This window comes from Pseudonocardia sp. TRM90224 (assembly GCF_021245725.1).
GTDB lineage: Bacteria > Actinomycetota > Actinomycetes > Mycobacteriales > Pseudonocardiaceae > Pseudonocardia.
Genome location: NZ_JAJGSX010000002.1, coordinates 1 through 88,136, shown reverse-complemented (window position 1 = coordinate 88,136; position 88,136 = coordinate 1). Strand labels below are relative to the sequence as shown.

General features: G+C 71.7%; 93 protein-coding genes, 4 tRNA genes, 1 other RNA gene, 1 pseudogene and 1 riboswitch. Of the genes and pseudogenes, 45 read left to right on the top strand and 54 right to left on the bottom strand.

Annotated features, from left to right (window positions below):
• Positions 1-115: 115 nt before the first annotated feature.
• Both LL648_RS04150 and LL648_RS04145 read right to left on the bottom strand, forming a co-directional pair.
• Positions 116-928 carry an ABC transporter permease gene (locus tag LL648_RS04150; protein ID WP_232661052.1) on the bottom strand — a complete coding sequence of 271 codons (813 nt, stop codon included), beginning with the start codon at positions 926-928 and terminating at the stop codon, positions 116-118.
• The gene (locus LL648_RS04145; RefSeq protein WP_232661051.1) at positions 925-1,737 is read right to left on the bottom strand and encodes an ABC transporter ATP-binding protein; all 813 of its coding nucleotides are present in this window, start codon (positions 1,735-1,737) and stop codon (positions 925-927) included. Before LL648_RS04145 ends, LL648_RS04150 begins: the two co-directional genes overlap by 4 nt.
• A gap of 61 nt (positions 1,738-1,798) precedes the next feature.
• On the opposite strand from LL648_RS04145, the gene LL648_RS04140 reads away from it, so the two are divergent.
• The gene (locus tag LL648_RS04140; RefSeq protein ID WP_232661050.1) at positions 1,799-2,581 is read left to right on the top strand and encodes a TetR/AcrR family transcriptional regulator; all 783 of its coding nucleotides are present in this window, start codon (positions 1,799-1,801) and stop codon (positions 2,579-2,581) included.
• Positions 2,582-2,648: 67 nt separating this feature from the next.
• On the opposite strand, the gene LL648_RS04135 is transcribed toward LL648_RS04140, so the two are convergent.
• The gene (locus LL648_RS04135; protein WP_232661049.1) at positions 2,649-3,398 is read right to left on the bottom strand and encodes a hypothetical protein; all 750 of its coding nucleotides are present in this window, start codon (positions 3,396-3,398) and stop codon (positions 2,649-2,651) included.
• 20 nt (positions 3,399-3,418) lie between these two features.
• Between LL648_RS04135 and LL648_RS04130 the strand changes: the two genes are divergently transcribed.
• Positions 3,419-4,957: a serine/threonine-protein kinase gene (locus LL648_RS04130; RefSeq protein ID WP_232661048.1), complete on the top strand. Its 1,539-nt coding sequence runs from the start codon at positions 3,419-3,421 to the stop codon at positions 4,955-4,957.
• 73 nt (positions 4,958-5,030) lie between these two features.
• On the opposite strand, the gene LL648_RS04125 is transcribed toward LL648_RS04130, so the two are convergent.
• Both LL648_RS04125 and LL648_RS04120 read right to left on the bottom strand, forming a co-directional pair.
• Positions 5,031-6,128 (bottom strand): winged helix DNA-binding domain-containing protein, encoded by a 1,098-nt coding sequence (locus tag LL648_RS04125; RefSeq protein WP_232661047.1) that lies wholly within the window; start codon positions 6,126-6,128, stop codon positions 5,031-5,033.
• 22 nt (positions 6,129-6,150) lie between these two features.
• Positions 6,151-6,729, bottom strand: coding sequence for a DinB family protein (locus LL648_RS04120; RefSeq protein ID WP_232661046.1), 579 nt, complete (start codon positions 6,727-6,729; stop codon positions 6,151-6,153).
• Between the two features lie 87 nt (positions 6,730-6,816).
• On the opposite strand from LL648_RS04120, the gene LL648_RS04115 reads away from it, so the two are divergent.
• On the top strand, positions 6,817-7,770 hold the full coding sequence (locus tag LL648_RS04115; RefSeq protein WP_232661045.1) for a helix-turn-helix transcriptional regulator: 954 nt from the start codon (positions 6,817-6,819) through the stop codon (positions 7,768-7,770).
• Between the two features lie 9 nt (positions 7,771-7,779).
• Here LL648_RS04115 and LL648_RS04110 read toward each other — a convergent pair whose 3' ends face one another.
• On the bottom strand, positions 7,780-8,433 hold the full coding sequence (locus LL648_RS04110; RefSeq protein WP_232661044.1) for a TetR/AcrR family transcriptional regulator: 654 nt from the start codon (positions 8,431-8,433) through the stop codon (positions 7,780-7,782).
• 97 nt (positions 8,434-8,530) lie between these two features.
• Between LL648_RS04110 and LL648_RS04105 the strand changes: the two genes are divergently transcribed.
• Entirely contained in the window at positions 8,531-10,018 is a 1,488-nt protein-coding gene (locus LL648_RS04105; protein ID WP_232661043.1) for an FAD-dependent monooxygenase, read from the top strand.
• Here LL648_RS04105 and tsaA read toward each other — a convergent pair.
• Entirely contained in the window at positions 10,001-10,414 is a 414-nt protein-coding gene (gene tsaA / locus LL648_RS04100; protein WP_374111979.1) for a tRNA (N6-threonylcarbamoyladenosine(37)-N6)-methyltransferase TrmO, read from the bottom strand. The two genes, LL648_RS04105 and tsaA, sit on opposite strands and share 18 nt — an antisense overlap.
• 130 nt (positions 10,415-10,544) lie before the next feature.
• Here tsaA and LL648_RS04095 point away from each other — a divergent pair, with 130 nt between their 5' ends.
• The 6 genes from LL648_RS04095 to LL648_RS04070 all read left to right on the top strand — a co-directional run bounded on the left by LL648_RS04095 (position 10,545) and on the right by LL648_RS04070 (position 15,555).
• Positions 10,545-11,486 (top strand): hypothetical protein, encoded by a 942-nt coding sequence (locus LL648_RS04095; protein WP_232661041.1) that lies wholly within the window; start codon positions 10,545-10,547, stop codon positions 11,484-11,486.
• Between the two features lie 65 nt (positions 11,487-11,551).
• Complete coding sequence (locus LL648_RS04090; RefSeq protein ID WP_232661040.1) at positions 11,552-12,460, top strand: alpha/beta fold hydrolase; 909 nt, start codon at positions 11,552-11,554, stop codon at positions 12,458-12,460.
• On the top strand, positions 12,457-13,035 hold the full coding sequence (locus LL648_RS04085) for a GNAT family N-acetyltransferase (protein WP_232661039.1): 579 nt from the start codon (positions 12,457-12,459) through the stop codon (positions 13,033-13,035). Before LL648_RS04090 ends, LL648_RS04085 begins: the two co-directional genes overlap by 4 nt.
• Positions 13,032-13,598 (top strand): CGNR zinc finger domain-containing protein, encoded by a 567-nt coding sequence (locus LL648_RS04080; protein WP_232661038.1) that lies wholly within the window; start codon positions 13,032-13,034, stop codon positions 13,596-13,598. Before LL648_RS04085 ends, LL648_RS04080 begins: the two co-directional genes overlap by 4 nt.
• 349 nt (positions 13,599-13,947) lie before the next feature.
• Positions 13,948-14,847 carry a prolipoprotein diacylglyceryl transferase gene (lgt, locus tag LL648_RS04075; protein WP_232661037.1) on the top strand — a complete coding sequence of 300 codons (900 nt, stop codon included), beginning with the start codon at positions 13,948-13,950 and terminating at the stop codon, positions 14,845-14,847.
• A 153-nt stretch (positions 14,848-15,000) separates the two neighbouring features.
• Positions 15,001-15,555, top strand: a complete 555-nt coding sequence (locus LL648_RS04070; protein WP_232661036.1) for a class I SAM-dependent methyltransferase — start codon at positions 15,001-15,003, stop codon at positions 15,553-15,555.
• Between the two features lie 347 nt (positions 15,556-15,902).
• Here the strand turns inward: LL648_RS04070 and LL648_RS04065 are convergent.
• From LL648_RS04065 to LL648_RS04050, 4 genes are all read right to left on the bottom strand, one after another.
• Positions 15,903-15,975 (bottom strand) — tRNA-Arg (locus tag LL648_RS04065).
• A gap of 55 nt (positions 15,976-16,030) precedes the next feature.
• Positions 16,031-16,120 (bottom strand) — tRNA-Ser (locus LL648_RS04060).
• Between the two features lie 54 nt (positions 16,121-16,174).
• The gene (locus LL648_RS04055; protein WP_232661035.1) at positions 16,175-18,142 is read right to left on the bottom strand and encodes an acetoacetate--CoA ligase; all 1,968 of its coding nucleotides are present in this window, start codon (positions 18,140-18,142) and stop codon (positions 16,175-16,177) included.
• Positions 18,143-18,277: 135 nt separating this feature from the next.
• Positions 18,278-18,976 carry a dienelactone hydrolase family protein gene (locus tag LL648_RS04050; protein ID WP_232661034.1) on the bottom strand — a complete coding sequence of 233 codons (699 nt, stop codon included), beginning with the start codon at positions 18,974-18,976 and terminating at the stop codon, positions 18,278-18,280.
• A 60-nt stretch (positions 18,977-19,036) separates the two neighbouring features.
• Here LL648_RS04050 and hisC point away from each other — a divergent pair, with 60 nt between their 5' ends.
• Both hisC and LL648_RS04040 read left to right on the top strand, forming a co-directional pair.
• Entirely contained in the window at positions 19,037-20,089 is a 1,053-nt protein-coding gene (gene hisC / locus LL648_RS04045) for a histidinol-phosphate transaminase (RefSeq protein ID WP_232661033.1), read from the top strand.
• 47 nt (positions 20,090-20,136) lie between these two features.
• Positions 20,137-20,529: a DUF4870 domain-containing protein gene (locus LL648_RS04040; RefSeq protein WP_232661032.1), complete on the top strand. Its 393-nt coding sequence runs from the start codon at positions 20,137-20,139 to the stop codon at positions 20,527-20,529.
• 65 nt (positions 20,530-20,594) lie between these two features.
• Here LL648_RS04040 and LL648_RS04035 read toward each other — a convergent pair whose 3' ends face one another.
• Together LL648_RS04035 and LL648_RS04030 are read right to left on the bottom strand one after the other, a co-directional pair.
• Entirely contained in the window at positions 20,595-20,867 is a 273-nt protein-coding gene (locus LL648_RS04035) for a GlsB/YeaQ/YmgE family stress response membrane protein (protein ID WP_232661031.1), read from the bottom strand.
• Positions 20,868-21,035: 168 nt separating this feature from the next.
• Entirely contained in the window at positions 21,036-21,677 is a 642-nt protein-coding gene (locus LL648_RS04030; protein WP_232661030.1) for a response regulator transcription factor, read from the bottom strand.
• Positions 21,678-22,233: 556 nt separating this feature from the next.
• Between LL648_RS04030 and LL648_RS04025 the strand changes: the two genes are divergently transcribed.
• Positions 22,234-23,088 (top strand): slipin family protein, encoded by an 855-nt coding sequence (locus tag LL648_RS04025; protein ID WP_232661029.1) that lies wholly within the window; start codon positions 22,234-22,236, stop codon positions 23,086-23,088.
• On the opposite strand, the gene LL648_RS04020 is transcribed toward LL648_RS04025, so the two are convergent.
• The 4 genes from LL648_RS04020 to LL648_RS04005 all read right to left on the bottom strand — a co-directional run bounded on the left by LL648_RS04020 (position 23,085) and on the right by LL648_RS04005 (position 27,623).
• Positions 23,085-24,131: a zinc-dependent alcohol dehydrogenase family protein gene (locus LL648_RS04020; protein WP_232661028.1), complete on the bottom strand. Its 1,047-nt coding sequence runs from the start codon at positions 24,129-24,131 to the stop codon at positions 23,085-23,087. The two genes, LL648_RS04025 and LL648_RS04020, sit on opposite strands and share 4 nt — an antisense overlap.
• Before the next feature lie 85 nt (positions 24,132-24,216).
• A complete protein-coding gene (locus LL648_RS04015; RefSeq protein ID WP_232661027.1) occupies positions 24,217-25,221 on the bottom strand; it encodes an MsnO8 family LLM class oxidoreductase in 1,005 nt (334 codons plus the stop codon).
• 4 nt (positions 25,222-25,225) lie between these two features.
• Entirely contained in the window at positions 25,226-25,480 is a 255-nt protein-coding gene (locus LL648_RS04010) for a hypothetical protein (RefSeq protein ID WP_232661026.1), read from the bottom strand.
• A gap of 109 nt (positions 25,481-25,589) precedes the next feature.
• Complete coding sequence (locus LL648_RS04005) at positions 25,590-27,623, bottom strand: M3 family metallopeptidase (RefSeq protein ID WP_232661025.1); 2,034 nt, start codon at positions 27,621-27,623, stop codon at positions 25,590-25,592.
• 7 nt (positions 27,624-27,630) lie between these two features.
• On the opposite strand from LL648_RS04005, the gene LL648_RS04000 reads away from it, so the two are divergent.
• The gene (locus LL648_RS04000; protein ID WP_232661024.1) at positions 27,631-28,050 is read left to right on the top strand and encodes a nucleotide triphosphate diphosphatase NUDT15; all 420 of its coding nucleotides are present in this window, start codon (positions 27,631-27,633) and stop codon (positions 28,048-28,050) included.
• A gap of 3 nt (positions 28,051-28,053) precedes the next feature.
• On the top strand, positions 28,054-28,818 hold the full coding sequence (locus LL648_RS03995; protein WP_232661023.1) for an arylamine N-acetyltransferase family protein: 765 nt from the start codon (positions 28,054-28,056) through the stop codon (positions 28,816-28,818).
• A 102-nt stretch (positions 28,819-28,920) separates the two neighbouring features.
• Here LL648_RS03995 and LL648_RS03990 read toward each other — a convergent pair whose 3' ends face one another.
• Together LL648_RS03990 and LL648_RS44980 are read right to left on the bottom strand one after the other, a co-directional pair.
• Positions 28,921-30,516, bottom strand: a complete 1,596-nt coding sequence (locus LL648_RS03990; protein ID WP_232661022.1) for an AMP-binding protein — start codon at positions 30,514-30,516, stop codon at positions 28,921-28,923.
• On the bottom strand, positions 30,517-31,926 hold the full coding sequence (locus tag LL648_RS44980; protein WP_232661021.1) for a GMC family oxidoreductase: 1,410 nt from the start codon (positions 31,924-31,926) through the stop codon (positions 30,517-30,519). It abuts the gene before it with no gap.
• A 20-nt stretch (positions 31,927-31,946) separates the two neighbouring features.
• Between LL648_RS44980 and LL648_RS03980 the strand changes: the two genes are divergently transcribed.
• Positions 31,947-33,206 (top strand): M18 family aminopeptidase, encoded by a 1,260-nt coding sequence (locus LL648_RS03980; protein ID WP_232661020.1) that lies wholly within the window; start codon positions 31,947-31,949, stop codon positions 33,204-33,206.
• 213 nt (positions 33,207-33,419) lie between these two features.
• Here LL648_RS03980 and LL648_RS03975 read toward each other — a convergent pair whose 3' ends face one another.
• Both LL648_RS03975 and LL648_RS03970 read right to left on the bottom strand, forming a co-directional pair.
• On the bottom strand, positions 33,420-34,946 hold the full coding sequence (locus LL648_RS03975) for an MFS transporter (protein WP_232661019.1): 1,527 nt from the start codon (positions 34,944-34,946) through the stop codon (positions 33,420-33,422).
• 31 nt (positions 34,947-34,977) lie between these two features.
• Positions 34,978-38,052, bottom strand: a complete 3,075-nt coding sequence (locus LL648_RS03970) for a BTAD domain-containing putative transcriptional regulator (protein ID WP_232661018.1) — start codon at positions 38,050-38,052, stop codon at positions 34,978-34,980.
• Between the two features lie 60 nt (positions 38,053-38,112).
• Between LL648_RS03970 and LL648_RS03965 the strand changes: the two genes are divergently transcribed.
• The gene (locus LL648_RS03965; protein ID WP_232661017.1) at positions 38,113-38,985 is read left to right on the top strand and encodes an LLM class flavin-dependent oxidoreductase; all 873 of its coding nucleotides are present in this window, start codon (positions 38,113-38,115) and stop codon (positions 38,983-38,985) included.
• Positions 38,986-39,012: 27 nt separating this feature from the next.
• Here LL648_RS03965 and LL648_RS44975 read toward each other — a convergent pair whose 3' ends face one another.
• Positions 39,013-39,798 carry a CPBP family intramembrane glutamic endopeptidase gene (locus LL648_RS44975; protein WP_232661016.1) on the bottom strand — a complete coding sequence of 262 codons (786 nt, stop codon included), beginning with the start codon at positions 39,796-39,798 and terminating at the stop codon, positions 39,013-39,015.
• A gap of 4 nt (positions 39,799-39,802) precedes the next feature.
• Complete coding sequence (locus LL648_RS03955; protein WP_232661015.1) at positions 39,803-40,294, bottom strand: hypothetical protein; 492 nt, start codon at positions 40,292-40,294, stop codon at positions 39,803-39,805.
• A gap of 55 nt (positions 40,295-40,349) precedes the next feature.
• Here LL648_RS03955 and LL648_RS03950 point away from each other — a divergent pair, with 55 nt between their 5' ends.
• The 3 genes from LL648_RS03950 to LL648_RS03940 all read left to right on the top strand — a co-directional run bounded on the left by LL648_RS03950 (position 40,350) and on the right by LL648_RS03940 (position 41,603).
• Entirely contained in the window at positions 40,350-40,760 is a 411-nt protein-coding gene (locus LL648_RS03950) for a MarR family winged helix-turn-helix transcriptional regulator (protein ID WP_232661014.1), read from the top strand.
• An 11-nt stretch (positions 40,761-40,771) separates the two neighbouring features.
• Positions 40,772-41,305, top strand: a complete 534-nt coding sequence (locus tag LL648_RS03945; protein ID WP_232661013.1) for a phosphotransferase-like protein — start codon at positions 40,772-40,774, stop codon at positions 41,303-41,305.
• A 67-nt stretch (positions 41,306-41,372) separates the two neighbouring features.
• The gene (locus LL648_RS03940) at positions 41,373-41,603 is read left to right on the top strand and encodes a hypothetical protein (protein WP_232661012.1); all 231 of its coding nucleotides are present in this window, start codon (positions 41,373-41,375) and stop codon (positions 41,601-41,603) included.
• On the opposite strand, the gene LL648_RS03935 is transcribed toward LL648_RS03940, so the two are convergent.
• Entirely contained in the window at positions 41,590-42,774 is a 1,185-nt protein-coding gene (locus LL648_RS03935) for an aminotransferase class V-fold PLP-dependent enzyme (protein ID WP_232661011.1), read from the bottom strand. The genes LL648_RS03940 and LL648_RS03935 overlap by 14 nt on opposite strands.
• Before the next feature lie 102 nt (positions 42,775-42,876).
• Between LL648_RS03935 and LL648_RS03930 the strand changes: the two genes are divergently transcribed.
• A complete protein-coding gene (locus tag LL648_RS03930) occupies positions 42,877-43,149 on the top strand; it encodes a DUF1905 domain-containing protein (protein ID WP_232661010.1) in 273 nt (90 codons plus the stop codon).
• 55 nt (positions 43,150-43,204) lie between these two features.
• Here LL648_RS03930 and LL648_RS03925 read toward each other — a convergent pair whose 3' ends face one another.
• From LL648_RS03925 to LL648_RS03915, 3 genes are all read right to left on the bottom strand, one after another.
• Positions 43,205-43,921 carry a sugar transferase gene (locus LL648_RS03925; RefSeq protein WP_232661009.1) on the bottom strand — a complete coding sequence of 239 codons (717 nt, stop codon included), beginning with the start codon at positions 43,919-43,921 and terminating at the stop codon, positions 43,205-43,207.
• Between the two features lie 98 nt (positions 43,922-44,019).
• Entirely contained in the window at positions 44,020-44,781 is a 762-nt protein-coding gene (locus LL648_RS03920) for an ABC transporter permease (RefSeq protein WP_232661008.1), read from the bottom strand.
• Positions 44,778-45,656, bottom strand: a complete 879-nt coding sequence (locus tag LL648_RS03915) for an ATP-binding cassette domain-containing protein (RefSeq protein WP_232661007.1) — start codon at positions 45,654-45,656, stop codon at positions 44,778-44,780. Before LL648_RS03915 ends, LL648_RS03920 begins: the two co-directional genes overlap by 4 nt.
• 74 nt (positions 45,657-45,730) lie before the next feature.
• Here LL648_RS03915 and LL648_RS03910 point away from each other — a divergent pair, with 74 nt between their 5' ends.
• Positions 45,731-46,498, top strand: coding sequence for a TetR/AcrR family transcriptional regulator (locus tag LL648_RS03910; protein WP_232661006.1), 768 nt, complete (start codon positions 45,731-45,733; stop codon positions 46,496-46,498).
• A gap of 63 nt (positions 46,499-46,561) precedes the next feature.
• Here LL648_RS03910 and LL648_RS03905 read toward each other — a convergent pair whose 3' ends face one another.
• Positions 46,562-47,413 carry an alpha/beta fold hydrolase gene (locus LL648_RS03905; RefSeq protein WP_232661005.1) on the bottom strand — a complete coding sequence of 284 codons (852 nt, stop codon included), beginning with the start codon at positions 47,411-47,413 and terminating at the stop codon, positions 46,562-46,564.
• A gap of 77 nt (positions 47,414-47,490) precedes the next feature.
• Between LL648_RS03905 and LL648_RS03900 the strand changes: the two genes are divergently transcribed.
• Positions 47,491-48,081 carry a TetR/AcrR family transcriptional regulator gene (locus LL648_RS03900; protein ID WP_232661004.1) on the top strand — a complete coding sequence of 197 codons (591 nt, stop codon included), beginning with the start codon at positions 47,491-47,493 and terminating at the stop codon, positions 48,079-48,081.
• On the opposite strand, the gene LL648_RS03895 is transcribed toward LL648_RS03900, so the two are convergent.
• Positions 48,062-48,634, bottom strand: coding sequence for a carboxymuconolactone decarboxylase family protein (locus tag LL648_RS03895; protein WP_232661003.1), 573 nt, complete (start codon positions 48,632-48,634; stop codon positions 48,062-48,064). The genes LL648_RS03900 and LL648_RS03895 overlap by 20 nt on opposite strands.
• Before the next feature lie 93 nt (positions 48,635-48,727).
• Here LL648_RS03895 and LL648_RS03890 point away from each other — a divergent pair.
• Positions 48,728-48,997: pseudogene (locus tag LL648_RS03890) on the top strand (winged helix-turn-helix transcriptional regulator); the annotation flags it as partial.
• On the opposite strand, the gene LL648_RS03885 reads toward LL648_RS03890, so the two are convergent.
• From LL648_RS03885 to LL648_RS03875, 3 genes are read right to left on the bottom strand one after another with little or no spacing between them, the layout of a single operon-like run.
• Positions 48,916-49,617, bottom strand: coding sequence for a DUF3159 domain-containing protein (locus LL648_RS03885; RefSeq protein WP_308190238.1), 702 nt, complete (start codon positions 49,615-49,617; stop codon positions 48,916-48,918). The pseudogene LL648_RS03890 and the gene LL648_RS03885 sit on opposite strands and share 82 nt — an antisense overlap.
• 58 nt (positions 49,618-49,675) lie before the next feature.
• Complete coding sequence (locus LL648_RS03880) at positions 49,676-50,929, bottom strand: RNA polymerase sigma factor (protein WP_374111978.1); 1,254 nt, start codon at positions 50,927-50,929, stop codon at positions 49,676-49,678.
• Positions 50,914-51,282, bottom strand: coding sequence for a YciI family protein (locus LL648_RS03875; RefSeq protein ID WP_232661001.1), 369 nt, complete (start codon positions 51,280-51,282; stop codon positions 50,914-50,916). Before LL648_RS03875 ends, LL648_RS03880 begins: the two co-directional genes overlap by 16 nt.
• A gap of 102 nt (positions 51,283-51,384) precedes the next feature.
• Between LL648_RS03875 and LL648_RS03870 the strand changes: the two genes are divergently transcribed.
• The gene (locus tag LL648_RS03870; RefSeq protein WP_308190237.1) at positions 51,385-52,038 is read left to right on the top strand and encodes a DUF1707 SHOCT-like domain-containing protein; all 654 of its coding nucleotides are present in this window, start codon (positions 51,385-51,387) and stop codon (positions 52,036-52,038) included.
• Between the two features lie 152 nt (positions 52,039-52,190).
• Positions 52,191-52,706 (top strand): COG4315 family predicted lipoprotein, encoded by a 516-nt coding sequence (locus LL648_RS03865; RefSeq protein ID WP_232660999.1) that lies wholly within the window; start codon positions 52,191-52,193, stop codon positions 52,704-52,706.
• 67 nt (positions 52,707-52,773) lie between these two features.
• Here the strand turns inward: LL648_RS03865 and LL648_RS03860 are convergent, their stop codons facing one another.
• Complete coding sequence (locus LL648_RS03860; RefSeq protein WP_232660998.1) at positions 52,774-53,571, bottom strand: SDR family NAD(P)-dependent oxidoreductase; 798 nt, start codon at positions 53,569-53,571, stop codon at positions 52,774-52,776.
• Positions 53,572-53,953: 382 nt separating this feature from the next.
• Between LL648_RS03860 and LL648_RS03855 the strand changes: the two genes are divergently transcribed.
• Positions 53,954-54,694, top strand: a complete 741-nt coding sequence (locus LL648_RS03855) for an SDR family oxidoreductase (RefSeq protein ID WP_232660997.1) — start codon at positions 53,954-53,956, stop codon at positions 54,692-54,694.
• Here LL648_RS03855 and LL648_RS03850 read toward each other — a convergent pair.
• Complete coding sequence (locus LL648_RS03850) at positions 54,678-55,220, bottom strand: TetR/AcrR family transcriptional regulator (protein WP_232660996.1); 543 nt, start codon at positions 55,218-55,220, stop codon at positions 54,678-54,680. The genes LL648_RS03855 and LL648_RS03850 overlap by 17 nt on opposite strands.
• A gap of 101 nt (positions 55,221-55,321) precedes the next feature.
• On the opposite strand from LL648_RS03850, the gene LL648_RS03845 reads away from it, so the two are divergent.
• On the top strand, positions 55,322-56,506 hold the full coding sequence (locus LL648_RS03845; RefSeq protein ID WP_232660995.1) for an FAD-dependent monooxygenase: 1,185 nt from the start codon (positions 55,322-55,324) through the stop codon (positions 56,504-56,506).
• 75 nt (positions 56,507-56,581) lie between these two features.
• Here the strand turns inward: LL648_RS03845 and LL648_RS03840 are convergent, their stop codons facing one another.
• A complete protein-coding gene (locus LL648_RS03840) occupies positions 56,582-58,234 on the bottom strand; it encodes a glycoside hydrolase family 13 protein (protein WP_232660994.1) in 1,653 nt (550 codons plus the stop codon).
• 61 nt (positions 58,235-58,295) lie between these two features.
• The gene (locus tag LL648_RS03835) at positions 58,296-59,234 is read right to left on the bottom strand and encodes an RNA polymerase subunit sigma-70 (protein ID WP_232660993.1); all 939 of its coding nucleotides are present in this window, start codon (positions 59,232-59,234) and stop codon (positions 58,296-58,298) included.
• A 111-nt stretch (positions 59,235-59,345) separates the two neighbouring features.
• On the opposite strand from LL648_RS03835, the gene LL648_RS03830 reads away from it, so the two are divergent.
• The gene (locus tag LL648_RS03830; protein ID WP_232660992.1) at positions 59,346-60,779 is read left to right on the top strand and encodes an MFS transporter; all 1,434 of its coding nucleotides are present in this window, start codon (positions 59,346-59,348) and stop codon (positions 60,777-60,779) included.
• Positions 60,780-60,788: 9 nt separating this feature from the next.
• Here the strand turns inward: LL648_RS03830 and LL648_RS03825 are convergent, their stop codons facing one another.
• Both LL648_RS03825 and LL648_RS03820 read right to left on the bottom strand, forming a co-directional pair.
• On the bottom strand, positions 60,789-61,862 hold the full coding sequence (locus LL648_RS03825; protein WP_232660991.1) for a pyridoxal-phosphate dependent enzyme: 1,074 nt from the start codon (positions 61,860-61,862) through the stop codon (positions 60,789-60,791).
• Positions 61,863-61,874: 12 nt separating this feature from the next.
• The gene (locus tag LL648_RS03820; RefSeq protein WP_232660990.1) at positions 61,875-62,171 is read right to left on the bottom strand and encodes a hypothetical protein; all 297 of its coding nucleotides are present in this window, start codon (positions 62,169-62,171) and stop codon (positions 61,875-61,877) included.
• A 163-nt stretch (positions 62,172-62,334) separates the two neighbouring features.
• Between LL648_RS03820 and LL648_RS03815 the strand changes: the two genes are divergently transcribed.
• Positions 62,335-63,441, top strand: a complete 1,107-nt coding sequence (locus LL648_RS03815) for an alpha/beta hydrolase (RefSeq protein WP_232660989.1) — start codon at positions 62,335-62,337, stop codon at positions 63,439-63,441.
• A 23-nt stretch (positions 63,442-63,464) separates the two neighbouring features.
• Complete coding sequence (locus LL648_RS03810) at positions 63,465-64,190, top strand: maleylpyruvate isomerase family mycothiol-dependent enzyme (protein ID WP_232660988.1); 726 nt, start codon at positions 63,465-63,467, stop codon at positions 64,188-64,190.
• 6 nt (positions 64,191-64,196) lie between these two features.
• Here the strand turns inward: LL648_RS03810 and LL648_RS03805 are convergent, their stop codons facing one another.
• Positions 64,197-64,958 (bottom strand): nucleoside phosphorylase, encoded by a 762-nt coding sequence (locus LL648_RS03805; RefSeq protein WP_232660987.1) that lies wholly within the window; start codon positions 64,956-64,958, stop codon positions 64,197-64,199.
• A 37-nt stretch (positions 64,959-64,995) separates the two neighbouring features.
• Between LL648_RS03805 and LL648_RS03800 the strand changes: the two genes are divergently transcribed.
• The 3 genes from LL648_RS03800 (at position 64,996) to LL648_RS03790 (ending at position 67,566) form a co-directional block, all read left to right on the top strand.
• On the top strand, positions 64,996-65,739 hold the full coding sequence (locus LL648_RS03800; RefSeq protein ID WP_232660986.1) for an MBL fold metallo-hydrolase: 744 nt from the start codon (positions 64,996-64,998) through the stop codon (positions 65,737-65,739).
• Positions 65,740-65,788: 49 nt separating this feature from the next.
• Positions 65,789-66,310 (top strand): VOC family protein, encoded by a 522-nt coding sequence (locus LL648_RS03795; RefSeq protein ID WP_232660985.1) that lies wholly within the window; start codon positions 65,789-65,791, stop codon positions 66,308-66,310.
• Positions 66,311-66,381: 71 nt separating this feature from the next.
• Positions 66,382-67,566 (top strand): LCP family protein, encoded by a 1,185-nt coding sequence (locus LL648_RS03790; protein ID WP_232660984.1) that lies wholly within the window; start codon positions 66,382-66,384, stop codon positions 67,564-67,566.
• 206 nt (positions 67,567-67,772) lie between these two features.
• Here LL648_RS03790 and ku read toward each other — a convergent pair whose 3' ends face one another.
• Positions 67,773-68,657: a non-homologous end joining protein Ku gene (gene ku, locus LL648_RS03785; protein ID WP_232660983.1), complete on the bottom strand. Its 885-nt coding sequence runs from the start codon at positions 68,655-68,657 to the stop codon at positions 67,773-67,775.
• Between the two features lie 84 nt (positions 68,658-68,741).
• Between ku and LL648_RS03780 the strand changes: the two genes are divergently transcribed.
• The 3 genes from LL648_RS03780 (at position 68,742) to LL648_RS03770 (ending at position 70,583) form a co-directional block, all read left to right on the top strand.
• Entirely contained in the window at positions 68,742-69,638 is an 897-nt protein-coding gene (locus LL648_RS03780) for an ATP-dependent DNA ligase (protein WP_232661055.1), read from the top strand.
• Positions 69,639-69,704: 66 nt separating this feature from the next.
• Positions 69,705-69,920: an Rv0909 family putative TA system antitoxin gene (locus LL648_RS03775; protein WP_232660982.1), complete on the top strand. Its 216-nt coding sequence runs from the start codon at positions 69,705-69,707 to the stop codon at positions 69,918-69,920.
• A 69-nt stretch (positions 69,921-69,989) separates the two neighbouring features.
• Positions 69,990-70,583, top strand: a complete 594-nt coding sequence (locus LL648_RS03770; protein WP_232661054.1) for a putative glycolipid-binding domain-containing protein — start codon at positions 69,990-69,992, stop codon at positions 70,581-70,583.
• Positions 70,584-70,589: 6 nt separating this feature from the next.
• Here LL648_RS03770 and LL648_RS03765 read toward each other — a convergent pair whose 3' ends face one another.
• From LL648_RS03765 to LL648_RS03755, 3 genes are read right to left on the bottom strand one after another with little or no spacing between them, the layout of a single operon-like run.
• Positions 70,590-71,531 (bottom strand): prephenate dehydrogenase, encoded by a 942-nt coding sequence (locus LL648_RS03765; protein ID WP_308190236.1) that lies wholly within the window; start codon positions 71,529-71,531, stop codon positions 70,590-70,592.
• A gap of 24 nt (positions 71,532-71,555) precedes the next feature.
• Positions 71,556-72,893 carry an amidase gene (locus LL648_RS03760; protein WP_232660981.1) on the bottom strand — a complete coding sequence of 446 codons (1,338 nt, stop codon included), beginning with the start codon at positions 72,891-72,893 and terminating at the stop codon, positions 71,556-71,558.
• A gap of 20 nt (positions 72,894-72,913) precedes the next feature.
• Positions 72,914-74,134, bottom strand: coding sequence for a M20 metallopeptidase family protein (locus LL648_RS03755; RefSeq protein ID WP_232660980.1), 1,221 nt, complete (start codon positions 74,132-74,134; stop codon positions 72,914-72,916).
• A gap of 92 nt (positions 74,135-74,226) precedes the next feature.
• On the opposite strand from LL648_RS03755, the gene LL648_RS03750 reads away from it, so the two are divergent.
• From LL648_RS03750 to LL648_RS03730, 5 genes are all read left to right on the top strand, one after another.
• Complete coding sequence (locus LL648_RS03750) at positions 74,227-74,748, top strand: tRNA adenosine deaminase-associated protein (protein ID WP_232660979.1); 522 nt, start codon at positions 74,227-74,229, stop codon at positions 74,746-74,748.
• 3 nt (positions 74,749-74,751) lie between these two features.
• Complete coding sequence (locus tag LL648_RS03745; RefSeq protein ID WP_232660978.1) at positions 74,752-75,216, top strand: nucleoside deaminase; 465 nt, start codon at positions 74,752-74,754, stop codon at positions 75,214-75,216.
• 105 nt (positions 75,217-75,321) lie between these two features.
• Positions 75,322-75,750, top strand: coding sequence for an NUDIX hydrolase (locus LL648_RS03740; protein WP_232660977.1), 429 nt, complete (start codon positions 75,322-75,324; stop codon positions 75,748-75,750).
• 221 nt (positions 75,751-75,971) lie between these two features.
• Entirely contained in the window at positions 75,972-78,656 is a 2,685-nt protein-coding gene (locus LL648_RS03735; RefSeq protein WP_232660976.1) for an ATP-binding protein, read from the top strand.
• Positions 78,653-78,829, top strand: coding sequence for a hypothetical protein (locus LL648_RS03730; RefSeq protein WP_232660975.1), 177 nt, complete (start codon positions 78,653-78,655; stop codon positions 78,827-78,829). Before LL648_RS03735 ends, LL648_RS03730 begins: the two co-directional genes overlap by 4 nt.
• A 19-nt stretch (positions 78,830-78,848) precedes the next feature.
• On the opposite strand, the gene LL648_RS03725 is transcribed toward LL648_RS03730, so the two are convergent.
• The 3 genes from LL648_RS03725 to LL648_RS03715 are packed head-to-tail and all read right to left on the bottom strand — an operon-like array spanning position 78,849 to position 81,320.
• Complete coding sequence (locus tag LL648_RS03725) at positions 78,849-79,613, bottom strand: amino acid ABC transporter ATP-binding protein (RefSeq protein ID WP_232660974.1); 765 nt, start codon at positions 79,611-79,613, stop codon at positions 78,849-78,851.
• A 10-nt stretch (positions 79,614-79,623) separates the two neighbouring features.
• Positions 79,624-80,463, bottom strand: coding sequence for an amino acid ABC transporter permease (locus tag LL648_RS03720; RefSeq protein ID WP_232660973.1), 840 nt, complete (start codon positions 80,461-80,463; stop codon positions 79,624-79,626).
• A complete protein-coding gene (locus tag LL648_RS03715) occupies positions 80,460-81,320 on the bottom strand; it encodes an ABC transporter substrate-binding protein (protein ID WP_232660972.1) in 861 nt (286 codons plus the stop codon). The genes LL648_RS03720 and LL648_RS03715 overlap by 4 nt, the downstream gene beginning before the upstream one ends.
• A gap of 97 nt (positions 81,321-81,417) precedes the next feature.
• Here LL648_RS03715 and LL648_RS03710 point away from each other — a divergent pair.
• A tRNA-Ser gene (locus tag LL648_RS03710) sits at positions 81,418-81,505 on the top strand.
• Between the two features lie 291 nt (positions 81,506-81,796).
• Here LL648_RS03710 and LL648_RS03705 read toward each other — a convergent pair.
• The 7 genes from LL648_RS03705 to LL648_RS03675 form a co-directional block, all read right to left on the bottom strand.
• Complete coding sequence (locus LL648_RS03705; protein ID WP_255684487.1) at positions 81,797-82,522, bottom strand: MBL fold metallo-hydrolase; 726 nt, start codon at positions 82,520-82,522, stop codon at positions 81,797-81,799.
• A 137-nt stretch (positions 82,523-82,659) separates the two neighbouring features.
• A complete protein-coding gene (locus tag LL648_RS03700; RefSeq protein ID WP_232660970.1) occupies positions 82,660-83,775 on the bottom strand; it encodes a monodechloroaminopyrrolnitrin synthase PrnB family protein in 1,116 nt (371 codons plus the stop codon).
• 65 nt (positions 83,776-83,840) lie between these two features.
• The gene (locus tag LL648_RS03695) at positions 83,841-84,578 is read right to left on the bottom strand and encodes a CPBP family intramembrane glutamic endopeptidase (protein WP_232660969.1); all 738 of its coding nucleotides are present in this window, start codon (positions 84,576-84,578) and stop codon (positions 83,841-83,843) included.
• Positions 84,579-84,581: 3 nt separating this feature from the next.
• Entirely contained in the window at positions 84,582-85,538 is a 957-nt protein-coding gene (locus LL648_RS03690) for a threo-3-hydroxy-L-aspartate ammonia-lyase (protein WP_232660968.1), read from the bottom strand.
• A gap of 72 nt (positions 85,539-85,610) precedes the next feature.
• Positions 85,611-85,889, bottom strand: a complete 279-nt coding sequence (locus tag LL648_RS03685; RefSeq protein WP_232660967.1) for a GlsB/YeaQ/YmgE family stress response membrane protein — start codon at positions 85,887-85,889, stop codon at positions 85,611-85,613.
• Between the two features lie 96 nt (positions 85,890-85,985).
• Positions 85,986-86,300, bottom strand: a complete 315-nt coding sequence (locus tag LL648_RS03680; RefSeq protein WP_232660966.1) for a DMT family transporter — start codon at positions 86,298-86,300, stop codon at positions 85,986-85,988.
• Positions 86,301-86,313: 13 nt separating this feature from the next.
• Positions 86,314-86,380, bottom strand: a riboswitch (guanidine-III (ykkC-III) riboswitch).
• Positions 86,381-86,501: 121 nt separating this feature from the next.
• Entirely contained in the window at positions 86,502-86,918 is a 417-nt protein-coding gene (locus tag LL648_RS03675) for a nuclear transport factor 2 family protein (protein WP_232660965.1), read from the bottom strand.
• A 92-nt stretch (positions 86,919-87,010) separates the two neighbouring features.
• On the opposite strand from LL648_RS03675, the gene LL648_RS03670 reads away from it, so the two are divergent.
• Positions 87,011-87,781: a maleate cis-trans isomerase family protein gene (locus tag LL648_RS03670; RefSeq protein WP_232660964.1), complete on the top strand. Its 771-nt coding sequence runs from the start codon at positions 87,011-87,013 to the stop codon at positions 87,779-87,781.
• Between the two features lie 59 nt (positions 87,782-87,840).
• Here the strand turns inward: LL648_RS03670 and LL648_RS03665 are convergent.
• Positions 87,841-87,928 (bottom strand) — tRNA-Ser (locus LL648_RS03665).
• Positions 87,929-87,981: 53 nt separating this feature from the next.
• Here LL648_RS03665 and ffs point away from each other — a divergent pair.
• Positions 87,982-88,078, top strand: an RNA gene (gene ffs / locus LL648_RS03660) — signal recognition particle sRNA small type.
• The last annotated feature ends 58 nt before the right edge of the window (positions 88,079-88,136 follow it).

Sequence of the window (88,136 nt, the reverse complement as noted above, 5' to 3'; positions counted from 1 at the left end):
AACCCGCCGGAACCCCTTCGCCACACCAAGATCATCCCAACCCCACCCGACCAAAACGCAACAGCCTCTGTGAGGGCCGGAAAGTGGCTTTCCTGCCCTCCCAGCCGCGCGGGCCTCAGTCGCCCAGCGCCCGGTACTGCCTCGCCGCGAGCGGCAGGAAGACGGCGGTGAGGACGGCCGGCCAGATCAGCGCGAGGGTGACGGCGTGCTCGGTCGCCCAGCCCTGCGCGTTCCAGACGGGGTTGCCGAACAGCTCCCGGATGGCGGTCGCCGTTGCGGAGAGCGGGTTCCACGTCCCGATCGCGCCGAGCCAGCTCGGCATCGTGTCCGGTGAGACGAACGCGCTGGACAGGAATCCGACCGGCCAGACGAGCACCTGCACGGCGACGGCCGACTCCGGTGTCTTCAGCAGCAGCCCGAGGTAGATCCCGACCCACGTGAAGGCGAACCGCAGCCACATCAGCAGCCCGACCGCGCCCAGCGCGATCAGGAAGCCGCGGTTCGCCGTCCAGCCGACGAGCAGCCCGGTGCCGACCATGACCGCGATCCCGACCAGCGAGTTGAGCAGGTCGGCGAGACTGCGCCCGGCGAGGATCGCCGTGGTCGTGACCGGCATCGCGCGGATCCGCTCGGTCACACCCTTCGCGGTGTCCGTCGTGACGGCGACGACCATCGACTCCAGCCCGAACAGCATGGTCATCGCGAGCATGCCGGGGATGAGGAAGTCCATGTAGTCGCCGTCGGGGACGGCCATCGCCCCGCCGAAGAGGTAGCCGAACATCAGGACCATCAGCACCGGGAACATCAGCCCGATCACGATGGAGACCGGACGCTGCTTCCAGTGCAGGAGGATCCGGCCGGTCAGGGTGACGGCGTCGCGGAGGCTGCTCGCCGCCGGCGTGCCTGGTCCGAGGTCGGTGGCGGTCATGGCGTCGGCTCCGTCCTCTGCTCCGTCTTCTGGGCGGCGGCGTGTCCGGTCAGGTGCAGGAAGACCTCGTCGAGCGTCGGCTTGCGGGTGACGGTCTCGACGCGGTCGGGCCCGACCTTCGCCTTGAGCTCGTCGGGGGTGCCCTCGGCGACGACCCGGCCGGCGTCGATGACGGCGATCCGGTCGGCCAGTTGGTCGGCCTCCTCCAGGTACTGGGTCGTCAGCAACACGGTTGTGCCGGTGCCGACGAGCGACCGGATCGAGGTCCAGACGTCGATGCGGGCCCGGTGGTCGAGCCCGGTTGTCGGCTCATCGAGGAACAGCACCGGCGGGGCCAGGATCAGGCTGGTGGCGAGGTCGAGCCTGCGCCGCATCCCGCCCGAGTACTCCGCGACCGGTTGGTCGGCCGCCTCGGTGAGGTCGAACCGTTCGAGCAGCTCACCGGCCCGCCGGCGGGCTGCCGGCGTCGGCAGGTGGTACAGCTTCCCGAAGAGCGTCAGGTTCTGGCGGCCGGTCAGGATCTCGTCGACCGAGGTGTTCTGCCCGACGAGCCCGATGCGGTAGCGCGCGCGGCGCGGATCGGTCCGCACGTCGTACCCGGCGACCGATGCCTGGCCCGCGTCCGCGCGGAGCAGGGTGCTCAGGATCCGGACGGCCGTCGTCTTGCCGGCGCCGTTCGGACCGAGCACGCTGCAGACCGTGCCGGCGGCGACGGTGAGGCTGAACCCGTCGAGCGCCGTCTTGTTCTTGAACCGTTTGTGCACGTCGACGGCACGTATCGCCGTCGAGCCGACGTCTTCGTATGCCATACGGAGAAGCGTAGCACCGAACTTCGTATGGCGTACCGAGTAATTCTCCTATGATGGGGCCATGGCGACGGAGATCAGCGGCAGCAGCGACCCGGCGCGGACGGTCGCGACCCTGTGGGGCACCCGGCAGCTCCCGCAGCGGGGCCCGAAGCACACGCTGACCACCGCGCAGGTGGTCGGCGCCGCGATCGGGATCGCGGACGCCGACCAGGACCTCGCGACGCTGTCGATGCGCAGGGTCGCCGAGTCGCTCGGAGTCGGGACGATGTCGCTCTACACGTACATCTCGTCCCGTGAAGAGCTGGTGGAGGCGATGCTCGACGCGGTCTACGGCGAGGCCGTCGAGCAGCTCGGCGAGCTCGGCCCGGAATGGACGGCCGGCCTTCGCCGCATCGCCCAGGTGAACTGGGACCTGCACATGCGCCACCCGTGGGTGCTGCAGATCTTCACCGGCCGCCCGGGCCTTGGTCCGCACGCGCTCGCCAAGTACGAACGCGAGCTCCGCGTGATCGACGGGATCGGCCTCACCGACGTCGAGATGGATGCGGTCCTCACGCTGGTGCTCACCCACGTCGAAGGTGTGGCCAGGCGGCGGATCGAGGCCGATCGTGCGGTCCGTCGCACCGGCATCACCGACGAGCAGTGGTGGGAGAGCGTCCGTCCGGTGATCGACGAGGTCGTCGATCCCTCCCGGTTCCCCGTCGCCGTGCGGGTCGGGCAGACGGCTGGGCAGGCCCACCAGGCGGCGCACAATCCCGAGCACGCCTACGCCTTCGGGCTGGAGCGGCTGATGCAGGGCGTTCAGGTGCTCGTCGAGACGCGGGCCGCCGCGATCCTCCATTGACCCGCCGGCCCTGCTGTTCAGCAGGGTTGTGACGGATCGCGTGCGCTGGAAGAACGGTCGCGTGCAGTCACTCCAGCAGCAGTCGGTGCAGCCCGTGCTCGGGGAGCGGGACGTACCCCGCTCTGACCAGCACATAGAGGTACTCGGGGTTGGTCGAGCCGAACGCGCGGGGCAGGCCGAGCCGCAGCGCCCGCTTGATGGCCCGGTCGAGCCGGTCCTGCACACCCGATTCGGTGATGCCGAGCCGCCGGCCCGCCGCAGCCAGCGTCCGCGCCTCGGCGGGCGACGCCGGCGGCCACCGGAGGTGATCGGCGAACACCGCCCGCAGCGCCGCCAGCTGCCCGTCGGACATCGGGGTCGGCCGCGCGGGCTGGTAGGTGCTCGTCCCGGAGCCCGCTGCGATGCGCGCGCCCGCGGTGGTGGGGGCGATCATGTCGGATTCGAGCAGCACCCAGTGGCGCCGCGGGTCGGTGCCGTCGGCGCCGGTGAGCACCCGGAACGCGATCCGCGGCCAGACGAGCGAGTTGTGCCGGCCGGCCAGCGTCGGTGGCTGGCCCCAGGGGTGCAGCATCGCGCCGTTGCGGTTGCGGATCTCCACCTGCCAGCCCTGTTCGGTGGCGGTGACCGCTGCCGCGACCCGCGACACCCCGCGGTCCTCGATCTCGACACCCAGCGGGATGTCGCCCTCGCGGCCCACGAGCACGGTCTGTCCCACCTGGACGGGCAGCCCGATCGGGATGCAGGACCGCACGCCATCATGGGCGGCCACCAGCACCCACCGCTGACCGTCCCCCTGACAGTCCAATGCTGACGCCACGCCCAGATCTTGGAGGAACCATGTCCGCCGGCGAGTTCTGGGTCGGGCCGCCCGATGCCCCCGACACGTTCCGGCTGGTCGCGCTGCTCGGCGCAGGTGGGGAGGGTGAGGTGTGGCGGGCCGTGCTGCCGCTCTCGGCGAGCGGCCGCCGCACCGTCGCGGTCAAGATCGCCCACCCCGCGTGGGACGACCCCGATCGGGAGCAGCGCCTCCAGCGGCTCGGGCACCTGCTGCGCAGCCTGTCGCACCCGGGGCTCGTCCGGGTCACCGACGTGTTCGTCGGCCCCGCGAAGCACCGCGAGGGCAAGGCCGAGCCGAGGTCGTCGGCCGAGTACGTCGTCATGGACTTCATCGACGGCCCGACGCTGCGGGAATGGTGCGACGAGAACCCCGACGCCACGGCGAGCCAACGGCTGCGGATGCTGCGGACCGTCGCCGCCGCGTTGGACGAGATGCATTCCGGCGCCGAGACCACCGTCCCCGTCGCGCACGGCGACGTGAAGCCGAGCAACATCGTCGTGCGCGACGGCGGAGCGGGCACCGTGCTGGTGGATCTAGGTCTCACCCGGCTCGTCGACGCGACGGGCGTGTCCGGCCGGAGCGCACCGTACGCCGCGCCGGAGCTGCGGGTGCTCGGTGCGCAAGCGTCACCGGCCGGCGACCGGTTCGCCTTCGCGGTCACCGCGGCGCACGTGCTCGTCGGGCAACCGCCGCCGACGGGCCCCGACGGGTGGCTCGACGAGCGAGCCCTCCAGGCGTTGCTGCGGGCCGCGCCCGCGACCCGCCGGCGCCCGCAGCTCGTGCGGCAGGTGATGGCGGCCATCACGGCGCCCGAAGAAGCCCGCCCGGGCCGGCTGCAGAGCTGGCTCGACGATGCTGCCGACTCGTTGTCGCAGGTCACGGACAGCGGGATGGCGCCGGCGCAGCTCGGGGAGGAGACGGTGGCGCCGGTCGCGGCGATGATCCCGCCGCCGCCCCCGGTGCCCGCCCGGCGCTCGCGGGGGCCGTGGATCGCACTGGCCGCAGTGGCGGCGCTGGTCGTCGTAGGCGTGGTCCTGTTCCAGGTGAACAGCCCAGCGAGCCCCACCACGGTCGTCCCCGGACAGACGACCACCGAGATGGCGGAGCCGCCGCCCGTACCCCCGGTCACCACCACCCCGTCAGCGGACGAGCAGGTGCACACCGGGAGCGTCGACGGCCTGGAACCGCCGGAGGGCTACGACTTCGAGTTCGGCGAGCGGCACACGCCGGAGGACTATCCGGGTCTCGACATCAGCGGGCGGAGCGCGGAGTACGGGTTCGACTCCCTCGCGACGACCGAGGGCGGCCGCCTTTCCCGCCTCCCGGCCGGCCCCGGCGAGCCCGGAAAGGCCGACTGCGACCGTCTCCCGGATACCGCGTGGACGAAGAACGTCCCCGGAGTCCCCGTCGGCCGGTCGGTTTGCGTGCGCACCAGCGAGGGCAACATCGCCATCCTGACGATCACCAAGGCCTGGACGGGCCCGAGCGAGGAACAACGGAAGATCGGCTTCACCTACCGGATCTGGGGCAACATCTGAAATCTCCCCACCGTTTTGCGCACTTGCGCGCTCCACAGCCGCGCAAGTGCACAAAACGGTGGGGAACTTGGGGTCAGGACGCCGCGACGCGGACGCGGTGGTGCGCGCCGCCGGAGAGGAACGCCGCGAGATCGCGGCCCTCTTCGGCGACGGCCGTCCGGTCGGCCCGCGAGAAGCGCCGCAGGGGCGTGACGGCGACGGTGCCGTCCTCGACGCTCCAGGTCGCGGCGACCCGGCCGTCGACGAGCACCGCGCGCTCGCCGGCCACCGAGAGGCCGCGGTGTGCGTCGTCGACGATCCGGCTGCGGTCGTCGTAGCCGAGTATCGCGTTGTCGAACGCCGGCAGGAACCGCACCGGCGCTGCCGTCTCCGGGTCGGGACGAGGGACGTCGGGCAGGTCGAGCAGCTCCCGACCGCGCTCGTCCCGGAAGGTGATCAACTCGTCCCGGACCGCGGCCACCGCCTTGGGCAGCCCGGCGAGGCCGCACCACGCGCGCAGGTCGGCGGTGGCGGCCGGGCCGAACGCCGCGAGGTAGCGGCGCACCAGCTGCTCCCCGACCGGATCGGTCCCGCCCTCGGCGAGCGGCTCGACGTCCCGGCCGAGCCACGCCGTAGTCGGCAGGTTCCGCACCCCGGCCGTCGAGCCCCACACGCCACGCGGCGGGAGCTGCACCATCGGGATCAGCGTCGCGACGACGATCTCGCCCAGCACCCGCGGGGCCACGGTCGGCCAGCGCTCGGCGAGCGTGCGCCCGAGCTCGCCGATCGAGCGCGGGGTGCCGTCCGACATGATCTCGGCGCCGGCCGCCCGCAGCTCGTCGATGTCGACCCCGTCGAGGTCGCGCCGGTACACCCCGAGTGCGCGCTGCTTCAGCATCGCGTCGTGCCGGGATCGCCAGGCGATGGCGTCGTCGGCGGTGACGAGGTGCACCGTGCGGCGCATCAGGTGGGTGCGCACCACCTGCCGTTCGACCAGCAGCTCCGAGAGCACCGCGGGGTCGAACGCCTGCAACCGCGACCAGAGCCCGAAGAACGGTTCCTGCGGCTCCTGCGCCTGCAGGCCGCCGAGGTGCGCGACGGCGTCGAGCACCTTGACGTCGGCCCGTTCGAGCAGGAACTGGCGGGCGAGTGCCGCGCGGTTGAGCGCACGGGCGGAGAGGACGGTCGGCATCGGCTCTGGTTGCTCTGTCTGCTCAGGTCGCGGTCGTGCCGTCGATCGTCTCGCGCAGGATGTCGGCGTGCCCGGCGTGCTGCGCCGTCTCCGCGATGACGTGCACGAGCACCTGGCGGACGCTGCGCACCGAGCCGGGCTCGTTCCACGGGGCGTCCGGCAGCAGGTGGGTGGCCGACATGTCCGGGACGGTGGCGATCACCTGCTCGCTCCTCGCCGCCACCTGCTCGTAGCGCTCGATGATCCCCGCCAGCGTGTCGCCGGGCAGCATGCTGAAGTCGTTCTGGTGGTCAATGGCCCACTGCGGGTACTCGCTCACCGTGCCGGCCGCGAAGTCGGCCCAGGTCACGCCGTCCGGCAGGGCGAAGGACATCGCCGATGGCCCCTCTACGACGAATCGCATCCAGGCCTGCTCCATCGCCGCCACGTGCTTGATCAGCCCGCCGAGGCACAGCGCGCTGACGGTCGGGTGTGCGCCGAGCTGCTCGTCGCTCAGCCCGTGGGTGGTGGCGACCAGCGCCGCCCTCGTGATCGCCAGCTCGGCGAGCAGGTCGGCCCGCTCGGGGTCGAGGGCCTGGCTGGTGGTGGTTGCGGTGGTCACGGTGGATCCGTCCTCTCGGTTGTGTTCGACCAGGATTTCGCCAGAAGAGGTCAGTTACGGTCCTCTTCTGGCGGCATCATCGACGGCGTGCTCAACACATCGGCGCGGCTGCTGTCACTGCTCTCGCTCCTGCAGGCCCGCAGGGAGTGGCCGGGCGCGGTGCTGGCCGAGCGGCTCGACATCAGCCTGCGCACCGTGCGCCGCGACGTCGACCGCCTGCGTGAGCTCGGCTACCCGATCCAGGCGGTCAAGGGCCCCGACGGCGGCTACCGGCTCGCTGCCGGCACGGAGCTGCCCCCGCTGTTGTTCGATGACGAGCAGGCCGTCGCGTTGGCGGTGGCGCTGCAGATCGCCGTCGGATCCGGGGCCGGCATCGGCGACGCCGCGATGCGCGCGTTGACCACCGTCCGCCAGGTGATGCCGGCCCGGCTGCGCCACCGCATCGACGCGCTCCAGGTCACCGCCGTCGACCGCGGCGGCCCGGCGCCGCAGGTTGATCCCGCGGTGCTCGTGACTCTCGGGGCCGCAGTACGGGCCCGCGAGGTGCTGCGGTTCGGCTACGGCGACGAACTGACGCCACCGCGCCGGGCGGAGCCGCACCACCTGGTGACCTGGGGTGGGCGCTGGTACCTCGTCGCGTGGGACCTCGACCGCGCCGACTGGCGGACGTTCCGCGCCGACCGGATCAGCCCGCGCACCCCGAATGGCCCGCGGTTCGTCCCGCGCGAAGTGCCCGGCGGCGACGTCGCGGCGTACGTTGCCGACCGCTTCCGCGGCACGACCGGCTACGGCTACTGGCCGTGCCGCGGTGAGGTCGTGCTCGCGGTTGCGGCCGCAGAGGTCCTGCCGTACGTCGGCGACGGGATCGTCGAGGAGATCGACGCCGACCGGTGCCGGCTCCTGCTCGGGTCATGGTCGTGGGTGGGGCTGGCCGCCGCCGTCGGCCGGTTCGACGTCGACTTCGAGGTTGTGGGTCCGGAGGAGCTGAAGGCGGCGATCGTGGTGCTGGCCCGCCGCTATGCCGCTGCGGAACTCCGGTGAAGGCTGCCTTTACAACCGCTCGCTCTCGGCGATGAGACCCCCGATCACCCGGTCCAGCGCCCAGCTGAAGTCCTGCTCCGGATCGCTGCCCGGCAATACCTTGAGCAGCCGGCTGAAGTGCGGGAGCGTCTCCGGGTTCACCGTTCGGATGATCACGTCGAGCTGCTCGGGGTCGGCCGAACCGCCGAGCGGCCGGTCGAACCCGACCGTCGAGAGCACCAGCGAGCCGTAGATCACGCTGTTCACCGTGCCGAGCGCGCGGCGGACGCCGTTGTCGTCGAACCCGGCCTCGAAGAGCGCGCCGACCATGTCGTCGATCGGTCGCAATGCGGCGAGCGTCCGCGGGTTCGCCTGGTCGGTGACGACCGCCCGCGGCACCACCGGGTGCTTGCTGAGCAGCCGGTACATCGCGTGCGCCATCGTCCGCACCCGCTCGTGCCACTCCTGCCCCGGGTCGGCGCGCGGGACCTGGGCGAAGACGCGGTCGGCGAGCCCGTCGAGGATCTCCGCCTTGTTCGCGACGTGGTTGTAGAGCGCCATCGCCTCCACGCCGAGCGCCTTGGCCAGCCGACGCATGGAGAGGCCGTCGAGACCTTCCGCGCCGGCGATCTCCAGGGCGGCGTCGAGGATCTTCTCTCTGGTCAGCGGCTCACGCCTGGCCATGGGTGCCCACCTTCCACGAGTTCGATGCTTGACGAATTTACACCGTACATGTTGCTATGTACGGCGTAAATTTACGGCGTAAGTATGCGAGGTGGCGATGAGCGACGTGATCGTGGCCGGCGGGGGCCCGACCGGCCTGCTGCTGGCGAGCGAACTGCGGTTGGCCGGCGCGGACCCGCTGGTGCTGGAGGCCGCGACCGACCCGGAGCGGCGGACCCGCAGCCTCGGCCTGCGTGGCATCAACGGCCGCAGCACGCAGACGTTGGAGCTGCGTGGCCTGTCAGGTGCACTCGAAGCGGGGATGCAGGAGGTGCTCGGTGAGCTGAGCCGCGACGCACCGAATGCGGAGGTCGTCGACGGGCTGATGCGGCTGCTGCGGGAGGGTCGGGCGAAGGGCCACTTCAGCGGGCTGCCGCTGATCGCGGAACCGGGTTCGACACCGCGGAACATGATCCTCAAGCAGCACGAGCTGGAGCGGGCGCTCGCCGCGCACGCCGTCGCGCTCGGTGTGCGGATCCTGCACGGCTGGGAGGTGGTCGACGTCGTCGAGGAAGCCGGATCGGTGCTCGTCAGCGCGGCGGACGGCCGCGTGGAACGTGCACCGTGGCTCGTGGGCTGCGACGGCGGGCGCAGCGCGGTGCGAAAGTGCGTCGGGATCGAGTTCCCGGGCACACCCGCGACGATGACCGGCCGCACAGCGGTGGCCGAGCTGGCCGACCCCGATGCTGTGACCTCGTCGATGCGCAGCCGCAACGGCACACTCACCTTCTCGCCGGAGCGCGGGGAGATCGCGACCATCGAGTTCGACGGCGGCCCCGGCGACCGTGACGTGCCGGTGAGCGCGGCCGAGATGCAGGCCAGCATCCGGCGGGTCTCCGGCATCGACGTCGAGGTCACGCGCCTGGTCGCCGGGATCCGCTACAGCGACAACACCCGGCAGGCCACGTCCTACCGGCGCGGTCGGGTGCTGCTGGCCGGTGACGCGGCGCACGTGCACTCGCCGATCGGTGGGCAGGGCCTGAACCTCGGGCTGCAGGACGCGGCGAACCTGGGGTGGAAGCTCGGCCTGGTGGCGCGCGGGCTCGCGCCGGAGTCGCTGCTGGACACATACCACGCGGAGCGCCATCCGGTGGGCGAGCGCGTGCTGCGCAACACCCGCGCGCAAGTGGCGCTCATGCGGCCCGGTCCGCAGGTCGACGCCCTCCGTGAGGTGATCGCGGAACTGATGACGGTCCCGGCGGTGAACGCGCGGTTCGTCGCGATGGCCAACGGGCTCGACGTCGACTACGCGCCCGACGATCAGTGCGAGCTGGTCGGCAGGTTCGTCCCGGAGCTCAAGACCGGGGAGTCGGGGCTGCAGCGCGACGGGCGGGGGCTGCTCGTGGACTTGACCGGCTCGGCGGCGGTGCAGGGTGCCGCGGCCGGGTACGGCGACCGGGTGCACGTGACCGGTGGGGTCGACGGCGAATGGGCGGCCCTGCTCGTCCGGCCCGACGGCTACGTCGCATGGGCGAGCACGGACGCCGACGCCGGGGGTCTCCCCGAGGCGTTGGAGGCGTGGTTCGGCTCAGCGCTCCCGGCCTAGCACCGGCTTGATGTCGATCACCGGTGTGCCGTCGACGGCTTCGAGGTCGTGCACGTCGAGGGTGGTGCCGTCGATGCCCGCGACCGTGACGACGTGCAGCCCGACCGGGTTGGGCCGATCCGCGGACCGGGTGGAGAAGACGCCGGTGCTGGGCCGGCTCGGGTCGTCCCGGGGGTGGACGGCCAGCACGTCACGATCTCCCTCGTGGAGCCAGGTCAGCACGATGACGCGGGTGCCCGCGGCGAGGTCGGCCATGGCTTCGGCGAGCTCGGGGCGGATGACGATCCGTGCAGGCGGCGCACCTTCGTCACCTTGCTTCGGGGCGGCACTGCGGTCGGTCAAAGGCGACCGGACCCAGCCGATCGGCCGCACGTCGTAGGTCTGCACGGCGCCCATCGTCCCCCGGGGTGGCCGCCGGTGACCGGGCGATCCGCTGACGACACCCAACCGCGGACGGGTTCGCGGGGTCTTGGTCCACGACGGCCGCACCGCGAGGGTGCGGTCAGAGTGAGATCGGACCACGACCATGCAGCCAGGTGCCGGCGACTTCGGCGGCTACTTCCGAGATGTCTACCACGGGCTCGTGCGACAGCCCGACGGCCTGCGTCGGCGCAGGTTCCTCGATGGGGAGCTGGCGCCGGCCGCCGCGCACCTCACCGAGCTGGAACCGCTCCGCGTCCGTGAGCGCATGCCCGCAAAGGGCCATTACACGCTCGCCGACGACCAGCTCCGGCGTTCGATCGAGATGTACGCGCTGAGCCGGATCAGCGACTACCTGCTGGAGTCGTCCTGCCCGGACGGTCTCGTCCAGCCCGGGTTCGGGGTGACCGGTGGCAGGCGGGTCGATCCTGAGGCGCTCGCAACGCACACCGGGTTCCTGAGGGGAATCGGCCTCACCCCGTTCGAGCACGGCGAATCGTTCTCCCCGTTCCACCACGAGGTGTTCGCTGTCGTGACGGACGACAGCGCCACGGCCGTGACCGTCGAGGAGGTGCTCTGGCCCGGCCTGTGGTTCGGCGACCTGCTGTTCTCGCGCGCCGGCGTGCGGATCCGCGCGCCGCGGCATCTGATCGATGCCGCCGCGACGACGACCTCGCCCTTGTACTTCACCTTCCGCCGGTATCCCCGCCGGACGAGCGACCCGTCACACGGCTGGGGCGCCAACTCCCAATGGAGCACCAGATTCGCGCGCTTCTACGCCGACGCCGATGGATTCCACTTCAACTGGGACGGCAGGACCGACATCGGCGCAGATCCGCCGGTGTCACCGGACGGCCATCCGAACCCCGACGCCGAGCGGTCGGTCGCCCGGCGGCGGGAACTGTTGCTGAACAGATGCTTCGTGCGGATGCCGCGCCCGATCGACGACGACGACTGGTACCCGTTCGACGGTCGGATGAGCGTCACCAACAGCGTTTGGCCGTTGCCCGAGGGCTCGATCGTGCACCCGACATGGAGTGCGTGTTAGTAACCGTTCTGATCCGGGTATTCGGTTACTCGACGAGCGCGGAACGTCCGCGACCGGGAGGACCGGTGAGGATCGAGATGAAGCGATCGGCGAAACCCCGCCACCTGTATCGCGAGGTCAACGGGTTGGAGATGCACTACAGGGAGGCGGGTGTCCCCGACTCGACGGCCGTTCTGCTCCTGCACGGCTTCCCGGCCTCGTCGCACTCGTTCCGCGAGGTCCTGCCGAGGGTCGGGGAGCACGCCTACGTCGTTGCACCCGATCTGCCGGGTTCCGGGCTCTCCGCCGCGCCGCCTTTGGACGAGTACGACTACACCTTCGAGGAGCAGTCGCGCGCCGTCGAAGCACTCGCGAAGGAACTCGGGATCGAGCGCTACGTCCTCTATTTCACCGATTTCGGCACTCCGGTCGCATATCAGCTGGCGATGCGGGATCCGGACCGGGTGCTCGGGCTCGTCGTGCAGAACGGAAACGCCCACGACGACGGGCTGGGCGAGGGCTGGGACGTGTCGCGCCGGTACTGGGCCGAGCCGACCGAGGAGCACAAGGCGGCCCTGCCCGATTGGTTCAACTTCGCCGAGACCCGCGAGCAGTACCTCGGCGGGTTGGCGCCGCCGCTGCGCGATCTGCATCCGCGGGACGCCTGGCACCTCGATTGGGTGCGCCTCGCCCGGCCGGGGCTGGAGGAGATCCAGTTCCAGCTCTTCTACGACTACCGCAATCACGTCGCCCGGTTCCCCGACATCGCCGATTACCACGATCGGCACCAACCGCCGTGCCTGATCGTGTGGGGTCGCCACGACCCGTTCTTCGAGATCGACGAGGTCATGGCCTATCACCGGCGGATGCGGACCCTCGACGTGCACCTCTTCGACGGCGGCCACTTCCTCCTGGAAACGCACGCGGCCGAGGTCTCGGATCTGCTCATCACGTTCGTCGGCGACGTGCGCGACAGGGCAGGTGCCGTCCGATGAGCACCAAGAAGCTCACGCTGAGCCCGCTGTCGGAGAAGACGTGGGCGGACTTCGAGAGCGTCATGGGCAGGAGCGGCGGCGCGAGCGGATGCTGGTGCATGCACTGGCGTCTCAGCATGCTCGAGTTCATGAAGAACAAGGGCCGCGGCAACAAGGCGGCGATGCGCGAGCTCGCGCTGGCCGATCGGGCCCCGGGTGTTGTTGCGTACCTCGACGACGAACCGGTCGCATGGTGCGGTTTCGGCGACCGGTCCGACTACCCGCGGATGCAGCGCTCATCGGTGATGAAGCCCGTCGACGAGGCGGAGGTCGTCTCGCTCTCCTGCTTGTACATCAAGAAGGGCCACCGCGGGGCGGGTCTATCGACGGCGCTGATCTCCGCAGTTTGCGACCACCTCGCCGGGACGTCGAGCGCCGACTGGGTGGAGGCCTACCCCGTCGAGCCGGCGCAGGGGCGCAAGGCGGGTGCCGACAACGCCATGACGGGGATCGCCAGCGCCTTCCTCGAGGTCGGGTTCACGGAGGTCGCCCGGCGCCGCCCCGATCGCCCGGTGATGCGGTTGCCGCTGCGATGACGTGGGAGGACGACCACTTCGTCGCCGGCGATGCCGCGCTGGACTTCGCCAACACGGTGTTCCGGCGCAGGCCCGAGCTCGGCAGCGACCTGCTCACCGACACCGCGGTGCTCGCCGAGTGGCTCCGCCGCGCCGGTGTCGTCGCGGGCGTCGTCGCCGGTGAGCAGGAGCAGGCGGACGGCGCAGGAGTCGACCTCGTCGAGGCGCGGCAGCTCCGGGCGCTGTTGTGGGAGCTCTTCGACGCGTGTGTGGAAGGGCGCGACCTGCCCGGTGCCGCGCTGGCGTCCGTGTTCGAGGTGCTCCGCCGTGGCCTCGGCGATGGTGGGTTGGTGGTCTCGGCCGAGGGTGTGCCCACCGTCCGCGGCTCCCGCCATGCGCTGGCGGCCGTCGCCCTGCGTGCGGTGAAGCTCATGGTCACGCCGGGTGGGCCGCCGATCCGGACCTGTGACCGCTGCGGCTGGTTCTTCCTCGACGCCTCCCGCGGGCGGCGGCGTCGCTGGTGCAGCATGAAGACCTGCGGCAACCAGGCCAAGGCCGCCCGCTACCGCTCCGCGCATGCGTGAACACTGAAGGTAGGCCACGGATCAGTGCGCTGACCACACGACTGGCGCATGGTCACGCTTCGTGTACCCTCGCCCCGAGTTCGGTCCATGCGAAACGACGAAGGAGATTGCCTTGTTCGGGGGATCCGGAATTACCGGTTGGGTCGTCGGGATTGCTGACCGATTTGTCGAGGTGCTCGTGCCGGGCCAGGAGGCTGCGGCGATGTTCTGCGCGGAGACCGTGATCTTTTGCGAGTGCAGGACTGATGGCAGCAATCCGCTGACGCGATTCCGGTACGTCCAGGATTGCTGCGCAGGGCATTGCACGCCCTGCTACCAGGACGGCCTCTGCTGATCCTGGTGTGATGTCGTGATCATCCCCAGCCCGCCGCAAGGTGTGTGGGAGATCGGTCCCGTCCCGATCCGTGCCTACGCCTTGTTCGTCGTGCTCGGGATCGTCGTTGCCGTCTGGTGGGGTCAGAAGCGCCTGTCGGAGCGGGGTGGCGCGGCCGGGACGGTGGGTGACGTCGCCGTGTTCGCCGTTCCGTTCGGTGTGGTCGGTGGTCGCCTCTACCACGTGATCACCGATCACCACCTGTACTTCGGTGCGGGCCGGGACCCGCTCCGGGCGTTGTACGTCTGGGAGGGCGGCCTCGGCATTTGGGGCGCGGTCGCGCTCGGCGCTGTCGGCGCGTGGATCGGGTGCAAGCGCAAGGGCTTGCCGTTGCCGGTCTTCGCCGATGCGGTGGCGCCGGCGATCGCGGTCGGGCACGCGATCGCCCGGCTCGGCAACTACTTCAACCAGGAGCTGTACGGCGCGCACACGACGTTGCCGTGGGCGCTGGAGATCTACCACCGGGTCGACGCCAACGGCGTGGCCGACCAGCTCAACGGCGTCTCCACCGGTGTTCCACTGCCGGGGAGCCCCGTGCATCCGACCTTCCTCTACGAGCTGTTGTGGAACCTCGGCGTCGCCGCGCTCGTGGTCTACGTCGACCGCAAGCAGCGCCTGGGCCACGGCCGCGCCTTCGCCCTCTACGTCGCGGCCTACACGCTGGGCCGAACGTGGATCGAGCTGATGCGCACGGACCCGGCCACCCCGGTCTTCGGCGTGCGGGTGAACGTCTGGGTCTCGATCCTCGTCTTCGCCGGCGCCCTCGCCTACTACCTCTGGGCGAGGAAGAAGGGCCCACGCGAGGTCGTGAGCGCCTCGCCCACTGACAGCGCGGCTGACCTCCCGCACCCCACGGGGGCCCGCCCGCGTGAGTAGAAGCTCAGCGAGGAGGCCAGCCGAGCAGCGTCTGCACCGCGGTGTGGGAGTAATCATCGTAGGTTTGCGCGGGGGTGGAACATGGCCAGCGACGAGCAACGGGCCCGGTGGGCGCGGTATTGGGACCGGTCGGCACCTCGCACGGACTCTGCGATGCAGGTCATGGACCGAGTTTTGTTTCGCGACAGCCGTGCATGGGTGTGCAGTCGCGCGGCCGGTGAGGTGTTCGAGGTCGCCGTCGGCACCGGGCTGAACCTGCCGCACTACCCGGCCGGGATGCGGGTTCGTGGTATCGACTTGAGCCGGGCGATGGTTGAGCTGGCCCGTGCCCGGGCGCTCGAGCTCGGAGGCGATATCGAGGTTCGGGTCGGTGATGCCGAGCACCTGGACCTGCCCGACGGTTCGGTCGATTCGGTGGTCTGCACGTTCTCGCTGTGCGGGATCCCCGATCACCGTCGCGCGCTCGCTGAGATGGTGCGAGTGCTGCGCCCCGGCGGATTGCTGCTGCTCGCCGACCACGTCGCGTCCACCGTCGCGCCGGTGCGGGCGGTGCAGTGGTTGACCGACCTGGCGTCGGTGCGGTTCATGGGCGAGCACTTCCGCCGCCGACCCGCCGACCTTCTTCCGCAGCTCGGGCTCGACATCGTCGAGATCGAGCGATTCGCCGGCGGCGTGGTGGAACGGCTCGCCGCCCGCAAACCGGCGTAACCGGCACGTTTGCCAGCGATCAACAACTCACCGGGACAAATACAACGCGAAGCGCGGCAGAGAAGACTCAGCGCGAAGCGCGGCCGGGGCAAGGTTCAGCGCGAAGCGCGGCAGAGAACGCTCAGCGCGAAGCGCGGCAGAGAAGACTCAGCGCGAAGCGCGGCAGGGGCAAGGTTCAGCGCGAAGCGCGGCAGAGGGAAAACGAACGAGACGCAACCACAGGAGATGGGGGTCCGGGGGCGAAGCCCTCCGGCCGGGGGTCTGGGGGCTCGGCCCCCAGAAGAAACGACGAAGACCGATGGGAAGGCCGACGCACAACAGTCGGCACACCTCACCCATCGGTCGAGTGCGCCCGAAGGGATTCGAACCCCTAACCTTCTGATCCGTAGTCAGATGCTCTATCCGTTGAGCTACGGGCGCTTGCTCTTCAGTTGTCCTACCCTGGCACAGTCGATGGTACCCGACCACGCCAGCGCGGAGGCTCCGGGATTTGAACCCGGGATGGGGGGTGACCCCAAACCGCATTAGCAGTGCGGCGCCATAGACCAGACTAGGCGAAGCCTCCCGGGGCCTCTCGGCCTCCAGCGCTCACCAGAGTACACATGCCGCTCCAGCGGTTTCACGACCCCCCGGCCAGTGCGATGAAGGGGGTCAGGGCGTCGGGGTTCTGGAGGGCTCCGCGGCTCACGGCCTTGTCGGGGTCGACCCCCGCGATGATCTTCTTGACGGGGACCTCGCACTTCTTGCCGTTGAGGGTGCGGGGGACGGCGTCGATGACGATGAAGCGGTCGGGGACGTGTCGCGGTGACAGTTCGGCGCGCAGGGTGCGGCGCAGGGTCGGTTCGACGTCCTCGAGCGTCGCGCCGGGGGTGAGGACCAGGAAGCAGAGGAGCGCGCCTTCTTCGCGGGCGCCGAGCGCGGTGGTGTCGATCACGAGTGAGTCGGCGATCTCGGGAAGGGCTTCGACGACGGCGTAGAAGTCGGCGGTGCCCATGCGGACGCCGCCGCGGTTGAGGGTCGAGTCGCTGCGGCCGTAGATGATGTACGAGCCGCGGGTGGTGCGGCGGACCCAGTCGCCGTGGCGCCACACGCCGGGGAAGTCCTCGAAGTAGGCCTCACGCAGGCGGCTGCCGTCGGTGTCGCCCCAGAACGACACCGGCATGGAGGGCATGGGCCTGGTGATGACCAGCTCGCCGACCTCGTCGAGGATCTCGTGGCCGTTCTCGTCGTAGGCCACGACGGCGGCGCCGAGCGATGCGCAGGAGATCTCGCCGAGCCACACCGGCACGTTCGGGGCTGCGCCGACGAATCCCGCGCACACGTCGGTGCCGCCGGACATCGAGCTGATCTGGATGTGTTTCCCGACGGCGTCGCCGACCCAGTGGAAGCCCTCGACGGAAAGCGGGGCGCCGGTCGAGCCGATCGCGCGGACGGCTGTGAGGTCGTACCGCTCGTTGGGGCGCAGCCCCGCTTTGAGGCTGGCCTGGATGAACGGCGCCGAAACCCCGAAGTACGTCACGTGGTGCTGCTCGGCGAGCTTCCAGAGGGTGCCGAGGTCGGGGTGGCCGGGGTTGCCGTCGTAGAGCACGATCGTCGCGCCGACGAGCAGGCCGCCGATGACGAAGTTCCACATCATCCAGCCGGTTGTGGTGAACCAGAAGAGGCGTTCGCCGGGCCCGAGCTCCAGCTGCAGTCCGAGCGCCTTGAGGTGCTCCAGCACGATGCCGCCGTGGCCGTGCACGATGCCCTTCGGCAGCCCGGTCGTGCCCGACGAGTAGAGCACCCACAGCGGGTGGTCGAACGGCACCGGTTCGAACTCGATCGGCGCGGCCGTCGCGGTGAACCCGCTCCAGGGCACCGTGCCGGCGAGTTCCGCCGATTCGTCCAGGTACGGGACGAGGACGGTTGCCTTGAGCGTCGGGAGCTGCGCCTGGAGGGTCTCGACGTTGGGACGGATGTCGTAGCGCTTGCCGCCGTACGCGTAGCCGTCGACGGCGAGCAGCACGGCGGGCTCGATCTGCGCGAACCTGTCGTGCACGGCGCGGGCGCCGAAGTCGGGCGAGCACGACGACCAGATGGCGCCGAGGCTGGCTGCGGCGAGGAACACGACGAGCGTCTCGACGCAGTTCGGTGCGAGCGCCACCACGCGGTCGCCGCGCCCGACGCCGGCGCGCACCAGCCCTGCGCGGGCCCGGCCGACGAGGTCGCGCAGCTCGGCGTGCGTGACCGTGCGTTCGAGGCCGTCCTCGCGGGCGAAGACGACGGCGATGTCGGCGTCGGCGCGGCCGGGGCCGTCGCGCAGCGCGTGTTCGGCGTAGTTGATCGTGGAGCCGGGGAACCACTCCGTCCCGGGCATCCCGGTCGCGCCGAGGACCGCTTTCGGCTGCTCGTGGAACCGGACGTCGAGGAACTCCGCGACGGCCGACCAGAAGCCTTCGAGGTCGTCGACCGACCAGGCGTGCAGCGCCGCGTAGTCCGCCGGCTCGAATCCGCGGTGCTCGCGCAGCCACTCGGTGAACTCCGCGAGCCGTCCGCGGTGGTCGGGATCGGGAGCCCACAGGACGTCGGGGGTCTCGGACGCAGCCATGCCGGTCAGCATGCAATCCGGGCGATCCCGGCGCCAGTGGCCGCCGCGTGTCCGGGGACACGTCGACAACGACGTTCTGGTCGTTTGTTAGCGCTCACAACAGCCAGAACGTCGTTGTCGACGGTCACCCCCGGGCTAGCGCAGGTGCGAGTCGAACCAGTTCAGGGTGCGCTGCCAGGCGTCGGCGGCGGCGTCGGGGTCGTTGTCGAAGCGGTAGCCGGTGTGCGGGTAGACGACGACGTCGGTGGCGACCTCCGACGACGCCGCGGCGTCGCGCAGCCGCGCGATCTGCGGGTCCTGCTCGCCCTCGGCTGCCTCGCCGTAGATCCCCAGCCACGGGCAGGTGAGCCCCGGGGCCGCATCGATGAGCGCGGGGAGGCCGGACGTCGGCGCGGTCGTCACACCCTCGCCGGCGACCGAGACCGCGGCCCCGAGCGTGCGTTTGGCGGCGACCAGCAGCGCGACCGAGCCGCCGAGGTCGAATCCGATGATGCCCATGCGGTCGGCGCTGATGTCGTGGTCGGCGAGCCAGCCGAACGCGGTGTCGGTGTCGGCCATGACCTGCTCGCCCTCGAGGCGGTCGACCTGTTCCTGGACCTGCCCGTCGTCGCCGTCGAGCTCATCGGCGCCGTCGCGGTGGTAGAGATGAGGTGCGACGGTGAGCCAGCCGTCCCCGGCGAGACCGTGCACGAGGCCCCGTACGGCGTCGGTGACCCCGCGAGCTTCGTGCAGTACGACGATCCCCCCGCGGACCGAGCTGACCGGTTCTGCGACCGTGAGTCGCAGCGCGCTTCCGTCGACCAGTGGCACGGTCTCCGTGCGGATTTCGGTCATGCGTCCAGAGTGTCAGAACATGCGTTCCTCCACCGACCGTAGATGCTTAGGGTGACGAGCATGACCCTGATCCGCCCCGACCTCGACGCCATCCCCGCTTACGTCCCTGGCCGCACGATCCCCGGGGCGATCAAGCTGGCGAGCAACGAGGTGCCGCTCCCGCCCACCGCGCCGGTGCTCGCGGCGATCGCGGAGGCCGCCGCCGGCGGCAACCGCTACCCCGACGCGGGCGTGGGCGCCCTGTCGGCACGGATCGCGGCGTCGCTCGGGGTCGATCAGTCGCGGGTGGCCGTGGGCTGCGGCTCGGTCAGCATCTGCCAGCAGCTCGTCCAGGCCACGTGCCTCGACCCGGCCGACGAGGTGCTCTACGCGTGGCGGTCGTTCGAGGCGTACCCGATCGTCGCGAAGGTCGCGGGCGCGACGGTCCGCACGGTGCCGCTCACCGAGGACTTCCGCCACGACCTCGACGCGATGGCAGCCGCCATCACGCCCCGGACGCGGCTGGTGATGGTGTGCAGCCCGAACAACCCGACCGGAACCGTGGTCACGCCCGCCGAGCTCGGCCGGTTCCTCGACACCGTCGGCCCGCGGGTGATCGTCGCGCTCGACGAGGCGTACCACGAGTACGTCACCGACCCCGAGGCCGCCGACGGGATGTCGCTCATCGACGCCCACCCCAACCTCGTCGTGCTGCGGACCTTCTCGAAGGCGTACCGGCTCGCGGCGCTGCGGGTCGGCTACGCGGTCGCGTCGCCGGAGGTCGCCGCCGCGCTGCGCAAGGTGTGCGTGACGTTCAGCGTGAGCGGTGTCGCGCAGGCCGCGGCGATCGCGGCGCTCGACGACGCCGAGAACCTCCTCGCGGCCTGCGCGGAGACGGCCACCGAGCGGGTCCGGGTGCGCGACGCGCTGCTGGAGGCCGGCTACACGGTGCCGCCGACGCAGGCCAACTTCGTCTGGCTCGCGCTCGGCGAGCGCGCGCTTGCGTTCGCGGAGCACTGCCTCGACCACAAGCTGGTCGTGCGCCCGTTCGCGGGCGACGGGGTGCGGGTCACGGTGTCGTCGCCGGAAGAAAATGATCTTTTCCTCGCGGCGGCACGTTCATTCGACCGATGACGAATTGATACGTGCATGGTGAACCACCGTGCGGTTCACTCACATGCATGAGCTATTACCCGCCGCCCGGTACGTCTCCGCAGGGCGCTGGGGCGCCCGTACCCACTAGCTCCGAGGAGCGGACCTGGGCCCTCGCCGCGCACGTCGGCAGCATCGTCACCGCGTGGTTCGCGCTGGGCGCGATCGCGCCGCTGATCGTGCTGCTGGTCAAGGGCAAGGAGTCGGCCTTCGTCCGTCGCCACGCGGTTGAGTCGCTCAACTTCCAGATCAACGCGCTGGTCTGGACGGTTGTGCTCGGCCTGACGTTGTTCCTGCTGATCGGGTTCGTCCTGCTGCCCCTGTACGGGATCTTCTGGTTGATCTTCGTGATCCTGGGGACGGTCAAGGCGTCGCAGGGCGAGGAGTTCCACTACCCGATGACCGTCCGCGTCGTCACCTGAGCCGCTACGACGAAGAACGGCCCGGTCCCGAGTTGCTCGGGGCCGGGCCGTTCTCTTGCCGAAGGTCAGCTGCTGACGCTGCGCCTGCCCCAGATCCCGGCGACGAGCGCGACGCCGATGGCGGCGACGATCACCTGGATGATCAGCTCGATCCAGTCGATGCCGTTCGTGTCGGCGACGCCGAAGAGGCGTGCGATGAACGTGCCGATGAACGCGGCGACGATACCGACCACGATGGTCAGCCAGATCGGGATGTTCTGCTTGCCGGGGACGATGAGGCGGCCCACGAACCCGATGATGGCGCCAAGGATGATGGCCTGGATGATATTGATGATCATGCGATCTCCCGACGTGTAGGCGAGCCGGTGCCCTGAGGACTCGCGTGATCACTGAGTAGCACGGAGTGACCAACGGCGCACGTCATAGCACGCCTTGACACCCGAAGCGTTATGGGGTCGTCGTCATCCGTTCAGCCCATCGGGCGAAATCGCTTCAGTAATCGAATTTCAGGATTCCAGGATGTAGCCCTCGCCGCGCACGGTCCTGATCCGATCCGGCCCGATCTTGCGGCGCAGGTACGAGATGTACACCTGCACGAGGTTCGCCGACGCCGGCTCCGACCACACCTCGCGGGCTAGCTTGCTCGGCGCGACGACCTCGCCGGGCGCGCCCATGAGCGCCAGCAGCAGCGCGTACTCCGTCGGCGAGAGCGAGACCGGCGCGCCGTCGACGACGACCTCGCCGAACTCGGTGTCGACGGTCAGCTCGCCCTGCCGCAGCAGCGAGCTCTCCGCCGGCGGACCGAGGCGCAGTCGTAAGCGGATGCGCGCGGCCAGCTCGTCGACGGCGAAGGGGCGCAGCAGGTAGTCGTCACGGTCGCCGCGCAGCATGCCGAGCAGCGCGGAGCGGCGCTCGCGGGGCGTGACCGCGATGACGGGCACGTTCGGCGCCTCCGACTGCACGGCGGCGAGCACGGCCGACTGGTCGGGGCCGGGCAGCTCGACGTCGAGCACGAGCAACGCCGGGTCGCCGGACCGCACGGCGTCGAGCACGCCGATGCCGTCGGTGACCGCGCTGACGCTCACGCCTTCCGAACGGAGGCTGCGCAGCACGGAGGCCGACGCCGCTGTGGGGGGCAGCGCCAGCAAGACATGATCGTTCGGGGGCGTGGACACACGCACCGACGACACGGGTGCCGTCAAGTACGAGGACGCACCCCCCGGGGGAGCGACGGGGAGCATCCCGCCCACTCTCTCGTGTCGGGCGTCCGATAACAATCGGCTAACGGAGCGAACACACCCGGCCGAGTGAAGGCGGATACCCGGAGCTGAGAGTGATGTTGGGCCGAACGGAGTACACGGGCTCGCCGCCAGGCCCGATGGAGTGCAATCCGGCGCGCATGAACGACCTGTCGGCGCGCCTACGCGTAAGTAGCTCTCAGGTTGACGATCACACGGCGCGTCTCTCTCTAAGGTTCCCGCCGACGCTGCGCGAGCCGGATGTAACGGAACCGCAGCCCTTGACCTGATCACTGCGCAGCACCCCTCGTCCCGCCCGGCGCTCCCCACCGGGCGGGACGAGTCGTTTCCGCGCACTTTCTCGGCTGACGACCCGCTGTGCACCTCTGGCAACTCACCGTCCATCGGCCTACCGTTGACGGTGCCCGGGTCCGGGCCGTGCCCCGGAAGGGCACGGGGGTGCGCCATGGGTCTTCTGGAGGTCCTGCTGGGTTTCGCCGGCGCGGGCGGGCTCTGGTTCCTCGCCGGTTTCAAGGTGGTGCGGCAGTTCGAGCGCGGGGTCGTCTTCCGGTTCGGGAAGGTCCAGCCGGCCGTGCGCGAACCGGGGCTCACCCGCATCAACCCGGGCGTCGATCGCATCCGCAAGGTCAACATGCAGATCGTGACGATGCCGGTGCCGAGCCAGGACGGCATCACCCGCGACAACGTGACCGTGCGGGTCGACGCCGTCGTCTACTTCAAGGTCGTCGACCCCGTCTGCGCGATCGTCGACGTGCAGGACTACACCTCCGCGATCGGGCAGGTCGCGCAGACGTCCTTGCGCTCCATCATCGGCAAGAGCGACCTCGACGACCTGCTTTCCAACCGCGAGCACCTCAACGAGGGCCTGGAGCTGCTCATCGACAGCCCGGCCCTGGGCTGGGGAGTCCACATCGACCGGGTGGAGATCAAGGACGTCGCGCTGCCGGAGGGCATGAAGCGCTCGATGTCGCGGCAGGCGGAGGCGGAGCGTGAGCGGCGGGCGCGCGTGATCAGCGCCGACGGCGAGCTGCAGGCCTCGGAGAAGCTCGCGCAGGCGGCTGCGGCGATGTCGCAGCACCCCGCCGCGCTGCAGCTGCGCCTGCTGGAAACGGTCGTGCAGGTCGCGGCGGAGAAGAACTCGACGCTCGTGCTGCCGTTCCCCGTCGAGCTGCTGCGCTTCCTGGAGGCCTCCACGGAGCGGGTGATCCGGGAGACGGAGGCCCAGGCCGTCGAGCAGCCGGCGGTCGAGCAGCCGGCGGTCGAGCCGAAGGGCAACGGCAAGCCGGCGACGCTCGGCTAGCCGAGTTCGACGACCGTCACGCCGGCGTGGGCCGGCACCGGCGCGTTCATGGCCATGAGCGCGGCCGGGACGTCGTCGAGCCCGATCCGCCGCCCGATCAACCGGTCGAGATCGAGACCGGCCTGCTCGACGACCTGGAGCATCTGCGGGTACTCGTGCGCCTGCAGGCCGTGCGTGCCCACGATCCGCAGCTCGCGGGCGATCACCTCGTGCATCGGGATCGGCGCGACGCCCTGCTGCGGTGGCATCAGCCCGACCTGGACGTGCGTGCCGCGCTTGCGCAGCGACGACACCGACGCCGCGCACGTCGCGGGCAGCCCGACGCAGTCGAGGGAGAGGTGCGCGCCGCCGCCGGTGATCTCGACGACCGCGGCGGCGGTATCGGGGACATCGAGGCCGTGCACGGTCGCGGTCGCGCCGAGCTCGACGGCGAGATCCAGCGCGGCGCGGGTGATGTCGATAGCGATCACCTTCGCGCCGGCCGCCGCCGCGAGCATGACCGCGGAGATGCCCGCGCCGCCGCACCCGTGCACAGCGACCCACTGGCCGGCGCGGACGTCGCCCTGGCGGAGCACGGCGCGGAACGCCGTGGCGAACCGGCAGCCCAGCGCGGCCGCGCTGCTGGCCGACAGATCGTCCGGGATCGGCACGAGGTTGATCTCCGCCATGTCGATCGCGACCCGTTCGGCGAACGAGCCCCAGTGCGTCGCACCGGGCTGGAACTGGCGGTCGCAGATCTGCTGCATCCCCACCGCGCACTCGGCGCACCGCCCGCAGGCGCAGACGAACGGCACCGTGACCCGGTCGCCGACGTGCCAGCCGTGCACCGCCGACCCCAGCTCGACGATCCGGCCGGCGAGCTCGTGCCCGGCGACGTGGGGCAGCGAGACGCTCGTGTCGTGGCCCTGCAGCGAGTGCCAGTCGCTGCGGCAGACGCCGGTGGCCTCGACGGCGATCACCACGCCGTCCGGGGTGGGCACCGGCTCCGGCACCGTCCGCACCACCGGCTCGACCCCGAACTCCTCGATCACGACAGCGCGCACACCGCAACCGTAGGCGAGGAGTTCCCCACCGTTTTGGGCACTTGCGCGCCGATTCAGCGCGCATCCACCCAAAACGGTGGGGAAGTCAGGACCGGAAGAGGGTCGCGAGGTGGGTGTCGGAGGCGCGGAGCGCGGCCATGTCGAACGTCGAGGTGGAGGCGAGCAGCTCGTCTGCTCCCGTCCGGGCGAAGAGGTCGTGCAGCTCGTCCGCGACCGTCGAAGGGTCGCCGTGGACGGTGCGGCCGACGGCGTCCTCGACGACCGTGCGTTGCCGCGGTGAGAGCGGCCGGTCGACGTCGACCGGCTCCAGCGCGGGGAACTGCCCCGTCGTGCGCGCGGCGGCGAGCGCCCAGGCCTCCGGCAGCGCCAGCTCGCGGGCAGCGGCGACGGACTCGGCGATGAGCACGTCGCGCGAGACCACCACGTACGGCGTGCTGCCGGCCGCGGTCGCCCGGGCGCGGTAGTCGGCGAGCGCGTCGCCGATCTCGGGGCCGTCGAGCACCGGCCCGCCGACGACGACCGGCAGCCCGGCATCGCCCGCAACCGCCAGCCCGCGGCCGGTGGCCAGCACGAACACCGGGACGGGGCGGTCGAGCTTCGGGCGGGCGGTCACGGCGGCGGTGCCGTTCAGGTAGGCGCGCAGCTCTTCGAGGTCGTCGACGAACGTGTCGGGGTCGGCCGCCCGCCGCAGCGCGTCGCGCACGGGAGGGGTGAAGCCGAGCGACCTGCCGACGCCGAGGTCGATCCGCCCCGGGTACAGCGCGTCGAGCATCGCGAACTGCTCCGCGACGACGAGCGGCTGGTGGTTGGGCAGCATCACGCCGCCGGAACCGACCCTGATCCGTTCCGTGCGTCCCGCGACCGCCGCGACCAGCACCGGCGGGCTCCCGCTGGCGATACCCGGCACGGCGTGGTGCTCGGCCACCCAGAACCGGTGGTAGCCGAGCTCCTCGGCAAAGACGGCGCGATCGACGGTGTGCCGCAACGCGACCGCGTCGGGTTCGCCGACGCGCGTGCGTGAGCGGTCGAGCAGCGAGAGGCGAACCGAAGGGAACATCAACCCGGGGAACGTGCCGCCCCGGGCCGGCATTCCGTCAGCCGATTCGGCGCTTCGTGTGGCTGCGCGGCCCGCGGCCCTGCTGGCCCTGGAAGCCGGCCTGTGGCCCGACGTGCGACGGCGCGGCCTTCTTCGCCTTCGCCCGGCGCGCGGCGCGGTTCAACGGCTCCTCGGGCTCGGCGGCCGTCTCCTCGACGCCGGTGCCCTCGGCGGAAGTGGACTCCGCGGTGGTGTCGGCGGTGGCGTTCGCGGGGGCGTCGGCGGGTGTTTCGGGGCGCTTCGACGATGACATGGGGACCTCCGAGAGGTGTGGGTGAAAGGGTGCGGCGGAAGCGGGCTCAGAGGATCACCGGCCGAGGATATCGGGCCGGGTCGTCGAAGACCGCGGGATTGCCTCCGCGTCAGCCGGTGAGGCCGCGCCGGGTCAGCAGCGGGCCGATCTCGGGGTCGCGCCCGCGGAACGCGCGGTAGGCCTCCATCGGGTCCACCGAACCACCGCGGGAGAGCAGCTCACGCCGGAACGTCTCCCCGTTCGCCCTGGTCAGGCCGCCGTTCTTGGTGAACCACTCGACGGTGTCGGCGTCGAGCACCTCGCTCCAGATGTAGGAGTAGTAGTTCGCCGAGTAGTTGCTGGCGAAGGCGTGGTTGAAGTACGTCGTCCGGTATCGCGGCGGCGCCGTCGGCACCGCGACGCCGGCCGTCGCGATCGCGTCGGCCTCGAACTGCTCCACGTCGGTGACGGTGTCGTCCGTCGTGATGCGGTGCCACGCCTGGTCGAGCAGGGACGCGGCGAGGTACTCGGTGGTCGCGAAGCCCTCGCCGAACCGCCGCGACGCCGCGAGCCGCTCGACCAGCTCCGCCGGCAGGTGCTGCCCCGTGACGTGGTGGCGCGCGTAGTTCTTGAGCACCTCCGGGTGCTCCAGCCACATCTCGTTGACCTGCGACGGGAACTCGACGAAGTCGCGCGGCACACCCGTTCCGGCGAACGTGGGGTACCGGACTTCGGAGAGCAGCCCGTGCAGGGCGTGGCCGAACTCGTGGAAGATCGTCCGCACGGAGTCGATCGAGAGCAGGGTCGGCTCGCCGTCGGCGGGGCGCGGGATGTTGAGCGTGTTCAGCACGACGGGCCGGGTGCCGAGCAGGTGCGACTGCGTGACGAACGAGTTCATCCACGCCCCGCCGCGCTTGGAGTCGCGGGCGTAGAAGTCGGCGACGAACAGGCCGATGTGCTCGTCCTCACGGAACACGTCGAAGACACGCGCGTCGGGGTGGTAGCAGGTCAGGTCGTCGCGCTCGTTGAAGTACAGCCCGTAGAGCCGCTCGGCGGCGAAGAAGACCCCGTCGTGCAGGACGCGTTCGAGCTCGAGGTACGGCCGCAGCATGTCGGCGTCGAGGGTGAACCGCTCGCGACGCAGCCGTTCGGCGTGGAGCGCGCGGTCCCACGGCTCGATCGGGTGTCCCGCCGCCTCGGCCAGCTCGTCGGCCTCCGCGCGGGCGTTGGCGGCCGCAACCGGGGCGAGCTTGCCGAGCATCGCGTCGACGGCGTCGACGGTCCCGGCCGTGCCGATCTCGACGACCCACGACGCATGGTGCGGGTGCCCGAGCAGCCGGGCCCGTTCCGCGCGCAGCGCCACCATCCGCAGGACGGTCTCGCGCGTGTCGTGCTCGTTGCCGCGCGCACCCCGGGTGACCGACGCCGTGTGCAGCCGCTCCCGCAGCTCCCGGTTGGTCAGCGCGGCGAGCGCCGGCTGGGCCGTCGGGAGCACGAGCGTGATCAGGTGCCCGGGCAGCCCTCTTGCCTGCGCGGCCTGGGCGGCGGCCGAGACGGCGTCCGGGGCCAGCCCGTCGAGCAGCGCGGTGTTCTCGACGTGCACGGCGGCGTCGTTCGCCTCCGCCTGCAGCTTCGCGCCGAAGGCCGTGGAGAGCGCGGAGAGCTCGGCGTTCAGCTCCCGCAGCCGCTCCTGGTCGGCGGGCCCGAGCAGCGCGCCGGCGCGGACGGCGTCGCGGTGGCGTCGCTCCAGCAGCCGCAACGACTCCGGGTCGAGGTCGAGGTCGGCGCGCTTCTCGTGCAGCTCGTCGATCCTGGCGAACAGCGCGGGGTCGAGCATGATCGCGTCGGAATGCGCGGCGAGCTGCGGCGCAACCTCGGCCTCGACGGCCCGGATCCCGGGTGTGCTGCACGAGCCGACGAGCGTGAAGAACACGCTCGACACCCTGGACAGCCGCCGCCCGGAGCGTTCCAGCGCGACGATCGTGTTCTCGAACGTCGGTGCCTCGCGCCGGGACGTGATCGCATCGACCTCGGCGCGCTGCTCCGCCATGCCCGCGGTGAACGCGGGAGCGAAGTGCTCCTCCCGGATGGCGTCGAAGTCGGGGAATGCGAACGGCAGCGCGCTCGGGGCCATGAACGGGTCGGCAGTCACCCGCGCGAGCATATGGCCCATGGCACACGTCCGGGTCGGAGTCGGGGCCGTCGTCCGCGAAGGCGAGCGGATCCTCGTGCTCCGCAGAGCAGGCGCGCACGGCGCCGGCACGTGGGGGCTGCCGGGCGGGCACCAGGAGTTCGGCGAGTCGCCCGAGGAGACGGCGGTGCGCGAGGTCGCCGAGGAGACCGGGCTGATCGTCGCCGCGCGGTCGCGACTCGGCTTCACCGACGATCCCATGCCCGAGATCGGGCGGCACTACGTCACGCTCTTCATCGGCTGCGAGCGGCTGACGGGGGAGGCGCAGGTAATGGAGCCGGAGAAGGCGACGGATCTGGCCTGGCTGACCCCGGACGAGCTGCGCGCCCGGCACGACGAGCTGTTCGCCCCGCTGCACCGGTTCCTTGACCTGAACCCGAGGTCAACAACAACGATGTGACGCATGGACGTCGACGCCTACCTCGCCCGGATCAACGCCGCCCGACCGGCCGCGCCGACCGTGGACGCGCTCACCGAGCTGATGCGCGCCCACATCCGCAACGTCCCGTTCGAGAACTACGACATCGTGTTCAAGGTGCCCCTGTCGTTGGCGGTCGACGACCTCTTCGACAAGGTCGTGCGGCGCGGTCGCGGCGGGTTCTGCTACGAGCTCAACGGTCTCTTCGCGGAGCTGCTGCGCGAGCTGGACTACGAGGTCACGCTGGTCTCGGCGTTCGACGTCGACGCCGACGGCAGGCGTGGGCCCGACTTCGAGCACTTGCGCCTGGTCGTCGGCACCGAGGCCGGCCCGATGATCGTCGACATCGGGAACGGGGCGCGGTGGGACCGGCCGGTGCCGCTGCGGGTGGGCGAGCACGGGCACTTCCGCGTCGAGCACGACGGCGAGGTGTGGTGGACCGCCACACGCGGCAAGGACGGGCAGTGGGAACGCGAGTGGTCGTGGACGGCGCAGCCGCGGGAGCTGGCCGAGTTCACCGAGCGCTGCCGGTTCCAGGAGACCGACCCCGGGTCGCACTTCTCCCGCACCCGCCGCGCCGTGATCGCCGTCGACGGCGGGCGGATCGGGCTGCGCGACGGTGTGTTCAGCGAGACCGGCCGGCCGGACCGGGTGGTCGGCACGGACGAGGAGTACGCGCTGCTCAAAGACCGCTTCGGCATCACGTTGAAGTCGCAGTGGGTCGTGTACACCCCCGTCCGCCCGGCGTAGCCCCCGATCGGGGAGTTCGGCGGCCGCCCCCGCAAGTTGCCCACCGTTTTGCCAACCTGCACACCCTGGAGGGCCTGCAAGTTGGCAAAACGGTGGGGAAGTTCAGCGGCCGCGCAGGACGTAGCGCTGGACCTTGCCGCTCGGCGTCTTCGGCAGGCTGTCGACGATGTGCACGGTGCGCGGGTAGGCGTGCGCGGCGAACCGGGTCTTGACGAGCTGACGCAGCTCCTCGCCGAAGCCGGGGCCGGGGTCCGTGCCGGGCTTGAGGACGACGAACGCCTCCAGCACCTCACCGCGCAACGGGTCCGGCATCCCGACGACGGCGGCCTCGGCGACCGCCTCGTGCTGCACGAGCACGCTCTCGACCTCGAACGGGCCGATCCGGTAGCCGGCCATGATGATCACGTCGTCGTCGCGCGACGAGAAGAAGTAGTAGCCGTTCTCGTCGACGCTGCCGGCGTCGCCGGTCAGGTACCAGCGCCCGTCCGCCGTGTATCTGGCGGCGGTGCGTTCCGGGTCGCCCGCGTAGCCGCCGAACCACAGCAGCGGGCTGCCCGGCACGTCGATCGCGACCCGGCCCTGCACGCCCGGCGGCGCAGGCTGGTCGGAGTCGTCGGCGAGCACGGCCGTGCTCCATCCCGGCAGCGTCCTGCCCATCGAGCCGGGCAGCACGTCGGCCCGCACCTCGTCGGCCCAGCCGTTGGCGATCACCATGCCGTGCTCGGTCTGTCCGTAGTGGTCGCGGACCTCGACGCCCAGCGCGCCCGCCGACCACTCCACGACGTCGGGGGTCAGCGGCTCGCCCGCACTCGACGCCCGGCGGAGCGCGAGCCCGGCCGGCGGCCCGTCGGCGTCCGCCGCGAGGGCCCGGTAGACGGTGGGCGCGGCGGCGAGGTTGGTCACGCGCAACCGCTCCAGTACCTGCCAGGTCAGCGGCGCGGAGAACCCGGCACGCAGCAGGACGCTGCGCCGCCCGGCCGCGAGCGGCGCGATGATCGCGTAGTACAGCCCGTACGCCCACCCCGGGTCGGCCGCGTTCCAGTAGACGTCGTCGGTGCGCACGTCGAGCCCGAGCTCCAGGTAGGCGACGAACGACGCGACTGCCCGCAGCGGCACCGCGACGCCCTTGGGGTCGCCGGTCGTCCCCGACGTGAAGAGCAGCACGAGCGGCCCGTCGCCGCCGACGGTCGCGACCTGCGTGTCCTCGTCCGCGACCGCCATCAGCGCGTCGAACGAGTGCTCGCCGCGCCCCGGCTCACCGCCGACGACGACGAGCTGCCACGACGGCGCGGCCGGGATGCCTTCGCCTGCCGCCAGCTTGCCGCGCTGGTCGGCGTCGACGACGACGAGCTTCGCCTCGGCGGCGAGCAGCCGCAGCGAGATCGCCGGCCGGGCGAACGCGGTGAACAGCGGCACGTGCACGGCGCCGCGCCGCCAGATCCCGAGCAGTGCCACCACGAGCTCGACCGACTTGCCCATCAGCACGCCGACCGCGTCGCCCTGGTCGATCCCGAGGTCGGTGAGCGCCGAGGCGAACCGGGCACTCTCCCTGCGCAGCTCGCCGAACGTCACATTGCGGGTGGAGAGGTCGCGCTCGACGACGGTGAACGCCACCGTCTCCTCGGGGTGCGTGTCGCAGAGCAGCTCGGCGGCGCAGGCGTCGGGGGCGGCGAACCGGGCGATCAGGGCATCGATCACCTACCCATCCTGCCGTCTAGCGGGCGCTGGATCGACGAGCGTGGCCGCCTTCTCACCGAGAGCGACGGCCGCGGCAGCCGTCCCGCGGCGCGGCGCCTGCGGCAGGACGGACGTGTCGACGATCCGCAGTCCGGCCAGCCCCAGCACGCGGAGCTGCGGATCCACGACCCTGCCGAGCGCCGCGCTGCCGCACATGTGCATCGACGTCGTGAGGTGTGCGGCGACCCAGCCGTCGAGCGTGCGGTCGTTCCCCAGCACCGCGCCGTCCGGTGAGGTGCGGCGCCCGAGCCCGGCGCGCAGCAGCTCGGCCGCGGTCCGGATGGCGTGGCGCAGCCGGCGCCGGTCGGACTCGGTGCGCAGGTAGTGGTAGCCGATCACGGGCAGGCCGGTGGGGGAGAGCGAGATCGTGCCCCGGCTCTCCGGCTGCTGCAGGGCGCACATCAGGTGCAGCTCGCCGCCCGGCACGAACGGGCGGACGAACAGCAGCACCTCGACGTCGCCGGCCGGGTCGGCGCCGGTGTCGAGGTGCAGCACGACCTGGCTGTTCGTCGCGTCCGGATGCGCCGGCGGATCGGTGTCGGCGAAGGGCAGGAAGACGGCGGGGTGGTCGGACCAGCCCGTCCCGACGCCCGGCAGGTCGTGCCGGACCTCGATCCCGCAGGCCCGCAGGTCGTCGGCCGGCCCGATGCCGGAACGCAGCAGCAGGTGCGCCGTGCCGATGGCGCCGGCGGCCAGCACCACCTCGCCCGCCTCGACCAGGCCCCCGCCGACGAGCTCGACGCCGACGGCACGCGTGCCGTCGAGCACGATCCGCGCGGCGGTGGCTCCCGTGCGGATCTGCAACCCGGGCACGTCCCTCAGGTAGGCGGTGGCGGCGTCGACCCGGATGCCGTCGACGACGTTGCCGGGCACCAGCCCGTACCCCGGCGGTGCTCCGGCGTTCTTATCGGGCTCCTCGGCGTAGCCGAGCCGGCGCGCGGCCTCGGCGAACCGCTCGGCAGCGGGATGCAGCAACGCGCCGGACGGGCGCCCGACCGGGATCGGGCCATGCGCCCCGTGCAGTGGGCCGGACATGTCGAGATCCGTCTCCGAGCCGACGAAGTGCGGCAGCAGCTCGTCCCACGCCCAACCGTCGGCGGGGGTCGGGCGCATCCAGTTGGCGCCGTTGACCGCGCTCGACCCGCCGAGCCCACGCCCTCTCGGCACGACGGCCGGGCTGCCGGCGCGCAGCTCGGCCGCAAACGCCCAGTTCTGCGGATGGCTCGGCCGGCTCGCCGCGAGCGACGACGCGCGCCGCAGCTCGGGCGCCCAGTCCGCGGGCCCCGCTTCCAGCAGTAGGACGTCCCCGCCCACGCGTGCGGCGAACGCGCAGCCCGCCGAGCCCGCGCCCACCACAACCGTGTCGACCACGTGAGGGAGGATGGCACCCGATGGACGATCTCGTGCACGACCTCGCCGCCTTCATCACCGCAGCGCCCACGCCGTACCACGCGGCGGCGGAAGGTGCCCGAAGGTTGGAGGAGGCCGGCTTCACCGAGCAGGACCTCGCCGGCCCGTGGGACGGCGGATCGGGCGGGCGCTACCTCCAGCGCGACGGCACGCTGCTGGCCTGGTTCGTCCCGGAGACGGCCGCGCCCGACACCCCGATGCGGATCTTCGCGGCGCACACCGACTCGCCGACGCTCAAGGTCAAGCCGGTGCCCGATACCGGCCGCGGCGGCTGGCGGCAGGTGGCCGTCGAGGTCTACGGGGGGCCGCTCTGGAACTCGTGGCTCGACCGCGACCTGGGTCTCGCCGGCCGGCTCGCGCTCTACGACGGCAGCACCGTGCTCGTCGACGTGCACCGGCCGCTGCTGCGGGTGCCGCAGCTCGCGATCCACCTCGACCGGCAGGTCAACCAGGGCCTCACCCTCGACGCGCAGCAGCACCTGCTGCCGATCTGGGGTCTCGGCGCGCCCGCGGAGGGCGACCTGCTGGAGTTCCTGGCCAGCGAGGCCGGCATCGACCCCGACGAGATCGCCGCGCACGACCTCGTGGTGCACGACGTCAACCCGCCTGCTCTCCTCGGTGAGGAGGAGGAGCTGCTCGCGGCTCCCCGGCTGGACAACCTCGTCTCCGTGCACGCCGGGATCGGCGCGCTGCTCGCCGCCGCCGCTCGTGATCTCGACGTGATCCCGGTCTTCGTCGGGTTCGACCACGAGGAGACGGGCAGCGAGTCGGCGACCGGCGCGGCCGGCCCGTTGCTGGAGACGGTGCTGACGAAGGTCGCGGGCGGTTTCGACGCGCGCGGTGCGGCCTTCGCCGGCTCGCGGTGCCTTTCGGTCGACGTCACGCACGCCGCGCACCCGAACTACCTCGAGAACCACGACCCCGGACACCGCTCGCTGCCCAACCACGGCCCGACGCTCAAGGTCAACGCGAACCAGCGCTACGCGACGGACGCGCCGGGCGCGGCCGCGTGGCAGCGCGCGTGCCGCGACGCCGGAGTGCCGACCCAGGTGTTCGTCGGGAAGAACACCGTCCCGTGCGGGACGACGGTCGGCCCGATCGTCGCTACGAGGCTCGGCATCCGGACCGTCGACGTCGGGATCCCCGTGCTGTCGATGCACTCCGCGCGAGAGCTGTGCGGGGTGCGCGACCCGGCCCACCTCGCCGCGGCGGCGACGGCGTTCCTCTCCGACCCGATCTGATCCGCCCGATCTGATCCGCCCGAATCGGATTTGATCCGAAGAGAACGTATCTACGCGCTGCCTCCCGCACTCATGATCCATGGCGGGTGGCGGTAGCCGGGGGCATCGCCACCCGCTCCGCGAGGGGCCCCGCTCCGCTGGAGGACGTCAGGAAAGGCATTTTCATGCAACGACGTTGCATGAAAGTGGCTTTCCTGACCTTCGGCGCAGGCGTCAGCGCGGCTGCACGTGTCGGAGCATGACGGTCGCCAGCACCGCGGCCGCCCCCACGACGACGGCCCCGACCACCGCTGTCACCTGCACCCCGCTGACGAACGCGAGGCGGGCGGCTTCGAGCAGCGGCTCGCCGATCGCCGCCGGCAGCCCGCCGGCCACGTCGACCGCCCCGCCGAGCGTGTCGGTCGCCACCTCCGCGGCCGTGGCGGGCACGCCGGCCGGCATCGTGGCCGCCAGCTCGCCGCGGTAGACCGCAACGCCGGCCGTGCCCAGCACCGCCATGCCGAGCGCCGCGCCGAACTCCGCCCCGGTCTCCGAGAGCGACGACGCCTCGCCTGCGCGTTCCGGCGGTGCGCTGGCCAGCACGAGGTCGGTCGCCAGCGCGGCGACGAGCCCGATCCCGCACGCCATCAGCGAGCTGGCGCCGACCAGCATCCCGATGCTGCTGTCGATCTGCAGCTGGGACAGCCAGCCGAACCCGCACGTCGCGACGACCAGCCCGCCCCCCGCCACGTAGGCCGGGCGGGTCCAGCGGGTCGCCACGGCCGCGACGACCGTCCCGATCATCATCGCCACGAACATCGGCACGCTCCACAGCGCGGCGACGAACGGGCTGAACCCGAGCACGAGCTGCATGTACTGCGACGACGCGATGCCGAAGCCCATGATCGCGAACAGGGTCAGCATGTTCGTCCCGATCGAAACGGCGAACTCCCGGCGGCGGAACAACGTGAGGTCGATCATCGTGTCGGGCCGCCGCTGCCGTCGCAGGAACGCCGCGCCGAACGCGAGGCCGACCACCACCGCCACGCCGTTGGCGAGGGTCAGGCCGTCCTCAGCGGTCTTCTTGATCCCGTAGATCACCGGCAGCACCGCGGCGAGCGAGAGCACCGCGCTGGTGATGTCGAACTTGCCGGTGCCGGTTCCGCGGTGCTCGGGGAGCAGCAGCGGGCCCGCTACCAGCAGCACCACCATCGCTGGCACGTTGATCAGGAACACCGAGCCCCACCAGAAGTGCTCCAGCAGGATCCCGCCGATCACCGGGCCGACCAGCGAGCCGCCCGCGAACGCCGCCGTCCACATCGCGATCGCCGTGGTGCGCTGCCGGTCGTCGGTGAACATCGAGCGGATCAAGGAAAGCGTCGAGGGCGCGAGGGTCGCGCCCGCGACGCCCAGGAGCGCCCGTGCGCCGATCAGCATCTCGGCGCTCGACGCGAAGGCCGCCAGCACCGAAGCCGCGCCGAACGCCGCTCCGCCGATCATGAGCAGCCTGCGCCGCCCGATGATGTCGCCGAGCGAGCCCATCGTGACCAGCAGCCCGGCCAGCAGGAACCCGTAGATGTCGGCGATCCACAGCTGCTGCGAGCTCGACGGCGCCAGGTCGGCCGCAAGCGCGGGGAGCGCGAAGAACAGCACGGACATGTCCATCGAGACCAGCAGGCTCGGCAGCAGCAGCACGACGAGTCCGAGCCAGACCCGCCGTCCGGCCTTCGGGGTGGCGTCGTCCACCAACGCATCAGTCATGCCGGGCAGCGTGCGCGGTGCCGCGCACCGATCACGCACCGAGCGCTGACGGCTCCACCCCGACGCTGGTCAGCGCCTGCGTCCTGGACAGCGAGGAGCCGCGGGCGTAGGCCACCGCGCACCGCGTCGCGCCCAGCCGGGACGTGCACTCGTCGAGCAGGCGGGCGCGGTCGGGATCACCCGCGATCGGGATGCCGCGCAGCGCGTGCCCCGTCCCGAGCAGCGTCGCGGCCCGTTCGGCATCACCGTCGAGCAGCGCGACGCCCGCGGTCGCCTCCGCCACGAGCGCGACGACGTGCAGGTTGGACGTTCTCATCGCGGACGCAACAGCACCTCGGAGCTGTTCCTCGGCCGCCGTCCGGTTCCCTGCCGTCAGTGCCAGCGCGCTGAGCCCGAGATGGATCCGCGCACGGATCTCCTCCGAGCTGAACAGACCCGACGGGCAGCCGGCCAGCGCGTCCCGGTAGAGCTCAGCGGCTTCGGCGGTGCGCCCTTCCTGGCGTGCGACGTCGGCGAGCCCGGCCACGGCCAGCGAGGCCATGTCCGGTGCCGCGGTGTGGCGTGCGATGTCGAGCGAGTGCCTGAACTCCGCGGCTGCCGCGCCCAGATCGCCGGATCGCCGGAACGTATCGGCCCTCCGGCTGCGCAGCTCCGCCGTCTCCTCGGTCGCGCCGGTCTGCGCCATCAACGTCATCGCCTCGTCGGTGAGTGCGAGCGACTCGTCCCACTCACCAAGCCAGCTCCGCAGCGCAGCGAGCTCCGAGAGTGCCAGCGCGAGCGCCCACCGGTCGCCGATCGAGCGGAACGCGGTGACCGCCTCCGTGATCTCGACGCGGGCCTTGTCCATCTCGGCGCGGTACATCGCGAGGATGCCGTGCCCGAGCCGGCTGAGCGCGCCGCTCCACGGATGGGAGGCCGCGACCGCGTCGCGCATCAGGAGCTGCTGCGCCAGGTCGTCGCTGCGCGGCAGCCCGCGCACGGCGCCCCACAACAACATCAGGAACGGCTGGCGCGGCACGTCCGACAGCCTGTTCACGATCTTGTGGGCGTGGGCGAGCGGTTCGCGCAAGGCGTCGGAGGGGACACCCCCGGTGGCGGCATGGCTCACCACGGCCAGGTACTCCTCGTGCAGCTGTGGCTGCAACTCCGCGAACCGCAGCTGCTCCACGAACCCCATTGCGAGCGCAGCGCCCTCGCTCTTGCGCCCGGCGAGCCACCAGTACTGCGCGAGCGCCGAGAACAGGCGAAGGCCCAGCTCCTCGTCGTTGCGCAGGGTCCACCGCACGGCGGCAACGAGGTTGTCGTGCTCGCTGTGCAGCATCGCGAGCCAGTCGAGCTGGTCGGCCGTCCGCAGGTGCGGGTCGGCGAGTGCCGCGATCCGCAGGAAGTGCTCGGCGTGTGCGCGCCCGGCGGCCTCGTGGCCGGGTTGCTGCAGGCAGAAGGCTCGGATCGTCTCCAGCATCCGGTAGCGGCCGTCGGCGCCGACCTCGATCAGCGACTTGTCGACCAGCCCGGCGAGCACGTCCCCGTCGCCGCACACGGCGGTGGCGGCGTCGAGCGTTGCGCCGCCGGCGAACACGGTGAACCGGGCCGCGAACCGGCGCTCCTCGTCGTCGAGCAGCTGCCAGCTCCACTCGACGACGGCGGCGAGCGTGCGGTGCCGTTCCTCGCCCGTCCGCGGGCCGCGGGAGAGCAGCGTGAACCGGTCGGCCGTGCCGGCGAGCCGGGCTGCTATCTCGTCGAGCGGGAGCGAGCTCACCCGCGCGGCGGCCAGCTCGATCGCCAGCGGCTGCCCGTCGAGCGCGCGGCAGATGTCGACGACGACCTCGGCGTTCGCCGCCGTGACGACGAACCCGGGGCGCACCGCCGCCGCTCGTTCCGCGAACAGCCGGACGGCCGGGAAGGCCAGCGGGTCGGCGGCAGGCCCCTCGGGAACGGCGAGCCGAGGCACCGGCCAGACGACCTCGCCGCGCACCCGCAGCGCCTCCCGGCTGGTCGCGAGCACGCGGATGCCGGCGCACGCCGCGAGGACCGCGTGCGCGAGCTGCGCCGCGGCGTCGACGACGTGCTCGCAGTTGTCGAGCACGAGCAGCAGCTTTCGGCCGGAGATCGCCGCGACCAGCCGGTCGATGCTCGGACGGTCCTCACTCGCGGGTCGCCGTCCCGGCAGCCCGCCCTCCCGCAGCCCGAGCGTGTCGAGCACGGCGAGCGCCAGGTCGGACGCGCCGTCGAGCGGCGCGAGCGCAACGAAGCAGACGTCATCGTCGTGCTGCTCGGCGAGCTGCGAGGCGAGACGGGTCTTGCCGGCGCCGCCAGGGCCGGTCACGGTGACGATCCGGTGCTCGGCGAGCAACCGGCCGACGGCCCCGAGCTCCTGCTCCCTCCCGATGAAGCTGGTCAGCTGCAGCGGCAACGTCCGCACAACGGCGACGGACGGGGTGCGGAGCACGTCGAGGTGCGCGTCGGCGAGCTCGGGCCCGGGATCGGTGCCGAGCTCGTCCGCGAGTGTGCGGCGGGCGGTCTCGAACTCGGCGAGCGCCTCGGTCGCCCGCCCCGCCCTGTGCAGCGCTCTGACCAGCAATGTCCGTGGCCGCTCCCGGAGCGGGTGCTGCCGGACGAGCGTCCGCAGGAGCGGGAGCGTCGCCTCGTCGTCGAGCTGCACTTCCGCCAGCCGCTCGACGGCCTCGACGCGCAGCTCTTCGAGGTCGGGCTGGTCCGACGCGGCTGCCCGCCAGAGCGCGAGCGCGGCGCGCAGGACGGTCGCCGGCGCCGGATCGCTCCTGGCCTGCGTGAGCAGCTGCTCGAAGCGGTGGGCGTCGACCTGCTCCGGGCTGATCGCCAGCCGGTAGCCGGTGGGATGCCGCTCCACGAGCTCGGCCGCGCCGAGCGCCTGGCGCAGCCGCGTGACCTGCGACTGCAGCGCGTTCGTGGCGCCGGCCGGCGGCGCGTCCGCGTAGACGGCGTCGACGAGCCGGTCGAAGCCGATCACGGCGCCCGGCTCGCGCAGCAGCGCCGCGAGCAGCGCGCGGACCTTGGGGCCGCCGATCTCGACGGGTGTGCCGTCGTCGCGGCTGACCTCCAGCGGCCCGAGCACGGCGAACAGCACACCCAGATCATCCCAAACATGTCCGTTGTCCTGAGGCGGCCGGACCGGTAGGCAGTGATCATGACTGCTCTCGGCGCGATGTACCGGCCACAGCTGCCTCCCGAGCGGCTGCGCGACGTCGCTCGCGCGGCCGACGCCGCGGGGCTGGAGGAGCTGTGGTTGTGGGAGGACTGCTTCTTCCAGAGCGGCTTCGCCAGCGCGGCGGCCGCGCTGGCCTGGACCGAGCGGCTCCGCGTCGGCATCGGTGTCGCGCCCGCGCCGATGCGCAACGTCGCGATGACGACGATGGAGATCGCGACCCTGCACCGCATGTTCGGCAGCCGGTTCATCCCCGGGATCGGGCACGGCAACCAGGAGTGGATGGCGCAGTCGGGGGTGCGCGCCGAGTCGCCGATGACGTTGCTGCGCGAGCACCTCACGACGATGCGGGCGCTGCTGCGCGGCGAGCGGGTCAGCGTCGACGGCCGGTACGTGAAGCTCGACGACGTGGCGCTCGACTGGCCGCCGTCGAGCGCGCCGCCGGTGCTCGTCGGGGCGGTCGGCCCGAGATCGCTGAGGCTCTCCGGCGAGGTCGCCGACGGGACCGTGCTCGAAGCGAGCACCCGGCCCGACACCGTGCGCAAGGCCCGGGCCCTGATCGACGAGGGCCGGGCGGCGGCGGGCCGCACCGAGCCGCACGAGATCGTCGCCTACCTGCACGCCGCCACGGGCCCCGACGCGACCGAGCGGGTCGACGCCGAGCTGCGGCTCTGGGACGAGCGGCCGATCCCGGAGTTCGCCGATGGCGTCACCGCCCAGTCGATCGCGAACGCCGTCAAGGGGCTCGTCGAGGCCGGCGCCGACACCGTCGTCCTGCAGCACACGTCGACGGAACCGGACCCGGAAGGCTTCGTCCGCTTCGTGGCCCAAGAGGTGCGCCCGCTCGTGCCGTGACCGTCGACAACGACGTTCTGGCTGTTGTTAGCGCTCACAAACAGCCATTTCGTCGTTGTCGACGGGGCGGGTGGCCAGCCACGCGGCCACCAGCATGATCGCGACCGTGAACGCGACGTTCACGCCGGCCTGGGCGGCTGCCGTTCCGGCGGCCACGTTGTAGGTCCCGTGCAGGATCGCGGCCGGGGTGACGCTGCCGCTGCGCTGGTACAGCCAGGTCAGCACGACCGACAGGCACGCCAGCCCGAACCAGAACACCGGCAGCATCGCCGGGTGCGACATCACGGCGAAGCTGGTGAGCACGGGCAGCAGCGGGAGGTGCCAGGCCGCCCAGATCAGCGAGACGATCAACGTGGCCGGCAGCGGCCGGAATCGCCCGAGCAGCTGTGCCAGCAGCCAGCCGCGCCAGCCGACCTCCTCGCCGAGCCCGTTCCACACCACGGCGTAGATCCACAGCAGGAGCACCGGCATCACCGGGAGCCCTGGCGCCACCCCGAACGCCGAGGGGGCCGGCAGCGGGACGCCCGCGATCGCCGTGCCGGCCAGCACCAGCGCCAGCAGCGCAGCCGGCGCGACGACCGCAACCACGCACCAGCGCAGCGGCGCCGAGAGCCGTCCGGCCAGCTCGCGGAGGCCGGTGCGGCCGTCCGTCACCGCGGTGACCACGACGGCGGCGAAAAGCGGCCCCGGGATGCCGGCGACGTACGCCAGGTCGAACTCGCCGAAACCGATCGGCCGGCCGGCCATCGTCAGCGGGAGCCACCACGCCCACGACCAGCCGAAGGCGAGGGCGACGAACGCCGCGAGCCGCACGTGATCAGCGCCGGCTCGGCTCGGCCGCAGCCGGGAAGAAACGGCGCCGCCACACCTCGATCAGGACGGTGCCGACGGCCGTCGGCGCGAGCCACGGCACCAGCTCGGCCACGCCGCGCACCGGCCCGTCGACGACGAGCGCCACCACGACCAGCGCCGTGACCTGCGCGATGTACGAGCCGCCCATCCCGTGCACGTAGCCGTGGGTCCAGCCCGCGAAGCGGCGCCGGGCCGACTCGACGGCCAGCACGACGAGCCCGACCGTCAGCGCGGCCACCGGGACGAGCCACCAGAGATCCGGCCGGCTGTCGATCACCAGCCCGGTCGCGGAGACGCACACGACGACCACCACGGCGAGGTAGATCGAGGTCAGCCGGCCGGTCGTGCGCTCGCCGCGCGCGAACCGCAGCCCGTCCTGGCGCATGGCGAACGGCCCGAGCGCCAGCCCGGCGGTCCCGCTGACGATGTGGACGACGAGGAGGACGGTGTGGGCCATCGTTGCACCTCCGCAGGTAACTTAGAAGTGCAAGTTAGCATGCTAATGTTAGGTGGTGCCAGGAGATTTGAGCTTCGACCTGCATGCGTTGACCGCCAAGCTCGACCGCTCGGCCGACCGCATCCTGCAAGACGGCTACGGCATCTCGTACCGCCGCTTCCGGCTGCTGCTGATCGTCGGACGGCTCGGTGCGGCCACCCAGCGGGCGGTGGCGGAAGAGCTGGGCGTCTCGGAGCCGTCGGCGAGCCGGATGACCGGCGTGCTGGTCGGGACGGGCCTGCTCGACGCCCTGCCCGACCCCGCGGGCGGCAACCGGCGCCGGCTGAGCCTCACGGTCGAGGGCAAGGAGATCGTCGAGCGCTGCCGGACGCTGCTGGAGCAGCGGTTCGCCGCGCTCGTCGAGCGCAGCGGTGTCTCCTACGCCGACTACGCTCGCGACACGCGGAAGCTGCTCGAAGCGCTGTAGGGGGTGCCGCCGTGCGGTCGGTGTACGTGATCACCGGCGTCCAGGCCGCGGGGAAGTCGACCGTGGCGCAGCGGCTGGCCGAACGGCTCGACGGCCCGGCGGCGCACGTCCACGGCGACCTGTTCCGCCGCTGGATCGTCAACGGGCGCGTGGACATGGGGCCCGCCGGGTCGGCCGAGGCCGAGCACCAGCTGCGCCTGCGCCACCGGCTCGCGGCGCAGGCCTGCAACACGTACGCCGAGGCCGGGGTCACGCCGGTCGTCCAGGACGTGTTCCTCGGCGAGTTCTTGAATTACACCCTCGCCGCCATCCGGGCCCGGCCCCTGCACCTGGTTGTGCTCGCTCCCCGTCCCGACGCCGTCGCGGCCCGGGAGTCCGGTCGGGGGAAGGTCGCGTACGACCGGTGGACCGTCGACGCGCTCGACCGGATCCTCCGCGACGAGACGCCGCGCATCGGGCTGTGGCTCGACACCTCGGAGCTGACGGTCGAGGAGACGGTCGATCGCATCCTGGCCGGCCAGGCCGAGTCCGAGATCGACGGCTAGACCCACCTGCTCCACTTGTGGTACGTTTCCTTACCGAATCTGAATCGATCCACCTCTGGAGGCGCATGTGTTCACAACGGTGAGGCGGGCGGCCGTGGTCGCGACGGTCGTGGCTGGTGCGATGGTGCCGACCGTGTCGGTCGCTGTCGCGCAGGACGACGTCGCGGCGGCCGGCGGTCGCATCGGCCCGTGGTGGTCGTCCGCGGAGTGCTACGAGGTGCGGGCCAAGTACGAGGGCCGGTACTGGGTGAGCGACTGCTACGAGAACGACAAGCGATGGTGGTTCAACTACGCGTGATCCTCGGCAGCCCGGCGACCACCTCGACGCACCGGTCCAGCTCCGCCTCCGTCGTGAAGTAGTGCGGTGAGAACCGCACGAGCGGGTGGACGCCGCGGTTCTCGGTGTCGAACTGGTTGTGCTCCGGGATCGTGGTGCTGACGTTGATCCGCTCGGCGGCGAGCGCCTTGGCGACCTCGACGGCGGGATGCCCCTCGACGGCCGCGGTGACGATCGCGCAGCGTTCGACCCCGAGGTCGTGGGTGAGCACACCGTCGAGCGCGTCCAGCCGGTCGCGCAGCATGGCGCCGAGCGCGCGGGTTCGCCGGCCGATCATGTCGAGCCCCAGTGCGAGGGCCTGCCGGACGGCGGCGCCGAGGCCGATGATGTTGACGTAGCTGTTCTCCCAGGTCTCGAAGCGGCGGGCGCCCGGGGCCCAGGTGAAGGAGCGGCCGCCGTCCCACTCGGCGGAGCGGATCTCCGCGACGAACGGGTCGAGCCGGTCGAGCGCGTCCTCGCGGGCCCACAGGAAGCCCGTGCCGCGGGGGCCGCGGAGGAACTTCCGGCCGGTCCCGGTCAGCAGGTCGCAGCCGAGCGCGCCGACGTCGATCGGGAACTGTCCGACCACCTGGGTGGCGTCGAGGAGGTAGAGCAGGCCGGCGTCGCGCGCGATGCGTCCGACCTCCGCGGCCGGGTTGACCAGGCCGCCGCTCGTCGGCACCCAGGTCAGCCCGATCAGGCGGGTCCGGCTGTCGATCATCCCGGCCAGCGCCCGCGTGTCGATCTGGCCCGACTCGTCGTCCGGCACGACGACGACCTCGGCGCCGGTGCGCTGCGCGACCTGCAGGTAGGCCAGGACGTTGCTGCCGTACTCGTTGCGTCCGGTCAGGATCCGGTCGCCCGGCCGCAGCGGCACCGAGTAGAAGGCCGCGTTCCACGCGTGCGTCGAGTTGTCGAACAGCGCGATCTCGGACGGCCGTCCGCCGACGAGCTCGGCGAGCCCGGCGTAGGTGTCGGAGATCCGTCCTTGCGCCTGCTCGGCCGCCTCGTACCCGCCGATCCGCGCTTCGAGGTCAAGCTGGTCGGTCATCGCGGTGAGGGTGTCGCTCGACATGAGCGCGGCGCCCGCGTTGTTCAGGTGCAGGCGGTGGGCACAACCAGGGGTCGCCGCCCGCAGAGCGATGACGTCCATGACGTCCAGTTCCCGCCCGGCCGCACAAATACACCCGGCGATCGCGATGACTCCGCGCCGTGGGGGCCGTCCTACTCGACGAACCCACGAGAGGAGAGCGCCATGACCGGCCTCGACCACACCTTCACCGCGCCGTTGGAGAAGAACGGATCGTTCGCCACATACGTGACCGTGCCCGGCTCCGCGGAGCTGCTCGGCACCCGGCGCGCCGTGAAGGTCGGCGGAACGATCGACGGCCATCCCTTCGCCGCCACGCTCATGCCCTCGGGCAGCGGCCCGCACTGGCTCCCGGTCAGGGCCGCGCTCTGCAAGCTGATCGGCAAGAGCTCGGCGGGCGAGCAGGTGACGTTCCGGCTGGAGCAGCGGTTCAGCTGAAGAACGCCGAAAGGGCCGCCGCACCGGAGTGCGACGGCCCTTTCGCGCGTGGAGATCAGTGCGAGATGAGGTACCGCACGGTCTTCAGCATGATCTGGATGTCGAGCCACAGCGACCAGGTGTTCGCGTAGTCGTTGTCGACCTTCGCGCGGTCCGGGATCGAGGTGTCGCCGCGAAGACCCTTCACGACCGCGAGGCCGGTGAGGCCGACCGGGACGCGGTGGCGCTGCGCGTAGCCGGGGATCGACGCCGAGAACTGGTCGACGAAGAACGGGCGCTCCGGCCGCGGGCCGACGAGGCTCATGTCGCCGATCAGCACGTTGACCAGCTGCGGCAGCTCGTCGACGCTGGTGGCGCGGATGAAGCGCCCGACCCGGCCGAGGCGGTTGTCGCGGTCGATGTTCCAGGTGACGTCGCCCTCGTCGGCAACCGGCTTGAGCGAGCGGAACTTGAAGAGCGTGAAGATCTCGCCGCCCTGGCCGACCCGGTGCTGGCGGAAGATCACGCCGGGGCCGCCCTCCATGCGCACCGCGATCGCGACGGCGAGCAGCACGGGCAGCGTGAGCAGGAGACCAACGAGCGCACCGGTGATGTCGATGCCCCTCTTGACCGCGCGGCTGAACTTGCCACCGTTGGCAGGGCCGAACTCCACGGCGCTGCCCTCGCCCGCGGCGATCGCCTCGACCTCGGCCATGGCGGGGTGCAGCTCAGGTGCAGGTGTGACGTCGGCCTGGAAGGCGACGACCATCGGCAGTGGCGACACAGCGGTCATACCCATACAGACGCTCGGGTCGCAGGGGGGTTGCACGGCTTCTTGAAATCTTTCGGAGTGATCGCGAACACACCGTTCGCGATCACTCCGTCGAGGCGTCAACGCCGGGTGCGCCGCCACAGTGCGGACGCCGTGAACCCCGAGACGACCAGGATGCCGAGACACCAAGCGACGGCTGCCCAGCCGCTGTTGCCGATCGGGTTGCCGAGCAGCAACCCGCGGATGCTCTCGTTGAGCGGTGTGAACGGCTGCGCGGTCGCGATCGGCTGCAACCAGCCCGGCAGCGTGTCGATCGGGACGAACGCGCTGGACAGGTACGGGAGGAAGAGCAGGAAGAACCCGAAGCTCGACGCGCCCTCCGGGGTCTTCGCGACCAGGCCGAACGCGGCCGACGCCCAGGACATCGCGAAGATGAGCAGCACGATCAGGCCGATCGCGGCGAGCCAGCCGAGCGGCCCCGCCGCCGCCCGGAACCCGATCGCGTAGGCCGTGGCGATCACGATCCCGACCGAGACGAGGTTGCGCGCGACGCTCGCGACCACGTGCCCGGTGAGCACGGCCGACGGGAGCACGTTCATCGTGCGGAACCGGTCGACGATGCCTTCCTTCATGTCCGTCGTGACGCTCATGGCCGTCATCGACGCGCCGTAGCCCGCGCAGAGCAGGAGCACTCCCGGCACGACGTAGGTGACGTAGTCGCCCGCGGTCCCGCTCACGGCGCCGCCGAAGACCGTCGTCATGAGCAGCAGCAACATCACCGGCAAGAAGATCCCGATGAAGAGGCTGTCGAAGTTGCGGGTGGTGTGCCGCAGGCTGCGGCCGATCATGACCGAGCTGTCGGTCAGCGCGTAGGCGCTCATGCTGCGACCTTTCCCGTGACCTGCTTCGGGCTCTTTCCCGTGAGGGTGAGGAAGACGTCGTCGAGGCTCGGGTTCCGGACGGTCACGTGCGTGGCGTCCTCGAGGCCGAGGATCGTGCGCTTGATGTCGTCGAGCGACCCGTCGGTGGGGTAGCAGGCGACCCGCCCGTCGGCGAACGTCGCCTCCACGATGTCGCTCCCCACGAGGCGCTTCAGCGCGGCCGGTGCGTCGTCGGCGACGATGCGGCCACCGTCGAGCAACGCGATCCGGTCGGCCAGGCGGTCGGCTTCCTCGAGGTACTGGGTCGTGAGGAAAACGGTCACACCCTCGCCGACGAGCTCGCGCACGAACTCCCAGACGCCCTGGCGGCTGCGCGGGTCGAGGCCGGTCGTCGGCTCGTCGAGGAACAGCACGCGGGGCATCGCCAGCATGCTGATCGCGATGTCGAGCCGGCGGGCCATGCCCCCCGAGTAGCTGCCGGACCGGCGGTCGGCGGCGTCGACGAGGTCGAAGCGCGCCAGCGCCTTCTCGACGACAGCGCCGATCTCGTGGCGGGGGACGCGGCTCAGCCGCGCCATCATCGTCAGATTCTCCCGGCCCGTGAGCAGGGCGTCGACCGCCGAGAACTGGCCGGTGACGCTGATCGCCGCGCGCACCGCGACCGGCTCGCGAGCGACGTCGTGGCCGGCGACGCTCGCCGATCCGCCGTCGGCGCGCACGAGCGTGCTGAGGATGTTGACCACCGTCGTCTTGCCGGCGCCGTTCGGGCCGAGCAGCGCGAAGACCGTGCCTTCCGCCACAGAGATGTCGACGCCGTCGAGCACCCGATGGTCCCCGAACGACTTCTGCAGATTGCTGGTTTCCACGACAGGCATCGCCGCTCCTTCGATGTGTATGACGTACGCAGCGTGTATAGCATACGCAGCAGCGTGTGTGGTACACATCCGTCGTGAGCAGCTCCCCGATCCCGCCGGAAGCCCGAGCGGCGTGGGCCGCCCAGGATCGGCAGCGCGAGGCCCGTCCCGAGCTGAGCCTCGAGCGGATCGTCGAGGCGAGCGTGCGGATCGCCGACGCCGACGGGCTGGCCGCCGTTTCCATGGCGCGGGTGGCGAAGGAGCTCGGCTTCGCGACCATGGCGCTCTACCGCCACGTCGGCTCGAAGGACGCGCTGCTCGTCCATATGCAGGACACCGCGTACGGCGAGCCGCCGGCCACATCCCCGAGCTCGCTCGGCTGGCGGGACGGGATGGTGCTCTTCATGCGCGGCCTGCTGGAGGCGCACTTGAAGCACCCGTGGGTGCTGGAGATCCCGCTCTCCACCCCGCCGTTGATGCCGCAGAGCCTCAAGTGGATGGATTGGGCGCTCGCGGTGATGACCGACCTGCCGCTCGAACCGTTCGAGAAGCTCTCGACGATGCTGCTGCTCAGCGGCTACGCACGCAACGAGGCCGCGACGGCGGCGATGATCGGCGACATGGCGTCGCCGCAGAACGAGAACGTCGACGTCGACTTCGAGGCGGGCCTGCGCACACTGACCGGCCCGGATCGGCTGCCCGCCGTGCACGCGCTCGTCATGTCCGGCCGGCTGTTCGAGATGCCGGCGGAGGCGACGAGCGACGACGGCGACGAGTTCATCCTCGACTTCGGCCTCGGCCGCATCCTCGACGGGCTGGAGGCCCTCATCGTCAAGCGGAAGCCAAACTTCCCCACCGTTTGACCAACCTGCACGCCCGCGAGGCCGTGCAGGTAGGCAAAACGGTGGGGAAGTTTGCTCGCTCGCTCAGTCGAGGTGGGCGAAGAAGGCGGCCAGCGTCTCGCCGATCTGCTCCGGCTGCTGCTCCTGCAGGAAGTGTCCGCAGTCGGGGAGCACGGTGATCTGCGTGCTCGGCAGGTCGCGTTTGACGCGGCTCATCGTGACCGCGACGTCCGGCAGGATCCGGTCCTGCGCGCCGTAGATCACCTCGACGGGCACTTGCAACTTCGGCAGCCCGGCCGCGATCTCGGCGAATCCGCGCTTGCCCAGTCCGGTCGCGGCCCTGGCCAGCGCGAGCCGGTCGGCCTTCGTCCCGAACGGCTCCTGGACGGCGGCGATCACCTCGTCGGGAAGGGTGAAGGACTCCGCGACGCCGAGCCGCATGATGTCGGCGAGCCCCTCCGGTGACGTCGCGCGGTCGCGCGAGATCGGCACGCGCATCGTGAGCACGAACTTGATCACCGCGGCCGAGAATTCCGGGTAGACGAGCGTGTTGAGCAGTGCGATCCCGGTCACGCGGGCCGGATTGGCCATCGCCCAGTGCAGCGCGACCGGCCCGCCGATGTCGTGGCCCGCGATGGCGACCTCGGCGACGTCGAGCTCGGCGAGCAGGTTGGTGATGGCGCCGTCGAAGAACTCGAAGTCGTACTTGGCGTTCGTCGGCTTCCCGGATCCGCCGAACCCGGGCAGGTCGATCGCGATCACGCGGTTGCGCTGGGCGATCGCCGGCATGACAGCGCGCCAGAGCAGTGACGACGTCGGCCAGCCGTGCACGAGCAGCACGGCGGGACCTTCGCCGAGCTCGCGGTAGGCGATGGCGGGGCCGGTGGCCGGGTGGATGGTCCGGAGTGGCGGGGCGGTGAGTGCGGAGCGGGTCACGGGTGCCTCCTGAAAAACCAACCGACTGTCGGTCTGATTTCTAACAGACCGACAGTCGGTTGGTCTAGAGTCCCGGCATGGTCGACGGACGAGTGGAGCGCGGCCGCACCACCCGCGAGGGTCTGGTGGCCGTGGCGCGCGGCCTTTTCGGTGAGCACGGGTACGACGGGACGTCGATCGGCGCGGTGCTGGAAGCCGCCGGCGTCGCGCGCGGGGCGCTCTACCACCACTTCGCGTCGAAGGAGGCCCTGTTCGACGCGGTGCTGGAGCGGGAGATCGCGCGGATCGCGCAGGAGGTCGCGAAGGCCGCGCGCGCGAAGGCCGCCGATCCGGTCGCCAGCCTGCGTGCGGGGTGCGCGGCGTGGCTCGACTCGATCCTCGAGACCGACGTCCAACGGGTGGTCCTGCTCGACCCGCCGGCCGTACTGGGCTGGACGCGCTGGCGCGAGCTGGACGAGAAGTACCTGCTCAGCGGCTTGCGGCTGAACATCGAGCGGATCGCAGCGGTTGGGCGGATCGAGCCCGCGCAGGTGGACGTGATGGCGCACATGGTGCTGGCCGCCGCGAGCGAGGCCGCGTTGCTGATCACCCGCTCCGACGACACCCGCGCGGCGGTCGCACGTGGTCAGGCCGCGCTCGACACCTTGCTCACGCGCTTGTTCGCCTGACGTCGTCGAACCGCGGCGCCCACGGCTCGCGCTCGACACCCGCGGCGTTGGCCGCGTAGCTGATGGCCTGGTACCAGCCCGTCAGCAGGCACAGGTCGAGGATCTGCGGCTCGTCGAGCTCCACCGAGAGCGCCGACCAGAGCGAGTCGTCGATCGCCGACGTCGCGAGCAGCGAGTCGACGGCCTCGATCACGATCGCATCGTGCCGGCTCCAGCACGGGTCGCCCGGTACGCCGTAGGTCAGCGAGGCGACCTGCTCTCCGGTGAGCCCGACGCGATCGGCGAAGCGCGCGATGTGGACGCCCCACTCGTACTCGCAGCTGCACCACGCCGTCGTGCGGTCGATGATCAGCTCGCGGTCGCGCATGGTCAGGGCGAGCTGTTTGCTGAGGTAGTACTCGCCCCAGGGCCGCAGCCCGGCCGTCATCGGCAGGTTCTTGGCGAACGTCCGGAAGAGCCGGATCGGCTCCTCGCCAGGTGGCATCATCGCGGCGAGGTGCGCGGCGGCCTCCGGGGCGTACGGCTCGGACAGCGGTGAGATGCGCTGCGGCACTGGGTCCTCCTGGTCGACTCGTTCGTTTCGGAAACCAGAACGACGGTATCGTTTCGGTTCCAGCAACGCCACACGGTTCGAGACGGTGATCACATGGGCCGATCGGAAGTGCCGAGGCCGGGGCGACCGGTGCGCGGATCCACCACCGGACGCCCGCTGATGGCGGCGCTCGACCTGCTCGGCCGCAGGTGGGCGCTGCGGGTGCTCTGGGAGCTGCGGGACGGCCCGCTCGGGCCCCGTGCCCTGCTCGCACGATGCGACGGCCTCTCGTCCTCCGTGCTCTACGAGCGGCTGCGCGAGCTGGAGTCGGCTGGACTGCTCGCGCGTTCCTCCGAGGGTTCGTACGAGCTGACGCCGATCGGCGGCTCGCTCAGCACCGCGATCGAGCCGCTCGACCGCTGGTCGCGGGAGTGGGCCGAGGTCGAGAGCTGACGGTCCGCGCGCCGCACCGCCCACACCGCGATCCCGAGCGCGACCGCCGACAGCGGCACGCCCATCGCGATCTTGGCGGCCGCCATCCAGCCGGCGAGGTCCTCCCCGTACAGCCAGGTCTGCACGACGACCCGGGCGCCCGCGATCACCGCTGCCGACGCGGTCGCGACGTCGTAGGCGAACCGCGCCCCGCGGTGGCGCCGCCAGTGCATCGGCGCCCGGTTCATGACGCTCCAGATGACGCCGACCAGCGGGAACCGCACCAGGATCGAGACGACGAGCACGCAGAAGCAGATGGTGCCGGTCCAGATGTCGGTGAGGAAGTAACCCGTTGCCGTTCCGGTCTGGTAGGCGACGAACCCCGAGATGCCGACACCGACGAACCCGCCGATCGTGGGCTGCAGCGCCAGCCGCCGCATTGCGCGGTGCACCACCGTCCCCACGGCGGCCGCGAGGGCGGCGACGATGCCGGCCGTCAACCCGAACATCGAGTTGACCAGCACGAACGTGGTGGGCGGTAGCGCCGAGACCAGGAGATCCGAACGGGCCATGCGTGGAGTGTTGCCGCAGCCGTGCCGTCTCCGGATCCTTCGGTCGGACCGAGCTGGATCAACCGATCGACGGATGCAGGTCCGCGAGCCTGCCCTCCAGGAAGGTCCGCTCCGCGGCGTTGTCGGCCCGGTCGAGCGCGGCGCGGTACGCGTCGGCGGCCTCGGCCGGGCGTCCGGACCTGCGCAGGAGATCGGCCCGCACGGCGTGCAGCAGATGCTGTCGTGCCATCGGCCCGGCCACGTCCGGCGCCTCGACGACCGCGAGCGCGGCGGCGGGCCCCTCGACCTCGGCCAGTGCCACCGCGCGGTGCAGCGCGACGACCGGCGTCGGCGTGAACCGCAGCAGCTGGTCGTAGAGGGCGAGGATCTGGCGCCAGTCGGTCTCCTCGGCTGCCGGCGCGTCCGCGTGGACGGCGTTGATCGCGGCCTGGAGCTGGTACGGGCCGGGCCGGTCGCGGCGCAGGCAGGCGCGGACGATCCGGTGCCCTTCCTCGATCAGCTTCCGATCCCACAGCCGGCGGTCCTGCTCGGCGAGCACCACCAGCTCGCCGTCCGCCGTGGTGCGGGCCGCCCGTCGCGAGTCGATCAGCAGCATGAGTCCGAGCAGGCCGAGCACCTCCGGCTCGTCCGGCATGAGCTGCGCGAGCAGCCGGGCGAGTCGGATCGCCTCCGCGCAGAGGTCGTCCCTGACGAGCCGGTCGCCCGCGCTGGCCGTGTAGCCCTCGTTGAAGATCAGGTACAGCGTGCGGAGCACCCCGCCGACCCGATCCGGCAGGTCGGCCTCGAAGGGGACGCGATACGGGATCCGCGCCGCCCGGATCTTGCCCTTCGCCCGGACCAGCCGCTGCGCCATCGTCGCCTCGGAGACGACGAACGCGTGTGCGATCTCCGCGGTGGTGAGGCCGCCGAGCAGCCGCAACGTGAGCGCGACCTGCACGTTCGGCGCCAGCGACGGGTGGCAGCAGGTGAAGATCATGCGGAGCCGGTCGTCCTGCACGGGTCCCTCCTCCGCATTCGCTTCCGCTTCTGTCTCCGTGGGAGCAGCGGCATCGAGCGACATCGCCGCGATGTGCCGCTCGGTGCGCTTCGACTCGCGCCGCAACCGGTCGACGGCCCGGTTGCGGGCGGTCGTGATGATCCAGCCGGCCGGGCTGGGCGGGAGGCCGTCGTGCGGCCAGCGCTGCACGGCGGCGGCGAACGCCTCCTGCACCGCCTCCTCGGCGATGTCGATGTCGCCGAAGACGCGGGTCAGCACCGCCACCGCGCGGCCGTACTCCTCGCGGTAGATCCGTTCGATCACGAGCCCTCGCACGATCCGTCGGCATCGTCGAAGAGCGGCCGCACCTCGATCGGGAGCGTCGTCGCGGCCGCGAGCTTGCGCGCCCACCCGAGCGCCGCGTCCAGGTCGGGCGCGGAGATCACGGTGAACCCGCCGAGGTGCTCCTTGCCCTCCGTGAACGGGCCGTCGGTCATCAGCTCGTCGCCGTCCTTCACCCGCAGGACGGTCGAGGTGCTCGCCGGGTGCAGGCCACCGCTGAACACCCAGGCGTTCGCCGCCCGCACCTCGCGGTTCCACGTCTCGACGTCGCGCATGACCGGTTCGAGGAACTCGGGGTCGGGGGCGGGGCCGTCGGGCTGGTAGATGCTGAGCAGGTACTGGGTCATCGTGGTCCTCTCGTCGGTAGGTGCACCCCCTACACGAACGGCCGCCGCCCGGATCGACAGAAACCAGGGATCGCCCGGAGACCTTCCGCTTCCGCTTAGGCGATGATGGACGCCGTGGAACCCCCGCTGCCAGAGATCCGTGTCGGTGACAAGGAACGCCGAGAGGTGGACTCCCTGCTCCAGGCAGCGCACGGCGACGGCGTTCTCACCCTCACCGAGTACGACGAGCGAGCGGCGAAGTGCTGGGCGGCGCGCACCCGCAGCGAGCTCGACGTGCTGATCAGGGACCTGCCGAACGCCACCGGCGTGCTGGCGGCCCAACAACCCGCAGCCGTCGCGAAGCCCGCTCGTCCGGTGGTGCCGATGCGCCAACGCCTCGGCGCCGGGGTGCTCGGGCTCGCGGTCATCGCGGGTGTCGTCTTCGCGGGCACGAGGGTGGTCGGCGCCGCCGACGGCTTGACGATTTTCGGGGACCGTCCGGTCGTGGTCGCGCCCGGTGACGACCGGGTCGAGGTCGGCACGCTGTTCGGGGAGACGACGGTGATCATCCCGCCCGACACCTACGCGCGCACCGAAGGCGTGACGATCTTCGGCAGCACCCACTGCGACCTCGCCTGCACACCCGCGGCCGGCCAGCGCGAGGTCGTCGTCGACGCGAAGGGCATGTTCGGCAGCTTCGACGTCATGCGGCAGGGCGAGCCGAGGCCGCAGGACAACGACCGCGACCGGGATCGCGACCGCGACGACGACGACTGACCCGAACTTCCCCACCGTTTTGCCAACCTGCACGCCCTCGGAGGTGTGCAAGTAGGCCAAACGGTGGGGAAGTTCGTGCGTTCGCAGCGAAATGTGTGCCGGACGTCGACGGACGGGGTCCTTCCCGATGGCGGCGGGGCACGGTGGAGCCCATGCGTCTCCTGCTGCTCGCAGCGCTGCTCGTACTCGCCGGGTGCGGCGGTGCCGCCGATCCCCCGGCCCCTGCCCCGGCAGCCGCGTCCGCCGATGGCGGTGGTGGTGGCCACGGTGGGCACGGCGGCAACGGGGTCGTGCTGCCCGCCCTCTACGCCGTGCAGAGCGGCCCCCTCGGCGTCATCGCCACCGACGGCGCCGGACGGCTGGTGTACCGCTCCGACGCCGACAGCTCCGCACCGCCGACCTCGAACTGCGCCGGCCCGTGCGCGGAGACCTGGCAGCCGCTGACCGTCGAGCCCGGCCAGGAGCCCGAGCTGCTCGGCGTCGCGAAGGCGGCGGTCGGCACGGTCCAGCGGGCCGACGGCTCGACCCAGCTCACGCTCGCCGGCTGGCCGCTCTACCGCCACCGCGACGACACCGGTGGGCTGGAGACGGCAGGCCACCACGGCGAGGGCGGCACCTGGTGGGCGGTGACCCCGACGGGCGACAAAGCAAAAGCCCCCAGCCAGTAGCGCGTCGACAACGACGTTCTGGCTGTTTGTGAGCGCTAACAACAGCCAAAACGTCGTTGTCGACGGTCTAGTAGTGGGTGGCGCCGCGCGCGCCGCCGCCCACGGCGACGGCGTCGCCGTTGATCGCGACGCTGCGCGGCGAGGCCAGGAACGTCACGACGTCGGCGACCTCGGCCGCGGTGATGAGCCGGCCGGTGGCGTTCCCGGCGACCAGCGCCTCCTCGGCCGCCTCGTGGCTCAGCCCGCGGGCCGCCGCGATGTCGGCGATGATCTGCGGCGTCCGCTCCGTGACGGTCACCCCCGGGTGCACGACGGTCACCGTGACCCCCTTGGGTCCCAGCTCGTCGGCGAGCGCACTGGTCATCGCTGCGACCGCGACGTTGCGCACCGAGCCGACGAGCGACGTCGACATGCGCGCGTTGAGCCCGCTGATGTTGATGATCCGGCCCCAGCCCTGCTCCACCATGTGCGGCGCGACCGCACGCGCGAAGCGGAGGTAGCCGAGCAGCTTGGTCTCCAGCTCCACGCGCACCGTGTCGTCGGCCGTCGCGCTCGCCGGGCTCTGCGGCGCGGCCGAGGCGGGCCGGGCGGCGGCGTTCACGAGCACGTCGACCCCGCCGAGCCGCTCGACGACCGTCGCGACGGCGGCGCGCACCTCCTCGTCGTTCGTGGTGTCGGCGGCCACTCCGATCACGCGGGTGCCGTGCGCCGCGACCTGACGCGCAGCGGCGTCGAGCGACTCCGGATTGCGGGCGACGAGCGCGATGTCGGCGCCCTCAGCGGCGAGCGCCTCGGCCACCGCGAGCCCGATGCCCCTGCTACCACCGGTGACGATGGCGCGCTTGCCGATCAGTTGGAGATCCATTGCTCCCACCGTAGCCGCGGAACCGGCAATTTCACTGGGCGATGACCAGGCCGTCGACCCTTGCCCGAACCGGTGTGACCGGGTACACAGAGGAGTACGGGAACACCGATTGGCCAAGGCCGGATCGGCAGAGAAGGTCCGTCCTCCCGATGGCGTTCCCCGGCACGAGCACCGGGCACCCACGCGGGGCATGCCGCGATGAGGCTGAAACGCCGTGGGTCTGCGTCAGCGGGCGGTAGTCGTCCGTTGCCGCCGAGACCACAATTCACGGCGAAAATTGCACGCTTGGTAACCCGATGTCTGGTGCCTTTGTGGGCGCCGCCACGAGGAGCCGCAACTCCTCGCGGCGGCGTCCGCCCCTTTTTCCGGCAGACTCCTCGGCATGACGCAGAAAGTAGCCGTCGTGACCGGCGCCGGGTCCGGGATCGGGCGTGCGGTGGCGGAGGCGTTGCTCGCCGACGGCTACGGCGTCGCGCTGGCCGGCCGCAGGGCCGAGACCTTGGAGGACGTGCGGGCAGGTCGGGACGCCGCGCTCGCCGTCGTGACCGACGTCACCGACCCGGCGTCCGTCGCCGCGCTGTTCGCCGCGATCCAGGAGCGGTGGGGTCGCGTCGACCTGCTCTTCAACAACGCGGGCACGTTCGGCCCGGCCGGGACGGTCGACGAGATCCCCGTCGACGGCTGGCTGACGACGGTCGCCACCAACCTGACCGGCTCGTTCCTCTGCGCCCGTGCCGCCTTCGCCGCCATGCGGCGGCAGGACCCCAGCGGCGGCCGGATCATCAACAACGGCTCGATCTCCGCCCACGCGCCGCGGCCCGGCAGCGCCGCCTACACCTCGACGAAGCACGCGATCACCGGTATGACGAAGTCGCTCTCGCTCGACGGCCGCCCGTTCCGGATCGCGTGCAGCCAGATCGACATCGGCAACGCGGCGACGGACATGACGGCCGGTATCGCGGTCGGCGCACGTCAGGCCGACGGGTCGGTGCGCCCCGAGCCGACGTTCGACGTCACGCACGTCGCGGAGGCCGTAGTGATGATGGCCCGCCTGCCGCTCGACGCGAACGTCCAGTTCATGACGATCACCGCGAGCGGGATGCCGTTCATCGGTCGAGGATGAGCGCGCGCAGCGCCGCGCCGACCGCCGCTTCCTTGATCACCTCGGCCGGCTCGTCCGGGAAGATCACCACGCAGTCCTGAAGGCCGCCGAGCGCGACGGTCGCGCGCACCAGGTCGGCCGGTTCCGTGCTGCCCACCAGTACCGCGTCGACCTCCGTGCGCTTGTGGATGATCGTGGTCAGCGCCTCGAGCTCGGCCGCGACGCCGGCGTCCTGCACCAGCCCGAGGAACAGCATCCGGTGCCGGTGGCAGAGGTCGAAGTAGGTCTCCAGCAGCGGGCGCGGGTCGTCGCCGGCGCTGTACTCCGCGGCCCGCTTCTGGAACGTCTCGAGGTCCTCGACCAGTGGCGCGACCAGCTCGCTGATCAGCTCGCCCTTCGAGGAGAAGTGGTAGTAGAGCGCCGCCTTGGTGATGCCGAGCTGCTCCGCGATCTCGCGGAGGCTGGTGCGCACGAACCCGCGTTGCGCGAAGAGCTCCAGCGCGGCGGCGCGGATCTCGGCGCGGGTGTCGGCGTTCAGGCGCGGCATCCGGTGATGCTACCTCCTTGCCTGCCGTCCGGTTGTCTACTTGCCTTGCGGTAGGTAAGTAGCCTACCGTGCGGTTAGTAAGCACGGCGGAAGGAGGAGATATGACCACCGTCCTGATCTCAGGAGCGAGCATCGCCGGCCCGGCGCTGGCCCATTGGCTGCGCGTGCGCGGGATGACACCGACCGTCGTCGAGCGCGCAGGTGCCGTCCGCAGCGGCGGGTACCCGATCGACGTCCGCGGTGTCGCCATCGAGGTGGCCGACCGGATGGGCGTGCTGCCCCAGCTGCGGGCTGCGCACGTCGCCACCAGCGCGCTGCACGTCGTCGACGCGGCAGGTCGCCGGCGGGTGAGCATCGCGCCGGGAGCGGTCAGCGGCGGTGCCGAGGCGCACGACGTCGAGCTGCCCAGGGGCGAGCTGACCTCGATCCTGTACGAGCTGACCCGCAACGACGTCGAGTACGTCTTCGGCGACACGATGACCGCGCTGCACGAGCACGACGGCGGGGTCGACGTCGAGTTCGCGAACGGGCCCTCACGGACGTTCGACCTGGTCGTGGGCACCGACGGCGTGCACTCGACGACCCGACGGCTGGTGTTCGGGCCGGCGGCGGACTACCAGCACCACCTCGGCTACCACTTCGCGGCGTTCACGGTGCCCAACCACCTCGGCCTCGACCACGAGGCCGTGCTGCACAACGTGCCCGGCAAGATCGTCGCGATCAACGCGGTTCGGACGTCGCCGGAGGTCACGGCGCTGTTCGCGATGGCGTCGCCGGAGCTGGCCTTCGACGACCGCGATCTCGATCAGCAGCGTCAGCTGATCGAGGAGGCGTTCACCGGGGTCGGCTGGGAGACGCCGCGGCTGCTGAAGGCGATGTGGGAGGCGCCGGACTTCTACTTCGACTCGGTCGGCCAGGTGCTGATGCCGGGTTGGACGCGCGGGCGGGTGGCGCTGCTCGGCGACGCCGCGTTCGCGCCGTCGTTCCTCTCCGGGCAGGGCACGAGCCTCGCGCTGGTCGGGGCGTACGTGCTGGCCGGCGAGCTGGCCGCGGCCGGGGGCGACCCCGCCGTCGGCCTGCCGGCCTACGAGGAACGGCTGCGGCCGTTCGTGGGGCGCAACCAGGCGCTCGTGGCGGAGGGTGCGGGCACCCTGATCCCGGCGACCCGCGGGAAGATCTGGCTGCGCAACCAGATGTTCCGGCTGGCCCCACTGCTGGGCAGGCTCAGCAGAGGAACCACGCCGATCGAGCGGGCGGCCAACTCGTTCACGCTGCCCGCCTACTGAAACTTCCCCACCGTTTTGGGTGGATGCGCGCCGAAAACGCGCGCAAGTGCACAAAACGGTGGGAAGTTCGGGTGTTCAGCTCGCTGGGGTGAGCCACACCGTCGTGTCGGTCGGCACCCGGTCCTGCTCGTCGAGCGGGCCGGACGTCAGCAGCACCCGCGTCCCGGACGGGAGCGGCACGGGTTCGCCGCCGAGGTTGGCCACCACGAGCACCTCGCCGCGACGGAAGGCGACCACGTCGTCGCCGCCGAGATCGTCGACCCACTCCAGCTCACCGAGCCCGAGCCCGAGCTCGCGGCGCAGCCGCAACATCTCGCGGTAGAGCTCCAGCGTCGAACCGGGCACGCCGCGTTCCTGGTCGGCGGCGTGCCCGGCGAACGACTCCGGCTGCGGCAGCCACGAGCGGCCGCTCGGGCTGAAGCCGTACGCCGGCGCGTTGCGCTCCCACGGGATCGGCACGCGGCAGCCGTCCCGACCCGCGACGGTGCCGCCGGTGCGGAAGAACGTCGGGTCCTGACGGGCGTCGTCGGGCATCGTGGTGTGCTCGGGAAGGCCCAGCTCCTCGCCCTGGTAGACGTAGGCGGAACCGGGCAGTGCCAGCATGACGGCCGTCGCCGCGCGGCCCCGCCGCAGGCCGAGCACCTGGTCGGGCTGCGGGTCGGTCGCCTTGATGCCGTTGGGCCGCTTCGGCCCCGAGAGCGGCAGCGCGAGCCGGGTGGTGTGCCGGACGACGTCGTGGTTGCTCAGCACCCACGTCGTCGGCGCGCCGACCGCCGCCGTCGCACTGATCGACGACGTGATCACCTCGCGCAGGTCGGCCGCGACCCACCGGGTGGTCAGGTACTCGAAGTTGAACGCCTGGTGCATCTCGTCGTGGCGGACGTACTTGGCCAGCCGTTCCGGCGGCTCCACCCACGCCTCGGCGACGAGCACCCTGTCGTCGTACTCGTCGAGCACCTTGCGCCAGGCGCGGTAGATCTCGTGCACGCCGTCCTGGTCCCACATCGGCGGCCGGCCCAGCTTCTCGGTGCTGTCGAGCAGCCCGTGGTCGTAGTCCCAGTCGGGCAGGCCCTCGGCCTTCACCAGCCCGTGCGCGACGTCGACGCGGAAGCCGTCGACGCCGCGGTGGAGCCAGAACCGCAGCACGTCGTGGAACTCCTCGCGGACCTCGGGGTTGGTCCAGTCGAGGTCGGGCTGCGTCACGTCGAAGAGGTGCAGGTACCACTGCCCGGGAAGCCCGTCCGGCCCCGTCACACGGGTCCAGGCGGGTCCGCCGAAGACGCTGCGCCAATGGTTGGGCGGCTCCTCGCCGTGCTCGCCCTTGCCCTCGCGGAATATGTACCTCGCGCGCTCGGGGCTGCCGGGCGTCGCCGCGAGCGCCGCCTTGAACCACACGTGCTGGTCGGACGTGTGGTTGGGCACCAGGTCGACGATCACCCGCAGCCCGAGCCGGTGCGCCTCCGCGACCAGCGCGTCGGCGTCGGCGAGCGTGCCGAACACCGGGTCGATGTCGCGGTAGTCGGCTACGTCGTACCCGGCGTCCGCCATGGGCGAGACGTAGAACGGCGAGAGCCACGCAGCGTCGACGCCGAGGTCGGCGAGGTGCTCGAGGCGTGCGGTGATGCCGGGCAGGTCGCCGATGCCGTCCCCGTCGGAGTCCGCGAACGACCGCGGGTAGATCTGGTAGATCACGGCCGAGCGCCACCAGGCGTCCAGTTGCTGCGTCACTCCGTCATGCTGCGGCACGCAGGTGAAATCGGTTCAGCCGGCCCCGGTCGGCGCCGCACGATCAGCGGCCCGCCGGCCGGTCGGGCCTGGCGCGCGGGAGGCCGAACGACGGGAAGACCGAGGTGTCCTTCACGACGACCATGCGCTGGATGCCGTCGGTGACCGCCAGCATGACGAGCGCGAACGCCACGGCGATCCCGGTGCCGGTGCGCCGGTACATGCCGAAGCCGGGCCTGCCGTCGACGGTGAACGGCACCATCCGGCAGTTGCCGAAGGCCGGGCACGTCGAGAGGTAGCGGGCGACCTGCTGGCGGCCGGAGTACATCTCGTCGACCGTCTCGCAGACCGCGTCGTCCTTCAGCAGCTCGACGAGCCCGTCGACGTCGCCGTTCTCCAGCGCGTCCGCGTAACGGTCGAGCAGCTCGCGCTCGCCGAGATCGGCCGGCTCGGCGACGTCGTCGGCCGACCGCGGCGCCCGCGCCAGCTGCGCGCGGGCGCGGCGCACCATGCTGTGCACGGCCGCGCCGGACATGCCGAGCAGCTCCGCGACCTCCGTCGCCGGCATCCCCAGCACATCGCGCAGCAGGAGCACGGCACGTTGCTTCGGCGGGAGGTGCGTGCCCGCGACGGCCATCGCGATCCGCATGCTCTCCCGCGACGTGACGACCGCCGCCGGGTCGGCCGGCCCAGAGGTATCCGGTACGTCGATCTCCTCGTCGTCGGCGAACCCGGCCGGCAGCGGCCGTCTGCCGCGGCTCTCCAGCGCCGCGAGGCACGCATTCGTCGCGATCCGGTACAGCCAGCTGCGCACCGACGAGCGGCCTTCGAAGTCGTCGAACGCCCGCCATGCCCGCAGGTAGGTCTCCTGCACCTGGTCCTCGGCGTCGTGCAGCGAGCCGAGGATCCGGTAGCAGTGCGCGAGCAGCTCCCTGCGGAACGGATCGGTGAGCCGCGCGAACTCGGCCGCGCTCACCTTCTCGACGTTGTACGTACTGGTCACGACCGCTCCTCGGGGCTCCACATCCACGATGCCATGTGGGTAGATCGGCGCGGCTCCGGAAATTCGTCGCGACGGCGTCGAATTCTCCCCGCGGGCCCGGTCAGACATGCCGTGACACAACAAGAGACCGAGCTCCACCAGTCGCCCACAGCACCCGACCCGCGTCGTTGGAAGGCGCTGGCGCTGCTGTGCGCGGCCTACTTCATGATCATCGTCGACTCCCAGATCGTCATACTCGCGCTCCCGTCGATCGAAGGGGAGCTGGCGTTCGGCCCCGGCGCGGTGCAGTGGGTGATGAGCGCCTACCTGCTGACGTTCGGAGGGCTGCTGCTCTTCGGCGGGCGCACGGCCGACCTGCTCGGCGGCCGCCGCATGTTCATGATCGGCACCGCGCTGTTCCTCGTCGCGTCGGTGCTCTGCGGGCTGGCCTGGACGGGAGTCGTGCTGGTCGCGGCGCGGGTCGTGCAGGGCATCGCGGCGGCGATCATGGCGCCGACCGCCATGGCGGTGCTGATGACGACGTTCCCGGAAGGCGCGGAGCGCAACAAGGCCGTCGGGATCTGGACGGGCACCGGCGCGTTCGGCGCGACCGCGGCCCTGCTCATCGGCGGGCCGATCACCGAGGGCCTCGGCTGGCCGTGGATCTTCGTCATCAACGTGCCGGTAGCGCTCGTCGTGCTCGGGCTGGGGCCGCGGCTGCTGCGCGAGACGCCGGTCCGGGCGGGCCGTCGCTCGTTCGACCCCGTCGGCGCGGTGACGATCACGGCCGCGCTCGTGCTGCTCGTCTACGCGGTCGTCGAGGCGCCCGTCGTCGGGTGGGCGTCGACGCAGACGCTCGTCATGCTCGGTGCGTCCGTCGTCCTGCTCGGGGTGTTCGTGCTGGTCGAGAAGCGCTCGTCGGCGCCGCTCGTGCCGCTGCGGATCTTCCGCTCGGTCACGACCGTCGGCGGCAACGTCATGACGCTGGTCGTCGCGGCGGTGACGTACGGCGGGGCGCTGATCATGTCGCTCTACGCGCAGCAGGTGCTCGGCTACTCCGCCGTCGTGTTCGGGTTGAGCACGGCGATCTACGCCGCGATGTCCGTCGTCGGGTCGAACTTCAGCGGATGGCTGACGACCCGCTTCGGCTTCCGGCCGGTCGCGGTGCTCGGCACGGTACTGCTCGGCGCCGGCGCGTTCCTGCTCTCGGGCATCCGGGCGGACGGCGGCTACTGGACCGACCTGTTCCCCGGCCTGGTCCTCTTCGGCGCCGGGATCGGCACCACCGTGGTGGCGGCCGCGATCGCGTCGCTCTCGCGCGTGGCGCCGGGCGAGAGCGGGCTGGCTTCGGGGATCAACAACTCGGTGTTCCAGATCGGCGCGGCGTTCGGGATCGCGATCTGCTCGACCGTTGCGGTGGCCAACGCGAACCCGGCGGCGTCGGACGTCCGGTTCGGGCTGAACGAGGGCTTCCAGGCCGCGTTCACCGCGACGTTCGTCGGTGCGGCGGCCTGCCTCGTGATCGCGCTCGCGCTGATCGCGGCCGGTCGGAAGGCCGCCCGGTAGGCGGGCCGCTCACGTCCGCCCATCGGTGCTGAGCACCACGACCGTCGAGCTCTCGTCGAGGCGCAACGCGGCGCGGAGTTCGGGCAGCTCGGCAGCGGCGAGGAAGCCGGCCATCGAGCCGCCGCCGCACGGCCCGGCCGGCACCCCGCCCCCGTCGAGCACCCGGGCCGCGGCGAGCGCGGCGGCGTCGTCGACCGCGACCGCGGCCGTCACGCCGTCGCGCAGCACGGGCCACGCGATCGTCGAGACGGTGCCGGCGTTCAGCCCGGCCATGACCGTCGTGCCGGTGCTGATCCGGCGCGGCTGACCGGCCCGGAGGCTGGCCAGCAGGCAGGCCGCGCTAGCCGACTCGACGGCGAGCGCGGTCGTCGACGGCGCGCGGTACGCGACCGCCGCCTGCAGGAGCGATCCCACACCCGCGGGCACGACGAGCACGTCTGCAGGCTCGGTGAGCTCGCTGAGCTCGGCGAACAGGGTGCTGTAACCCTCGACGACCCAGCCGGGGACATCTTCGTAGCCGTCCCACGCGGTGTCCTGCAGGAGCGCGGCGGACGGGTGCAGCTCGACGGCCTTCGCCGCGAGCCGCAGTGCCTCGTCGTAGTCGTCGTCGATCACCGTGACCTCGGCGCCCTCGCCCGCTACGGCGTCGGCCAGCTCGGCGGGTGAGGCTGCGGGGATCCACACCTTCGCCTCGACGCCGAGCAGCCCGGCGACACGTGCGACCGCACGGCCGTGGTTGCCTGCCGTTGCTGCGAGCAGCTGCAGCGGCGAGCCTGCTGCCAGCTCTTTCAGCTCGGCGAACGTCGACGGTGCGGGCACGCCCGCTTGCCGCGCGACCAGCCGGGCGATCGCCCATGACGCGCCGAGCATCTTGAAAGCCGGCAACCCCAAGCGCTGCGATTCATCCTTGACCAGCACCTTCCCGACCCGGGCCGACCGCGCCACCGCTGGCATCTCCACCAGCGGTGTGACGTCGTAGTCCGGCATCGATCGATGGAAGGCCGATATCTGCGACGGCACGGTGGTGCCGGGCAGAGCGGCGGGATCGGGGCGTGCCCACCAGTGCTGGTGATCGGGGGTCATGCCCTGATTGCATCAGCTGGCGCGGCGCGCCGGCATTCCGAGCTCGTTCCCGGGGGAGCGGGCGGGCTCGAACCAGTTCACGGTCGTCGTCGAGTTGTCGGCGGAGGTCGTGAAAGGAACGACGACCTTGCCGGCTGCCGGGGGAGCGTCGGCAGTGCGTTCCGGCGACTCGGCGTCGTCGGCGATGTCAGCGATGTCGATGTCGGCGATTTCGGTGGGTTCGGGGTGCAACAGCTCACTCGCGAGTGCGAAGCCGATCGGCTGCAGTGCGGGATCGAAGGGTGGAAGGTCAGTCTCGAAACAGGTCATGCCAACCCCTTTGGCCTAGGACCGCGTCGGGCTACCCGTAACCGAGGGTAACTCGGCTACTGCGGAGAGTAGCGCACTAGGCCATTCCGGGGAAGGGGTGATCGCGACGTGAGCCCGATCGCCACAACGAGAAGGATCGCCGAGTTCGGCGTAACGTAAGTACGTGATCAGCGCAAAGGCGCGGGTGCGCATGCTCAGATGGGGGTTCCGCGTCCTGTTCGGACTGCCCCCGTGGTTGAAGCGGGCGCTGGCCGGGCGCTCGATCCGGCTCGCCGGCCAGGTGCTCGATCCCGATCTCCAGCTGCTCGGCAAGGTCTCGGCGCTGCTCGAGAGCGGCGACGGCGGCACCGTCGACCAGGCAGCGCTCGCGGAGCAGCGCCGGCAGGCCGACATGGCCGCCGAGGTGGCCGCCGAGCCCGGGCTCGAGGACATCAAGACCACCGATCTCGAGGTGCCCGGCGCGACCGGACCGCTCCCCGCGCGGCTGTACGTCCCGCCGTCGGCGCCGCACGTCTCCGCGTTGCTCGTCTACTTCCACGGCGGCGGGTTCGTGCTCGGCAGCCTCGCCACCGTCGACCCGCTGTGCCGGCTGCTCGCCGCGCAGTCCGGGGTGCGGGTGCTCTCGGTCGGTTACCGGCTGGCGCCCGAGTTCCCGTACCCGGCGGCGCTGGACGACGCCATCGCCGCCTACCTGGGCATCCGCGCCGAGATGCCGGCGCTGGGCGCCGACCCCGACATGATCGCCGTCGGTGGCGACAGCGCCGGCGCGAACCTCGCGCTCGTCGTCTCGCACGAGATGGCCGTGTCCGGCGGACCGGTGCCGGCGTTCGCCATGGCGCTCTACCCCGTGACCGACGTGGAGCGCACGGGTGGGTCGCGGGACGTGTTCGGCACCGGGTTCGGCCTGACCGCCGACTTCATCGCCGAGCTGGAGCGGCTCTACCTGCCCGACGGGATCCCCACCGACGACACCCGCGGCGCCATCCTGCGCGCCGACGACCTCGCCGGGATGCCGCCGGTCTACCTCTCCACCGCGGGGTTCGACCCCCTGCGCGACGAGGGTGAGGAGCTGGCCGAGCGGTTGCGTGAGCAGGGCGTTCCCGTGGTCGCCCGCCGGTTCCCCGGCCTCGTGCACGGCTACGCGAGCTTCACCGCCGTCAGCGCGGCCGCCCGCGACGCGACCCTCGACGCGGCGAGCGCCCTGCGTGCCGCGTTGGCCCTGGCGGAAGCGAAATTGACGGAAGCAAGAAGGCAGCAGCCGGCGGCGTGAGCGAGCTCGAGCACGGAGGTCACGTGGACCGCAGGGACATCAGCCACACCCTTCCGCTGATGGGGGCCGGCACGGAGTTCTTCAACAGCGTTGTCGAGTCGCTCCCCGACGACGCGCTGCGGGCGCCGAGCGGGCTCGACGGGTGGAGCCGGGCGCACCTGATCGCGCACGTCGCGCGCAACGCCGAGGCCCTGATCAGGCTGGCCGAGTGGGCGCGCACCGGCGTCGAGAACCGGATGTACCCCAACCCGGAGAGCCGTGCGGCGGACATCGAGGCGACGGCCGTCAACGATCCCGGGACGTTGCGCCGTGAGCTGCTCACGACGGCCGGCGACCTCGACGCCGCCCTGGCCGCGCTCGACGAGAAGACGTGGGAGGCCGAGGTGCGCACCGCGGCCGACCGACCGATCCCCGCGACCGAGGTGCCGTGGATGCGGATCAGGGAGGTCTGGCTGCACTCCGTCGACCTCGACGCCGGTGTGGCCGTCGCCGACCTGCCGGCCGAGGTCGTCGACGCGCTGCTCGACGACGCCGCGCCGCTGCTGGGCAGCCGGGCCGCAGCGGGCTTCCGGCTGGTGGACAGCGAGCGGGACATGACGTGGGCCGTCGGCCTCGACCCGGCCGTCGAGGTGCGTGGCACCGCGGCGCAGCTGTGCGGCTGGCTGCTGGGCCGCACGAGCGGCGACGAGCTGACGGCCGTCGCGGACGGCACGCCCACCCGCCTTCCCGAGCCACCTCGCTGGCTCTAGCAGGCGTCAGAGGGTCAGCGCGGCCTTGGACGCCAGCGTGAAGAGCGCCGCGCGCGGGTCGCGGGCCTTCGTCCAGCTCCGGCTGTCCCAGGTCTCACCCGCCAGCGTGTCGCCGGCCAGGAGGAGCTGCGCGAACCGGACCCCGCGGTACCGGGCCGCCGCGATGAAGGACGCCGCCTCCATCTCGACCACCGCACAGCCCTCCTCGATCCGGCGCGCGACGCGGGAGCGGGTCTCGCGGTAGATCGCGTCGGTCGTCCACGTGCGTGCGGTGAGGTAGGCGACCCCCTCGTCGTCGAGCAGCGCAGTGAGCGCGGCAACCCCTTCCGGGTCGGCGTCGACCACCCGCCCGGGCGGCAGGTAGTGGAACGACGTGCCCTCGTCGCGCACGGCGCTCTCGACGACGACCGCGTGCCCGAGCGTCAGCTCCGGCAGCAGCGCGCCGGCACCCCCGACCGCGACGATCCGGCGGGCGCCCAGCTCGATCAGTTCCTCCATGTGCATCACCGCGAGCGGCGCGCCGACGCCGGGGTTCATCACGGCGAGCGGCTGCCCGTCGACCTCGGTGACCAGCACCGGCGTCCGTCCGCGCTCGGAGGACAGGCGCATGAGCACGCCGGCACCGGCAGCGATGAGCTCGTCGATCACCTCTTGGAAGAAGCACAGCACGGCGGTCTCCGGCATCCCGTCGCGCTTGCCGCCCAGCACGGCGGCGGGGTGCAGCACCCCGTCGGAGTCGAGATCGTCTTCCAGCAATGGCACGTCCACCGTGCCGATCCTGCCCTGCGGTGGGAGAGTGCCGGCCGTGGAGATCCGGTTCGTCGGGAGCGGCGACGCGTTCGGCTCCGGCGGTCGGTTCCAGACCTGCATCCGGCTTCGTGTCGACGGCGCCACCGCGCTCGTCGACTGTGGCGCCACGAGCCTCACCGCGATGAAGGCGCAGGGCGTCGATCCCGGTGAGGTCGACGTGGTTGTGATCAGCCACCTGCACGGCGACCACTTCGGCGGGCTGCCCTTCCTCGTGCTCGACGGCCAGTTCGCCCGTCGCACCCGCCCGTTGACGGTGCTCGGACCGGCCGGCACCGGCGAGCGGCTGCGCACCGCGATGGAGACGCTCTACCCCGGCTCGACGGCGGTGCAGCGCCGCTTCACCGTCGACGTGGTCGAACTGGACGGAACCGGCGGGCAGCGCAGCGCCGGGCCGTGGCAGGTCCGCAGCTGGGAGGTGGATCACGCGAGCGGCGCGCCGTCGCTGGCCGTTCGGGTAGCGGCCGGCGGCGCCGACTTCGGCTACTCCGGCGACACGGCGTGGACCCCTGCGCTGGTCGACGCCGCCGACGGCGCAGACGTGTTCGCGTGCGAGGCGTACACGTTCGATCGTCCGGTCCGCTACCACCTCGACTACACGACGTTGCGGGAGCACGCTGACGACCTGCGTGCGGGGCAGCTCGTGCTCACGCACATGGGTCCGTCGATGCTCGCGCGGTTGGACGACGTCGGTCATAGCGCGGCGCACGACGGGCTCGTGATCAACGCAGGAATGTTGTAGGTGCAACTACCGTTCCGTCGGTACGACGCTCCGAGGAAGGGAAGCTCCGATGCCACAGCCTGAAGGTGCCGAGCTGGAAGCCGTGCGAGCCCGCCGCACTGCGCTCAAGGAGAAGTACCTGCGCCCGCTCGACGAGCGGCCCGCCAGCACCGTGCGCGGTGTGCACCACCTCGCGCTGGTCGCCCGCGACGTCGAAGAAACGATCAAGTTCTACCAGGACCTGCTCGGGTTCCCGCTGGTGGAGCTGGTGGAGAACCGCGACTACCGCGGCTCCAGCCACTTCTTCTTCGACATCGGCAACCGCAACCTGCTCGGGTTCTTCGACTTCCCCGGCCACGACCACCCCGACTACTCCGAGACGATCGGGGCCGCGCAGCACCTCGCCCTCTCGACGTCGCCGGAGAACTTCGCGGAGATGCGCAAGCGGCTGGACGAGGCCGGCATCGACTACCTCGGCCCCGACCGCGGGGTCGAAAACAGCCTCTACATCCGCGATCCCAACGGTGTCGGCATCGAGTTCTACGCCGAGGAGCTGGGGCTCTTCGAGGGCGAGCGGCTGATGTCCGACTGAGGCGTGCGTCGCGCCCCGGAACCGGATCGGCCGCTCACACGTCTTTCACTGTGAAGCAGGAGGGGTGAGCCATGAACTGGAACTACGGGCCGCCCGGCCCGCCACCCCCGCGCAGGGGTGGCTCGCCGGGCTGGGGTCGGCCGCAGCAGCAGTCGCGTCGACCCCCCGAGACTGCCGTGCTCCCTCCTGATGCCTACCGCGGCGCGCCGCCGCAGCGTGGCCGTCCGGTGCGCAGCGGGCCGCCCAACGGAGCCGGGCGCGATGGGGCGAGGCGCAGTGGCCCGCCGCGCGGGCCCGGCAGGCCGACGCGGCCCCGTCCGGGGCGCAGGCCGCGCTGGGGCAGGCGGATCGGCATCGTCGCGCTGGTGCTGGTGCTCGCGCTGGTCGGCTTCGGGGTCTACATCGACGGCACGCTGAACCGCACGCCGGCCCTGCCGGCCGACAGCACGGCCGCGTCGGCGGGCACCAATTGGCTGATCGTCGGCTCCGACAGCCGGCAGAAGCTCACGCCGGAGGAGCGCAAGAAGTACGCGACCGGCGACGAGGAGTCGCAGCTCACCGACACGATCATGCTGCTGCACACCGGCAGCAGCGGCACGGTGCTGGTCAGCATCCCGCGCGACTCCATCGTGAGCATTCCCGGCCACGGCAAGGCGAAGATCAACTCGGCGTACGGGCGGGGCGGCGGGCCCGACGGCGGCGGGCCCGAGCTGCTCGTGAAGACGGTCGAGCAGGCCACCGGTCTGCGCATCGACCACTACGCGGAGATCGGCTTCCTCGGCATCGTCTCGGTCGGCGACGCCGTCGGCGGGGTCGAGCTCTGCGTGCCCGAGGCGATCAAGGACCCGAAGGCGGCGCTGGACATCAAGGCCGGCTGCCAGACCCTCGACGGCCCCACCGCGCTCGGCTACGTCCGCACCCGCGCGACGGCGTCGTCCGACTTCGGGCGGGTCGAGCGGCAGCGGGCCTTCCTCGCGGCGCTGCTCGACAAGGTCACCAGCCCCGGCACGCTGCTCAACCCGTTCCGGATCGTCCCGCTGTCCAACGGCCTCTCGAAGGCCATCACCGTCGACAGCGGCGACCACGTCTGGCACCTCGCAGGCCTCGGGCTCGCGATGCGCGGGCTCTCGACCGGCATCTCCACCACCGTCCCGGTCCGCGACGGTGAGGTGAACTGGGACAAGAACCGCGCCTCCGCGCTGTTCAAGGCCCTCGCGGAGGACCAGAAGCCGCCGCAGAGCGCGCTCGGCCCCTGATCGGACGAGGATCCTGCGCGAGACCCCGGACCGGCACACGTCGGGTCCGGGGAGGGCAGGAAAGCCACTTTCCTGCCCTGTGAGGGCCTGAAAGTGGCTTTCCTGCCCACGCGTGCGGAACGCACGCATCCGACCCGACTCGTGCACTGTATGGCCCCGACTCGCGCACGGCCCCGACTCGCGCACGGGCCTACCCCGACTCGCCGTCAGGCGGGCTTGCGCTTGCGGGGCTTGGCTGCCTCGTCGGCGTCGGCGTCGGCCTTCTTCGGTGCCCGTTTGGCCGGCGCCTTCTTCGCCGGCGCGGCCGCGGGCTCCGGTTCCTCCTTGCCCGACGCCGCGCGGGCGGCCTCGACGCTGCGCTGCAGCGCCGTGAGCAGGTCGGTCATGCTGTCGCCCTCGTCGCTGGGCTTCTCGACGACGGGCGCAGGGCGGGTGTCGCCGGTGGTCCGCTTGCGCTCGATGAGCGCCTCGACGGCGTCGCGGTACTCGTCGTGGAACTGCTGGGCGTCGAAGTCGGCGCCGAGGCTCTCCACGAGCGACGCGGCCATCTGCAGCTCCTGGGGCCGCAGCTCGACCTCCGTCTCGAGGATGTCGAACTCGGGCTCGCGCACCTCGTCGGGCCACAGCATCGTCTGCAGGACGATGGCCTTGTCGCGCACCCGCAGCAGCGCGATGCTCTCCCGCTGGCGCAGCGCGACCCGGACCACGGCCATCCGGTCGGTCTGCACGAGCGCCTCGCGCAGCAGCGCGTAGGGCTTCGCCGCCTTCGCCTCCGGTTCGAGGTAGTAGCTCTTGTCGAACAGCAGCGGGTCGATCTGGTCGGCGGGGACGAACTCGATCACGTCGATCTCGTGGCCGGACGCCTGCGGCAGCGTGTCGAGGTCCTCCTCGGTGAGCGTGATGAGCTCGCCGTCCTCGGTCTCGTAGCCCTTGACGATGTCGGCGTACTCGACCTCCTCGCCGTCGATCGAGCAGGTGCGCTTGTACTTGATCCGCCCCCCGTCGGCCGAGTGGACCTGGTGGAACCTGATGTCGTGGTTGGTCGTCGCCGAGTACAGCTTGATCGGCACACTGACCAAACCGAACGACACCGCGCCACTCCACATCGCGCGCATTCGTGCCCCTGTTCGTCCGCAGGAGATCGCCTTCAGTGACAGCATGACCGTGTGCAGCCCATGCTCGCCACCCCTGGAACCCTTCCGGCGGGGCCGGAATGGCTGTTCGAGGTGAAGTGGGACGGCGTTCGGCTGGTCGCCGACGTCGTCGACGGCGTGCTGCGCCTCACCGCCGCGGGGCGTGACGTCACGGCGACGTTTCCCGAGCTGAGCGGCATCGTGGCGCTCGCGCCGGACGTCCTGCTCGACGGCGAGGTCGTGATGCTCGAGGGTGGTGTGCCGAGCTTCGCCGCGCTCAACGAGCGCATGTACGGCCCGCTCGACCCGCGTGCCGTTGCGTCCCGGCCCGTCACCTACATGGTGTTCGACGTGCTGCGGCTCTACGGCGTCCCGCTGATGGAGCGCCCTTACGAGGAGCGCCGCGGAACGCTCGAGCGGATGGACCTCGTCGCGGTGCCGACGATGATGCTCTCGCCCGCGTACCCCGACGGCGAGGCGCTGCTGGTCGCGACCGCGCAACGCGGCATGGAAGGCGTGATCGCCAAGCGCCGGGACGGCCGCTACCAGCCAGGACGTCGCAGCAGCTGCTGGGTCGGCGTGACGCACCGCGAGGCGCAGGTGTGCGTGGTCGGCGGCTGGCTGCCCGGCCGCTCCCGGATCGGGTCGTTGCTGCTCGGCGTCCCCGAGCGCGGCGGCTTGCGCTACGTGGGCCGCGTCGGCGTCGGCGCCGCGTCCGACGTCGCCGTGCGGATGCTCGAGCAACGGCTGGAGCCGGCGAAGGGGTTGCCGTTCGTCGAGCCGCCGCCGCGCGCGGACAGCACAGGCGCGCGGTGGTGCCTCCCCACGGTTGCGGTCGAGGTGTCCTTCGACGGTCATGCCAGGTCGGGGACGTTGCGGCGGACGGTCTACCGGGGGGTCAGGGACGACGTCGAACCCGATCAGGTGGCGCGCACGTAGTAGCCCTCCGGCAGCGGGCGCGGCAGGATGTTGCCTCGTCAACGCTCAAGAAGGGGGCGCATCAGAGTGGACTTCAACGCGCTGGCCGGCAAGGCCGGAGAGCTGCTCAACGAGCACGGCGACAAGGTCGAGATGGCCGCCGAGAAGGTCGGCGACATCGTCAAGGAGAAGTACGGCCACGGCGAGCAGGTCGACATGGCCGTCGACAAGCTCAAGGACATGATCCCGGGCGGCGAGGGTGCACCTGCGGCGCCTCCCGCCGCGCCGCCCGCCGAAGCCTGATCCCGCCGCCGCCCCCTCACCCGAGGGGGCGGCTACGGAGCGTCGACTACCGTGGCGAACGTGACGACGATGGTGACGTGGCAGTCCGAGGACGGCCACGGGTTGGAAGGCACCCGGCTCAGCTTCGGCGGAGACGGCGGGCTCCGCGCGTTCGGCAGGCAGATCAGGGTCGAGCCCGACGGCGACTTCTCGGCGTCCTACCGGCTGGTCGTGACGGAGGGTGGCCGGTTCGAGCGCCTGTCGCTGACCAGCGCGAACGCCGAGCGCGAGCGGCATCTGACGATCAACCGCACCGAGGACAACTTCTGGTTGCTCGACACCGGCGCCGGCGGTGAACGCACCGACCTCGGCGGCGCGCGCGACGTCGACCTCGCCGGTTGCGTGCTCTTCAACTCGCTGCCGATCCGCCGGCTGAACCTGCACCGCGAGGCCGGCGAGCACACCCTGCCGATGGTGTACGTGTCGCTGCCCCAGCTGGAGGTGACACTCGTCGAGCAGCACTACCGCACGATCTCCACGCTCGATGCCGACGGGTTCGCCGTGATCGGCTTCAGCACGGAGGGGTTCAACGCCGAGCTGGTCGTCGACGCCGACGGGGTGGTCGTCCGGTACCCCGGTGTGGCGAACAGGCTCGAAGGCCGCGACGCGGTCGCGGTGAGCTGACGCGCGTCAGCGCTTCCAGCCGACGGCGACGTCGCCGCGCCGGCCGAGATCACGCAGCTGGGCGAACGTCTCGCGCCCGGTGATGCGCACCGCCTGCGGGTCGCGGGTGGCTGCCCACCGCTGCCTGCCCGCGTGACCTGCCTTGACCGTCGCCGCCAGCCCACCGGTCGAGGCGAGCGCGCCGCGCATCGCGCCCATCCGGCCGAGCGCGTCGTCGACAGCGGCGAGCAGCGCATCGCGGTTGCCCTCGCACATCGCCAGCACCAGCTCCGGCCGCGTGCCCGCGACCCTCGTGCCGTCGGCGAACGACGAGGCGGCCAGCGAGAGGGCAAGATCGTCCTCCCCAGCCGCGCCGACGGCCGCGAGCACCGCGGCCAGCAGGTGCGGGAGGTGCGAGACCTTCGCGACGGCCAGGTCGTGCTCGTCGGCGGCCGCGGGGACGACCCGGGCGCCGCACGCCCACGCCAGCTCGGCGACGTCGGCCCAGACCTCCTTGTCGAGCTCGTCGTCGGCGGCGACGACCCACGCGGCGTCGACGAACAGATCCGCGTTGCCGGCGCCCCAGCCCGACTCCGCGGTGCCCGCCATCGGGTGCCCGCCCACGTAGCGGGCGCGCGGTGCGAACCGGCTGATCGCATCGGCGGTCGCGACCTTGACGCTGACGGCATCGGTGAGCCGGCAGGTCGGGGCGACCGCGTCGACGCGGCGCAGCACGTCCGGCAGCGCCGGAAGTGGCACGGCGAGCACCACCAGCGCGTCGGCAGCGGCAGCCCGGTGCAGCGCGTCGTCGGTGTCCGTGGTGACCTCGAACCCGTCGGAATGCGCCTCGGCGGCGGTCCCGGCCGAGGCGCTCACCCCCCATACGGGGCGGCCCGCCTTCTCGGCGGCCCGCATCAGCGACCCCCCGATCAACCCGGCGCCGATCACGCACACCGCTCGTTCAGTCACGCTGTGAAAGGTACGCGAGCGGGGTCAGCCGTTCGCGAGCGCGCCCGCCACCCGCAGCACCCCGCGTTCCTCCAGCTTGACGCCGACCACCTGCACACCGACCGGGAGCCCGCCGTCGCTCGCGGCAGCCGGGACCGACGCCGCTGCCCACCCCGTGATGTTGAACGGCAGCGTGAGTGCCAGCAACGCGGGTCGCACGGGCACCGTGGTGCCGCCCATCTCGACCTCGCCGACCCCGATCGGCGTCGGGCGCAGGCGGGTGGTGGGCAGCACGAGCACGTCGACGTCGGAGACGGCGGCCCGCAACTGCGGCACCAGCCGGCGCCGGGTCCGCAGCGCGCCGATGTACTCGCGCGCGGACTGGTCGGCGAACGGCATCAGCCGCTCGCGCGTGCCGGTCTGGTAGGCCTCCGGCCGCTCGGCGAGCCACTTCCCGTGCGTCGCCCACGCCTCGCCGACGACGATCGGCGAATACACCGCGGCCAGCTCGTCGATCATCGGCGTCCGCACCTCGACGATGTGCGCACCGGCGGCCTGCAGCCGCTCGACGGCGGCCGCGACGGTCTTGTCGATCACCGGGTCGGCCGCGCGCCAGTACTCGTCGACGGGGATCCCGACCCGCACGCCGGCGACGCCCGGCAGCTGGATGCCGCCGCCGGTGCCGTCGGGGCGCGCGAGGATGTCCCACGCGACCGAGGCGGAATGCACGTCGGCGGTGAGCAGCCCGACGTGGTCGAACGTCTCCGAGAGCGGGAACGTGCCTTCGGTCGAGAGGTGCCCGAACGCCGGCTTGAGGCCCACCACGCCGCACATCGCGGCCGGTGTCCGCACGCTCGCCCCGGTGTCCGTGCCCAGCGTCAGGGGCAGGTGACCTGCGGCGATCGCGGCCGCCGAGCCCGACGACGAGCCGCCGGTGATCCGGCTCGGGTCGAGCGGGTTCAGCGCGGGCCCGGTCGCGGCGACGTCCCCGGTCGGGCCGAGGGCGAACTCGTGGGTGTGCAGCTTCCCGACGATCACGGCGCCCGCCTCGCGCAGCCGCGCGACCGTTGGCGAGTCGGCCGCGGCCGGCGGCGCGTCGGCGAGCACGTTCGAGCCGGCGCGGGTGGGCAGCCCCTCGACGTCGATTACGTCCTTCACGCCGACGGCAACACCGTGCAGCGGGCCGCGCCATCCACCCCGGGCGAGCTCATCGTCGAGCGCGGCCGCCTCGGCGACCGCGCGATCGTGGTCGAGGACGATCACGGCGTTGTGCGTGTCGGCGGCGAGCCGCTCGAGCGCCGTCGTGACGTGCTCCAACGCGGAGAGCTCCCGTGAGCGCAGTGCCATGCCGAGCTCGAGCAGCGAGGTAACAGGGGTGGCCACCAGGCCATCCTGCCTGAGCCTCAAACAGCCAGCGCGTCCAGCGCAAGCCCGGCGTAGAGCGCGACGCCGGCGGCCATGGCGGGTTCGTCGAACACGACGCGGTTGGAGTGGTTCGGCGGCGCGGTGGCCGGGTCGACGTCCGGCGGGCAACCGCCGAGGAACGCGAGCGCCCCGGGCACCTCGGCGAGCACGTAGGAGAAGTCCTCCGCGCCCATGATCGGGCTCGACATCGTCGAGACGACGTCGCGCCCCAGCACGGTGGCGGCCAGCTCGTCGACCCGGCCGGCCGCGCCGTCGTCGTTCACGGTGACCGGGTAGCCGGGGTCGATCTCCACCACCGCGGAGCAGCCGTACGCCTGCGCGGTGTGCGTGCAGACGCGCCGGATCTCGTCGTACATCAGCGCGCGCACCTGCTCGGAGAGCGTGCGCAGCGTGCCGGAGATCGTCGCGGTCTCGGGGATGACGTTGGTCGTCGTACCGGCGGTGATGTGCGCGATCGTGAGCACGGTCGGCTGGTGGGTGTCGACCCGGCGGGTCAGCATCGTCTGCAGCGCGCCGACCATCGCGGCGGCGGCCGGCACCGGGTCGAGCGCGTCGTGCGGGGCCGACGCGTGCCCGCCGCGGCCGTAGACGGTGACGGTGATCGTGTCGGCCGCCGCCATCAGCGGGCCCGGCCGGGTGTGCAGCTCACCGGACGGCATGGTCGCGCTGATGTGCAGCGCGTAGGCCGACTCGGGCCGGCCGGCAGGACCCGTGTGGTCGAGCAACCCCTCGTCGATCATGTACCGGGCGCCGTGGAAGCCCTCCTCACCCGGCTGGAACATGAACAGCACCCGCCCGGCCAGCTGGTCGCGTCGCTCGGCGAGCAGCCGCGCCGCCGACGCGAGCATCGCGACGTGGGTGTCGTGGCCGCAGGCGTGCATCGTGCCGTCGACGGTCGAGGCGAACTCCAGCCCGGTGTCCTCCGGCATCGGCAGCGCATCCATGTCGCCCCGCAGCAGGACGGTCGGGCCCGGCCGGTGGCCGTCGAGGACGGCCACGACGGACGAGACCGAACGCCCGAGGTGCACCTGCAGCGGCAGGTCGGCGAGCTCGGCGACCACCGCGTCGCGGGTGCGGGGCAGGTTCAGACCGAGCTCGGGATGGCGGTGCAGCGCCCTGCGCAGCGCGACCGTCTGCGGTTGCAGAGCCTCTGCCTGAGTGCGAAGGTCTGAGAACCGCCGTGCTGCACGGTGTGACATGCGCCTGATACTCGCACCCACAAGAGGTGTAGGGAGGGTCAACTTACGGTTGTGGTTTGGACCACAACCGTTTCGAGGCCTACCGTAGCCTCATGGCCGTGCAGAGCATCCAGGCGCCCGCGGGCGTGCGGGAACAGGCCCTGCCCGGATTTGCTGTTGCGGCGATCCGGGAGGACGGGCGATGGCGCTGCACCCGGTTGACACCGGATGCGCTCGTCGACCTCGATACCGCCATCACCGAGCTGCGCGAACTGCGGTCCACCGGGGCCGTTCTCGGGCTGCTCGACGTCGATGACGAGTTCTTCGTCCTGCTGCGGCCCACGCCCGGTGGAGTCTCGCTGATGGTGTCCGATGCCGTCGCGGCGCTCGACTACGACGTGGCCGCCGATGTGCTCGACCTCCTGCGTGTGGAGCTGCCGCCCGACGACGACGCGCTCGACGAGCCGTGGCCGGAGGGCGACCTCGCGATCCTCGCCGACCTGGGACTCCCGGCCGACGAGCTGGAGGTGCTCGCAGCGGAGGTCGAGCTCTACCCCGACGAGCAGCTGGCGGCGATCAGCCGGAGATGCGGCTTCGCCGACGCGCTCGCCGAAGTGGTCACCGAGGTCGGCTGACGCGTGCCCCACCCCATCGCCTCCGACGAGGCGCTGGTCCGGCGTGCCCTGGTCGTCGCCGCGGACGCGACGAAGACCGGCGACGTCCCCATCGGCGCTGTCGTCGTCGACGCCGCTGGGCGCGAGCTGGCCGTCGCCTGCAACGCGCGGGAGGCGCTCGGCGACCCGACGGCGCACGCGGAGGTGCTCGCCCTGCGGGCGGCGGCATCGGTGGTCGGGGAGTGGCGGCTCTCGGGATGCACGCTGGCGGTGACCGTCGAGCCGTGCACGATGTGCGCCGGCGCGATCGGGCTGGCCAGGGTCGACCGCGTGGTGTTCGGCGCGTGGGAGCCGAAGACCGGCGCCGTCGGCTCGCTTTGGGACGTGCTGCGCGACCGCAGGCTCGCGCACCGACCCGAGGTGATCGGCGGCGTGCTTGCGAAGGAGTCGGTGGCGCTCATGGAGGCGTTCTTCCGCGGCCATCGTTGACGCGCCGCAACGCGCGACATGGAACCCTGCGGCGGTCATACAACGATGAAAATCAACCACATGGTTCCATGTGGCGCCCGCACCGGCGCCGCATACGCTCGGCGCGTGGAGCCGACGGAACCGACGCGCGAGACCCGGATCGGTGCCTATGTCGTCTGTGTTCGCGACGATGCGCTGCTGCTGACCCGGTTCGCCGGCAGCGACCGGTGGACGCTGCCGGGTGGTGGCCTCGACCACGGCGAACGCCCCGAGGACGCCGCCGTGCGTGAGGTGGCCGAGGAGACCGGCTACCGGATCGAGCTCGGCGGCCTGGTCGGCATCGACACCACGATGTGGAAGCGCGCGCTCGACGGCAGCGCGATCGACGTGCACGTCCTGCGGATCCTCTACACCGGCGAGGTGGTCGGCGGGGATCTGCGCCACGAGACGGGCGGGAGCACCGACATGGCGGAATGGGTGCCGCTCGGCGCGGTGGGGGAGCGCGATCTGGCGAGCGTCGTCCGGATCGGGCTTTCGGCAGCCGAGGTCGGGTGACCCCCTCGCCTGGGACGAGGTCACCCCCCAGAGACCTCGGCCGCACGGCGGGAACCGCTCGCAGAGCCTCCGGCAGTGCGCCCGGTTCCGCCAGGCAGTTTGACCGGCAGAAGTCCTCCTGCCGGTGCTTACCCCGGCCCGTCTGAGGTGTAAGACTGCCCAGACAGGAGTTGGGCGGACAGGGGGTCGTCCGAACGGGCCGGCGAAAGGGGCGTCCGGGTTTGGCCGGTCCTGTAGCGGCCGTCGCGTTCGGCATGGTCCTGCGTCGCAGGCGGACCGAGGCGCTGCTCACCCAGGAACAGCTCGCCGAGCGGGCAGGCCTCTCCGTGCGCACGGTCCGCGATCTCGAACGCGGACGGGTGCGCTTCCCACGCACCGGTTCGCTCCGGATGCTCGCCGAGGTGCTCGGCATCGAGGGCGCTGAACGGGTCGAGTTCGAGTCGCTCGGGCGGCGCGACTACTGGGCGGAACGGGCGGCGTCCACCGCGCGTGAGGTGCCGGAGGTGCTCGCTCCCGGCCATCGCGCCCCCGCGCAGCTGCCGGCCGACGTCTCGGGATTCACCGGTCGCGCGGAGAACGTCCGCACGCTGGACGAGCTGCTGGCAGCCGCCGACCCGGCGGCGGCGAACATCGTGGTGCTCTCGGGCGCACCCGGCGTGGGCAAGACGGCGCTCGCCGTGCACTGGGCGCACGGGGTGCGTCAGCGGTTCCCCGGCGGGCAGCTCTACCTCAACCTCCTCGGCCACTCCGGTGCTCGGCCGCTCTCCCCGATGGATGCGTTGACCCGCCTGCTGCGCGGCCTCGACGTCGTCCCGGACCGGGTGCCGACCGACGTCGCGGAGGCGTCGGCGCTGCTGCGCAGCACACTGGCCGACACCCGCACGCTGATCCTGCTCGACGACGCCGGCAACGCCGACCAGGTGCGCCCGCTGCTGCCCGGCGGGTCGGGCTGCCTGGTGCTGGTGACGAGTCGCTCGTCGCTGCGCGGGTTGGTCGCCCGCAACGGCGCGGCGCAGCTCACCGTGCAGGCCATGGCGCCGGACGACTCGAACGCGCTGCTCACCCGCTTGCTGGGGCCCGCGGAGCCGGATGCGGTCGCCGAGCTCGCCCGGCTGTGCGGGCACCTGCCGCTGGCGCTGCGGATCGCGGCGGCCAACATCCTCGGCGGCGACCGGGACGTCGCGGCGTTCGTCGAGCGGCTGCGCAGCGGCAACCGGCTGGCCGAGCTCGCCGTCCCGGCCGACACCGACGCCATGGTCAGGGCGGCCTTCGACCTCTCCTACGAGGCGCTTCCCGGCGCGGCCCGCCGCCTGTTCAGGGTGATGGCGATCGCACCGGGGCGCGACGTCACGGGCGCAACCGCGGCGGCGCTGCTGGGCTCCTCCGTCGAGGACGGGCTGGGGCTGCTGGAGCAGCTGGCCGGCGCGCACCTCGTCGAGCAGCCGGTTGCCGGTCGCTTCGAGCAGGCCGACCTCCTCCGGCTCTACGCGGGCGAGCGGCTCACGAGCGAGGACACCGAGCAGGAACGGGCGGTCGCGTGGCGCCGGCTGCTCGCGCACTACCTCGCCGCGCTCGACGCCGCGGCGCGGCTCCTGTACTCCGACGTGCTCCGGCTGCCCGTCGACCCATCGGCCGCGGTGTCGTTCGCCGACCACCGCGAGGCGCTGGCCTGGATCGACGCCGAGATGCCCGCGCTGCAGACGGCGGTGCTGCGAGCCGCGGACGCCGGGCCCGCGCGGGCGGCGTGGCAGCTCGCCGACGCGTTGCACGGCTACCTCCAGCTCCGTGGCAGCGTCCTCCAATGGTGGTTGGTGGCATCCGCGGGGCTCGGCGCGGCCGAATCGGCGGGCGACCCGACGGGGCAGGCGGCGTCGCACCTGAGCATGGCGAGGATGTACACGCGGCAGGATCGCTACGCCGACGCCGTCCACCACGCCGAGCTGGCCCTTGCACTGAGTTCCGCGACGGGCTGGACCGAGTGCGTGGCCGCGTCCCACCGCGTCCTGGGCAACATCCACCGGCTCAGCGGCGACACCGAGTCGGCCGGCGTGCACCTCGAACAGGCGCTGGCGCTCGCCGATCCCGCCGACCGGGCCGGAGCCGCGTCGATCATCAACAACATCGCGACCGTGAACCACGAGCTCGGGCGGCTGGAAGCCGCCGCGACGCGCTACAGCCACGTGCTGGAGCTGCTCGACGAGTCGGGCGCAACGACCGTCATCGCGCAGGTGCGCACCGACCTCGGCGACGCGCTGAACGGGCTCGGGCGCCACGACGAGGCGCTGTGGCACATCGAGAAGGCGCTCCAGGTGCACCGCGAGCTGGCCGACCGCGCGCAGGAGGGGTACGACCTGCGGACGATGGCGGAGGCCCACCGCGATGCCGGCCGCCTGCAACAGGCGTCGGAGCTGGCCGAACGGGCCGTCACCATCGCCGCGGAGGTTGATGACGTCCGCCTCCACGGACAGGCCTGCGAGACCGTCGGGACGGTCCTGCTCGCCGGGGGGAGGTTCGAGGAGGCCATGCCGCAGTTCGAAGACGCGCTGAAGATGGCGACGGCCTGCGGCAACAAGTACGCGCTCGCACAGGCCCACATCGGCAGGTCGGGCGTGTACCTCGCGCGCGGCGACGTGGTGCAGGCCGTGGCCAGTGCCGAGAAGGCCGTCGACATCGCGGAGCGGGTGGGGTTCCTCGTGCCGGAAGGCCAGGGCCGCATCGCGGCTGCGGTGGCCAGGCTGGCGGCCGGGCAGAAGAAAGAGGCTCTGGCCATGGCGGAATCCGCCGTCGCCACGCATGCCATGACAGGATATTCACGCGGCCGCACCCAGGCCGAACAAGCGTTGGAAGCAGCGAAGCGCGCGGCCGTGGCGGTCGTGCGGCAGGGAACAGCTTGGGGGACGTCATGACTAGCGAGCGCAGGATGATGCGGGTGGCGGCGTCGGTCGCAGCGGTGTTCACGGCAGCGCTGCTGCTCGGGACGGGTCTGCAGTCGGTGAACGTCGGCCTCCCGACGCAGGGCACGGTGTTCCACCAGGCCGTCCCGGAGCAGGCGGACTGCTGCCGCCGCGGCGACAGCTGAGCCCGCCGGCCGAGCCGGGCTACGTGAGCCAGCCGGCCGCGATGACCCTCGCGAGGAACTGACGGGTCCGCGGGTGCGTCGGGTCGCCGAGCACCCGCTCCGGCGGCCCCGACTCGCACACCTTGCCTTCGTCCAGGAAGACGACCTGGTCGGAGACCTGCTTGGCGAAGCCCATCTCGTGCGTCGCCATCAGGATGGTCATGCCACCGCGGGCGACCTCCTTGACGATCGCCAGCACCTCGCCGACCAACTCCGGGTCGAGGGCCGACGTGATCTCGTCCAGGAGCAGGAGCCGCGGTCGAACAGCGAGCGCGCGGGCGATCGCCACCCGCTGCTGCTGCCCGCCGGACAGCCGGTCGGGGTAGGCGTCGGCGAATCCGTCGAGCCCCACCCTGTGCAGCAGGTCGAGCGCCTTCTCGTGCGCTTCCCCCGGATCGACCTTGTGCACGACGCGGGGCGCCAGCGAGATGTTGTCGACCGCCGTCATGTGCGGGAACAGGTTGAACGCCTGGAAGACGATCGCCATCCGGCGCTGCGCCGCGGCGGCGTCGGCACGTGGGTCGGAGATGTCGACGCCGTCGAGCAGGATCTGCCCGTCGTCGACCTCGTCGAGCAGGTCGACGCACCGCAGCAGCGTCGACTTGCCGGAGCCGGAGGCCCCGATCACGGTGACCACCTGGTGCGCGCCGACCGCGATGTCGATGCCGTCGAGGACGGTCGTCGTGCCGTAGCGCTTGACGAGCCCACGCACGTCGAGCACCAGCTCCGCTTGCTGCTCCTTCACTGCGCCTCCGTCACTGGGCCCCCTGCCGGCGGGCCGCGCGTGCCGCGACGGCGTCGGCGATCCGTCCCGTCGGGATCGCGAGCAGGACGAACAACAGCCCGGCCACGACGTACGGGGTGAAATTGAACGTCCGCGCAGCGTCGATCTGCGCGGCCCGGATGGCGTCGACGGCGCCGAGCACCGAAATGAGGCCGCAGTCCTTCTGCAAGGCCACGAAGTCGTTGAGGAGCGGCGGCAGCACCCGCCGCACGGCCTGCGGCAGCACCACCAGCCGCATCGACTGCCGGTGGGTGAGGCCGAGCGAGCGGGCCGCGGCGCGCTGGGAGGGGTGCACCGACTCGATGCCGGCCCGGAACACCTCGGCGACGTACGCGGAGTAGACGAGGATCAGCGCGACGCACCCGAGCACGGCCGTGTCGGTCGGGATGCCCTGCAGCCGCAGCGCCGGCAGCCCGAAGCCGATCAGGTAGAGCGCGATGAGCAGCGGGATGCCGCGGAAGAGGTCGACGTACCCCGTAGCCAGCGCCCGCACCGGGAAGAAGACCGGGCCGCGCAGCGTCCGCAGCACCGCGATGAGCAGGCCGAGCACCAGGATCCCGAGCTCCGCGACGACCAGCACGCGGACGTTGAGCCAGAGCCCTTCGAGCACGGTCGGCAGCGATCTCCACGCCGAAGCGGGATCGAGGAACGTGACCTGCACGCGCGGCCAGCCGGGTGACTGCGTGACCGCGACGCCGATCGCCGCCGCGACGACGACCGTGGAGAGCAGCGCGACCAGCGTCGAGCGCCGCGCCCGCGAACGGCGATAGGCCCGCCGCTCGCGGGCGAGCGGGCTCAGCGCATGCGTCACCGCAGCTCAGGCGCGGTTTCGGCGGAGGCGAGCCACTCGGTCTCCAGCGACTTCAACGTGCCGGCCGCGCGCAGCCGGTCGACGGCGCCCGAGACGCAGCTCGTCAACGCGCTGCCCTTGTCGAGCACCGCGCCGAACTGCTCGGGTGTCCCCGCACCGGCAGGCAGCTGCCCGATGATCTTGCCGCCGGTCAGCTCGGCCGAGGTGATGTAGAACGCCGTCGGGAGGTCGACCACGATCGCGTCGACCTGGCCGTTGGTCAGCGCCAGCTTCGCGTCGTCGTTCGTGTTGAAGACAGCCGGCTGCGACGTCGGGGCGATCTGCTGGGTGACCGCGTCGTAGCTGGTGGTCCCGACCTGCGCGCCGATGCGGGCGTTCTTCAGGTCGGCGATCGACTTCGCGCCGGCCACGCTGCTCGTGCCGAGCGTGACGACGGCCTGCTTGACGTCGTAGTAGGGCGCGGAGAAGTCGACGGCCGCCTTGCGATCCTCGGTGATGGAGAACTCGGTGAGGTTGAGGTCGTAGGTCTTCGGGCCGGGCTGGATCGCCGCGTTGAACGGGACCCGAGCCCACTTGACCTTGTCCTTGGCGTATCCGAGCTCGCCTGCGATGGCGTACGCGACCGCCGACTCGAAGCCCTTCCCCGAGGTGGGGTCGTCGTCGACGTACCACGGCGGGTAGACCGGCTGGTCGGTCCCGATCGTCAACGTGCCCGTCGCGAGCGTGGGCAACGCGCCGGGCGCGCAGGCCGCGTCCTGCGGCTGCGCCTTGGGGGTCGATTCGGGTGCCGGGGCGCAGCCGACCGTGACCAGGACGAGCGCGGCGGCGACGGTGAGACGGCGGAGAGACGAGGACATGGCCACCTTCGAGGTGTGGTGCCCGGGGCCGGGCGGGAGGTTCAAGGAGGGGTATACCGGACGCGAGCGCCGCAAGGGCTCTTGTAAGCTGGTCGGCGGTAGCGTGTCCGAGCGGCCGAAGGAGCACGCCTCGAAAGCGTGTGAGGTGCAAGCCTCCGTGGGTTCAAATCCCACCGCTACCGCCACCAGCAGACGCCGGGCCTCCTTGATCGAGGAGACCCGGCGTTTCTCGTTCGTTCACGCACGTCAGCGTGGCCGTCGGGCAATACACGCCCGTCTCAACCGGGTTTCACCGCTGGGGTGCGTCGAGGGCATACCGGGGGTACGGCGGGTCGCGGGGCCGGGTTCACGTGATCGCGGCGGTCGGGGTGGCGGATGCGGGTTGCCAGGAAAGTGGCTTTCCTGTCCTGTGGTGCCAGGAAAGCCACTTTCCTGGCACCACCTGGCACCCCACCTCCTCGGGGCTCTCGGGTGGTTCAGCCCGCCCCGCCTACCAGCTCGTCGAACTGCCGCGTGTCGTGTGCGACGACGATCTCGACCTCGTCGGAGTGGTCGCGGTGCAGCGTCGCGAGCCGCAGCACGGACTCGTCGTACAACGCCTCGTCCTCGGCGCCCGCGATTTCCATCTCCTCGACGAGCGGCGGGCAGGGGGCGAACTCGGGTGCGATCCGGCCGCGGTGGAACACCGCGTCGCCCGCGTGCAGCAGCCAGCGGCCGCCGGCGACCGGCACCGCGACGCCGGAGTGCCCGACCTGGTGCCCCTCCAGCGGCACGAACAGCAGCTCGTCGAGGCCGGTCAGCGGCGTGACGCCGGCGATGCCGAACCACTTGTCCGTCCCGGCCGGCTCGACCACCCACTTCGGCCCGTGCTCCCACTGCTTGGCGACGTACCGGGCGGCCTGCGTCGGCGACGACGGCTGCTGCATCCCCGCGTAGCCCGCGGCCGAGACGTGCACAGCGGCGTCGGGGAAGTCGCGGAGGCCGCCGGCGTGGTCGAAGTCGAAGTGCGTCAGCACGATGTGGCGGACGTCCGACGGTGCGAAGCCGAGCGCCTCGACCTGCGCGAGGGCCGGCTCGTCCGGACGTAGTTCGGGCGCGAGGTTGTCGCGGACGATCGGGTGGATGGTCTCCTCGGGCCGCGCGACGTCTCCCGTGCCGAGCCCGGTGTCGACGAGCACCAGCCCGTGGGCGGTCTCGACCAGCAGGTCGGCAGACCGTCCGGCCGTCGTCGGTGCTGCCCTTCGCCGGCGGGCGGAAGGTGGCGCAGTTCAGGTGGTGCACGCGGAAAGCCATGCGTCCATCGCTATCAGAGCGGCCCCGCCCGGCAACACGGCCAAGTTCACCCAGAGACCAGCGAGCGGAGCCGGTCGAGCCGCGCCCTGGCCGTGGGGTGGCCGGGACGGTCGCGGGCACCGCGCAGGTCGCTGATCCGCGCCAGCCCGGCGATCACGACGTCCAGCGGTGGCCCGCTCGAAGATCCGGCAGCGGGTGCCGAGGCCGCCGGCCGTTCGAGGAAGGGCTTGACCAGCCGATGGTGGTGGAACGTGTACGCCGCGGCGTGGGCCTGGCAGACGTCGAGGAAGAGCCGGGCGTTGGTCCGCAGCTGCGGGGTGCCGGGCTGGTCGGCGGCTTCCTCCAGGAATCCGTCCAGCAGCGACGACGCGCGCAGGCTCGCCGCGCGCAGCAACTCCTGGTCCGCCGGCGGGAGGAACGGGTACTTCTCGACCATCACCTGCTGGTAGAAGGCGTCGCCGGCGTCGAGGCCGAGGAGCAGGTCGATCTCGTTGATCGCGGCGAAGTCGCCGGCGTTCAGCCCGCGGTAGGTGACGCCGCCGACGTCATGGCCGGCGAAGTACGGCCGGACGTTCAGGAAGAAGCGCTCGGCGTCGAGCGTGTCGGCGAGCTCGCGGTTGAACCGCAGCACGTCCTCCAGCGCGCTCCGGGCGCCGTCCAGCAGGTAGGCCGTCATCGGGTGGGAAACGCCCATAGCGGGGATCGCGCGCAGTGCGTGCGCCGCGCGCTGGTAGGCCAGCACGCCGAGCCCGTTCTGCACGATGAAGATCCGCTCGTCGGTGAGGTGCGTGAACGTGCGGAAGCTGTCGCGGACGGCCGTGTTCGCGGTGCTCTGGTGCGGGAAGACGAGCCGCGGGGCGACGCCGAGCGCGAGGCCGAGCCTGCTGGCCAGCGGCCACGCCTCGGAGCCGTCGACCTCGTGCCGGCGGCAGGCGCTCAGGTAGTGCCCCACCAGCCCGAGCAGCTCGTAACGCTCGGCCGAGCCCGCCGGCAGCGCCGTGATCTCGCCGACGAGCTTCGCGCCGTCGCCGGCGATGGTCTGCTTGATCCGGTCCAGCTCGTCGCCGTGCAGGATCGTGGCCCGGGCGGCGAAGTACGCCTCCTCCAGCTCGGTGTTGAGATCGACGAGCCCGCCTCTGATCCAGGCGTCGAACCGGTCCATGGACCGCACCTTGCAACGGGAAGAGGGCAGCGGGCCAGGTCCAAACGCGGTCGGCCCATCCGGGCCTAGATCCCGACGGCCAGGACGAAGATCACCGAGCCGTGCGTCACCGTCGAGGCGAGCACCCCGGCCCGCTGCCGTACCCACGCACACGCGAGCCCTTCGACCAGCGCGAACAGGAGCAGCGGCCAGCCGAGCGAGGTTACGGTCGCAGCCAGGAAGACGTGGCCTGCCGCGAAGAACAGCCCGGAGAGGAGGACGACGCGCCGCGGCGCGATCCCGAGCGAGTCGAGGTGGCCCTGGAGCATCCCGCGGAAGAGCACCTCCTCCATCAGGTTCCCGCCGTAGGCGATCAGCAGGAGCGGCCAGATCACCGCGACGGCGACCGGCCCGCCCCGGTCCGCGAGCGGGACGGTGTCCATGAGCAGCAGCAACGGCACGAGGATCACGGCGGCGGCACCCAAAGCCGTCAGCAGCGCGCGGACGTCGAGCCGGCCCCACACGATGCCCGCCGCGAGGTCGCGCTGCGTCAGCACGGCGACCGCGGTCAGCGCCAAGGCCGCTCCCGCGAGCGCACTGATCACGAAGCCGTCGTCGAGGAACCGCAGCCAGGGCAGCCCGGCATCGGTGCGGCCGAACTGCCAGAAACCCATCGGCGTCATGAGGTCGCGCATCAGCACGAACGCCGAGATCAGCAGGCCGATCCGCAACGCGGGGGCGTGTCGTCCCAGCAGCGCGACGGCCACGACGATGACGGCGAGGCCCGGCGCGAGCCGCACCGAGTAGTCGATCAGCTGGGCCACCGGTCAGCCCGCGATCAGCGCCGCGAACCGGTCCAGATCGACGTTCCCGCCGCTGATCAGCACCCCGACCCGCTTGCCGGCCGGCGCGGCCCGGCGGGCTGCGGCGAAGCCGAGGCAGCCGGTCGGCTCCACGACGATCTTGAGCGTGGCCGCGAACACCCGCATCGCGTCGACCAGCTCGTCGTCGGTGGCGGTCAGCACGTCGGTCAGCTCGCGCTGGAGGATCGGGAAGGTGATCTCGCCCGGGTGCTGGGTCTGCGCGCCGTCGGCGATCGTCGACGGCGCCGGGATGTGCACGATCCGGCCGCTGCGGATCGACTGCCGCACGTCGTCGCCCGCTTCCGGCTCCACCCCGAACACCTGGCAGCTCGGCGAGAGCGCCCGCGCCGCGAGCGCCGCCCCCGAGCTGAGCCCGCCACCCCCGAGCGGCAGGTACAGGGCGTCGAGCTCGCCGACGTCCTCCAGCAGCTCCAGCGTCGCCGTTCCCTGACCGGCGATGACGTCCGGATGATCGTAGGGCGGGATGAGGGTGAGGCCGCGCTCGGCCGCCAGGGCGGCACCGATCGCCTCGCGGTCCTCCGTGTAGCGGTCGTAGCGGACGACGGTCGCGCCGTAGCCCTCGGTCGCGGCGATCTTGCTCGCCGGCGCGTCGTGCGGCATCACGATGGTGGCCGGGATGCCGAGGATGCGCCCGGCGAGCGCGATGGCCTGCGCGTGGTTCCCCGACGAATACGCGACAACCCCGTTCCGCCGCTGCTCCTCCTCGAACCGGGAGAGCGCGTTGAAGGCGCCGCGGAACTTGAAGGCGCCCATCCGCTGGAGGTTCTCGCACTTGAAGAAGAGCTGGGCGCCGACCTCGTCGTCCACACGGCGCGAGGTGAGGACGGGCGTACGGTGCGCGTGGCCGCGGATCCGGTCGGCTGCGGCCCGCACGTCCGCGAAGGTCGGGGCGTCGATCATCCGCCCATTGTGCGAGCAGCCGGGCCACCGTCCCGAAGGAGGTGGCCCGGCTGCCTGCTCGACGGGACCGGATCAGTGCCTGATCGACCGCCTCCCGTACATGGCGGCAGCGATGTAGACGCCGATCGCGGCCACGATGACCTGGACCAGTAGCTCCAGCCAGTCGATGCCGGACGTCGCGGTCGGGATGCCGAGCGCACGTGCGATGAAGGTGCCGACGAAGGCGGCGATGATGCCGATCACGATCGTGAGCCAGATCGGGATCGACTGCCGGCCCGGCACGACGAGCCGCCCGAGCACGCCGATGATCGCGCCGATGATGATTGCGGTGATGATGCCCGTGACGGTCACGGTGCCTCCCGTGTTGCGGGGGGTCGCAGAGATCGACCCGCTGCGGGGGTGTTCCCCGCGGGACCGGCCTCGAAGCATCGAACTCGCTACTTCACCTCAATGCAGGAACTTCAGGCCCGCGACGCCGGCCACGATCGCAACGAGGCAGAGCATCCGGGCCGTGGTGGCCGGTTCGCCGAGGACCGCCATCCCGTACGCGGCGGTGCCGACGGCCCCGATCCCGACCCAGATCGCGTACCCGGTGCCGACCGGGATCTCGCGCAGCGCGAACGCCAGCCCGAGCATGCTGAGCACGAGCGCCACGCCGAAGACCGCGGTGGGCAGCGGTTTCGTGAAGCCTTCCGAACGGCTCAACGCGCTGGCCCAGACGGTCTCCAGCACGCCCGAGACGATCAGTGCGATCCATGCCACGACACACCTCCGGTGGGCGTCGTCTTGGCGTGCCGGGTACGACGCACTCGTCCGGAGGTGACCGCAACCGCGGACCTTCTTCAAACAGTAGTGGCGATCGAGCGTCGTGGCCGTGATGGTGACCGGTCTGACCACGACGTCGACAACGACGTTCTGGCGCTTTGTTAGCGCTAACAACAGCCAAAACGTCGTTGTCGACGGTTACGGGCGGGCGAACGCGCCGGCCACGGCGAGGCTGTCCTCGTAGATGTGGTGGCGCGTGACCAGCCCGTCCTCGACCGTCACGTGCAGGGCGAACGCCGCCACGTAGCGGCGGCCGGTCGGCTTGGCGGTGTAGTGGAGCTCGCCCATCACCACGGCGTCGGCCCCGTCGACGAGCACGGTGCTGACGACCGCGGAGCTCTCGTCCGGCACGTGGTTCTCGGCGAGGAGCCGGAAGTGGTCGGCCATCCCGGAGCGGGTCGAGCGGTGCCGGATCCACGGGGTGGTCTGCGAGTAGTCGCCCTCGGGCCAGTTCACCATCCAGGTCACGTGGTCGGCGTACATCTCGGCGATCTGCTCCGGATCGCCCGCAGCGACACGGCGGAGCAGCTCGTCGACGGTCTCCCTGGTGTTCATGCGACCAGTTTTGCCGCGGTGCGGGCGCCGGTCGATGACCTCAGACGTAATGCAGCCGCCACGAACTCCGAGGTGGTAGGCGGGAGGCTGTCATGTGGCATGTGGACGGCTGGGACGTGACGTGGCGGCTGGGTGTGCTGACCCCGCACGCGGACGTCGGCCCGGAGTCCGAGCTGCGGGCCATGGCGCCGGCAGACGTCGGCATCCACGCCGCCAGGGTCCCGTTCGGTGCGATGGGGCCGGGTGGCGTGATGGACCCGACGATCCCGCTGGCGCCCGTGCGCGCTTTCGTCGAACCGCCCGGGATCGACGACGCCGTCGCCCTGCTCGGCGCCGCCCCGCTGAGCGCCATCGGCTTCGGGTTCACCAGCTCGGCCTACGTCGTCGGGGCGAGGGGCGAAGCGGCGATGGTCGAGCGGCTCAGCGCGCGGACGGACGGGATCCCGGTGGTCACGACCTGCGCAGCGGCGGCGACGGCGTTGCGCGCGTTCGGGGTGGAACGGGTCGCGGCCGTCCACCCGCCATGGTTCGACGTCGCGCTCAACGAGCTCGGGCACGACTACTACCGGGCCGCGGGGTTCGACGTCGTTCTCGCGGCGTCCTGCCCACTGCCGAGCGACCAGCGCAGCATCCGGCCCGGGGATCTGCACAGCTGGGCCGTGCGGACCGTGCCGGACACCGCGGATGCCGTGGTGATCGGCGGGAACGGGTTCCGCGCCGTGGGCGTCATCGACGCGCTGGAGGCGCAGCTGGGCCGGCCGGTGCTGACGGCCAACCAGGTGCTGCTCTGGGCGATGCTGTCGGCGGCCGGTGCCGGGCCCGGCACGGTGACCGGTTACGGGCGGCTGTTCGACCTGCGCTGAACGCACCGACGCCCGGCCGACCGCGAGAGCGACCGACCGGGCGTTTGTGCTGGTGACGCTGGCGGAGGATGCGGGATTCGAACCCGCGAGGGCGTGAACCCAACACGCTTTCCAAGCGTGCGCCATAGGCCACTAGGCGAATCCTCCGTCGACGAGCATAGCCGGGTCGATCCCGCGGTCTGCCGGGGGACTACACTCATCCACGGGCTCCGCGCGGCGTCCATCCTGTGAACTCCCCCAGGGCCGGAAGGCAGCAAGGGTCAACGGGCTCTGGCGGGTGCGCGGAGCCCGCTTACGCTCTCGGGCGAGGTGTGCTCGCGGCCCGCGCTCGCCGTTCTCGCTCCAGCGTGTCTTC

Bases quoted from the DNA above. Each gene is read 5' to 3' on its own strand.
- LL648_RS04150 (WP_232661052.1), bottom strand. From the start codon at position 928: ATGACCGCCACCGACCTCGGACCAGGCACGCCGGCGGCGAGCAGCCTC.
- LL648_RS04145 (WP_232661051.1), bottom strand. From the start codon at position 1,737: ATGGCATACGAAGACGTCGGCTCGACGGCGATACGTGCCGTCGACGTG.
- LL648_RS04140 (WP_232661050.1), top strand. From the start codon at position 1,799: ATGGCGACGGAGATCAGCGGCAGCAGCGACCCGGCGCGGACGGTCGCG.
- LL648_RS04130 (WP_232661048.1), top strand. From the start codon at position 3,419: ATGTCCGCCGGCGAGTTCTGGGTCGGGCCGCCCGATGCCCCCGACACG.
- LL648_RS04125 (WP_232661047.1), bottom strand. From the start codon at position 6,128: ATGCCGACCGTCCTCTCCGCCCGTGCGCTCAACCGCGCGGCACTCGCC.
- LL648_RS04110 (WP_232661044.1), bottom strand. From the start codon at position 8,433: ATGGCCAGGCGTGAGCCGCTGACCAGAGAGAAGATCCTCGACGCCGCC.
- LL648_RS04105 (WP_232661043.1), top strand. From the start codon at position 8,531: ATGAGCGACGTGATCGTGGCCGGCGGGGGCCCGACCGGCCTGCTGCTG.
- tsaA (WP_374111979.1), bottom strand. From the start codon at position 10,414: ATGGGCGCCGTGCAGACCTACGACGTGCGGCCGATCGGCTGGGTCCGG.
- LL648_RS04095 (WP_232661041.1), top strand. From the start codon at position 10,545: ATGCAGCCAGGTGCCGGCGACTTCGGCGGCTACTTCCGAGATGTCTAC.
- LL648_RS04085 (WP_232661039.1), top strand. From the start codon at position 12,457: ATGAGCACCAAGAAGCTCACGCTGAGCCCGCTGTCGGAGAAGACGTGG.
- LL648_RS04080 (WP_232661038.1), top strand. From the start codon at position 13,032: ATGACGTGGGAGGACGACCACTTCGTCGCCGGCGATGCCGCGCTGGAC.
- LL648_RS04070 (WP_232661036.1), top strand. From the start codon at position 15,001: ATGCAGGTCATGGACCGAGTTTTGTTTCGCGACAGCCGTGCATGGGTG.
- LL648_RS04055 (WP_232661035.1), bottom strand. From the start codon at position 18,142: ATGGCTGCGTCCGAGACCCCCGACGTCCTGTGGGCTCCCGATCCCGAC.
- LL648_RS04050 (WP_232661034.1), bottom strand. From the start codon at position 18,976: ATGACCGAAATCCGCACGGAGACCGTGCCACTGGTCGACGGAAGCGCG.
- hisC (WP_232661033.1), top strand. From the start codon at position 19,037: ATGACCCTGATCCGCCCCGACCTCGACGCCATCCCCGCTTACGTCCCT.
- LL648_RS04040 (WP_232661032.1), top strand. From the start codon at position 20,137: ATGAGCTATTACCCGCCGCCCGGTACGTCTCCGCAGGGCGCTGGGGCG.
- LL648_RS04035 (WP_232661031.1), bottom strand. From the start codon at position 20,867: ATGATCATCAATATCATCCAGGCCATCATCCTTGGCGCCATCATCGGG.
- LL648_RS04025 (WP_232661029.1), top strand. From the start codon at position 22,234: ATGGGTCTTCTGGAGGTCCTGCTGGGTTTCGCCGGCGCGGGCGGGCTC.
- LL648_RS04015 (WP_232661027.1), bottom strand. From the start codon at position 25,221: ATGCCGGCCCGGGGCGGCACGTTCCCCGGGTTGATGTTCCCTTCGGTT.
- LL648_RS04010 (WP_232661026.1), bottom strand. From the start codon at position 25,480: ATGTCATCGTCGAAGCGCCCCGAAACACCCGCCGACGCCCCCGCGAAC.
- LL648_RS04005 (WP_232661025.1), bottom strand. From the start codon at position 27,623: ATGCTCGCGCGGGTGACTGCCGACCCGTTCATGGCCCCGAGCGCGCTG.
- LL648_RS04000 (WP_232661024.1), top strand. From the start codon at position 27,631: ATGGCACACGTCCGGGTCGGAGTCGGGGCCGTCGTCCGCGAAGGCGAG.
- LL648_RS03995 (WP_232661023.1), top strand. From the start codon at position 28,054: ATGGACGTCGACGCCTACCTCGCCCGGATCAACGCCGCCCGACCGGCC.
- LL648_RS03980 (WP_232661020.1), top strand. From the start codon at position 31,947: ATGGACGATCTCGTGCACGACCTCGCCGCCTTCATCACCGCAGCGCCC.
- LL648_RS03975 (WP_232661019.1), bottom strand. From the start codon at position 34,946: ATGACTGATGCGTTGGTGGACGACGCCACCCCGAAGGCCGGACGGCGG.
- LL648_RS03965 (WP_232661017.1), top strand. From the start codon at position 38,113: ATGACTGCTCTCGGCGCGATGTACCGGCCACAGCTGCCTCCCGAGCGG.
- LL648_RS03955 (WP_232661015.1), bottom strand. From the start codon at position 40,294: ATGGCCCACACCGTCCTCCTCGTCGTCCACATCGTCAGCGGGACCGCC.
- LL648_RS03935 (WP_232661011.1), bottom strand. From the start codon at position 42,774: ATGGACGTCATCGCTCTGCGGGCGGCGACCCCTGGTTGTGCCCACCGC.
- LL648_RS03930 (WP_232661010.1), top strand. From the start codon at position 42,877: ATGACCGGCCTCGACCACACCTTCACCGCGCCGTTGGAGAAGAACGGA.
- LL648_RS03925 (WP_232661009.1), bottom strand. From the start codon at position 43,921: ATGACCGCTGTGTCGCCACTGCCGATGGTCGTCGCCTTCCAGGCCGAC.
- LL648_RS03920 (WP_232661008.1), bottom strand. From the start codon at position 44,781: ATGAGCGCCTACGCGCTGACCGACAGCTCGGTCATGATCGGCCGCAGC.
- LL648_RS03915 (WP_232661007.1), bottom strand. From the start codon at position 45,656: ATGCCTGTCGTGGAAACCAGCAATCTGCAGAAGTCGTTCGGGGACCAT.
- LL648_RS03900 (WP_232661004.1), top strand. From the start codon at position 47,491: ATGGTCGACGGACGAGTGGAGCGCGGCCGCACCACCCGCGAGGGTCTG.
- LL648_RS03885 (WP_308190238.1), bottom strand. From the start codon at position 49,617: ATGGCCCGTTCGGATCTCCTGGTCTCGGCGCTACCGCCCACCACGTTC.
- LL648_RS03875 (WP_232661001.1), bottom strand. From the start codon at position 51,282: ATGACCCAGTACCTGCTCAGCATCTACCAGCCCGACGGCCCCGCCCCC.
- LL648_RS03870 (WP_308190237.1), top strand. From the start codon at position 51,385: ATGATGGACGCCGTGGAACCCCCGCTGCCAGAGATCCGTGTCGGTGAC.
- LL648_RS03865 (WP_232660999.1), top strand. From the start codon at position 52,191: ATGCGTCTCCTGCTGCTCGCAGCGCTGCTCGTACTCGCCGGGTGCGGC.
- LL648_RS03860 (WP_232660998.1), bottom strand. From the start codon at position 53,571: ATGGATCTCCAACTGATCGGCAAGCGCGCCATCGTCACCGGTGGTAGC.
- LL648_RS03855 (WP_232660997.1), top strand. From the start codon at position 53,954: ATGACGCAGAAAGTAGCCGTCGTGACCGGCGCCGGGTCCGGGATCGGG.
- LL648_RS03850 (WP_232660996.1), bottom strand. From the start codon at position 55,220: ATGCCGCGCCTGAACGCCGACACCCGCGCCGAGATCCGCGCCGCCGCG.
- LL648_RS03845 (WP_232660995.1), top strand. From the start codon at position 55,322: ATGACCACCGTCCTGATCTCAGGAGCGAGCATCGCCGGCCCGGCGCTG.
- LL648_RS03825 (WP_232660991.1), bottom strand. From the start codon at position 61,862: ATGACCCCCGATCACCAGCACTGGTGGGCACGCCCCGATCCCGCCGCT.
- LL648_RS03820 (WP_232660990.1), bottom strand. From the start codon at position 62,171: ATGACCTGTTTCGAGACTGACCTTCCACCCTTCGATCCCGCACTGCAG.
- LL648_RS03795 (WP_232660985.1), top strand. From the start codon at position 65,789: ATGCCACAGCCTGAAGGTGCCGAGCTGGAAGCCGTGCGAGCCCGCCGC.
- LL648_RS03790 (WP_232660984.1), top strand. From the start codon at position 66,382: ATGAACTGGAACTACGGGCCGCCCGGCCCGCCACCCCCGCGCAGGGGT.
- LL648_RS03780 (WP_232661055.1), top strand. From the start codon at position 68,742: ATGCTCGCCACCCCTGGAACCCTTCCGGCGGGGCCGGAATGGCTGTTC.
- LL648_RS03770 (WP_232661054.1), top strand. From the start codon at position 69,990: ATGGTGACGTGGCAGTCCGAGGACGGCCACGGGTTGGAAGGCACCCGG.
- LL648_RS03755 (WP_232660980.1), bottom strand. From the start codon at position 74,134: ATGTCACACCGTGCAGCACGGCGGTTCTCAGACCTTCGCACTCAGGCA.
- LL648_RS03750 (WP_232660979.1), top strand. From the start codon at position 74,227: ATGGCCGTGCAGAGCATCCAGGCGCCCGCGGGCGTGCGGGAACAGGCC.
- LL648_RS03730 (WP_232660975.1), top strand. From the start codon at position 78,653: ATGACTAGCGAGCGCAGGATGATGCGGGTGGCGGCGTCGGTCGCAGCG.
- LL648_RS03715 (WP_232660972.1), bottom strand. From the start codon at position 81,320: ATGTCCTCGTCTCTCCGCCGTCTCACCGTCGCCGCCGCGCTCGTCCTG.
- LL648_RS03700 (WP_232660970.1), bottom strand. From the start codon at position 83,775: ATGGACCGGTTCGACGCCTGGATCAGAGGCGGGCTCGTCGATCTCAAC.
- LL648_RS03690 (WP_232660968.1), bottom strand. From the start codon at position 85,538: ATGATCGACGCCCCGACCTTCGCGGACGTGCGGGCCGCAGCCGACCGG.
- LL648_RS03675 (WP_232660965.1), bottom strand. From the start codon at position 86,918: ATGAACACCAGGGAGACCGTCGACGAGCTGCTCCGCCGTGTCGCTGCG.
- LL648_RS03670 (WP_232660964.1), top strand. From the start codon at position 87,011: ATGTGGCATGTGGACGGCTGGGACGTGACGTGGCGGCTGGGTGTGCTG.